Annotated in this window: 75 protein-coding genes (1 of these 75 running past the window's edge); 13 read left to right on the plus strand and 62 right to left on the minus strand. The window is 42.5% G+C overall.

The genetic code is table 11. The features are described from left to right. The first annotated feature begins 449 nt into the window (after positions 1-449). Positions 450-1,805, plus strand: coding sequence for a methyltransferase RsmF C-terminal domain-like protein (locus E0E36_RS23805; protein WP_130858051.1), 1,356 nt, complete (start codon positions 450-452; stop codon positions 1,803-1,805). A 21-nt stretch (positions 1,806-1,826) separates the two neighbouring features. Beyond that, positions 1,827-2,849: a LacI family DNA-binding transcriptional regulator gene (locus tag E0E36_RS23810; protein WP_013663885.1), complete on the plus strand. Its 1,023-nt coding sequence runs from the start codon at positions 1,827-1,829 to the stop codon at positions 2,847-2,849. Between the two features lie 42 nt (positions 2,850-2,891). On the opposite strand, the gene uxaC is transcribed toward E0E36_RS23810, so the two are convergent. The 3 genes from uxaC to E0E36_RS23825 all read right to left on the minus strand — a co-directional run bounded on the left by uxaC (position 2,892) and on the right by E0E36_RS23825 (position 6,466). Further along, positions 2,892-4,295, minus strand: coding sequence for a glucuronate isomerase (gene uxaC / locus E0E36_RS23815; protein WP_130858052.1), 1,404 nt, complete (start codon positions 4,293-4,295; stop codon positions 2,892-2,894). 55 nt (positions 4,296-4,350) lie between these two features. After that, entirely contained in the window at positions 4,351-5,508 is a 1,158-nt protein-coding gene (gene uxuA, locus E0E36_RS23820) for a mannonate dehydratase (protein WP_130858053.1), read from the minus strand. 136 nt (positions 5,509-5,644) lie between these two features. Then, positions 5,645-6,466 carry an SDR family oxidoreductase gene (locus E0E36_RS23825; RefSeq protein WP_013663888.1) on the minus strand — a complete coding sequence of 274 codons (822 nt, stop codon included), beginning with the start codon at positions 6,464-6,466 and terminating at the stop codon, positions 5,645-5,647. Positions 6,467-6,794: 328 nt separating this feature from the next. Between E0E36_RS23825 and E0E36_RS23830 the strand changes: the two genes are divergently transcribed. Together E0E36_RS23830 and E0E36_RS23835 are read left to right on the plus strand one after the other, a co-directional pair. Beyond that, complete coding sequence (locus E0E36_RS23830) at positions 6,795-7,796, plus strand: sugar kinase (RefSeq protein WP_130858054.1); 1,002 nt, start codon at positions 6,795-6,797, stop codon at positions 7,794-7,796. 229 nt (positions 7,797-8,025) lie between these two features. Then, on the plus strand, positions 8,026-8,676 hold the full coding sequence (locus E0E36_RS23835) for a beta/alpha barrel domain-containing protein (RefSeq protein ID WP_130858055.1): 651 nt from the start codon (positions 8,026-8,028) through the stop codon (positions 8,674-8,676). Here the strand turns inward: E0E36_RS23835 and E0E36_RS23840 are convergent. The 6 genes from E0E36_RS23840 to E0E36_RS23865 form a co-directional block, all read right to left on the minus strand. Then, on the minus strand, positions 8,654-10,072 hold the full coding sequence (locus tag E0E36_RS23840; protein ID WP_130858056.1) for a Gfo/Idh/MocA family protein: 1,419 nt from the start codon (positions 10,070-10,072) through the stop codon (positions 8,654-8,656). The genes E0E36_RS23835 and E0E36_RS23840 overlap by 23 nt on opposite strands. A gap of 182 nt (positions 10,073-10,254) precedes the next feature. Further along, positions 10,255-11,382: a sialidase family protein gene (locus E0E36_RS23845; protein WP_130858057.1), complete on the minus strand. Its 1,128-nt coding sequence runs from the start codon at positions 11,380-11,382 to the stop codon at positions 10,255-10,257. 15 nt (positions 11,383-11,397) lie between these two features. Then, the gene (locus E0E36_RS23850) at positions 11,398-12,930 is read right to left on the minus strand and encodes a RagB/SusD family nutrient uptake outer membrane protein (protein ID WP_130858058.1); all 1,533 of its coding nucleotides are present in this window, start codon (positions 12,928-12,930) and stop codon (positions 11,398-11,400) included. Between the two features lie 18 nt (positions 12,931-12,948). After that, positions 12,949-15,993, minus strand: a complete 3,045-nt coding sequence (locus tag E0E36_RS23855) for a SusC/RagA family TonB-linked outer membrane protein (RefSeq protein ID WP_130858059.1) — start codon at positions 15,991-15,993, stop codon at positions 12,949-12,951. Positions 15,994-16,212: 219 nt separating this feature from the next. Beyond that, positions 16,213-17,007 (minus strand): response regulator transcription factor, encoded by a 795-nt coding sequence (locus tag E0E36_RS23860; protein WP_130858060.1) that lies wholly within the window; start codon positions 17,005-17,007, stop codon positions 16,213-16,215. Then, entirely contained in the window at positions 17,004-20,183 is a 3,180-nt protein-coding gene (locus tag E0E36_RS23865; RefSeq protein ID WP_130858061.1) for a ligand-binding sensor domain-containing protein, read from the minus strand. The genes E0E36_RS23860 and E0E36_RS23865 overlap by 4 nt, the downstream gene beginning before the upstream one ends. Positions 20,184-20,494: 311 nt before the next feature. Between E0E36_RS23865 and E0E36_RS28115 the strand changes: the two genes are divergently transcribed. After that, complete coding sequence (locus E0E36_RS28115) at positions 20,495-22,357, plus strand: family 43 glycosylhydrolase (RefSeq protein ID WP_242627383.1); 1,863 nt, start codon at positions 20,495-20,497, stop codon at positions 22,355-22,357. A 33-nt stretch (positions 22,358-22,390) separates the two neighbouring features. Here E0E36_RS28115 and E0E36_RS23875 read toward each other — a convergent pair whose 3' ends face one another. The 31 genes from E0E36_RS23875 to fucP (E0E36_RS24025) form a co-directional block, all read right to left on the minus strand. Then, positions 22,391-23,419: a family 43 glycosylhydrolase gene (locus E0E36_RS23875; RefSeq protein WP_130858062.1), complete on the minus strand. Its 1,029-nt coding sequence runs from the start codon at positions 23,417-23,419 to the stop codon at positions 22,391-22,393. A gap of 8 nt (positions 23,420-23,427) precedes the next feature. Further along, complete coding sequence (locus tag E0E36_RS23880; RefSeq protein ID WP_242627384.1) at positions 23,428-24,582, minus strand: aldose epimerase family protein; 1,155 nt, start codon at positions 24,580-24,582, stop codon at positions 23,428-23,430. 59 nt (positions 24,583-24,641) lie between these two features. Continuing rightward, a complete protein-coding gene (locus E0E36_RS23885; RefSeq protein ID WP_130858063.1) occupies positions 24,642-26,489 on the minus strand; it encodes a glycoside hydrolase family 2 protein in 1,848 nt (615 codons plus the stop codon). 26 nt (positions 26,490-26,515) lie between these two features. Continuing rightward, the gene (locus E0E36_RS23890) at positions 26,516-27,682 is read right to left on the minus strand and encodes an endo-1,4-beta-xylanase (protein WP_130858064.1); all 1,167 of its coding nucleotides are present in this window, start codon (positions 27,680-27,682) and stop codon (positions 26,516-26,518) included. Between the two features lie 200 nt (positions 27,683-27,882). Continuing rightward, the gene (locus E0E36_RS23895; RefSeq protein WP_130858065.1) at positions 27,883-30,381 is read right to left on the minus strand and encodes a glutaminase domain-containing protein; all 2,499 of its coding nucleotides are present in this window, start codon (positions 30,379-30,381) and stop codon (positions 27,883-27,885) included. 60 nt (positions 30,382-30,441) lie between these two features. Then, positions 30,442-32,496 carry a beta-L-arabinofuranosidase domain-containing protein gene (locus E0E36_RS23900; RefSeq protein ID WP_130858066.1) on the minus strand — a complete coding sequence of 685 codons (2,055 nt, stop codon included), beginning with the start codon at positions 32,494-32,496 and terminating at the stop codon, positions 30,442-30,444. 8 nt (positions 32,497-32,504) lie between these two features. Further along, positions 32,505-33,182 carry a DUF3823 domain-containing protein gene (locus tag E0E36_RS23905; RefSeq protein ID WP_130858067.1) on the minus strand — a complete coding sequence of 226 codons (678 nt, stop codon included), beginning with the start codon at positions 33,180-33,182 and terminating at the stop codon, positions 32,505-32,507. A gap of 19 nt (positions 33,183-33,201) precedes the next feature. Further along, positions 33,202-35,046, minus strand: a complete 1,845-nt coding sequence (locus tag E0E36_RS23910) for a RagB/SusD family nutrient uptake outer membrane protein (protein WP_130858068.1) — start codon at positions 35,044-35,046, stop codon at positions 33,202-33,204. Between the two features lie 3 nt (positions 35,047-35,049). Continuing rightward, positions 35,050-38,289 (minus strand): SusC/RagA family TonB-linked outer membrane protein, encoded by a 3,240-nt coding sequence (locus E0E36_RS23915; RefSeq protein WP_130858069.1) that lies wholly within the window; start codon positions 38,287-38,289, stop codon positions 35,050-35,052. A gap of 263 nt (positions 38,290-38,552) precedes the next feature. Beyond that, positions 38,553-39,947, minus strand: a complete 1,395-nt coding sequence (locus tag E0E36_RS23920; protein ID WP_130858070.1) for an alpha-L-fucosidase — start codon at positions 39,945-39,947, stop codon at positions 38,553-38,555. Between the two features lie 75 nt (positions 39,948-40,022). Beyond that, positions 40,023-40,250, minus strand: a complete 228-nt coding sequence (locus E0E36_RS23925) for a hypothetical protein (protein ID WP_013663913.1) — start codon at positions 40,248-40,250, stop codon at positions 40,023-40,025. 149 nt (positions 40,251-40,399) lie between these two features. Continuing rightward, complete coding sequence (locus tag E0E36_RS23930; RefSeq protein WP_130858071.1) at positions 40,400-41,413, minus strand: LacI family DNA-binding transcriptional regulator; 1,014 nt, start codon at positions 41,411-41,413, stop codon at positions 40,400-40,402. Positions 41,414-41,530: 117 nt separating this feature from the next. Then, positions 41,531-42,604, minus strand: a complete 1,074-nt coding sequence (locus tag E0E36_RS23935; RefSeq protein ID WP_130858072.1) for a hypothetical protein — start codon at positions 42,602-42,604, stop codon at positions 41,531-41,533. Positions 42,605-42,608: 4 nt separating this feature from the next. Further along, positions 42,609-42,944 carry a peptidylprolyl isomerase gene (locus E0E36_RS23940; protein ID WP_049794939.1) on the minus strand — a complete coding sequence of 112 codons (336 nt, stop codon included), beginning with the start codon at positions 42,942-42,944 and terminating at the stop codon, positions 42,609-42,611. 27 nt (positions 42,945-42,971) lie between these two features. Next, the gene (locus E0E36_RS23945) at positions 42,972-44,045 is read right to left on the minus strand and encodes a GTP-binding protein (RefSeq protein ID WP_130858073.1); all 1,074 of its coding nucleotides are present in this window, start codon (positions 44,043-44,045) and stop codon (positions 42,972-42,974) included. An 11-nt stretch (positions 44,046-44,056) separates the two neighbouring features. After that, positions 44,057-46,690 carry a GH116 family glycosyl hydrolase gene (locus tag E0E36_RS23950; RefSeq protein ID WP_130858074.1) on the minus strand — a complete coding sequence of 878 codons (2,634 nt, stop codon included), beginning with the start codon at positions 46,688-46,690 and terminating at the stop codon, positions 44,057-44,059. Between the two features lie 30 nt (positions 46,691-46,720). Next, positions 46,721-48,382 carry a ribulokinase gene (locus tag E0E36_RS23955; RefSeq protein WP_130858075.1) on the minus strand — a complete coding sequence of 554 codons (1,662 nt, stop codon included), beginning with the start codon at positions 48,380-48,382 and terminating at the stop codon, positions 46,721-46,723. Between the two features lie 160 nt (positions 48,383-48,542). Further along, a complete protein-coding gene (gene fucP / locus E0E36_RS23960) occupies positions 48,543-49,883 on the minus strand; it encodes an L-fucose:H+ symporter permease (protein ID WP_130858076.1) in 1,341 nt (446 codons plus the stop codon). Positions 49,884-49,892: 9 nt separating this feature from the next. Beyond that, positions 49,893-51,656 (minus strand): L-fucose isomerase, encoded by a 1,764-nt coding sequence (locus E0E36_RS23965; protein WP_130858077.1) that lies wholly within the window; start codon positions 51,654-51,656, stop codon positions 49,893-49,895. A gap of 183 nt (positions 51,657-51,839) precedes the next feature. After that, positions 51,840-53,078 (minus strand): DUF6786 family protein, encoded by a 1,239-nt coding sequence (locus E0E36_RS23970; protein WP_130858078.1) that lies wholly within the window; start codon positions 53,076-53,078, stop codon positions 51,840-51,842. Between the two features lie 10 nt (positions 53,079-53,088). After that, positions 53,089-54,279, minus strand: coding sequence for a glycoside hydrolase family 172 protein (locus tag E0E36_RS23975; RefSeq protein WP_013663922.1), 1,191 nt, complete (start codon positions 54,277-54,279; stop codon positions 53,089-53,091). A gap of 130 nt (positions 54,280-54,409) precedes the next feature. Continuing rightward, a complete protein-coding gene (locus E0E36_RS23980) occupies positions 54,410-54,838 on the minus strand; it encodes a DUF4945 domain-containing protein (RefSeq protein WP_130858079.1) in 429 nt (142 codons plus the stop codon). Positions 54,839-54,849: 11 nt separating this feature from the next. Beyond that, positions 54,850-56,601, minus strand: coding sequence for a RagB/SusD family nutrient uptake outer membrane protein (locus tag E0E36_RS23985; protein WP_130858080.1), 1,752 nt, complete (start codon positions 56,599-56,601; stop codon positions 54,850-54,852). Positions 56,602-56,608: 7 nt separating this feature from the next. Then, positions 56,609-59,785, minus strand: a complete 3,177-nt coding sequence (locus E0E36_RS23990) for a SusC/RagA family TonB-linked outer membrane protein (protein WP_130858081.1) — start codon at positions 59,783-59,785, stop codon at positions 56,609-56,611. Between the two features lie 452 nt (positions 59,786-60,237). Then, complete coding sequence (locus E0E36_RS23995) at positions 60,238-61,029, minus strand: L-fucose dehydrogenase (protein WP_130858082.1); 792 nt, start codon at positions 61,027-61,029, stop codon at positions 60,238-60,240. Positions 61,030-61,119: 90 nt separating this feature from the next. Beyond that, positions 61,120-61,953 (minus strand): amidohydrolase family protein, encoded by an 834-nt coding sequence (locus E0E36_RS24000; RefSeq protein WP_130858083.1) that lies wholly within the window; start codon positions 61,951-61,953, stop codon positions 61,120-61,122. Further along, positions 61,940-62,797, minus strand: a complete 858-nt coding sequence (locus E0E36_RS24005) for a fumarylacetoacetate hydrolase family protein (protein WP_130858084.1) — start codon at positions 62,795-62,797, stop codon at positions 61,940-61,942. The genes E0E36_RS24000 and E0E36_RS24005 overlap by 14 nt, the downstream gene beginning before the upstream one ends. Before the next feature lie 98 nt (positions 62,798-62,895). Next, entirely contained in the window at positions 62,896-63,660 is a 765-nt protein-coding gene (locus E0E36_RS24010) for an SDR family NAD(P)-dependent oxidoreductase (RefSeq protein WP_130858146.1), read from the minus strand. A 70-nt stretch (positions 63,661-63,730) separates the two neighbouring features. Continuing rightward, positions 63,731-65,389, minus strand: a complete 1,659-nt coding sequence (locus tag E0E36_RS24015; RefSeq protein ID WP_130858085.1) for a UxaA family hydrolase — start codon at positions 65,387-65,389, stop codon at positions 63,731-63,733. An 81-nt stretch (positions 65,390-65,470) separates the two neighbouring features. Next, positions 65,471-65,800, minus strand: a complete 330-nt coding sequence (locus E0E36_RS24020; protein WP_130858086.1) for an L-rhamnose mutarotase — start codon at positions 65,798-65,800, stop codon at positions 65,471-65,473. Between the two features lie 159 nt (positions 65,801-65,959). Next, positions 65,960-67,210 carry an L-fucose:H+ symporter permease gene (gene fucP / locus E0E36_RS24025; protein ID WP_130858087.1) on the minus strand — a complete coding sequence of 417 codons (1,251 nt, stop codon included), beginning with the start codon at positions 67,208-67,210 and terminating at the stop codon, positions 65,960-65,962. A 227-nt stretch (positions 67,211-67,437) separates the two neighbouring features. On the opposite strand from fucP (E0E36_RS24025), the gene E0E36_RS24030 reads away from it, so the two are divergent. Further along, on the plus strand, positions 67,438-68,310 hold the full coding sequence (locus E0E36_RS24030) for an AraC family transcriptional regulator (protein ID WP_130858088.1): 873 nt from the start codon (positions 67,438-67,440) through the stop codon (positions 68,308-68,310). 199 nt (positions 68,311-68,509) lie between these two features. On the opposite strand, the gene E0E36_RS24035 is transcribed toward E0E36_RS24030, so the two are convergent. From E0E36_RS24035 to E0E36_RS24050, 4 genes are all read right to left on the minus strand, one after another. Next, positions 68,510-69,361 carry a sugar phosphate isomerase/epimerase family protein gene (locus E0E36_RS24035; RefSeq protein WP_130858089.1) on the minus strand — a complete coding sequence of 284 codons (852 nt, stop codon included), beginning with the start codon at positions 69,359-69,361 and terminating at the stop codon, positions 68,510-68,512. 9 nt (positions 69,362-69,370) lie between these two features. After that, a complete protein-coding gene (locus E0E36_RS24040) occupies positions 69,371-70,753 on the minus strand; it encodes a putative oxidoreductase C-terminal domain-containing protein (protein WP_130858090.1) in 1,383 nt (460 codons plus the stop codon). Positions 70,754-71,047: 294 nt separating this feature from the next. Next, positions 71,048-72,463 (minus strand): Gfo/Idh/MocA family protein, encoded by a 1,416-nt coding sequence (locus E0E36_RS24045; RefSeq protein WP_130858091.1) that lies wholly within the window; start codon positions 72,461-72,463, stop codon positions 71,048-71,050. A gap of 49 nt (positions 72,464-72,512) precedes the next feature. After that, a complete protein-coding gene (locus tag E0E36_RS24050) occupies positions 72,513-73,343 on the minus strand; it encodes a ThuA domain-containing protein (protein WP_041387056.1) in 831 nt (276 codons plus the stop codon). A 239-nt stretch (positions 73,344-73,582) separates the two neighbouring features. Here E0E36_RS24050 and E0E36_RS24055 point away from each other — a divergent pair, with 239 nt between their 5' ends. Next, complete coding sequence (locus tag E0E36_RS24055; protein WP_013663938.1) at positions 73,583-74,599, plus strand: LacI family DNA-binding transcriptional regulator; 1,017 nt, start codon at positions 73,583-73,585, stop codon at positions 74,597-74,599. 282 nt (positions 74,600-74,881) lie between these two features. Here E0E36_RS24055 and E0E36_RS24060 read toward each other — a convergent pair whose 3' ends face one another. The 3 genes from E0E36_RS24060 to E0E36_RS24070 form a co-directional block, all read right to left on the minus strand. Next, the gene (locus E0E36_RS24060) at positions 74,882-75,832 is read right to left on the minus strand and encodes a DUF6807 domain-containing protein (protein ID WP_130858092.1); all 951 of its coding nucleotides are present in this window, start codon (positions 75,830-75,832) and stop codon (positions 74,882-74,884) included. 66 nt (positions 75,833-75,898) lie between these two features. Beyond that, the gene (locus E0E36_RS24065) at positions 75,899-77,743 is read right to left on the minus strand and encodes a RagB/SusD family nutrient uptake outer membrane protein (protein WP_013663940.1); all 1,845 of its coding nucleotides are present in this window, start codon (positions 77,741-77,743) and stop codon (positions 75,899-75,901) included. Between the two features lie 59 nt (positions 77,744-77,802). Then, the gene (locus E0E36_RS24070; RefSeq protein WP_130858093.1) at positions 77,803-80,937 is read right to left on the minus strand and encodes a SusC/RagA family TonB-linked outer membrane protein; all 3,135 of its coding nucleotides are present in this window, start codon (positions 80,935-80,937) and stop codon (positions 77,803-77,805) included. Between the two features lie 405 nt (positions 80,938-81,342). Between E0E36_RS24070 and E0E36_RS24075 the strand changes: the two genes are divergently transcribed. After that, the gene (locus E0E36_RS24075) at positions 81,343-84,288 is read left to right on the plus strand and encodes a SusC/RagA family TonB-linked outer membrane protein (protein ID WP_130858094.1); all 2,946 of its coding nucleotides are present in this window, start codon (positions 81,343-81,345) and stop codon (positions 84,286-84,288) included. 12 nt (positions 84,289-84,300) lie between these two features. After that, on the plus strand, positions 84,301-85,935 hold the full coding sequence (locus E0E36_RS24080; RefSeq protein ID WP_013663943.1) for a RagB/SusD family nutrient uptake outer membrane protein: 1,635 nt from the start codon (positions 84,301-84,303) through the stop codon (positions 85,933-85,935). 71 nt (positions 85,936-86,006) lie between these two features. On the opposite strand, the gene E0E36_RS24085 is transcribed toward E0E36_RS24080, so the two are convergent. Continuing rightward, positions 86,007-88,391: a glycoside hydrolase family 95 protein gene (locus tag E0E36_RS24085; RefSeq protein WP_130858095.1), complete on the minus strand. Its 2,385-nt coding sequence runs from the start codon at positions 88,389-88,391 to the stop codon at positions 86,007-86,009. A gap of 724 nt (positions 88,392-89,115) precedes the next feature. Beyond that, on the minus strand, positions 89,116-90,093 hold the full coding sequence (locus E0E36_RS24090) for a Gfo/Idh/MocA family protein (RefSeq protein ID WP_130858096.1): 978 nt from the start codon (positions 90,091-90,093) through the stop codon (positions 89,116-89,118). Between the two features lie 177 nt (positions 90,094-90,270). Between E0E36_RS24090 and E0E36_RS24095 the strand changes: the two genes are divergently transcribed. Further along, entirely contained in the window at positions 90,271-92,985 is a 2,715-nt protein-coding gene (locus tag E0E36_RS24095) for an MG2 domain-containing protein (protein ID WP_130858097.1), read from the plus strand. A 150-nt stretch (positions 92,986-93,135) separates the two neighbouring features. Here E0E36_RS24095 and E0E36_RS24100 read toward each other — a convergent pair whose 3' ends face one another. Together E0E36_RS24100 and E0E36_RS24105 are read right to left on the minus strand one after the other, a co-directional pair. Next, positions 93,136-94,359 carry an energy transducer TonB family protein gene (locus E0E36_RS24100; protein ID WP_130858098.1) on the minus strand — a complete coding sequence of 408 codons (1,224 nt, stop codon included), beginning with the start codon at positions 94,357-94,359 and terminating at the stop codon, positions 93,136-93,138. Beyond that, positions 94,346-94,927: an RNA polymerase sigma factor gene (locus E0E36_RS24105; protein WP_013663948.1), complete on the minus strand. Its 582-nt coding sequence runs from the start codon at positions 94,925-94,927 to the stop codon at positions 94,346-94,348. Before E0E36_RS24105 ends, E0E36_RS24100 begins: the two co-directional genes overlap by 14 nt. Positions 94,928-95,159: 232 nt before the next feature. Between E0E36_RS24105 and E0E36_RS24110 the strand changes: the two genes are divergently transcribed. Continuing rightward, positions 95,160-97,028 (plus strand): YfbK domain-containing protein, encoded by a 1,869-nt coding sequence (locus E0E36_RS24110; protein ID WP_130858099.1) that lies wholly within the window; start codon positions 95,160-95,162, stop codon positions 97,026-97,028. A gap of 80 nt (positions 97,029-97,108) precedes the next feature. Here E0E36_RS24110 and E0E36_RS24115 read toward each other — a convergent pair whose 3' ends face one another. The 5 genes from E0E36_RS24115 to E0E36_RS24135 all read right to left on the minus strand — a co-directional run bounded on the left by E0E36_RS24115 (position 97,109) and on the right by E0E36_RS24135 (position 104,970). Next, a complete protein-coding gene (locus E0E36_RS24115) occupies positions 97,109-97,726 on the minus strand; it encodes an alpha/beta hydrolase (RefSeq protein WP_013663951.1) in 618 nt (205 codons plus the stop codon). Positions 97,727-97,845: 119 nt separating this feature from the next. Then, the gene (locus tag E0E36_RS24120) at positions 97,846-98,781 is read right to left on the minus strand and encodes a ring-cleaving dioxygenase (protein ID WP_130858100.1); all 936 of its coding nucleotides are present in this window, start codon (positions 98,779-98,781) and stop codon (positions 97,846-97,848) included. Between the two features lie 126 nt (positions 98,782-98,907). Then, positions 98,908-100,368, minus strand: coding sequence for an alpha-L-fucosidase (locus E0E36_RS24125; protein WP_130858101.1), 1,461 nt, complete (start codon positions 100,366-100,368; stop codon positions 98,908-98,910). A 97-nt stretch (positions 100,369-100,465) separates the two neighbouring features. Continuing rightward, positions 100,466-102,094, minus strand: coding sequence for a beta-N-acetylhexosaminidase (locus E0E36_RS24130; RefSeq protein ID WP_130858102.1), 1,629 nt, complete (start codon positions 102,092-102,094; stop codon positions 100,466-100,468). Between the two features lie 101 nt (positions 102,095-102,195). Beyond that, a complete protein-coding gene (locus E0E36_RS24135; protein ID WP_130858103.1) occupies positions 102,196-104,970 on the minus strand; it encodes a TonB-dependent receptor in 2,775 nt (924 codons plus the stop codon). Positions 104,971-105,292: 322 nt separating this feature from the next. On the opposite strand from E0E36_RS24135, the gene E0E36_RS24140 reads away from it, so the two are divergent. Beyond that, on the plus strand, positions 105,293-106,291 hold the full coding sequence (locus E0E36_RS24140) for a WG repeat-containing protein (RefSeq protein WP_165447062.1): 999 nt from the start codon (positions 105,293-105,295) through the stop codon (positions 106,289-106,291). A gap of 202 nt (positions 106,292-106,493) precedes the next feature. On the opposite strand, the gene E0E36_RS24145 is transcribed toward E0E36_RS24140, so the two are convergent. Beyond that, positions 106,494-107,642: a histidine decarboxylase gene (locus tag E0E36_RS24145; RefSeq protein WP_130858105.1), complete on the minus strand. Its 1,149-nt coding sequence runs from the start codon at positions 107,640-107,642 to the stop codon at positions 106,494-106,496. 147 nt (positions 107,643-107,789) lie between these two features. Here E0E36_RS24145 and E0E36_RS24150 point away from each other — a divergent pair, with 147 nt between their 5' ends. Further along, positions 107,790-108,260, plus strand: coding sequence for an Lrp/AsnC family transcriptional regulator (locus E0E36_RS24150; protein WP_130858106.1), 471 nt, complete (start codon positions 107,790-107,792; stop codon positions 108,258-108,260). A 38-nt stretch (positions 108,261-108,298) separates the two neighbouring features. On the opposite strand, the gene E0E36_RS24155 is transcribed toward E0E36_RS24150, so the two are convergent. The 5 genes from E0E36_RS24155 to E0E36_RS24175 form a co-directional block, all read right to left on the minus strand. Next, on the minus strand, positions 108,299-108,739 hold the full coding sequence (locus E0E36_RS24155) for a hypothetical protein (protein ID WP_013663958.1): 441 nt from the start codon (positions 108,737-108,739) through the stop codon (positions 108,299-108,301). Positions 108,740-108,971: 232 nt separating this feature from the next. Then, positions 108,972-110,798 carry a beta-N-acetylhexosaminidase gene (locus E0E36_RS24160; protein WP_130858107.1) on the minus strand — a complete coding sequence of 609 codons (1,827 nt, stop codon included), beginning with the start codon at positions 110,796-110,798 and terminating at the stop codon, positions 108,972-108,974. A 412-nt stretch (positions 110,799-111,210) separates the two neighbouring features. Further along, the gene (locus E0E36_RS24165) at positions 111,211-113,133 is read right to left on the minus strand and encodes an alpha-L-fucosidase (protein ID WP_242627385.1); all 1,923 of its coding nucleotides are present in this window, start codon (positions 113,131-113,133) and stop codon (positions 111,211-111,213) included. Positions 113,134-113,514: 381 nt separating this feature from the next. Next, on the minus strand, positions 113,515-114,129 hold the full coding sequence (locus E0E36_RS24170; RefSeq protein ID WP_013663965.1) for a LutC/YkgG family protein: 615 nt from the start codon (positions 114,127-114,129) through the stop codon (positions 113,515-113,517). Between the two features lie 99 nt (positions 114,130-114,228). After that, positions 114,229-115,343, minus strand: partial view of a lactate utilization protein B gene (locus E0E36_RS24175; RefSeq protein ID WP_130858109.1) — the 3' portion only. 259 nt of this gene lie beyond the right edge of the window; the window shows 1,115 of its 1,374 coding nt (coding positions 260-1,374); its start codon lies beyond the right edge, outside the window — the gene reads right to left on this strand; the stop codon is at positions 114,229-114,231.

Below are 115,343 nucleotides of genomic sequence, written 5' to 3' on the forward strand. Positions count from 1 at the left end.
TACTTCCTGCTTTTTTCTTTCACCTTCCCGGGCATCGCGCCCGTTCCGTCGTCCCCTCTCTCCCGATTGGGAGTGCAAAGGTAACAGCTTTTTTCTTTTCTCCAAAATATTTTTTTAAAATATTTTTTCCTCCTTCCTGCCGTTCACCTCCGTACCTCAAAAAACAACCGCATCCCTTCGTTTGCGGAACGCCCGCCTTCCGAACGGGATGGCAAAGGTACGAATTTCCCCCGTTCCCCCAAATGTTTCGCGCCCCGGACAATAGCTTTTTTTACAACAAACTGGAAATCAAACCGTTTTTTTTATAATAATAATCTTTCATCAGACAAACATTCATTAAATCGGGAAAAAAATGATTACACGATACCCTAATCATTGAGCCATTCAATGTTCTTTTTTAATCGCTTATGTTCTAAATCTCATAATTTCATGTTAGGTTTGTAAATACTATGAGCAATTTTTTGCCTTCTAAGCTTATCACAGCATTAAAGAAAGACTTCCAAATTGACGAGGAGGAATTCCGTCGTATACATCGGCAGCAGGAACAGATCACCTCGATACGCCTCAATCCGACAAAATGGACGAAAGCTTTTGAAAACAAAGATCACATCCCTTGGTGTCCTACAGGTTATTATTTGAATGAACGCCCTATATTTACATTAGATCCGCTATTTCACGCAGGCACATATTATGTTCAAGAAGCTTCATCTATGTTTATCGACCATATTATTCGCTCGCTCAATATAGATAAGAAAGCCTCTTTAGCACTCGATCTATGTGCTGCACCTGGTGGAAAAAGTACTTTATTAAATAGCGTATTACACCCTGATAGTTTATTAGTCTCAAACGAAATTATAAAAACCAGGGTTAACGTTCTGGCAGATAATTTGACAAAATGGGGAAATTTCAATGTTGTGGTTACTAATAATGATCCACAGTCTTTTAACAGGTTACCTGGTTTCTTCGACCTCATGCTGGTTGACGCTCCATGTTCAGGTTCCGGCATGTTCCGGAAAGACGAACAAACCATCAGTGAGTGGTCTGAGGAAACAGTAAATTTGTGCAGTCAAAGGCAACAGCGAATTCTATCAGATAGTCTTTCCACTCTTAAGGAAGATGGCATATTGATTTATTCCACTTGTTCCTATTCTATAGAAGAAAACGAAGAGATCGCAGATTGGTTGGTTGCCAATCATGATATGCAATCCATTCCAATCCCCCATGATCTTGCTTGGCAAATAGAGGAAACACGATCTCCAAAGTTTCAATGTCATGGTTATCGCTTTTATCCACACAAAGTGAGAGGCGAAGGTTTTTACGTCGCCTGTTTCCGTAAGAAAAAAAATCAGCCCACTTTTAATACGAAAAAAATTAAAATCGAAAAGACTCAATTAGATAAAGCATATTTAAAGAATTGGATAAAAACCGAAACCGAATTTACCGGACTCCTTTTTAAGGACGATATACTTATTATTCCGACACAACACGAACTAAATGTAAAAGCACTTCAACATGTTTTGTATCTGAAAAAGGCTGGAACAAACGTAGGAAGGCTTACAAAAAAAGAATTACTTCCACATCACGAGCTTGCCTTAAGTACAGCTATTAGTAATCAAATACCTCGCATTGAGCTTTCTTTAGAAACCGCCTTGCAATATTTAAGAAAAGCAGATATTCAGTTAACAACAGAAGTGAAGGGCTGGGTTTTAGCCTGCTATGACGGACATCCCTTGGGATGGATGAAAATACTACCGAATCGGGTAAACAACTATTACCCAAAAGAATGGCGAATTATTAACCTATAATCAGCTAGGATAATCACTATTATGACTTTACGAGATATAGCCAAAGCGTTGAACTTATCTACTTCAACCGTCTCTAAGGCGCTCCGAGACAGTTACGAAATCGGGGAAGACACAAAAAAGAGGGTGATAGCCTACGCCGAGCAGGTTGGCTATCAACCTAATACGCTCGCCAAAAGCCTTAAAGAGGGAAAAAGTCGCACCATAGGAGTAGTAATATGTGCCATTGACAACAGTTTTGTATCCCAAATGCTCAATGGTATTGACCGTGCCTGCAATGAACGGGGCTACAGTATCATGATCATGCAAAGTAAGGAATCGCACGTACAAGAAATAAAATGTACTGAGGTACTCTATGGTCGCTCGATTGACGGTTTACTCATTTCGCCAGCTTGCGAAACGCCTAATGTCGACCACTTAAAAAAATTTCAGCAATTAGGATTACCTATTGTCTTATTTGATCGATATAGCGATGAACTGGACGTTCCAAGAGTCAGTATCAATAACCTGGACGCCGCTTACCAAGCAACCGAACATCTTATAAAAAATGGCTATACGCGAATTGCCGTATTACATAGTAACACAAGTCTAAATATTAATATTCAACGCTTGGAAGGTTATAAAAAAGCATTACGTGACCATAGGATTGAATTGATGGATGAATATATACAACCCTGTAATTTACAGACTACAGCCCTATTAGAAGAGAGTATTCACCAAGCGATGCAAAAACTCAGCGCTTTAACTGTCCCGCCGACAGCGCTTCTTACCTTAAGCGACCAAATCAGCACTTCCAGCATTTCTATACTTCAGGAAATGGGTTATCAAATCCCACAAGATATGGCACTCATTGGGTTCACCAATACAAGCCTTGCAAATTCATTACACCCACCCCTCAGCACTATTTATCAACCCGCAATTGCAATAGGTGAAGCCGCCGCTAACCGATTAATTGATATTATCGAAGGTACAGACGAGGAGGAAAAGCAAACCGTTTACCTGGCTGCCCAACTTCATGAGCGGGCTTCCAGCAGGCGATTGGTATAACAAAGATGAAGAGGTCGGCGGAAAACCTCTTTATCTTGTGTCCTATAGAGGGAAATAATTTTTGGCATTATAATAACAGATGTCCTTAATAATTTTACCGATCCAATTGATATCTTTTGGCAGTAAGCCATTGTTTATATCGGAGGCAAACAGATTACAAAGTAAGCGGCGAAAATACTCATGTCGTGAATATGATAGAAAGCTTCTTGAATCTGTCAACATACCGATAAAACAAGCAATCAAACCGATATTTGATAAACTATTCATTTGATTCGTCATTCCTTCTAATTGATCTAAAAACCACCAGCCTGAACCAAACTGTATCTTACCAATAATGCCTCCTGATTGAAAATTGCCCGTCATAGATGCAAATACCTCATTATCAGAAGGGTTTAAATTATATAAAATAGTCTTTGTTAACTGGTTTTCGCTCTCAAGTAAATTCAAAAAGGCAGAAAGATTAGATGCTTGCTGAAAATCACCTATTGAATCATATCCGGTGTCGGGTCCCAGCTCTTTAAGTAATCGTGTATTGTTGTTCCGTAAAGCACCCAGATGAAACTGCTGTACCCATTCTTGTTGATGGTACATTTTACACAAAGCTTGAAGCACACATCCTGTAAAGGCGTCCTGACTAGCCAACGCTTTCGAATCGTTTCCTTGTAAAACTTCTTTGAAGACCTTTTCCAACTCAGCTTTGTTAAAGTGAATCGTTGGCATATGAGCCAAGCCATGATCAGCTATGCGGCAACCCTTGTCATGAAAATAAAACACCCGCTTCTGCAAGGCTTCTAACAACGAGTCGATATCTTTAATCACCACATCCGAAACTTCTGCTAACGAGGAAATGTACTGTCTGAACGTATCACCACCACTTAAATTGAATACCTTATCAGGACGAAAAGAGGGTAATATTCGGGTAGCGAAATCAGATGCAGCAATTTGCTCATGTTCAGTCAAATTAGCGAGCGGATCGTCCGTTGTTCCTACCATCTCCACATTAAAATGTGTAAGTAAGCCGCGTGGTGTAAACGCCGGATCTTGTAATTTATTGCCAGTTACTTCGTATATCCGATCAGCATTCTCTGTTGTTAGTATTTCTTGAACACCGAAAGGGTTTTTTAGTTCCATATGCGTCCAGTGATAAAGTGGATTTCTCACCGTGTAGGGCACACATGCAGCCCATTTTTTAAATTTCTCCTGATCGGACGCATTTCCTGTAATATATTTTTCATCGATTCCCAAAACCCGCTGTGCTCGCCACTTGTAATGATCACCCGCCAACCATATTTGCGTGATATTCGAAAAGTGTTGATTAGCAGCAATAACATCCGGGGGTAAATGGGAATGATAATCAATAATGGGTAAGTCTTTCGCGTACTCATTATATAAACGCACCGCCAGATCCGACTGTAACAAAAAGTCTTCGTCAAGAAATTCTTTCATATTCCCTACTTAATATCAATAATAAAATGATTAGCTAATCTATCACAATAGCCAATTAACTTCCGAGTATCCCTAATTCTAAACCACGTAATTCAGCCAAGCCACGTAACCTTCCGATGGCAGAATAACCAGGGTTCGAGGTCTTATGTAAATCATCAAGCATTTGATGTCCATGATCGGGCCTAAAGGGAATGGGCAGCTCACGCTTTTGATTTTCCTCTGTAAGAATCTTCATAACCGCGTACATATCCACATCTCCATCTAAATGGTCTGCTTCATAAAAATTACCTTCCTCGTCTTTTTTCACATTCCGCAAATGCGCGAAATGAACTCGGTTTTTGACCGATTCTAAAATGTCAGGGATGTTATTGCTTATACCGGCTCCCAAAGAACCGGTACAGAAACAAAGGCCATTAAATTCCCGAGGCTCTTCCTTCATCAAAAACAATAAATCATCCTTATTACTAACTACACGCGGCAAGCCCAAGATGGGATAAGGAGGATCGTCCGGATGGATGGTCATATGAATTCCATGCTTCTCGCATACTTGCGAAATAGCCGCTAAAAATTTAAGCAGATTTTTACGTAGGCCATCCGTACCAATCTCTTTATAAATTTCGATACTCTTTTGTAGATCACCTAAGCCGATTGGGTCTTCGGAAGGAATGCCCATCAAAACAACTTCACTCAACTTCGCTAATACATCCTGATTGGTTGTACTATACCGCTCCTTCGCCTTCTCCAATATCGATGTTGGGTAATTATGCTCCGCCCCTTTCCGTCTCAAAATAAACAAGTCAAACACCGCTAAATCTGTCCAATCAAAATATAAAGCCTTTGACCCATCCTTCATTACTAAATCCAACTGGGTACGGGTCCAGTCGAGCACGGGCATAAAATTATAACATATGGTTTTAATACCGCAGACTGCAAGATTTTCTAAGCTTTGTATGTAGTTTTTCAGGTATTTTTCTGCGTCCTCCCGATCAGTTTTGATGGCTTCATGTACCGGAACGCTTTCTACTACGGCCCAGGTAAGTCCCGCTGCTTCAATAATCCGCTTGCGTTCCTTAATATCCTCTAGCGGCCATACCTCTCCATGTGGAATATGATGAAGAGCCGTTACAATCGCTGTAGCACCTGCCTGCTTTACATCTTGTAAGGACACCAGATCATTTGGTCCATACCAACGCCAACTTTGTAATAACTTCATAGTTCTTTTTAGATTAAATTAAATGATATGACTATTAGGCGGAAACTTAAACTATAAACCGCTGTTACAGCTATCCAACGACTGATAGCCAACAGTGATTTCCAGAGCCCGCGCCTAAAGACTAAATACCCGGAATTTAAACGCCACAATAGGTGTTGAAACCACCATCAACTAAAATACTTGTTCCGCTCACAAAAGCAGAAGCATCGCTTAATAAATATACCAGGGTTCCTTTCAACTCTTCGGGATTACCCAATCGGCCAAAAGGAGTTCCATTTACGAATCGATTTGCTCTATCTGTATACGATCCGTCGGCATTGGTTAGTAAAGTTCTATTTTGCTCCGTGAGGAAAACACCCGGCGATATCGCATTCACACGCACACCATCACCATAACGTTGTGCTAACTCTACAGACATCCATTTCGTAAAACCTTCAATGGCAGTTTTGGCCATTGTATATCCCAATACACGGGTTATAGGTCGATGTGCCGAAAGAGAGGAGATATTCACAATAGAACCCCTTCCCTTCTCTGCAATTACTCTCCCGAATATAAACGTAGGTATCACTGTACCAAAAAGATTTAAATCAACTGCTTTTTTTGTATCAGCTATCTTGGCATCAAAAAGATTCTGATCAGGCGATATAGTCGCCCCTGGAATATTACCACCTGCAGCATTCACTAAACCATCGATGGTTCCGAAATGCTGCAAAATCTGCTCTTTGGCAAGAAGCACTTGATCCTCATCCATCGCATCTGCTAAAACAGCAATTGCTTCACCACCAACACCCTTAATTTGCTCAACTACCGCATCGGCGCGTTCTTTATTTCTACCCATGACAACCACCTTTGCTCCAGCTTCGGCTACGGCTAAAGAAAAGTGTTTACCCAACACACCGGTTGCACCGGTAATAACAATAACTTTATTTTCTAAAGAAAAAGGTGAAGTTTTATTCATTGCTTAGCTTTTTATATCAACTCATCAAAAAGATGCCTTGCAAAGAATTTAACAGCTTATAAAGGGCTCAGTTGTCTTTGGCAAGAATCAATAATGAACTATTAAGATTCAATTTTAGCAAATTAAAATCGATTTCAATTATTTTGCGAAAAGATTTTACGATATCGATTGCGTAGTTTTAAAAGGAATGGATATTTTTATACACGGGAATAATAACTATTTTCGACAAAAAAACTAGCCACTCTTGACAAGACACAACAGCTATGCTTTCCAGCAAGATACTTGTCATGATCTATTATCATTAGGCTTGCCTTAAAAAATTTAATTCATGAGTTTAAACGAAGGTAATCGGATAGCCGTCTTTGGCGAATTTCTTCTAAGGGTCAGCACACAGACCGGTCATTTTATCAATGCAAGCGAAGGCATTTCTATTTACGCTGGCGGGTCGGAAGCAAATGTAGCTTCTTCTTTAGCCTGTATGCATGCGCAAGTCTCGTACATAAGTTGTGTGCCCGACAATCAGTTGGCAAACCAAGCTCTTAACAGTCTAAAGGAGCGAGGCGTAAACATTAGCCAATGCCGATTTGCAGGTGATCGGCTAGGCCTTTATTTCCTTTTGTCGGCCAATGGGCTTAGCAAAGGAGAAGTGGTCTACGATCGGAAATATTCTTCATTCAGCGCGCTTAAAACTGGAGACATTGATTGGGACAATGTATTGGAAGGCCACAACTGGTTCCATTGGACGGCCCTTACTCCAGCCTTAAATGAAAACATGATCGCCGTTTGCGAAGAGGCTCTACAAGCCGCCAAGAAAAAGGGGCTTATTATATCGGTTGATCTGAATTACAGAAATAGACTGTGGAACTATGGCAAGTCCCCTATCGACGTAATGCCTTCCTTAGTCGATTATTGCGATGTCATTATGGGTAACATCTGGGCAGCCAACACCATGTTGGGCACTTCCATAGATCCCGACCTTGATCGTAACACTACGAAAGAAACTTATGTGGAACATGCCAATCAATCGGCCCAAGAAGTGTTCAAGCGATTCGAAAACTGTAAGCACATAGCCTATACTTTCCGATTCATGGATAACCCGTCCCACAATCTTTTCTATGGCACCTATCATACTCAAAAGGGGCATTATGTATCACAAACACTAGAGACGAATGAAGTGATCGATCGGATTGGAAGCGGGGACGCCTTTATGGGCGGACTCATTCGCGCGCTTACTACAGGAAAAGAAAACCAGGAGGTAATTGACATAGCAACTTCTGCCGGCTTTAAAAAGTTATTCGTTAAAGGTGATTTAGGAGACGGCAGTTATTAGTTATTGGTTATTGGTTATTGGTTGTTAGTTGTTAGTTGTTAGTTGTTAGTTGTTAGTTGTTAGTTGTTAGTTGTTAGTTGTTAGTTGTTAGTTGTTAGTTGTTAGTTGTTAGTGAAATTTACTTTTTACTTTTTACTTTTTACTTTTTACTTTTTACTTTTTACTTTTTACTTTTTACTTTTTACTTTTTACTTTTTACTTTTTACTTTTTACTTTTTACTTTATCCAAATGAAAACAATTGAAGAAAGTATTGTACAAATAAAAAAATATCCAGTCATTCCGGTTTATTACCATGATGACCTGCAAACATGTTTAGATACCGTGAAAGCATGTTATGATGGCGGTATTCGCGTCTTTGAATTTGTTAACAGAGGTGGTCAAGCCTTGGTAAATTTTAAAGAATTGAAAGCTTTTCGCGACGCGCAATTACCGGAATTACACCTAGGCATAGGCACCATTAAGTCGGCGAAACAGGCTGAAGACTACCTTTCCTTGGGAGCTGATTTTATCGTAAGTCCAATTGTGAAGCCGGAAATTGCTGCAATTACATTGGACGTAGACGTTCTATGGATACCCGGATGCATGACTCCTACAGAAATCAATACCGCAGAAGTTCTAGGAGCACCCCTGGTAAAATTGTTTCCGGGAAGCAGTTTAGGCCCAGACTTTCTAAAAGCTATTAAACCGCTTTTTCCTGACATGCTTTTTATGCCTACAGGTGGAGTTAATCCTGATGAAAATAGTATTTCCAAATGGTTTGCAGCAGGTGTTAGTGCGGTAGGTATGGGCTCCAAATTATTTGAAAAGCCAGCTGAGGCAGCCGGCTTTCAATGGCTAACTGACAAATGCAGAGAAGTTATGAACTTTGCTTCTGTCTAATTTGACTTGGATCCCAATGGACGATCCGCTTTTCGTTATAACTGATATTCGCCGCTAAAGCTGGTCCTGCGGTTCGCATGGCAAACTCAGGACCTTCTATGGCAACACCTTTAGTCCGTATAGCATTAAACCAGTCATCAAAGTGGTCCACGCGCATATCGTAACCCTTGGGCGCCTGAAAAATATTTTCGCCTACTGATAATACCTGTGGTCTGATGCCCTGATATTTCTCATTGTATTGAGACACAAATTCCTGTTGCACTTTCTCGGGAAAAGTTTCAAAAGTGTCCCAACCTCCGTAACCAGGTGCTTGTGGAAGCTTTTTATTTCGAATACTGACACTATTTCCATCCAAAACCATTTCTCCTTCATTACCTACAAGGCGCATGCTATCACCCCCTCCGGAACCATCCACAAAGTTAACGCGTAAAGAAAGGTTGAAAGCGGGATGCTGCTGCGTTTCAGGATAATCAAATAACCCCAACATCAAGTCCGCCACGTCACGTCCGTCTTTCCAATAATTCAGCCCTCCGGTTGCATAAATTCTCTCCGGCCCCAACGAGCCTGTAATGGTATGCAAGCGAGTAAACAAGTGCACAAATAAATCACCTGCCATGCCTGTACCATAGGCTTGATAATTTCTCCATCGGAAAAAACGTACCGGATCAAAAGGAAGCGCCGTTGCTCCGCCTTGAAACGTTCTCCAGTCGCATGTAGTTTCTGAAGCATTCGGTGGAATGGAATATTGCCAAGCGCCCTTTGCATCGAATCTATCGGTATAAACTTCCACAAAATTCAGCTTTCCGATGGCTCCTTGTTGGTATAACTCTTTTGCCTTATGAATAACAATAGAACTTGCCCATTGACTTCCTACCTGAAAGGCTACTTTTGTATTCCGATGTTCCCGAATCAAAGCTTCGCCTTCTTCAATTTTATGCACCAACGGCTTTTCACAGTATACAGCCTTCCCTTTTTTCATCGCAGCGATCGCTTGCCGGGCGTGCCAATGATCCGGTGTAGAAATGATCACCGCATCAATTCCCGGGTCATCTAAAATCTCCTCGTAGTGACGCGTTGTTTTAACATGGCTACCATACAACTCATTTAACTTTTGTAAATGTCCGTCATAGCAGTCGGCCCCGCTAACTAGCTCAATCCCCTCTCTGCTTAGTGCCGCTTTTAGGTTGCCAAACCCCATAATACCCAAACCTATTGCTGCAATATTAATCCGGTCATTAGCAGGTACTCTCCCCCGCTTCTTTAAGATTTGAACGTGCTTATCGGCAAAATTCGTTGCTGCACTTAATAAACTCGGACTTGCTGCTGCCAGCACAGCAGAACCACCCAATTTTTTCAGAAACTTTCTTCGGGAATTGTTATTGTCGGTTTTATTCATTGTTTAGCTTGCTTAAAATATCGACTAAAATAGATCAGGATATTCTTCGTCCTTGTTATTTAGCTGATTTTGTATTGAACGAGATACTTATCAGCCTACTAGAAGTGTTAAAGCTAAAATAAATATTTAAGCGAAACAAAAATTTCCCTCCATTTGCAACATCAATTTTACCAATCTTTACTTTACCTTTCAGGCTCCCGATGTTTTAGTTGCCCTTTAATTAGCCATATTTCCGTTTGACCTTTACCAAAGGCATTGGTGGCCGTCAGGGCAACAACAGTACCATCGGAGGTAACTGCTAGGCTATTCCATAAAGCCGATTTATCTGGAGGAATAAGAAAAGGCGTCGTGCAATGCTCAAAATTAGCAGCAAACCGATCTCCGACCACTACTTTCATGTCAGCATATTTCATTTTATTTTTTCGCCCTTCGGTCCCTTGGTAGGAAAGCAGCGTTAGCCCGTTTTGTGTTCGGCACAAATATGGGGCACCTGCATAAATCGTATCTGCCAGCTTATGCTTTAAGGCATAAGCACGATTCGAATCCTTAGCCAGCACCGGATAAGCTCGATCATTCTTTGCATTCCCATAAATTATATAGGGCTTGAATTGCTGCATTCCATTATCTTCGATTGCAATTGCCAACCTATGATCGTCAATTAGTAAGGGTACCGGCATACCATCACGAAAACCAGCTCTAAAACTTACAATCGTTGGCACTTTAGACCAAGTTAAGCCATTATCAAAGGATGTAAATCGCGAGATATTCTGTTCATCGCTGCTTAAGTACAAACCTTCGTTAGCAAAAAACAGTTGGATTGCTCCGTCTGGCAATTGTATAGCAGCTGGTTCCCAACAGCCGTTTTTAAATTCATTTCCCGCTTGATAAACTAAACGTTCATCATGCCAGGTTAATCCCAGATCGTTGCTTTTTTTTGTTCTGATCTCAAAGTGATGTTCCGTATTATTCTTTGTTGGTCTTGGGTTGTACATAGCTAAAAGTGAACCATCTTTCAGCTGAATCATGCTCGGAACGCACATATTCACGCTCGGTTTACGTTCTGCTACAATACTGATTCTTTTCCACGAATTGCCTTTGTCCACGCTTTCAGCGCATACGATATTCCCATCCGATTCGTAAATGCATAGCCAAGATTGATCCTGCAGCTCAATCATTCTAGGATAACTCGTGTAATGCTTGGCCGGGGCCGATACTTTTCGCATCGAGCCCCGATCCCAAACAATAGGCTGTCCATATATCTGCGTTGCACAAAAGCAAAATAGAAACACTAGAAGAAAGGCACCTCTCATTGATTTGATCGCTGATTAATATCCCGAATTCTGCTTTAAGTTAGGATTATTTAACACCTCGATTTGCGGAATTGGCAGACGAATATGTTTACCAACCACGAAATTCTTAAAATCCGGATCCCGCTCGGCAACAGCTGCCACCTTCTCTTGCGTTTCCAAATCACCCCAACGCTTCAAATCTGCCCAGCGCACACTTTCTCCACATAGTTCCAATTCCCGCTCCATCTTCAGTCGTTCTCTAAAAGCATTGGCATCTTGTGTTGCAGCGGCATGATTAACCGCCAAGTTTGGTAATCCTACACGGCTCCGCACCTGATCAACATAGGTAATCGCCTCGCTTGTACTTCCCAACTCATTCAAGACCTCTGCATAGAGCAACAAGATATCAGCATAACGTACCATACGGAAATTATTTTGCGCATAGTAATCCTCGTTATCGCGAAAGTAATCTCGGGCATATTTACGAAACCAAGCTTCATTCGCGTCCCATTGCCAACTTCTGCCATATACTTTATCGCCAAAATCCGCTTCCAAAGCGGGATAGAATAGGGTATAACGCAGTCGAGGATCAATGTTTCCGTCGACTGTTTTTTCCTTCTTAAACTCATCTACAATCCAGTAACGCGCCTGACCATCTGACCAACCGATACTCCTTGGCGCGAAGAATTGTGCACGCTGACTGCTCATCATTTGGCCGGGGCCATCGGCATCCTCCGGTGTTTTGTTTACGTCCGAAAATTGAATTTCAAATACAGACTCGCTATTATTTTCATTAGTGTGGGTAAAATTGTCCTGAAAATCGCTTACCAAGCTATATTTACCATTACCTTCACCGGTAAAGAAATAATCCAAGGCTTGTTTAGCTTCTGCCCATTTATGCTGTTGCATATATGCCCTTGCCAAATAAGCGTTGACAGCACCCTTTGTCGGCCGTCCGACATTATTGTCATCCCATTCAACCGGGAGCACTTCCAGGGCCTCTTTTAAATCCTTTTCAACCTGCGCCCAAACTTCTGCCAAGGTGCTTTGAAGAGGCAAATCATCAGGCTTAGAAGTTTTGAGAACCAGCGGAGCATTCTCCCATAATAAAGCCGCGTAATAATAATGTAATGCTCTTAAAAACTTAGCCTGCCCTAATATTCTGTCTTTTTTTACCTGGTCGGCAAAAGTGATATTTGGCACATTATCTAATACTTGATTGCATCGAAAGATAGCCTTGTACGTATCCTTCCAAGTGAAGACATTTCCTTCGCCGAAATTGTAATTCACATATTGAAATCGCGTCCAATCGCCTAACTCTATCCAAGGACTTTTGCTAAATCCTTCGTCAGAAGTAAGATCCAATCGAAAGTATATCCATCTCGACCACAAAGCCGGTTTATAAAACATAGCATAAATAGAGTTGACACCTCTCTGGGCATCCTCCTCCGTTTTCCAGAACACGTCCGTCGTCGGTGTGTTCGGGTTTTCTATATTCAATAGATCCTTTTTACAACTTCCACAAAGCGTTAAAAGGGAGATAAAGAGCAATATATATAAGCCTTTCATGATGTATCCTAATTAAATTTAAAATCCAAATTGCAAACCCAGCGAATAGGTCTTGAGATTTGGATAACTAAAATTGTCAAACCCGCGTTCGTATATATTCGTATTGTTAAACTCGGGGTCGAGCCCCTTATAGCCGGTAAAGGTCAGCAGGTTTTGTCCCGAAAGTGTTACCTGTCCGCTTTGGAAGCCAATGCGTTTCAACCAGCTTTCAGGAAGTGTATATGATAAACTGATGTATTTAAGACGCATAAAATTACCGCTTTCAAGCCAGCGGTCGGTGTCTCCGCGCGAGTTCAACGTAGAACCGTAGTACATTCTTGGCACATCTGTATTAGGATTTTCAGGCGTCCAGGGTTGTATGCCGGCGCGATAATTGGAGTTATCATCAAAACGATCTACTAAGCTGTGATAACCGTTGTAAACCGTAGCGCCGAAAGCACCGAACCAGTTCATGGTAAGAGAAAGGTTCTTATAAGAAGCACCTAGATTAATTCCCAGTTCAACATCTGCCCAAGGAGATCCTAGCACCAATTTATCATCATTTGTAATCTGTCCATCACCATTGTGGTCTTTGAACCGTATATCACCTGGTTTGGCCGAAGGTTGTATAACTCTTCCCTCTGCATTCTTATAATTGTCTACCTCCTCTTGGGATTGGAAAAGCCCATCCGTTTCCAGCACATACCACATACCGGCAGATTGCCCGACTTGCGTGACGGTATTCCCCACAAAAATGTTGTTCCGACCATACCCTAAGCTTGTCACTTTGTTTTTGAGCGTCGTAATATTGGTGTTTACATAATACTTAAACTCTCGGCTGCTTTCATTATAACCCAAAGAAAGTTCAAAACCGGTATTTTTTAGACTTGCAGCATTGGCTATTGGTGGTCTTCCATCATGGCCTGTTGTCAATGCAATAGGCATGGCCGTTAAGACATCCTTCGTATCGGCAATAAAATATTCGGCTGTTAACGTAATTTTATTATTGAATAACGTAGCGTCGACACCGAAATTCTTTTGCGTCAAGGTTTCCCAGCGAAGGTCAGGGTTAACCAGCGCGACCTGGGTAGCACCGGGATAAATCAACTGATCACGACCCATGGCGATAGTCGAAAATGTGTTGATAACCGCTAAGTAATCCCAATAATTGGCACTACTATTTCCAGCTAGGTCTGTACTCGTCGTGCTATTTCCAAGCCGTCCATAACTAGCCCTTAACTTTAAATCGTTAACCCATTCTTTCTGAAAGAATTTTTCATTACTGATTCGCCAAGCTCCTGATATGGAGGGAAAATTTCCCCATTGATTGGATCGACCCAAACGAGAACTTCCGTCGCGACGGATAACACCATTTAATAAATAACGATTATCGTAGTTATATTCAATACGCCCTAAGTAAGATAAAATAATAGCTTCTTGCCGATACCCCCCTGCTTGCGGCTCATTTCCCTGATCGAGCTCACTGTAATAGCCGCCCTTTCCATCAGGGACTAAATTCCTTTTCATCCCGGAGATACGTGCATATAAATCCCGTTGATAGGTTTGACCAACTACCGCGTTGACCGAATGTTTACCAAAGTCTTTATTAAATGCTAGCGTATTTTCTACTAATATCGATTGAAAGCGAGCACGATATTCATCGGCGATGGAAGGTTGAAATTCTTGATTTAAGGACCAGTTACCCTGCTTTCGTAAATGGGCATAATGATCGCTGCTAGTTTCGTAACCTAAGTTAAACCGATACTTTAGAAATTCAACCGGCTTCAACTCAGACCAGACATTTCCGCGAATGCGTAGATTTTCGTTATACCGATCATCCAAATCAGCAATCGCCACGGGATTGCTACCAAAGGTCCGCGCCCTCCGTTCATCACCATATCCATATCCTCCCGGGTTATTCGGGTTATATACCGGAATGGTGGGCAAAAGCCGTACGACATCTGCAATAGGGTTGCCCGACATTTCATCAGCTTTTGCATTGCTGATTGCTAGGTTCTCACCGATACTAAAAATACCCTTTGTACCTTGTGTATTTACGCGAAAGCTTATGCGATCAAACCCGGTGCTGATTACGGTTCCATCATTTTTGAAATAATTCCCCGATACCAGGTAATTACCACTCTCTCCACCGCCCGAAAAAGTGAGATTCAAATCTTGCATGTTCCCTGTGCGGAAAGCCGCATCCTGCCAGTCGGTATTTTGACTTAAATCTAAATCTTGTCTAGTAGCTCCTGCATTGTCATAGGCCATATAATTAAGTCTGGCAAACTCTTCTGTTTGCGCCAACTTGTAGCGAGGTGTAGTTTGCGCACTCGTTGTTCCCGAGAACTGTACCTTCATCGGCCCTTTGGCTCCCTTTTTTGTTGTGATGATGATTACACCGTTAGCAGCGCGCGAACCGTAAATTGCCGCAGCAGAAGCATCTTTCAAAATTTGTACGGACTCGATGTCGTTGGGATTAAAATCCCGATTGGCGGTTGTAATCATTCCATCAATCACGTAGAGTGGATTGGTACCGCTTAAATTTTTCAAACCACGAATTTCCACTCTGGCTTCCGCTCCAGGCCGTCCCGCTCCGCGCACTTTAACACCCGACGCCAGTCCCTGAAGCGCTTCTCCCATGGTTGTTACTTGCCTTTTTGTCAATTCAGACGTTTTTACCACCGAAACGGCGCCCGTTAAATCCCGTTTCTGTTGTGTACCATATCCTACTACTACTACCTCATCAAGCGAATTTTCTTCAGGCAAGAGGGTTACATTTATTTCCTCCTTTCCCTGTAAGGCAACCTCTTGTGTGGTATAGCTAACATAGGAAAAAACCAAAACGGCTTGTTGATTGGGAACTTCAATACGGTATCGCCCCTCTTGATTGGTTGAAACACCCGTATTTGTATTCTTAACCTTTACACTTACGGCGGCTAAAGGTGCGCCTGATTCGTCCCGGACTAAGCCGGTGATGGTGGTTTGCGCCCACAGGCAAACCGAAAGGCAGATGAAGAAAATCAGTAAAAAGAATACCTTCATTACACTGCCCTTTCCATTTAACAATTGACTAGTATGCATACGTTCTCATTGGTTAGTAAAAAAGGAGCGAAGAACTCCCTCGTCGATAACCAAAGGTAGGTGCTGCATGCTTGTTAATGCTAAACGAAGCGTATCAATATTTCAGCATATTGTGTCAATTTAGCTGTATCAAGAAGCTTCCAAATACCCATTCAATTGCACTCAGACGAATCTTAAGCAATCAACATACTGACAAGTTCCTACAAGAAAAAAAAACGGTTAGTTTCGCTGTTTAAGATTCTCTACATATTCTGAAGGAGAAACGCCGAATTGCTTGTGAAAATTCCTACCGAAATGGGTCTGCGAACTATATCCTACCATTTCAGCTATCTCATATATTTTCAATCCGCCTTCAGCCAACAATTCCGCAGCCCGCTTAAGTCGAGCAACATTAATCAGTTCATTCGGGGTTAAGTTAGATATTGCTTTAATTTTCCGATATAAGGTAGGCCTGCTCATACACATTAAGTCGGCTAAATGCTCCACGTCTAGATTTGGATTTTCCAATCGCTGATGAATCAAATCGTTTAATTTCTCGAGAAACAATTCATCTGACTTCGAATGGGCCATCGTTTTTATGTGTACCAATGGAGAGGATGCAAAGTACTCGCGCAACTTATTCCGATTGGCCAGCAAATTGGCAATTTGAACTTGCAGGTACTCTGGAGAAAACGGTTTTTCGACATAAGCATCCGCACCCAGTTCCAGCCCTTGTATCTTGGATTGCAACGTATTTTTTGCTGTTAGTAGAATAACGGGAATATGACAGTATTCAACGGTAGATTTGACGGTCTCACATAAAGCATAGCCATCCATTACGGGCATCATAATATCACTGATGATGAGCTGTACACTTTCATCCGCTAAAAAGTTCAAAGCCTCTCGTCCATCATTAGCGGTAAATACTTGATAATGTTCCTGCAGATCATCTGCTAAAAAATCCAAGATCTCACGGTGATCATCTACCAGCAGCAAAGCAGGTTTGTTTGTAGTGGTTTGTAGGGTATTTATCATAGATCAGATTCTTTATGGTTAAGTGGTAGCGATAATACAAATGTATTAAAGTTTTCGTTATTCTTAATATCTAAAATCAAGCTGCCTCGATGCATTTCGGCAAGCGAACGCGCTAAAGCTAGGCCCAGACCACTACCAACAGATTTCGTATTCCCTTTGATCCGGTAGAAGGGCTCAAAAATTTTCTCTTGTAGATGGGGAGGTATTCGTTCTCCATCGCTAGCGATAATGACTCGAAAAAAGAGTTCTTCCTTTTGTAAACGAATAACAATTTTACTAGCCGCATATTTAAGGGCATTATTTAATAAGTTGCTTAACATTTTGTCTAAGGCTTCTACATCAACATATACCCATAATTCCTCCTTTAACACTTCTAACTTAATCTTTATACGCAACTCCATCGCTGTTGGACCGAGCCTTTCTACTTGATCTTTTAGAAATTGTGTTACCTCAAGATGTTGATAAGTGAGCACAAAGGCTTGTTCCTCGGTTTTCCTAAAATCTAACAGTTGCCCCGATAGCTCCAACAAACGATTGGTATTCTTTTCCATTATCAACAAATTCTTTCGAATAGTCGGCACTTCGTCCACTTGTTTAATAATTTTCTCCATAGGTCCCTTTATAAGGGTCAAGGGTGTTCTTATTTCATGTGCAACTTGCGTGAAGAATTCTATTTTTGCGCGATACATTTCCTCTTCTTTTTTATGTGCAAGCTGTTCCAATTTTAACCTATTCTTTTCCCGCAGACGGCGGTGATAGGAGCCTACGATATAATAGATTAATACTATAATCAATACGGTATATAAAAGATAAGCCGCTTTACTAGCCCAAAATGGCGGTAAAATATGAATGGATAAGATTGCCTCCTTCCCGATACGGGCCCCTAAACTATTGATTGTACTAACCCGAAAAATGTATTCGCCGGGTGGTAATTCAGTAAAGTAAGCCTTTCGGTTTGCCTGAAGGTGGGTCCAGTCGGGATCCAAGCCATCCATCTTGTAAACATATTCTGTCATTTCAGGAGATGTATAGCTAAGCGCAGCGAAGTCGATACTAAAGGTAGATTGGTTATGTCTTAAAATGATGGTATCGGTAAACGTAATCGACTTTTTCAAGGGCGAGCCGTTTTCACCAATCGTCAGGTCTTTATTATAAACCTGAAATCCGGTAAAATAAACGGGTGGTACAAAGGATTTGTCTTGCAATCGCCGCGGATTGAAACGAATTAAACCCTTTACGGTACCAAAGTATAACATACCATTTTGTGCTTTATAAACGGAATTATAGTTAAATTGATCGCTTAAAAGCCCGTTTGCAACTCCAAAAAAACGACTGGTATTTGCGCGCGGATTAAAACGGATCAAGCCTTTTGATGTACTGATCCAAAGGTCCCCATGATTATCTTCTTGTACTGTACATACCAATAGGCTTTGCATAGATTGAGGAAATTGATACTGCTTAAACTTTCCCAACGACTTGTCCAGGCGACAGAGCCCTTCCTCGGTAGCGACCCAGAGCTGTCGGTCTTTTGTTTCCGTAATGTAAGTCACACGATTACTTGTCAACGTAGCGATATTGCCCGGTTGATGACTATACCTTCCTCTATTACCTGTTTTAGGATTGTAAAAGTATAAGCCATCTCGCCAAGAGCCCGCCCAAATCGTACCTTCCCGGTCTTCAAAAAGCGATGTATAAAAAATATTCGACGGAAAATTACGTACAAGTTGAAACCCCTCTCTTTCATATAAATATTCATAGATTCCTCTGTCTGTCGCCAATAGTACTTCGCCGGAACGGAGGCGTAACATGGTATAAATGAAATTACTTCCCAAATGGAATGGCGCATTGGAAGCAGTATACTGTTTAAAAACTTCGCCGGTGGATATACGCATAAGGTTTAAGCCTTGGTGAAAGGTTCCCACCCATAAAGTATCCCCAGTCGCTAATAAGCCATGAATATTGGAAGAAGATAGTTCTTGAGGTTTACCTTGAACCGAAAAATGTTCAAATCTTCCGCTTGTCAGCGACAATTTGTTTAATCCACCATTTTCCGTTCCGATCCATAAATTTCCATAGCTGTCTGCCGTTATTTCACGAACAGCACTTCCTATAAGACTATTCTCTCCTTTTTGCGGGAAAAATTTCTCAAAGAAAGTATGCTGCTTATGATAATAACTGACACCTCCAAACCAAGAGCCAACCCAAATACCGCCTTCGGTATCACGACAAATAGTATAAACAGCGTTATCACTGATGGACCATTGATTATTATCTTCCTTTTTTAAATGTACAAAGCGTTTGTGTCGATCTTCGTAGATGAAAACGCCCAGCTCAGTAGCTGCCATATATTGCCCCTCATCCGTCCTTTTGATATCATGCACATAAATGGGCAGTTGATTTTCACTTTTTTTTAATAGATCCTGATAGGATCCGTCTAGCGGGTATAATAACTTTAGTCCTTCCTTAGCCGTGCCGATCCAGAGCCTTTCTTTGTTCTCGTCCCATAAAAGACATGTAACCGGTCTCGAACCGATGGACGATTGTTTTCCGAAAACTTCAAAGCGTTTTGTCTTTTCCCATTTAGGTTCAAGCAGCTTAATTTCACCATTGCTAGAGCCGACCCATACACCCGTTTTACTTACTGACACTGCATCTACTGAACTCATTCCTAGCTTTCCGAAGTTCTTAATTTGCCCTGTTTGGGTCTGGTATCGGACTAAGGATGAAAAGGCCGTATACCAGATATTACCTTCCTCGTCTGCTTGAATATGAGCGATCGCCGCGTCTTGATGATGAACAAAGTGGCTGAATTTCTCCGTAAGTGGATCATAGATATAGATTCCTAAGTCGGTCCCAACCCAAATATTCCCGAGGCGATCTTCAAACAGGCTGTGTATAAAGTTATTTCCTAAGCTAAGTGAATCCTGTGGATTGTGGTTAAAGACCTTAAAGGTGTAACCATCGAATCGATTGAGACCATCGCGTGTACCAAACCACATAAAACCTTTACTATCCTGCATGCTGCAAATAACCGCATTATTAGAAAGGCCGTTTTCAACCTGATAATGCTTGAAGTAATAAGGTTGACAATACAGTAGTTTTACGAACAGGCAAAACAGGAATACGCTGATTAGTTTTTTTATCATGGCTAATTCAAACTTAATATTTCTTTTCATTTCGAACAAGGTCGCATCTGACTTTTAGTATGAATGACTATCAATAAAACAGGACTTTAGTCAGCTTTTATTCGGACCTTGTTCGGATCTCATTCGGATACAGACAAATAAGGTCTTATTTATATTCAAATAAATTAATAATTGGTTAAGTGGTGATATGCTCGTTGATAGTACCCGTTCTTAACGCTTCTATGCTACCTGGCCTGGGCGAGACATGTAGCGAAAGATAATTTGTCGAAAGTTTGATACAATCGGATGAGCCACTTTTCCTTTCATTTTACGTTATTTGAGGTCTAATAACCAATTATTACATGAGGCGCTTTATTTTTTCGATTCTATCGATTTTGTTCATCCATTATTCGTTCGGGCAGGCCATCAAGAACCCGATCATCAATAAAGATTTTCCTGATCCAACCATTATTTACACTGAAGGATTTTATTACGCTTATGCAACCAATAGCAATATCGATGATAAACTAGCCCATATCCAGGTGGCCCGTTCCAAAGATCTTCAAAATTGGACTATTTTAGGCGACGCTCTCCCCGAAAAACCAAGCTGGGCGGATCGCGATTTTTGGGCTCCTCACGTGCTATTTGATAGTGCCATAAATCAGTTTGTGCTTTTTTATTCCGGCGAATCGGGGAACGGAAAATGCCTAGGTGTCGCTTACGCTAAACACCCCGCTGGACCGTTTAAGGATTCGGGCAAACCTTTGTTATGTGGAGAAGGGTTTGTGAATATCGATCCTATGGCCTTTATAGACCCTAAAACCAAAAAGAAACTACTTTATTGGGGGTCAGGTCATGCGCCGATTAAGGTGCAAGAAATGACGGATGATTGGTCAGCATTTCGTGAGGGCTCAAAATCGATTGACGTTATGCATCCGGAACAAGAAGCACAATACGATAAATTAATTGAAGGAGCATGGGTAGATTACCACCAAGGCTATTATTATCTTTATTATTCAGGTGATAATTGCTGTGGGCCTCAAGCCAGTTATGCGGTGATGATCGCTCGTGCAAGAAACCCCTTCGGGCCCTTCGAACGATTGGGTTCCAACAATCATTCGAATAGAAGCGTTTTGCTTGAAAAGGATAGTTTATGGCTGGCTCCGGGGCATAATTCCATTTTCCGCGATCCGAAGGGCAATATCTTTATCGCTTATCATGCCATTCCCATCAATCCCAACACGGGCAAACCAGATGGCTACGGACGTGTAGCCCTTATCAAGCGAATCCATTATCGGGAGGGCTGGCCTAAGATCGAAGATGCGAGCACCCATTCCGCACCGCTTACTTTAGCTGATCCTCACATTTTCTATGACAATGGCACCTACTACTTGTACGGTACTGGAGCACCTGATGGTTTTCAAGTATATAGCTCCGTAGACCTCGAAAACTGGACAGGTCCTGTTGGTCGCGATCGTAACGGTTACGCTTTGCATAAAGACCATACATTCGGCACGATGGGCTTCTGGGCGCCGCAGGTCTTTAAATATAAAAACAGGTTTTACATGGCTTATACTGCTAACGAACAAATTGCGATCGCTAGCAGCGATAGCCCACTTGGTCCTTTTACGCAAGACACAAAACGCGCCCTCAATGGACCTACCAAACAAATCGATCCGTTTATATTTTTTGATAAAAACAAAGCCTATCTCTATTTTGTGCGCTTACATGACGGCAATCGAATCTACTGTGCGGAATTGTCAAATGATTTAAGTCAAATTAAAGAGGAAACTGCCAGCGAATGCCTTCGTGCTGATGAACCTTGGGAAAACACATCCGACGCGCGCTGGCCTGTTACGGAGGGACCTACCGTTATTAAACATGCCGGACTTTATTATCTTCTTTATTCAGCCAATGATTTTCGAAACCCCGATTATGCCGTTGGTTATGCCACTTCATCGCATCCCATGGGACCGTGGAAAAAGCATCGAGGCAATCCCATTATAAGTAGAAGATTAATTGGGGAAGATGGCACCGGCCATGGAGACCTTATTCAAGACAAGCAGGGTAACTTGCATTATGTATTTCATACCCATTTCAAAAATGAGCAGGTTGCACCTCGAAAAACAGCATTTATTGATCTTAAATTCGAGCATAGCGGAAATCCGCCCATCCTTCAAGTCGATTCGAATTCCTTTAGGTTTTTAACAGTAGGAATAAAATAAGGTAAATAGCTGTTAAAACAGCACGAGAAAGAGTTATTTAAATACAGGAGCCCTTTGTTTGACAGAAGAAGTTCCTTGCCCTTTTATTTCAGGCCAACCATCTTTCCAAAACAAAGGTTCCATAAGTAGAACTCGACGATCCGTACCATTGCTTAACTTTCCTTTCCGGGCATTGAAACCATGATACAAGAACCAGTCCTGCCCATTGTCATCGCGAATAAGACGGGCATTATGCCCTGTTCCTACAAACCGGTCATTCCCTTGAATCAGTAAAGTACCTCGTCCTCTTTCAGTAATTGGGTACCCCTCTTTATCTAGATAAGGTCCTAGTAAATGCTTTGATCTTCCAACAAGCACATGGTATTTGCTGTTTAAGCCTTCACAGCAAGAGCCCTTTGAACCGAAGAAGTAGTAGTAATCACCCTCCTTATGAATCATAACCGCTTCCCAATCGCCAGCTGCTATTTTTGTTTTTTTGTGGATATCAGCAACCGATCTACCATCTTCGCTAAGTTCAATGGCATAAGTTCCTTGTGTTGGTAAATCACTGAAACTTCCCCAAAAAAGGTATTTTTTACCTCGATCTTCAAAGAAGCATGGATCGATAGAATTTGGCACATCCACCTCTGCGCTGAGAAATATTTTTCCTTGATCTATAAAATCTCCATTTAAGGAGTCAGCAATTGCCAAACCGATACCGGGGTTAGGATCTCCCCAAGTAGAAAATGCGTAGTACATGTAATATTTCCCATTTACTCGATTTACATCCGGTGCCCAAACACCTCCTTTTTCTTTCCATTGCGGTTTTTGCCGCAAGGCATTTTTCACGTAACGCCATTGGGTTAAATTCTTTGATTGCAACATGGGTACCCATCGCGGCCCTTTTCCATCTCCCCAGTCGTCAGCGGTGCCGAATGCATAGAACAAACCCGTCTTTGGATCCCTTATGACGGATGGATCTGCCAGTACAGGTTCGAATACCGGATTGCTATATCGATCAGGCTCTTGAGCAGCACATTCGAGCGCAAAACAGAGCAGCGAAAAAAGGAGGAACTTACGCATTCTACACCCTATTTAGTAACGGAAAAGACGTACTCCGAAGTCGTTTTGTAGACCTTGCCCGGGTCCAGAATGATCGACGGAAAGTCCGGTTGATTTACGGCATCCGGAAAATGCTGAGTCTCTAGAGCAAAAGATGTTCGATAGTCATCCTTCACGCCGCTTTTCAGGGTATTTTGTCCCTTCATAAAATTGCCTCCATAAAACTGCAATCCCGGTTCGTCGGTAAAGATCTGCATAACAATGCCACTCTTATCACCCGTAACAGTAGCTGCTAAACCATACTTATTCCCTTTGTTGAGTACAAAATTATGATCGTACCCACCTCCGAATTTTAATTGCTCATTGTCCTGATCTACGCGGCTACCAATGGCTTGCGCTGTTGTGAAGTCAAAGGGCGTATTCTTGACAGAAGCTAAATTACCCAGCGGAATCAGGGTGCTGTCAACTGGTGTATATCTATTTGCGTTTATTTGTAAAAGATGATTATTAATGGTGCCCGAGCCTTCCCCGTTCAGATTAAAGAAAGCATGGTTCGTAAGATTAACGGGCGTGCGTTTATCAGTAGTTGCCTCGTAATCAAACCGCAATCCATTATTGGCGGTGGCGGGATAGGTTATTTTAACTTCTAAGTTTCCTGGAAAATTTTCCTCACCATCGGGTGAACGGTATCGCAAAACAAGTGAAGAGTCGCTTGCATGTTCTGCATCCCACACTACATCCTGAAACCCTTTTTTTCCGCCATGCAAGGTGTTTTGCCCATTATTGGTAAAGATACTATATGCCTTTCCATCCAATTCAAATTTCCCTTTCGCTATCCGATTCCCTACACGGCCGATCGTAGCACCATAATATGGCTCTGAAGAGGCCTTGTATTCCGCCGCTGTCGCAAAACCTAAAACGACGTCGACAGGCTTACCATCTTTATCCGGTACGGTTAAACTGACAACTCTGCCACCATAATTCGTGAGTGTTGCGGTTAATCCCTTTCCATTGCTGATTGTATAAAGCTTCGCTTCTTTACCATCGATTTGGCTATCAAACGCTGTTGTTTCTTTTACGCTGTGCTCATTTGCGTTGTTTTCTCTTGCGGGGTTATTACACGAAAGGGCTATACAGCCCAAAATGTAATAAACATAGTATTTTATCTTCATATCTGTCTTCATGAGGTGGGACTAAATTTGATTCTTCATCTCGATTTAGTCCCATTTTTTCAATATAACCCTTATTGTATAGACTGTTGATAGAGCGTCTGATGCAGTTGATTCAACTGTGTTTCAGGAATCTTGATCACTTCACGATCATAAGTCATCATTCCGTTCGTTTCAACCTCCACATCCGTTGTTTGAGTATATACACCAGCCGATAATCCTAATGGGATCAATCGTTTTAAGTCTTCGATCAGTTTAGTATAACGCTTTAAAAGCTCCTCTTTATTTTTAAAGCTTTGGTATCCCCAGTTATTTTTTTCCTGCCAGGTATGACCTTCTATTGGCAAACCTAAACCACCAAATTCGCCCAGTACCAATACTTGTTTTTCGCCAAATAATGCTGGGTCGGGCATCGAAGGATCAGGATAGTTGTGAATATCCAAAATATGTCCTGTCTTCAAGAAATTGCCTCCGCTGGCACTATTAACCAAACGTGACGGATCGTATTGGATAGTCCATTCGGTAATCTCCTTGGTCTTAAATTGTCCCCAAGCTTCATTAAATGGAACCCACACAACGATACTGGGGAAGTTATGCAAAGCGTCCATGATAGCTTTCCACTCTTTCTTGTGATAGGCTTCTGATTCAGCGGAACGTTCTTTATCCAAGTTATACCCTGAGAGCTGCCCTGGATGATTGTCCCAACGGTTACCGCCTAAATCGCCACTTGGCATATCCTGCCATACCAGCAAACCAAGACTGTCGCAGTAACGGTACCAACGAGCAGGTTCTACCTTAATGTGTTTACGGATCATATTAAAGCCCATTTCTTTTGTCTTTACAATATCAAACAATAGCGCTTCGTCGGTTGGGGCCGTGTACAAACCGTCGGGCCACCACCCTTGATCCAATGGGCCATACTGGAATACGAACTCGTTATTTAACATTAACCGCTGAATACCTTTACCATCCTTGGCCATGGATATTTTACGCATGGCGAAATAGCTTGTCGTCTCATCTATTACCCTTCCTTTCCGAAGAACCGATACGCGTAGATCGTAAAGTTTAGGGTTCGATGGCGACCATAACTCTACGCCGGGGACCGATAAATTTGCTTCTGCCCCTGCCGTTACAGTCTGTTCAGCCAGAACTTTATCACCATCCAGTGCAAGCACTTTAACCTGATCACCGCTTTGGCTGCCCTCTACTTGCGCGTAGAATGTTAGCGATTTTTTGTCGACATCCGGAGTTTGCTTTGTATGAGCTATATAGGTTTTTGGAACGTTTTCCAGCCAAACAGTTTGCCATATACCGGTAACGGGCGTATACCAAATACCTTCCGGATTTTTCACCTGCTTACCACGTGGTTGAGGCCCTTCATCCGTTGGATCCCACACTCGGATCGCTATCTCTTGTGTCTTTCCTTTTTTAAGGTATTTGCTGATATTAAAATAAAATGGATCGAAACCACCTTGATGACTACCCACTTGTTGGCCATTTACGTATACTTCACATTGCCAATCTACTGCTCCGAAATGCAACAGTACATCTTCCTTGCTATTTACGGCTTCTAATTTAATGGTGTTTTTGTACCATAAAGCTTGATCTTTACCAACCGTTTTTCCAACGCCTGATAAAGCAGATTCAACGGCAAAAGGGACAAGAATCTGTCCTTGGAAATTACTTGGTATATTTTGTTCTGTTTTCGAAGTTATGGCGTATTGCCAAAGGCCGTTCAAGTTTTGCCAGCCCTTCCGTACAAGCTGCGGCCTTGGATATTCTTGTAGCGTTTCTTTCGGATTTACTTTCTCTGCCCAAGGCGACATGATTTTATCGCCAACAGGCTTCCAATTTGCGTCTTGCGCCACAGCGAACTGCGAACTAATTAAAAGTAAGGATCCAAAAATCAAGTTACGTGTCATGCGTTCTTTTATATGTGAATAAAATATTAATTTGTTGCTTTAGTAAGCGATTTGATGAAGGCAACCTCCTCTTTACTATAAGGTGTGCCATCTTTTCTTAAAATGTCGTGAAACCAAACCTTAGGCGGCGCGTCGTAAGACTTAGACCAGCTATCCCATGCATAAATGGTTTGTGTTTTCCCATCGACAAAACCCCAATTGTAAGCCCCTACATTATATTTCTTTGCAATGGGCAAACTACCTTCAAAAGTACTCTTGTTTGGCCGGGCCATGTATTCTGTACATAATATAGGCCGCCCGTACTTTTCCAACTGCTTAATGCGCGCCTCAAAAGATGCGGGATCTTCATAATTGTGGAAGCTAATAATGTCTGACGCTTCCAATTGCAAACGCTGTATTTCGGTCAGTGCCGTTGAATCAGACCAGTCGCCGCCATCCCATAAACCAGACGTTAGGGGCTGGCTTGGCTGACTAGCACGCGCCCAATCGAAGGTTTTTTTGAGCAACTCGTAAACATACTTGTCCTTATTCTCTAATTCTACTTTTCCGTAAGAACTTTTATTGGGATTATTGGGCTCATTCCAAACATCCCAACCTAAAATGCGATTGTCTTGGGCGAAATGCGTCACAACCCCTTTAATATAGCGTTCCAATTTAGGGTATTGGGTACTATCTTTTAACACTTCCGAACCAGGACTTTGCACCCATCCCGAGTTGTGGACATGTGGTTTTGGGGCGCGTTGCTTTCCTAATTTTGGAAAAGGGTCCCAGCAAGAGTCGAAAAATACAAAAAGTGGTTTGATATGATGCTTATCGGCAATTGCCAGAAAAGTTTCCATTCTATTCAAGAAGCCCGCACTGTCTTGCTCATAAAGTAAATCATGAAGATATACGCGAACTGTGTTAAAGCCTAGATCCGCCGCCCAGCCTAATTCCTTATTGATAGTCAAGGTATCAAAACTATCCGCTTGCCACATTTCCAGCTGATTAATCGCCGTACTTGGACTAAAATTGCAGCCCACAAGCCAAGCTTGCTTTTCATACCATTCGTTGGCGTCTTCTGTCGACCAGCGCGTTTCCGCAGCTTCCTCGGTATGTTCATTTTCTTTTTTATTATTGGTTGACGAGCAGCCCGTCAGCCATCCTCCGGCGAGAATAAATGAAATACCTAGTAATAATGTTGATAGCTTCATATCGATTTGCTAATTGGTTTGTCGTTTGATAAAAAATCTTCCAACCAAAGGAAATGATTATCGTACGATAAACCAATTAGCACTGTGTCAATTTTTCTTTATATTGTCTCAATTTAGCTGTCAGACTTCAGCAATCAGCTTTCAGATTTAATTTATTTTAAGAGTTAAAACTTCGTTTCAAACGGACTGTCGACTGCTGTTTACTTTTTCAACATTTCCTTCTCTAGCATCTTCACAAAATAGCCGCCTACCACCGATCGTGCACGAAAACCAACTGACTTACCATCGGTTGTTTCATGCCAATCGCTCAAGGGGATACGGTCCGGTGTTTCATTCACAAATTTCCACACCGGGCTTACGAACGTCTCAAAATCCGTATCATCCGCTAAGGTAGCGGTCCATAAAATCCAGTCAGATTTTGTATAGGTTTTTCGACTATCTAAGGGCAAACCATATGTTTGCTGTTTTGTCTTGTAATAAGCAATTTCCTTTTCTACCACTTCCTTAGGGAATATATCCAATTTCAACAGCTTATCCCAAATGAGGTTGTACTTTTGACTCCAAGTATCCTTTTGGCCAAAAGCAAGGGTATAATGATTACCGTTGTCGGCCAATTTCATCCACTGGGCGGCCATTTGTTTCGCTAATTCGAAATGCTTTTTTGCTACGTCCTCTTTTTTTAGCATCTCTGCTAGTTTCGCATAAGAAGCGATTCCCATAATCGCTTTCACAGATAAGTTAGCATTGCGCGCGAGATGTCCTGCAAAGTCATCGGTACAGAGCTGATTTGCCGGGTCGAGTCCTTCTTTCTTTAAAAATTCAGTCCAAGTGGTCAGGGTTTCCCAATGTTTCTCCGCAAAATTCGTATTGCCATCCCGCAAAGCTATAGCGGCGGTAAGGGTAATCATATTACCTGCCTCTTCCACCGGCATATCTTCTCCATAGGTTTGACCATTGGCTAAAGGATACGTTCCGACATCATGGGCAGGGAACGGCTTCTTCCATCTACCACTTTCCGAATATTCAAAAATAAAACGTAACAAACCTTTCGCAAGCTCCGTATTATACAAAATAAAAAGCGGCGCAGAAGGATAGGTAACATCCACCGTTCCGATGGAACCGTTTGAAAAGTTTTCTTTCGAGAAAAACAACAATTCCCCATTGGTATTTGCTACTACTTTATGCGCAGCGATTGCTTGTCGATAGGCAAGGTTACATAAGTCGGCATATTGCTCACCGCCTACCTTTTGAGCATCGGCCGATAATTTTTCATCGAAAGATTGACAGGCCTGCATTAAACGATCATAGTCTTTCTCCGCAGCTTGAATCATATCTAGGGCATTTGTCTTATTATCCCGACGCCACCACGGGCGCAAATTCTTTCCGAAATATTGTACCGAGTATTCATCGTCATAAGCAATCACCAAATGTTCTGAGATTGCATCCGTTATTTGCCCTAAGGTCATCTCCACACCGATCAGCATATCGGATGCAGCGCCAATTTTTGCTTCAGAAGAAGCACCCTTTTTTGCAATATCTGCGACAAAACCCTGCAAGCTGTTTGGAGTTGATTTAATAGAAGCCTTTTTCGTGGTCGCGATATATGCTTTTCCCCAATCAATCCGAACATTATCTCCTTTTTTACCTAATATTTGCTGACTCGTTGTCCCCACCGATTGTACCAGTAGTTGATCATGATCTTCTATAGCTGCTTTCACTTCCTGTTTAGCTTTATCAGCGCTCACTTTTCCCGATAATGCAAACCAGATTTTTACATCGTGGGCTTTCCCGTCTTTCGACACTGATTTAAAAGTTAGATAGGATGCGGGTCTAGCCAATACTTCCAATTGATCCATCAATAAAGGCGAAGTAAAAGTTAAATCAATGGCTACGCCGCCGGCATCAAAGGAGTATTCAGTCTGTGTCGCCGTTAGATGCACAGACGTCTGTTTTGCCAATTCGGTATCCAACAGTTTCCGTTCCTGTACCAAACCGACATCGATAAAGGCGCCACCCCGATCATTACGACAATGTACAGCTAAAGTGTTTTTACCTTGCTTCAGTGCTTTTATACTCGCGGGCGAAAGAGCTCTTTGTCCATAATCTAGAATAAAATTCGGGTCTTCATAAGCCAATACGCCATTGATAAAAACTTGCACCGCGTCGTCATGGCTAATCAGTAACTTCGGATCATTTGGAAGCTTGTCCAAAGTAAATTCCCTTTTATACCAAATTTCCTTATCATAACGTGATGCGGCTTTCATCGGATTATCCACGGAATTATCGCCAAAAGGTGCTGTTCCGGCCTCCCAAGACTGATTGACAAAATCAGTTGCTTCCCAACCCGTTCCCGGATTTGCATAGGTGTAGTGAACTTCATAAGGTTTTTTCTGTGCGGTAGGCACTACATCTTCCAAAAGCGAAATTGCTTTGCCCACTAATTGATATACTTTGCCATCCACCTGAGCCAGTACTACAAGTGGTTGATCCTCGCCCGTCCAGTGTTTAGTTGACTGTGCATTCAGCGTATCTCCGAAAGACCAGATACTAAAGTAAGGATCATGCGTAATCAAGGGATAAGCAGGTGCCCTTAAACCTTGTTTCTTTTCCGCTGAGGCCTGTTTATCTGCACCACTTCCACAACTTGACAGGAGGCCTAAGCTGATCATTAACGCACTAAAAATGATGTTTTTTTTCATCTTCTATTGTATTGTTTGTTTTAGTATATCCATTGTTAGCTATTAGCTAATCCCTTAAAACTAATACTTAATCACCGGAAAAGCACTAATCCGCAACCTTGCTGCCCCCATGGGTATAAGTTCTAGCTCTTCTGCCTCCGTATTCACCTGTACCGGACTGGCTGGTAATACATCCGTTAACCCATATTGATCGATTTTCCACTCCGGAATTTGTTTACCTTTAACTTTTAATCTTACCGGGACATGGTCAGGCGTAAAAGGAAAGTTATCCTCCGGCCACTCGCTTTTTATTACTTCTATTATTTCTCCTGGTTTCTGGCCAGCATACACGATTCCGTAGTTCCAAGGCGAGTTAGGCAGTATCTCAAAAGATGGCCATTTTTCAGGATCTGCATTATCTTGCCATTTAGAATCCCCAATGGCAGAGGCCTTGCTGTCTTTTTTGATATATTGCTCTTGGATTTTTAAAGAATAAGTGAGCGGTCCTCTGTTAATACTGATACTTCCCTTATTCTCTTTCCATTTTGTAATAGAAAGTTCCATGGGCAATGTTAAGGTAATTTTATCGCCATCATTCCATGTTCGCTCGATCTTAACATAAGAACCCGCTTTAAAGGCTTGTTGCACCTTTTTACCATTAACCAGTACACTGGCTTGATTACACCAATTTGGAATCCGTATATAGTAGGGGAAACTTACCCCATTTGCTGTATGTACGGTAAAGGAAATCTGATCATCAAAAGGATAATGCCCGGCCGATTCAATGCTAATCTCCTGTCCATTTGCCACTTTTGCTGTCACAACAGCTTCCGCAAAAAGCAGGGCCGCCAAACCGTTATCCGGTGTGGCCATAAAAATATGCTCGGCAAAATAAGGCCATCCTTGTGCATGGTTGTGTTGACAGCATCGCGAACTGAAAGGGTTCATCATTAAAAAGGGGCCTTTATTATCAATGCCCGGATGATGGTTCTTGCTATCACTGATGGACATATTCGGACTCGTAATATAACGTAAAGCCTTGAAATCAGGCATTACGGCCGCAGGATAGGTATTAAAAGCAACCTCTTCGGCATGATCTGCCCAAAAAGGATCACCGGTTATTCCCATTAATATTTCATCGGAGGCCATTTGTTCGACCATGCCGCAGGTCTCAACTCCTTGTCGTGGATCCGCATAGCCTTCCCGCGCATTTTCATCTGCGCCGAACATGCCCCCTGGTACATTGCCGAAACGTTCGCGGATAATATCAAAATTACGATAACTAGCTTCGAGATCACTCGGATCGCCAGTTTGCAAATAATAAGTAGCGGGTTCACGGAAGCATTGCGCAATATTCACATTATGCCAATTCGGAAGGTTATGTTGCTGCTTCCAATCGGCCGTATTTCGGTGGATTTTCTTTGCCAAGTCCAACAACCATTCCTTTCCCTGTGTTCGGTTATAAAGCCAATAAATGCTATAGAGATTATCCCCTCCCCGACTGTTCTCCCAGTAATCCTTGAGTAGCTTCTCCTCCGGAAGTTGATTTTGCCAGGCAAAATACTTTTCCATAAAAGATAGCACCCGCTCGTCACGACTATACTCGTAGTACGATTGTAAACACCACAGCATAATCATATTGCCCCAGAGGTCGGGTTTGCCATCTTTTAAAATCAATGGACCGAAGTAACCGTCTTCTCGCTGGCTTTCCAACGCGGCGTTAAGCCAGATCCTCGCTTCCTGAATAATCCGTTCGTCCTTTAAAATATAGCCAAGATTAGCATAACCTTTCAACCAATAAGGAACTTCTTCCCAGCCATGATCCCCACTTCCATCTTTACTTAACCAGGCATTATTTTTCTTTGCTAGCCAAGCACTGATTTCCCCGAGATGTCCCGTCAATCCGTCACGCTGTAATTCCAGGTATTTCCGAAGCCAACCTTTTGGTTGGATAGAACCCACAGGCAATTTAACGAAATAAGCAGATCGCAGCGGTTTCCGATTGGATACGTAATGCTTATTAGATGCACTTGTATCGGGGCGGCTTACATTGGTAACCTCCTCAATAGCCTTCGTCGGATTTAGGATCGATAGACTTAAACAGGATGCGACAATTAAGGATTTATAGAACATCATTGCAATTTTTATCTAAGGCGAACAACTGGTGAGTAAATTCCTTGATCAGAACCACTTGGCCAAACGCATATCCGCCCGAAGAGCGCACGTCCATTGACCGCGTCAGGCTCGTCTGAAAAATCCACATTTAAAGCCATCTGTCCGACCTGAACATCATCACCCGTATATTCGGCTCGTACAACGTTAGCCACTTCGTCAACGAAGGTGGTCGTATTGAGGAGCAGCATTACCCGATCGATCTGCGCGGCATCCACAATTTGATTAATCGTAAAAGAGGTATTCATCACATTACCGCTCAAGGAGATCGATGAATTAGAGATGGTGAAGTAAGGCGTTACTTCCAAATCCACGGAAGCCGTCCCTCTTAATTCCACTTCCGTGGTATCGCGGGTATTAAGCCAGGGACCATTACCGTCTCTGGTAACCAATTTATAGTGTCCGTCAAATAATTTAGCGGAAAAGCTGCCATCTTGGGAGACGAAAACGTCCAATGGCGTCCGAAAGTCGTAACCATCCTGAAATAACTGAACGCGTACGCTCTCATTAGTCCCTTTCAATTGCAAAGGTTCTCCCTGATAAACGATTCGACCCGTTAATGTAGAGGTGGGTTCATCATAATTGTCTTTTCCACAACCCGCAAGGAGCGTCACGAAAATTAATAAGCTATATATACAATACTTTTTCATATTCTTTAGTTAAACTATGTTACTGATAGGGGTTTCTTACCAGTTTCGGGTTGTTATTTAACCAACCGTTATCCAATTCACTGTAATAATGACGCAGTTCAAAATACAAAGGATTTGGATAAATAAAATCCATATTCCGTACCTCGAATGCCCACTTGCCATTGTTAGGATCCCCTGATGCGACAACCCGATAAGGCCACAAGCCTCTTCTGCCGGCTTGTTCATTACGTGGATTCCCGTTCCAAACAATATGCGCACGCCGCCAGCGTAACAGATCCCAATAGCGATGATCTTCGAATGCGAACTCGACGCGCCGTTCATGTACGATATTTTCAAAAGTAAGTACTGTCAATGGCTGTACACCCGCACGTGCACGCACGGCATTGATATTCGACAAGGCGACGGCATTACTACCACCATTTAATTCAAAGGCCGCTTCAGCTGCAATCAGGTAAGCTTCTGCCATGCGGAAACGGGGTTCCCACATTTCTGACCCTCTACCAATGGTTCCGGCAGCAGGCGTTTCATCTAAAAATTTGCGGATACCAAAACCAGTCTTATTAACTAGCCGAAGGGCAGAATTGAAAATCGGCCCATTTTCGGAAGTCAGCAACTGACCATTCGCCGTACTATTGGCAGCACCTTCTCGTTTCATCCACGCGTTGCCCTCTCTATTCAATTGCCCGGCCTGATAAACTACCTCGGCGCCTGCGAATGTAGACCCCGGATATAATACCGTCCCCGCTAACCGTGGATCCCGACTCTCGAATAATTCACTTGCCGTTTCGAAAAACTGCGGCGTTCCGCCGAAACTACCGACCTCAAATTTACTACCTTGGCCAGGCGTTGTTGTATTAATAGGTTCGAACTCCTCGACCAAATTTAAAAGGATGGACAAATAGCTGGTATTGGCATCCTGTGCCATCGATGTGGGGAGATTCGCTCCTGTAAAACCATGTGTTTGCCCAGGAAAAATATAGTCACGCGCCCAAATAACTTCGGTATTGGCCTCTTTAACGCATACTGCTTCATAAAAATTGAGCGCCTTGTCTTCCGGCCTCCGGTCTTGAAGTTCGTATGGGCTTTGTTCGATCACCTCTGTAGCTTCTGCAAGAGCCGTTTCATAATAACCATTAGCCCTTGCCGATTCAATTCCCACCTCTCTACCAGCTGTTTGTATAGGCGCCGGCATCATGTTGTTGTATTTCGCTAAGGAACCAGCATATAGAGCTGCCCGAGCTGCCAACATTTTTGCCGTCCATTTATTGGCGCGTGCATTATTAGTTGTTTTGTCTCCGCTCATCAGTTCAGCGCTCTCCTGGCACTCACTGATAATATAATCGTACATTTCCGCTTCCGTCGCTCTTGGAAATTGTAAAGCGGTAACGTCTACACCAGGCACATAATCAAAAACTTCATCGCCTACTATGGGCATGCCACCCAATGTTCGACACGTATTGAAATAGCACCAGGCACGTAATAATCGTACTTCTCCAATCAAGGGCGCTTTCTCGGTATCGGTCAGGGCATCTGTTTCGTTCAATCCTTGTAAAAACTGATTAAAACTTCGGATGAGCCCATAGTCGTAAACGCGCCAACGGTTACGGTCAAAACTATTAAACTGGTCGAAATCATACTTAATCGCTTCATCTAATACGGTATAATCATATTGTCCTCCTCCAGGCCGTTGCCCCCAGCTGATGCGATCGTAAAAATCTGCGAGTGCTGAACGAATTAAGTTGGGATCACCAAAAACCTGGTCGTTTGTTAATATGGTATCGGGTTTTTGATCAAGAAAATCCTGGCAGCTGCTATTTAGTAAAGCGCCCGCGAGGATTGCTATATAAAAACATCTTTTTTTCATGTGTTAGAATTGAAGGTTTAAACCGAAATTATACATACGCATGGTCGGATAGCCCAAGCCATTCTGATCTTGCTGCTCGGGATCGACCCCTTGCACATTTGTCAGGGCAAAGAGATTCTGCCCCATCATATATACACGGATGCCTGAAATTTTTGCTTTGCTTAACCACGTTTTGGGCAGGTTATAGCCGAGCTCAATATTTCGTAACTTCACGTAGACTACATTACTTTTCCAAAATGTACTACCCCAATAATTGCTATGGTCGCCTTGATTCAAACGTACCAAAGGGTATTTACCGGGAATTAATTCACTGTTGGGATCCCAAACATCAGCCAAATGCCAGGCGTCGTCAAAAATAAAAGTCGGATTATTACCATTGTTTTGGAATGGCACAGCTTGTTCCCAACGTTGATACCAAGAAGAGAATGCCGTACCCGAGAAGTCGAAGGCCAGGTCGAATCCTTTGTAGTTAAAAGCGAAATTCAAACCAAAATTCAAAATCGGTGTAGCATCTTCGCGGTAACCAATTGGACGTTCATCCATATTGTTAATTACCCCGTCACCATTGAGATCCGCGTATTTAATATCTCCTGGCATGAGGGTCGTGTTTCCGCGCCGATCATTGTCGATCGGATAATTGGCAATCTCTTCCCAACTCTGGAACTGTCCAATGGCTTCCAATCCCCAGTTAAGGTATCCGTAACGCTTGTATATGCTGTTTCGGTACATATCCCACGAGTTGCTTCTCCTATTGTCGTATTGCTCCCAATCGTAGAAGCGCGCATAGGTAAAGTTACCGCCAATACTATAATTAAAGTCGTTGATGTTGTCCGCCCAGCGCAACATCCCATCTACTCCTCTAATAACATCTGAATTTAAGTTTTCATTAGGTAACCCAAAGCCGAGCTCGGAAGGCAGTTGCACATCATAGCGCGCTGCGGGAATGCCCGTCGTTAAGCGATTAAAATAAGAAAACGTAGCCGTCATCCGATTTTTTAAGGTTTCCATTTCGAAACCTACGTCTAAGATGTGGGATCGTGTCCACGATAAAGTAGTCACCGGTAAGCCTCTTGGACGCGAACCGATCACATATTGGCCGTCTATTACTGAAGCACCGGCACCATTTCTGAAATTATATCCTGCAAGGAAATCAAAGGCACTGTAGCCGTTGACGTCATCGTTTCCAACCGTACCATAGGAACCTCTGATTTTCAAATTATTGATCACATCATGAATGCCGTGACCTTTCCAAAATTCCTCCTCTGAAATCCGCCATCCAGCTGAGGCCGATGGGAAAAAACCCCAGCGGTGTCCTGGAGGGTATTTCCAGGAACCATCATAGCGACCCGATAATTCCAGCAAATACTTACCTCTAAAATCATAATTGAAACGTCCCATAATTCCCATACGTGCTTGCGTATTCCTCCCTCTGTCGTTGAATGTCCGCAATTCATCAAAACTAATCAGGTTCAAACTGTTAGCTGTTGGTCTGCTGACAATCTGGCCTTGTGGGTCACTGCGCTGAATGGTTTCGAATCCCACGATTGTATTGATGTTATGGTCTCCAAAAGTTTTCTTATAATCCAATTGGACATTCGATGTAATCTCTTCGATCTCTTCATAAATTCGTTCACGATAAGGGTCGTCCATGGAATAATCCACGGGATAGCTGTCTGTCGCAGGATCATAGCGGTAAAGCTGATAGGTATACTCTTGGTTGTCAAATTTACGATTCCCATAATAATAGCCACCCAGCATTCTTGCCGTAAGACCATCCATGATTTCGTATTCGGCGTTAGCCTGCAATTGAATATGCCTCCAGTTCTCTGTCATTCGACCAGACCGCTCGTAGTTCAGAACAGCAAAATTTGTCTGCGGATCGTCGCCGGGACGTTGTGGATATAGTGGATTATCGTTTGCATAAGGACGGCGCGTAGGTAAATTACGAAGAACAGCAAATCGAGGCAACCAGTAGTCGTCTCCCCCCGGAACACCAGGGTTCACCCGTTCTTCCAGACGGCCATTCATACGAAAACCAACCTTAAAGCGATCATTAATTCTGCTGTCCAAGTTCATTTGCAGGTTGGTCCGTTCAAAACCACCGTAATTTTTGATAGTGGCATCTTGCTGCAAGCGTCCAATAGAAACATAATAATTTGATTTGTCCGTTCCACCACTAAAATTAGCATTCAAGTAATACTGGGGAGCACTTTCCCAAATAAAATCGAGCCAATTGAAACCTTGGTAACCTACCTCCGTTCCTGCCATCCACTTATCGTATTCTTCGCGGGAATATTGTCTATCGGTGCCGCGTAACGTTTCACCTTGTACATAATTGTGCACATAGGTTTTGGAGTCAGCAGGATCAACAAATTTAAAATTATCCTGCATACCAAAGTAGCTATTTATAGATACCGTGTTTTTTGAGTTATTAGCACCTTTTTTAGTAGTCACAACTATTACGCCATTAGCCGCTCGTACGCCGTAAATAGAAGCAGAAGCGTCTTTTAATACCGATATAGATTCAATATCGTTAAAATCTAAATTATTGAATTGCCCTTGATCTGACTGCATACCATCGATCACATAAAGGGGATTTCCCATATTCCGAATTCGTATTTGTGTACCCGAACCAGGTCTACCATCAGTTTGCCTCGTATTCAACCCAGCAACTTTTCCGACGAGCGCACCAGAAACGTTGGGCGCTGAAGAACGTGCAATATCTTTTGAACCGATCGTCGAAATCGCTCCCGTTACCGAGGCTTTCTTTTGTGATAATCCAAAGCCCGTAACCACCACCTCTTCTAAAGATTGGGCATCGGGTTTTAACATAATTCGTATTTCTTTATCATCACCGATATTTATAGTTTGGGACATATAGCCAACGAATGAAATCTCAATGACGTTACTTTTCTGTAGTATCAAACGGAAAGCCCCTTTTTCATCAGTAGATGTACCATTACTTGTTCCTTGCTCCTTCACACTTACACCGGGCAATGGTAAATCAGATTCGTCTACTACACTGCCAATAATCTCCCGCTGCTGTGCTTCTAAGTGTGAATTTGGCGGTGCAAAGAACGTTGATTTTGCATAAGTATTCTTCCAAGGAAAGCAAAGAATACAAATGATTGAGCACAAAAAATAGCTGCTCGGTTTTTTTAATAGAAATGGTGGATGCAGTGTTTTCATCAAAGGCAATTTGATGAGCAGCCACTCAGAATAAAAGCGCGTATTCCTCCTCATAAGAAATTGTTTAAGTTTATTGGCACATTAATTTTGTTCAGTTAGCATTAATAATTTAAAACGGTTTAGCACGGCTAGTGTCTGAATCACGCTTATTTGCATAAACATGACTCAGGATTCAAAGAAAACGATTTAGCAATTCTTTAAATACTCTATTTGTATCAATAATTCGCCAATTTGTCTTATAGAAGATTGAAGAAGGGGGAATGGTAAAAGACGATATAAGGGGCAAAAAAAAAAAGCGACCTTTTGGTCGCATTTTTTTATTCGAGGATCAATTCGATAACCGGGATCTCCACATTCGGTTTCACCACCGGTAAGTCCACAATGAGATCGTTTTCACCGGCTGTTGCTGTTGTGTGTGCACCGGACGCGGCAGACGAACGCGAGGTGTACTTAATTTCGGAGCCGTCGTGCAGAAACTGCGCATATTTTACCTTGCCCTTATAGTCGGGTAAATACAGTGTTTTAAACGGCCATTGTAATAGGTGGACGTACAAACGCTTGGTATCCGGATTGTAGGTCAGAAAACAGTTATCAGGTTTTTTAAATGCTTCAGGGGCGGCCGTACATCCATAGATGGACCGGCTATTGTATTTCATCCATTTGCCCATACCAGCCAACCGATCAGTAGCCCGATCATCGAAATACCCTCTGGCAGTTGGCCCTACATTTAACAATAGATTTCCGCCTTTGCTTACGACTTCAATCAGCATAGCAATCAGCTGGTTGGTGCTTTTCCACGTATTTTCGTCGCGGTGATAGCCCCACGAACCGGAAAACGTTTGGCAGGTTTCCCACGGCACTCTTTTACCATTCACCTCCGGCCATTTGCTTGGCATAAACTGCTCCGGTGTTTTGTAATCCCAGCCCCAATCCGTATCGTTTAGATCTAATCGGTCGTTCACGATAATTTCGGGTTGTAGCTTGCGGGTCAGCTTTAAAATCCCTTCGCTGTCCCAGTCATCATGTCCCTTACCATCCGGACCTGGATAGGAGAAATCATAGAACAAAAGATCGATCTTTCCATAGTTAGTAAGCAGCTCGGTAATCTGGTCTTTCATAAATTGCCGATACTTACTCATATCGCGCTTACTGTTGCTCTCGCGGGCTTCCTTTTTATTGCGCAAAGCATGCGTACCGTCTACCTTAAAATCCGGATGGTGCCAATCGATTAGCGAATAGTAAAAGCCAACCTTTAAGCCGGCCTCGCGACAAGCCTCGACGAAAGGTTTCAAAAGATCTCTTTTTGCAGGCGTGTTCGGTGCTTTGTAATCACTTACCTTGGTATCCCATAAACTAAAACCCTCATGATGCCTTGCGGTGAGTACAATATATTTCATCCCAGCCTCTTTTGCATACGCTGCCCACTCTTTTGGGTTGTATAAATCCGGATCGAATATATTGAAGTACTTGTCCTTATATTCTTCAGTACTCCGTTGTTCTATCTGCTGTACCCACTCATGTCTTGCCGATACAGCATATAATCCCCAATGGATGAACATCCCAAAGCGATCGTGCCTCCACCAAGCCAGACGCTGATCTTTATGCTCTTGGCTTTCCTTCGCCCATGGGGGCGTTTCAGTGCTGCCTTGTCCGCTCGCAATCGAAACTCCAAGATATCCAATGAATAGTAGATTTAATAGAAGGGTTCTCATAATATAATTTTTGGTTTATGCATAAATACACATCCCAAAGCAGATTCAATCAAACTATATTAGCATAGTATTGAGTTATTTTAGCACCCGCTTACGATCGGCACTTTTGCGTATCCACTTTTTGACAAGACTCCCTTTCCAAAGCCAGAATCCCGAAAGAATAATGATGGGTAAGAATACAAACTTTACGGCTAAAGCCGGATATGTTAGTGCTGCCACCGGCCCGTAAATGTAGCCGAGTATTGGAATACTTAATATAATGTGTATCCAACGTATGATTTTTCTTTCTATGTGAGCCTTCATGTTACTCCTCCTTTTGTTTATGACGAGGCCGCTTATTGAGTCGTCAATTTCCTGATCACAAGCTAAATTAGTAAGCTTCGTAAGCATTTAGCGAAGAAGTAGATGTAGCCGAAGAATTTGGAGACCAATCCCTAAACTTTTGAGACCTATCACTTGGCACTTGACTTTTTAATAACAAAATCAGAGGCTAAAGAAACCTGTTCTTCCTCTTTTTCCGGATTATTAATCTTCTTGAGTAAAATATTGACAGCCTGTTGTCCTACCTCTACTAAAGGCTGTTTCACATAAGTTAGCGGACAATAAAAAAAATCAAATGCGTCACACTCGTCAAAGCAGACCACGGCCACATCGTCCGGTACTCTTAGCTTTTTGCGGTTTAAATATTTCAGGCCATGAATGGAAAGTGTGTTGGTAGCAAAAAACAACGCATCAATTTTTTGCTTTCCGTTAATTAATTCGTCAATTTTATCCTGTATTTCGCCTTCACCCATTTCATAAGTAACTTCTTTTAATAAGGCTTTTCCATATGCAGCATCTTTAACTGCCTGTTTATATCCCCTTACCCGTTCTTTCATATGAATAAGCCCATTTTTATAAGCTATCATACCGATCCGTTCGAAACCGGCATCAATTAAATGCTTTGTTGCCCTGTAGGCAGCTCCAAAATTATCGGTAATCACATAATTGGTTTGAATTTTGGGAAAATACCGGTCAATCAAGACAAAAGGGATATTGGCTTTTTTTAAGCTCTCTATCTGTGACTCCGTTCGTTCTGTGGGTGCTATAATAAACCCATCAACTTGCCTTTCAATCAATACTTCAATTAAATCTCGGGATTTTTCAGCATTTTCATCTGAGCTACCGAAGATAACGGTATAATTATATTTTTTTGCCTCATCTTCTATAGTGCGGGCGATATTTGCAAAAAAGGGGTTGGAAATATCCGCCAATATCAATCCGATCGTAAATGACTTTCCACTCTTCAAGCTTTTCGCCAACTGATTTGGTTGATAATTCATTTCCATTGCCTTTTTACGAATCACTTCGGCTATTTCTTTGCCTACTCTCGCTTCTTTTTCCTTATTATTAAGTACATAAGAAACTAAAGCGGTAGAAACTCCTACAGCCTTGGCAATGTCCTTTAACGAAACTTTTTTATTCATATAATGGCGTGAATAATGATTTAGCTTAAAGAATCTTATCAGAAGATTTAGTTCGCAAGTTACTGTTTAAACGATTAAATCTCAAATTCCAATTAATTATTGTCTTCAATAACGGGACTAAAACCTGTCCAAAATTTCCTGAGGTGTGCGTTCTGATATTCCAAAAAATATCTTTTGACCGGATTGATAAGGTTGGCGCAGTTCAAAATTTTCAAAGGCTGCCCCTCCTGGGATTTTCATGTAATGGGTAGAATCCCGACTTCCACCGCTCCAATAACGATACCTGCCGTTCACTCTTACCATTAAACGATTATCACTTCCATTGTTTTGTTCGCTACGCCAGTATTGCGTAAACTTCAGGGGTGGGCGATACCTCCAGCCCAATTTGCTTTTCGCCAAGGAATCAACCGGCCAAGCTTTTAAGGCTTGTATATCTTCATTACCGGTTGCAAATGCGAAATAACTTCCGTCAAGACTACGGAGCATGCTGCTCGCTGGATAGCTTTCCTTTTCGATAAAATCTATTCCATTATAGCCTTTATAGAGCACTCGGGAATCAATCGCGCCTTCTTTTAAATGTAGCGATCGTAGTCGTGCATAGTTTCCCATCGTCGCTGTGATATTGCAATAATCCATTTGCTTACTATCCTCCCGATTGAATAACTGAATAGCCAATTCATCCGGTCGATCACTTCGAATCGAGAGTTTTAAGTAGGGATGCGCCCCCGAGTGATATTTTTCCAGGAATACATAAATAGACAATTCCTCCAACTCGGGACGAGCGTCATCAGGGTGACTAATAACACCACGGCAATTAGCCGTTGGATAAAATGCAGTGGGATTGGGGTGATCGCTTGCCCACATTATCTTCCCCCAGCGGTTATCAACTGATGAAGGCGATATTTCGCTAAATTCGATCTTTCCATCTACAAGTGGTTCAATAGCTAAAAAATTAAGTAGATAAATTTTTCCACTTCGCTCAACGCCAACACGTATCAATCCCCTAGGACCACCACCGTAAATCGCATGCGCATCTTCGAGACCGTAGGGCCATAAACTGAAAACAATGCCTTGCCGGATTCCCCATTTCGCCACATCGTGTACATCATTCGGTCTAATCCAACGATCTTGCGCATTTAATGAAATATGCAGCAAACAGAAAAACGTAAGGAAAAAAATAAAAGACTTCATTATTTTATGATTTATAGCAAACACAGTCTTCGTCGCAGTTGACTAGTTTCTCATGCAGGCCGCTTGCAATTTCCGCCTTATTAGCTAAGCGGACCGTATCGATAATCACTTCCAGCTCAAAACTATCATCAAGACCTTTCCCTACATTCTTTTCGAGCGTAATTTTCTTTTGATCTCCTTTTTGTAAACCCGCCAGCTCCTGCTCTAATTGTGGATCAATCTTTCCATCTCCATAGAGATATTCAATGGCCGGGCCATTCATCAAATCTTCAAGAATTTCACCCTTGCTATTTGACATTCTATAGCGCAAGCTCACCACCGTATTTCTTTTTATCTTCATAAGGATTTCTTACTAATCAATAATGATCTAGGTAATGATTCGATGTGTAGGTCTGGGATATCCAGGAACAAATATACTTGTCTTCAGCAAGGCTATTTTTACACCGTTCTGTTTTGCAACCCGCTGTAAAGCTTTATCGACAATACCTTGTAACGATTTAGGCCGACATTGGACGCGTGCATTTATAAGCATCCGAAGCTTGTCAAGCTTGCCTGATAGTTGTATACGAAAATCCGCTGTTTCCATGGTAGTAAAACTTAATTTCTGACTCTCTTCTCCGCCTTCGATTAAAAATTTCAGGTGTCCTATAGGCAAATTGCGCTCGCGAATCATCCTGTTTAACATGCTAATCAATAGCTCAGCAGCGTGGCCCGCACGCCCTTCCGAAGAAACCAGCTCCAAGTTGTAATCAAGCCAAGTTAGGGCTGCCTCACCTTTCCCATATATATCATAATCAATAAAAAGTGATGTTCTTTCCTTAAAATGCTCATATGTTTCCGTTTTCTGCAACCAATTCAGAATAGATTCACGCTGTAAGGAGCTTTGAAAGACCACCTGCTTATCGGGAAATTCTTTTTTGATCAACGAAATCAAAACAGCTAATTCGGTTGGCTCTAAAAGGTCTACTTTGTTGATGATCAGCAAGTCGGCCTCCTCCAGTTGACGCTTATAAATGTAATTTACACTATCTTTAAAAATTCGGGAATGTCCCAAAGCTATAGGCAAAAGCTTCGCATCGGCGAAAACAGATAAGGTTATTTTGATTTCACCATAATATCGACGTAAAGGATTAAGAATCGTCGAAATCAAATCCGTGCAAGAACCAACCGACTCCGCAAAAATCAAATCAACCTGATGCTGCTCAAGCAGCTGATTCATATTACGAGTAAACGACTCGAAGTTGCAACAGAAGCAGCTTCCCGTCACTTCCTCAGTGAGGATGCCTTCTCGAGCCATAAATTGGGTGTCTACTAATTCCGTTCCCTGATCGTTTGTAATAACACCTACTCTAAATCCTTGCATCTGCAATAATTTGCATGCATGGTTAATAGCCGTAGTTTTCCCACTGCCCAAAAAACCGCTTAAAAGATTTAAATGCATATGCCTTTATTTTAACCAAGTCTCACTTTTTTACCTGATAGTGAAATTTCTTTCGCTGGTATTTCACCATAAACAACGTCCAACTTTGCCTGACCATTTTTTAAACTCACCAATCCAAAGCCTTTGTCTGTAGACAAGAAAGAAGAGAAATCACCGATTTTGGAATCAATATAAAGCACTTTGTCCACTGCATCGTAGCGCACTCCCGTCATTGCCTGTAAACAAGCATAACTAGCCATTGCTCTGGCATACCAACTTCCACATTCGTATTCATTAAATGGGTTTCTTATACGTCCATCATACCGCTTTCTGCAAGCGCTGATAATCTCAAGTCCTTTATCAGTTTCACCGATCTGCATCAAGTGCGAAGCTACTTGATACTCGATACCTGTCCACACCTCATTACTATACACGAAAGGCAGCGAAAGCATGCCTCCTTTAGGCCAAGTACAGAGCAACAAACCACCTTCATGTCCCATCGCATAAGTCGGTCGCTGTGGGTTGATATGATCTGTTAAATCGTTTTTGAGATTGTATTGATGCACCGCACGTAAATGGCTGTTTACCTTTTCTTGGTCTAACGGATTTTCCAATCCGCACATCGCCGCCATCCAAGCACCGATTACACCATCCGAAAGACAGCCTGTACCATATTGATACTTTGGCCCCTCTTTTTTCAATATTTCGATGGCCTCGGGTGTATACTGTGTATGAAAGGATTGCGCTTTGGTTGGATCCGGGGCCTTCAAACCTGTCCACTGTATCTTTTGAATAAAATATTCGCCATTATACAGCTGATCTTCCATATAGGCCCTTCCGCGATCATACAAAGTCTCGTAACGTTTCATATTTTTCCTTTGATAGCGCCCCATTTCGATCAGTGCCTTCAGTGCTCCTAAATAAAAGCTTGTGCACATACCATTTGGGCCCCAAAATTCGATATCATAGGTATTATGATGCGGTTCTTCCAAGATCCCTTTGCCGTTGGGATCCCAAGTTTGAATGCAATAATCCAAACTCTTTTGTACCATCGGGTAAAGCTTTTTCATCCACTCATCATCACCCGATATTCGCCAATCTCGATAAACTTTCATAATCCCGCCCAATTGGCCATCAGCCGCAGCGTGAAAATCGTGTTTCAACGGACTGATCGGCAAATTAGCTCGAAAGCCCTGATGCCCTTCTGCATTTTGATTTTCACAAAATTCCGTGAGTCGTAAGCTTCTTTCCAAGGAGGGGAACAGATGAGGCAATGCTTGCGCATAGTTCCATACATGCGTACAAGACCCGTCACAGCAACCGTTATGCGGAAAGATTCCCTCGTAGGCCCAAAGACGACCGTCGTGCTGTCTTCTTACGGTCGGCGTTTTCAAAATGCTTAAATTAGCAGCTACTGCCTCCAATACTTCAGGCGGTAAAGTGGAAGCATAAAAGGTATCCCGAAATAAGGCCGTGTTTTTATAAAGTGTTGTGTAATTGGTTTTCCAATAGTCAACCAGCTCCTCCATATGCTTAAATCTTTGGCTATACCAAGGTTTATAATTTGTAGGAATCGGCTTATCTTCCCCCATACCTAAGGCGGCCGGTGTAGTGCAACAAGCTTCTTTGCCTGTTTTGTCGTCTGGCATGGCTTGCCCTGCTTTCTCATTTGATTCGGGCACATACCATGCCATAAGGATTCGGATTTCCTTCTCTTCATTCGCCCCTAATTGAAAAGGAATAAAGAGGGAAGCTCCAGGTGCATCCTTGTCAATAGGATCTACCGCTTTTACATTGGCATCCTTAATGGTATTCCACACCATGGTTAGGGGATCAAACCAGCCTCCTCTGAACCAGCAATAATCAACAATTACCTCGTCCCTGGTATCTGCAAAAATGGCAAAGTCGGTCGCTAAATTATTTTTACCCTCTGTTTTAGCCTGCGATAGGAGGAAGCCTTTTTGTATTTTCTTTATCGATCCCTCTCCTTCCGGTTGAACTACAAAGTTTCGGCTGTTGAAAGAAAAAACAGCCTCGAGGTTTTCTTGTGAAGTATTAATGAATCGGTACGTTAAAGCACCAACCGGCAGGCTGGAATTATCGGCATCAGAAGGAACGAAAGGACTCCACGCCTCCAGTCGTACTTGTAACGGAAACTTATCATCACGTAGCTGGATCTCCGCAAAAGGAAACCGTGCTAAAAATTCAGCTTGCTCGAAGTGAGGTAGGCCATAAGTTGTACCACCACTACCGCCACCATAATCCTTATAACCGAAAAGCTTCCAGTCCGGCACCGGTCCTTCCAACACTTTCGCACTGTTTGCTCGACCTTTAATGGCTACAGCGCCAAAAATGGTAGGTTCATGAAACAGCTCCGGTTTATGACGGATGGAGACGTGCGAAATTGCGCCGGAGCCTTCCAAACAGAACATACCGGCACCGATTCCACCAATGGGAAAAGCAATCTTATCGAGGTGATGACCAACATATGGTCCGTTGAATACTCGGTCATGCTCCTCCTTCGTGAATTGTCTACAGCTTTGCTGTTCCTTTTCTATAGGGCTTTCATTGGTAGAGGCAAAGAGCGTTGAAGGTGCCGCACCTACGGCAACTCCTCCCAATGCGAGATTACGAAGAAAGTTCCGCCGATCTTTTTTCTGTTGCATAATTCATATTTTTAGGTTTAAAACTGGCTGTTAAGCCTTTTCTATACAAACGCCTAACTGATTATATCGCTGATAACGCTTTTCGTACAATTCGGTATATGTTATATTCGGATGGTAGACACGATCAAATCCTGGCCCCATCGCTTCCATCGCTTTTTCCACAGAAGGATAAATATCCGCTACGGTCGCCGCGAACATAGCAGCGCCAAGTGCACAGGTTTGCTCCGATCGATGCACTTTAAGTGGCATTCCTAGAATATCAGCTAACATTTGCATAATGAAGGGCGATTTTTGAGCGATCCCCCCTACACCAATTAGCCCCTTTACCGGAATGCCTTCTTCTTGAAATCGTTCTACTATCTTACGTGCACCAAAACAGGTTGCTTCAACCAATGAACGATATATACTAGGGGCGCTGCTTCCTAAAGTTAAGCCACTAACAAGACCTTTCAATTGCTGATTTGCGTCCGGTGTCCTTCGCCCATTTAACCAGTCAACCGCCAATTCGCTCGATTCGTCGAAAGTTAGTTTAGCAGCTTCATTTGCAAGTCCGTCCAATAATTGGTCCTGTAAACGAGCATACAGCTGGCGCGTTAAGATTGGGTCTGCAGAATTGGAGTTGGACAAATGTTGTACAGGCCATAAAAGCAGTTGTTTAAACCAAGCATATACATCCCCAAAAGCAGATTGTCCGGCCTCCAAGCCAATCATCCCCGGGATGATCGAGCCGTTTACCTGTCCGCAGATTCCTCTTACAACCCGATGTCCCAATTCATGGGGCGGCACGATTAACATATCACAAGTAGAAGTTCCCATCACCTTACTTAGAAAATAAGGTTCTATCTGCCCTCCTACAGCCCCCATATGCGCATCCATGGCCCCAATACCGATTAAAACCTGTGTGGATAAACCCAGACGATCAGCCCATTCCTCACTTAGGCTTCCGGCCAGTTGGTCAGCAGTATAAACCCTTTTGGGATAAGTTTTTACCACCTTCATCAAACGAGGATCAAGTGTCGCAAAAAAATCATCAGAAGGTAATCCATCATACTCACTTGACCAGAGCCCTTTATGTCCCGCTGTGCAGATCCCTCTTTTGATTTGATCAGCGTGCTTTCCACCTGTTAGTAAAAAAGGCATCCAATCGCAATGTTCAACCCAAGTATAACATGCCTTATACACCGCTTCATCGGACTTCACTACATGGAGTAGTTTAGCCCAAAACCATTCAGAGGAATATATTCCACCCACATACTTCAAATAATCGATATTAAATTTTTTTGCTAAAGCATTTATAGCAGCAGCCTCCTCTACCGCGGTATGATCCTTCCAAAGAACAAACATGGCATTGGGATTATCGGCAAAGCCCGGCAAAAGGGCTAGCGGCGTACCGGCAGCGTCCACTGCAACAGGTGTCGACCCTGTCGTGTCTACCGAAATGGCCCGAATATTAGCACGCACCACGCTGCCCGCCTGTTTCAGACAAGCCTTAATAGTTTGTTCTAAGCCTTCTATATAATCTTTGGGATGTTGACGAAATTGATTACGAATAGGATTGCAATACAAACCGTCTCGCCAACGCGGATAGGGGTGTACGGCGGCAGCTATCTCTTCCCCGGAATGCGCATCAACAATGAGCGCGCGCACGGAATCCGTGCCAAAATCTACACCTATACAGTAATTGGAATTCATTTCTTCAGCTTTATGCCATAAGCAGTAAGCTATAGGCCATTGGTTATTTGTTGTTCGTTATTGGTGATTAGTTACCGGTTATTCGTTGTGCCTTTCAGACAGGAGTTGTTGAACAGTTGGTCGACTATTTAACCACTCAACTATTTAACTACTTAACGTATTAATGATGATGCAAGATAATCTCATTATCATGTTCTATTTTGCCGACCCCCCAGATCGCGTACCAAGCAATGAACGCAAAACATAGCATCGGAATGAAAAACGCTACAGACATACTTGAATGATCGGCAACTACGCCCATAATAGGTGGACAAAAGGCTCCTCCTGCTACTGCCATAACAAGAAAAGAGGATGCTTTTTTTGTAAGCGACCCCAAGCCGTGGATTCCTAAAGCAAAAATAGTTGGGAACATGACAGACATAAAGAAGTAGCAGCTAAATAAGGCGATAACAGAGCCCCAACCTAATGCTAACTGTACGAAAACCATTAAGGCTGTATTAATAAGCGCATAAATAGCCAGCAATTTTTTAGGTTTTAGAAATTTCATGAGATACGCCCCGGATATTCTCCCTATCCAGAATAAGCCCATGCCTCCGATTGCAAGAATTACGGAGGCTGCCTGCTCTGCATTCTTCGGCATAAAGACCTCTCCAAAATAACCTAAGTGTTGCATCATGTTAGCGACCGGGCCTGTTACGTTTGGAATTTCTTCCGTTACGTAGTTAATGAAGAAAGAATTAACACCAGTTTGGGCGGCCACATAAAGAAACTGAGCAATTACTGCAGCAATAAAGGCAGGATGTTTTAACAGTCGGCCCATTTTCGGGTTCTCTTCAGACTCTTCCTCGCTTTTTTCCTCAATATCGGGTAATTTAATCAACATAAAAATAACAGCGACCACTACAACCACACAGCCGATGCCCATATACGGTTTTACCAGCGAATCAAATTTTTCGGCGCCGTCCTGTTGTTCGGCACCGAAAATAAACAAACCACCCATCAAAGGTCCTAAAATCCACCCCAGTCCGTTGAACGACTGGGAAATATTGATACGCCGTGCTGCAAACTCCTCCTCTTGCGAGCCTAACACGGTAGAATAGGGATTCGCGGCTGTTTCCAAACAGGCCAGTCCGCAAGCAATTACAAATAAGGCTAGCAAAAAGGGAATAAAAGCTTCAAATTTTGCTGCCGGATAAAACAAAAACGCTCCTATCCCAAAAAGGGTTAGTCCCAGAATAATTCCCTTTTGATATCCGTAACGTTTCATAAAAATGCCCGCAGGGATGGCCATTGCCAAGTAACCGATATAAAGGGAAAATTGGACAAATCCGGATTGCGCCTTAGAAACCTGTAGCGTATCCTGAAAGTGCTTATCCAACACGTCCAATAAACCATGAGCAAAGCCCCATAGCAAAAAAAGACTGCAGATAAACATAAAAGGAACGAGGTAGTTTATACCATCCTTGGTTCGGAAAAGCGACCCTGTTGTTTTTTTATTCATAAACATGGCTTATTTATATAGTGGTCCATAACTGGCACAGGCGCGGTAATCAGCACCTTCATGGTCCATACCAAAGGCATTCCAGGCGCTGGGTCTAAAAATGCGAGGGGATTCAACGTTATGCATACAAACAGGGATCCGAAGCATGGATGCCAGCGTCAATAGATCGGCACCGATATGTCCATGACTAATAGCGCCGTGGTTGGAGCCCCAAGCAGCCATTACACTATAAACGTCACGAAACGCGCCTTCTCCTGTGGTTTTCGGTACAAACCAAGTAGTTGGCCATGTGCGATCCGTTCGTTCATCCAGTAACCTATTCACATTTTCCGGAAGCTCGACAGTCCACCCTTCGGCCAGTTGCAATACCGGTCCTACACCTTTCACCAGATTTAAACGACACATCGTAACCGGCATACCGCCCTCTGTCAAAAATTTGGACGAATAGCCGCCTCCTCTAAAATAATCGAGATTTGCCGGATGCCAAGTGGTCGCTGCTAAGCAAGCTTCCACTTCTTCATCGCTAATTTCCCAATGTGGTTTCATCACAGGCTCTCCTTCGTATTTCTGTTTACCGGTGCCATCCAGCGTAGCGGCTCCGGAGTTAATTAAATGGATAAAGCCATGTTGAGCAACACCTGTAGGCCGCCAACCCGAAACACGCTCAACCGCATCCGGGCTCCAAAAGGTTCGGACATCGGCAAAAATCTGCGCTTTATTCGTCAATAAGTAATTAAACAGCATGGACACCCCGTTCAACGAATCGTTTTCGGTAGCTACTATAAAGGGGGCACGTTTGCCATTCCAATCGAAGGAAGAATTCAGCAATGCTTCTGAAAAATCGCCGTTCGGCAGGAAATCGGTCCATTGGCGTTGCCCTTGGAAGCCCGATACCAAGGCATGATGCCCGTGTGCTTCTTCAGCATAGCCCATATCCTTTAACTTTTTGTTCCCGATCATGAGGTCGCGGATAATAAGGGTCATTTTCACTACAAATTCCCAATCGTTATCTTTTTCGGCGCGCGATTTTACTTTATGAGATTGATTAAAATCCTCACCTTCTTTACAGTATTTTTTTGTCCAAGCTAGCGCCCGTTCATATTCATCCTGATCAAACAAATTCAGTTGAATTCTGCGTAGCACTTCTGACGAATCAACGTATTCATTACGCATGCCTAAATAATTCTGAAAAAAGTCAGCATCAACGATTGATCCCACTATGCCCATAGAAACCGAACCAATGGCTAAATACGATTTTCCGCGCATGATGGCTACTGCTAAACCCGCGCGTGCAAAGCTCAACAGTTTTTCTTTTACATCATCCGGAATAAAGCGATCTCCCATATCTTGTACATCCTCGCCATAGATACCAAAAGCTGGAAGTCCCTTTTGGTTGTGGGCCGCAAGGGTAGCTGCCAAATACACCGCACCAGGGCGTTCTGTCCCATTGAAACCCCAAATTGCTTTCGGCAACAAGGGATTCATATCCATTGTTTCTGAACCATAACACCAGCAAGGTGTTACAGACAAAGAAACACCGACATTTTCGGCTTCGAACTTTTGTGCACAATCGGCGGCCTCCCTTACGCCGCCGATACAAGTATCGGCAATCACACATTGCACCGGACTTCCGTCAGGGTAACGCAACTCTGACTGAAATAAAGCAGCCACATCCTGCGCCATATTCATAGTCGTTTCTTCCAATGATTCGCGGATACCTCCTAAGCGGCCGTCGATAATGGGCCTAATTCCTATTTTGGGATAGTTGTTCATTTATTAATCGTGTTAAATTCAAAAGTCAAAAGTCAAAATTCAAAACCCTGTCAGTACGTGCTACTGCCACTCTTATAATCCAGTTGCCACTGCCACAACTCACTCATGACTCCTCATTCCAATCTACCGGCAGACAGGCATCCACTACTTAACTATTTTCCTACTCAACCATTTTACGATTTCCTACTCAATTTTCGCTTCCTTCAACGATATTCCGAGCACCTTTTGCGCAATGGTGTCTAAGTCCTCTTCCTCGCCGGTAAAATGAAAGACATAATGGTGATGTGTCAATTCTTCTTTAGGCTTTAAAAAAGCAGCCGGTGATACGCTTTCAATTTCATAAAAAGGCCCCATCTGACTGCCGTCTGCTAACGGACCATCATTATAAGCATTCATTGCATCGCCGGTAAAGGGGTCCTTATCCGGTGTCCACTCTTGGTTGAGATAAGTTGCTTTCGGGTGAATATCGAAATAAGTGATGGTTAACACTTTCGTGTCCGCAGCATAGCTGCCTGCAATTGGCTTAACGCGTTGAGGAGGTATGCCGAGCTTCCCTCGCGATTTTCCATCAGCCTTAAACAACAGCACGCTATCCTTTGCGATCAGTCTGTCCTTTGATATCTCTCCGAAATAATCCGTAGTAGCAATTTTACCCTTAACTTCCTTCTCAAACGGAATTATAATGACGGTTTTAGGCGTCGGAGTGAACATATCTAAGCTCCATAGACAAGGTGCGCCACTTTGCTTATCCCAAGCTTTGTCACCTTGATTAAGGATTTTATTAGTTGTTCGAAAACCTACTGTTTTTATGCTTTCACTCCAAGAAAGTCCCAGTACTTGCTCGATATCCTTTTTTTCAAGAATTTCGATGTTTCTCGAAAGTTGGATTTGTAGCTCAGTACCGGCATAATTCGTAATCGCAGTCTGCTTATGAAGCGTTACCTCTCTATCATTGGAAGCGCTGACTTCCCAAGGCTCTGTATCTACTGCCGACGGAGTATGCCAATTAGCAAACTCCATTGTGCTTTTCGGTTCAAAGAACAAAGAGAACTTCCCGCCTTCCGGCCCTAACCATAACCTATCTTCGCCTCCGTAAGCATTCATGTGCTCATCTTTCTTATCAAAAGCAGCGTAGTTGATCCAGCCAAAACTTCTACCCCTTTCTCCATCTGCCGTACTGGTAAATACCTTTGCTTGATATTTGGGCGAGACTACCACCTGCGCATCTCCGTGCACATCTTTAAGCACAATAACACTATCCCGTTTAGATAAAAAGGCAATATCATAACCGAACGAGCCGGGTTTATAGGTGGTCATTTCTTTAGAGGCTATCGTTGCTTGTTTATCTGATTTTTTTGACGATTGACTGCAAGCAACACTAAAAAGAGCCAGTATGCTTGAGACAATAATACGCTGCTTCATTCTTTTCATCTTAGTTAACTTCCAAATCGTTTTTCGCCGGTAATTTCGGAAAACGAGCATGGGGCTCGCGTTGATACCAGAAAGCAACGGTAATAATATCCGATTTTTGCGGTAAATATCGTCCCTCGGAACGCCATCCTAAGTCTTGAATCGTCACCTTCAGATCACTATCGAAGCGGATTGGGTCCATAATGTGCCAGCGATACATGCCAAAGCGTTGTTGCGCTTGATAGACACCGTCTGGACGGATCACCTGATGCAAACCGGCGAAGGGCGTGCAGTATTCCTGATATTGATGTGTTTTCTTATTTTCAAAATTGTAAGAACCGCAGAAGTAATCCTCGGTACCCGTACCTACAATAGTAGCGAAGTCTTTATCGCCATCCATAAAGAACTTAATCTCGCCTTCACCCCACCAGCCGTTATTGTTTACGCCTACGCCCATGTAGGTACCTACATAATGACCTTTTCCTTTGACGCCATCTAAAATGGTGTGAAGCGAAGTTGAATTTGGATTTGAACGGCGGTATTGTGCATGTAAATAAGCCTCCTCTTCCCCTACATCTGTTAACGTATAATCTACCTGATAATACAGGTTCATGGGTTCGCTGTTAATATTTTCAACCGTAATTCTACATTTTTTTCGGAACGGCATCTTCCAATAACAATTAAAGGCACTACCCGGATTCACCGTGACTGCCATAGAGCTCAACGGAGCGAATTCGTTCCAAGCCATTCCGAAAAAAGCACCAACCGGAGCTTCAATAGAAGGCTCCGTTTCATCATCCCAATAGAAACGGATAATAGAGTAACTCCAATTGCCTGTAGGTGTCATCCAGATATGCTGCACCGCCCCTGGGCCTTCCATTTCAGCAATCGTGAAGGTCTCGCCTCCATTGATAGTAATATAAGGATTCACTTTCCAACCAAGACCTAAGTCACGTGCCTGAGAGGCGGAATTCGCTACATTTCGCTGACCTGCCTGCTTAACCGGATCTGCCATACCGCCCTTTCCTTTAGCACCGGAAAAATTTTCGGGACTAATTGAACGGGTTTTGGCATCCGATAACTTGGACAGCGTGCCCATGTTCATGTCGAGACCATTGAATGCGCCCTGTTGCTGTGCGTACGTAAATGAATAAATGAAAAGACCGATTAGCGCTGCCAGAAATTTTTTCATCATATTTTTCTTAAGGTTCATAAAAGCATTAGTTTAATAATTGGAAACCGATTGCCGGTTATCTTCATTTTGGTTTTACAATAGTAAGCTTAATCGTTTAAACAAACAAATAAAAGCCATTTATTTTTTATCATTTCTTCAACAATCCGTCTCACTGACCTTCGGCAATAACCGCCGTTTGGCCTAAAGAATAGATATTACTTGAATAGTTTACATCTTTTACTTTTGTCGAACCGTTTAGCTTAATGGTTATATGGTAAGTTTTAGCAATATCGGGAATTTCATAAATGAATTCTGAAGGTGCGTTTGACAATGTCGTATTGAAAACAGGAAGCGTTTTAGTCACGTTAACGATTTCCTTAACTTCAACAAAAACGTTGACCGGTAGTTCTATCTCGTTTGGAATATTGTCTGGAATATTCCATGTTAAGCGAACATGCTTATCATCTACTCGCTGCATAGTTAATCCCTCAACGGCAGGTAAACTTACTCCATCTTTTCTTTCCAGCATATCGCGATCGTTACAACCGGTAAAAAAGAGCGCGGACAGCGAGAATATATATATAAGTACTATTTTCATAATATGATAGTTTAATAGCCGGGATTTTGTTTATAACTACCTTTAGACCAATTCATCTGCGCTTGGGGGATCGGCAAAAATTCATCTCTACCTGCGGTAAAGCGCCCTTGATTATACCAATCAAATCGCGTTTTCTCTTTATTAATAAAAGCATTCATAACAGGTTCTAACTGTCCCCATCGCATCAAATCAAAAAAGCGTCGCCCCTCCATGGAAAATTCCAATCTGTTTTCCCACATCAAAGCCTGCCAAGCGAACTCTTTTGTCCAGGTCACGTTTACCCCAGGTTTATACGTTTCCACTTTATAATCCATCCACAAAGAACCATCCGGTTTATGCAAGCGCTGTGTACTGTTCGCGGCTCGTTGGCGTATACGATTAATCAATGGCAATGCTTCATTAAAGCGATCGAGCTGGATAAGTACCTCGGCCTTCCACAGTAAAACTTCGGAGTAGCGGATAACTTTTTCATTCATCGAATTCATTACATAAAATGGCCGAAAAATACAGTCGCAATCGGGATGAACCTGTTCTTTCATGGAGTTGAAGTAGCCATATTGGAAAGGAGCGCGTGACCCTGATTCTTGATACAATAAATTATTATCGTATTTCCAGGGATAGCCTGGTATAGCAGCTGTATGACTTAATCGTGGATCAAATTCATGACTTTTAAAAAATTCAACATAGGTATTGCCTTTCATTTCCGTATTGTTGTAGTTCTGGAAATCAGGCAAACCCGTTTCGTCTGTTTTAAAAGCATTGATCATTGTATGTGAAACTTTATTGAAGTCGCAGCAGGTAAAGTATGGCGCCCACCAGGGAGCATTGAGCTCATTACCTCGATTGATATGACCATCCGTTGTGCCGTCATCAATGGAATATTGTATCTCCCAAAGCGCCTCCTTGGTAGCGTTATCGAATTCAATCATAAAATTATCTCCAAAGTCCGCTTGTAAATCATAAACAGCCCCGTCTACGGCCATAATTGCATCTAAGTGGTCCAATGCTCTCTGCAGCGTTTCCTTGTTAATGTTAATCACTTGATGCCGATCGTTTTGTTCGTATGCTCTAAAAAGCAAGGCCTTTGCAGCTAGCGCGTGTGCCGCATATTTTGTTGGTCGACCTTTTTCAGCTTGGGTCTCAGGCAAAATAGCTGCCGCATCTTCGAAATTTTGAATAATCCAATCCCATAAAGGCAAATCATTCGCCATGCCATCCGGTCGATTCGAAATACCTTCTACCACTACTGCGTCAGAAGGTGTGTTCTCGTCAATTATGGGCACATATTTCCATCTTAGTTTCATACCAAGGTAGATCCATCCGCGTAGAAATTTCATTTCTGCGATTCGCTGATCCTTATTTGGAAACGTGGACGCATCTACCGCATTCAGTAAACGCAAAGCAATGTTTGCTCGGCTAATCCCAACATAACCGCGGTACCAAGGACCGTCGTTATTGCCGACGTTTGGTGTTACACCGGTAAAGGTTTCCATTTCGTACCACGGTGTTTGATCACTCAAACCACCACCTCCCTTATAAGCGTCATCTGAACGAACAGATTGAATCCAGGGATTGTGTGTGTCTGCAAATCCCAACGAAGACATGTGTGAATAGGCGGCCACTACAAAACTTTCTATTTGAGCAGGGTCTTCTGCTTGACTTTGCGATAAAACACCCTTGGTGTCGACCTCTAAAAATTTCTGACACCCCGCTGATAAGATCAGTAAAGTCAGGGTTATATACAATTGAACTGTTTTCATCATAATAAGATTAGAATGTCACATTAACTCCTACAAATAATGTTCTTGGCATTGGGTAACCAAAACCCGGATTTTCGGGATCTCCCCCTGTAAACCGGTCATCTCCCCAAGTTTTCTTCAGCGTAAACAAGTTTTGACCTGATACGTAAAGTCGAAGTCTGCTTAAGTGCCAAGAATCCATCCACTTTTGAGGGAATGTATAGCCGATATCTAATGTTCGCAACTTGATATAAGATCCGTTTTCAATAAAGTAGGTTGATAACCTTTTTTCTCCATTTGCATCACGCCTAGATAAAGCAGGGATGTCTGAGTCCGGGTTATGAGGTGTCCACGCGTCTAGTATGCGACTGGGATGATTCCGGTCATTCTGAACTCCGATATTCCAGAAATCGCTTAGTTCTTTCCACGTATTACGAACATCATTCCCAAATACGCCTTGAAGGAAAAAGGTTATATCGAAATTTTTGTAACGCGCCTCGAAATTTAAGCCTGCCATTAAATCAGGATCGGTAATCGCAATCCATGTACGATCATAAATTTCGTTAATCACGCCGTCACCATCGAGATCCTTATAGCGAATCCTACCGACCCCTTTTCCTTGCTGTTGTGGCGCATTATCAACTTCTTCCTGGGTTTTGAAAATACCATCGGCTACCAATCCGTATAACGAGTTTAACGGCCGACCAATAATATCATCCGTTAAGCCATTTCCACCATAAGCAAAGCGAACATTTGCTGGTACATCGTGCACTTCATTTTTATAGGCCGAAAAATTCCCTGTGATCGTGTATGAAAAGTCATTTCTTGATTCCCCCCAGCTGAGCAAAAATTCGAAACCTTTGTTGGTCATATTGGCTCCATTCACCCACCGGTAACCTCCTTCTCCCAAGGCTGCAATGTAAGGCGGTTCAAAAAGCATATCCGTGGTCTTTTTGGTAAACCAATCAAAGGACCCCGATAAGCGATTATCAAGAAACGCATAGTCGACCCCTATATTGGTCTGCGTTGTTGTTTCCCATTTGAGGTCAGGATTCCCCAAACTACTCCTTCTGTAACCAGATGGAATATTACCTGAGGGATTCCCGCCTATTGCATAGGAGGTGCCATTCACATCCGGAACATAAATATCGGTGAATCTCCCCGTTAAAACAGGTTGTGAGTTACCATTTTTACCCCAGCTGGCGCGGAGTTTCAAATCTGATAAAAAATCAGCTTGTTTCAAAAATGCTTCATCTTTTAATCTCCATCCCGCTGAAAAAGCCGGGAAGTTACCATATCGATTATTCTCTCCAAAAACGGAGGCGCCATCACGTCTAAAAGTGGCCGACAGCAGATATTTGGATTTATAAGCATAGTTGATTTTTCCAAAGAAGGACAAAATACGCCGTTCGTTTCCCCCTCCCGCGAGGTCCCTTCTTTCTCCCGTAGCAGTAGATAGATAGGCATAAGCTCGGTCTTCCAGCAGAATCCCTTCGCGATATACATTTACACTTTCATTGGTAAATTTATAGGTTTCAATACCTCCTAAGATATCGAAGCGATTGTTATTCAACTCCAAGTTATAGACTAAGGTATTGGTCCAGGTTTGACCGATATCGTGCCAGTTGTTTTGTCTAACCCCATTTAAACTGCTGCTTTTGCCCCCTGCCTCTTCCCACTTCCGCTGGATATTTCGATCATACCACATACTGTAATCGACACCATATTGTGTTTTAAAGTTCAGGTTATCTAATATTTTCACATTAGCATAGGCAGTTCCCAAAACCTTCATAAAATTTCCAATGTTATCTTTATTAAGCATTAGGTCACGGATTGGGTTATTAAAGTCATCCATGCCTAACGGCATAGCTACACCACCCCAAGCTCCGTTGTTATCGTACACCGGAATGTTCGGAGGCATAACTAAAAATTCGTAAGTTCGGCTGACATCCCGAAAACGCAGATGGGTAAGCGTTAAATTTTCGCCGATCGTCACTCGTCCGTTGAGTAATTGGTATTCGTTATTAAAGCGTCCTGCCAAACGTTTAAAATATGAAGTAAGCTGTGTACCTTCGTTGTTATAATAATTCAAAGAAAAGAGGCTAGTCGATTTTTCACCTCCCCCCGTTATTGTCAACTGGTGATTGGTTTGAATCCCCTCCCTCGTCCCTTCCTTAAACCAATTTGTGTTTGATGAAGGCATTGTTTGAGCCGCATTTAACCACGGAATTGGTGTTACACTGTTTAGTACCGGGACACCATTGTTATCATAGTTCCAATCGTAATCATAAATCCGTATCGCAGTAGACGGATCATCCCCATCATTAACAGTAGCTTGCCATAGGCCACGCCCATAACCAACGGCATCGAGCATTTTTGGTACACCGGTAATCTTAGATGTTCCGACATAACCTTCATAGGTGATCTGTGTACCTCCTTTTTGTCCTTTCCTTGTGTTTACCAGAATAACACCCCCAGCTGCACGCGCACCATAAATAGAAGCGGATGACGCGTCTTTCAAGATCTGAATCGATTCAATATCATTAGGATTGATATCCCGAAGATTGATATTTACCGGTTGTCCATCAAGTACGATCAACGCCGGCGCAGAATTGAAGGAAGTAACTCCGCGAACCTGGATACCTACGTTTTCGGCCGGGTTACCATCGGTTGTGATCCGGACGCCCGGAATTTTACCTTGGAGGGATCGCATCACATTGGCGCTGGGTGTTTTCGTAAAATCTGCTCTTTTTATCAAGCTGACAGCTCCTGTTAAATCCGCTTTCTTTTGGGTCATGTAACCAGTTGAAACAACCACCTCTTCGAGTGCTTGCGCATCATCGCTTAAGGTAACCGTATACTCACGAACACTCGTCAACGTTAATTCTAAAACCTCTTTTCCGACATATGTAAATAGCAAATGCGTTGTGTTAATGGGCACATCCATTTCAAAACGTCCCAAGGAATCGGTTTGCGTGCTGGCGGCGATGCCCTTTACGGACACACTAACACCGGCCAACCGTTCCCCCGCTTCATCTAGTACACGACCAATGATTTTTCGGGTTTGCTGACGGGCATGCGCTTCGAAAGTTTGTGCACCGATCAGGTAAATGAGCAATGTGCCTACACATAACGCTCGTATAAAAGGTATAGGCAAAAGAGTCTCTCCTCTACAGCGCCATGCTGCGAGTCGTTGTAAAAAATTCATTAGCATAATGAGTTAAGTTTTCTAATTGGTTCGTTATTCGCTCCTATCGGGCGCAAGCTCAAACTTTCGATAGGAGCTTAACCTGAATTGAATGATTGTTTCATAAGTTTTTCATTAGCTTAATCGATTAAACAAATGTGTTTTAAATATCCCCGTTTCTAATTCTGTTTATCGTAATTTTATTAGCAAGTCTCTCTTTAAACGTTTAAGCAAACTGCTTCTGTGACCGTATCAAGGAGATTAGTAAGAAGAAAAATATTTGGCTTATAATGATACAATATTAAGCTTAATCGGTTAAGCAAGCAAATTTATTGTTCTACAAATTGTATCAATGATTCGTCTATTTGTCTCAAATAGAATAAATAGCAGAGAAGTAATAAAATAGTAAAGGGAGCGGTTAACCACTCCCCAATTACCAATTTCCTCATTTCCTATTTCAGTAAAAGCGATCTTTAAATTCCGGCGCCTACGGCGCGATCGAGATGCACATAACCGCCGTCTACATGGATTAATTGCCCCGTTGTATGGGAAGACTGGGGCGATAATAAAAACACGGCCATGGCTGCAATTTCTTCAGACGTAGTCATTCGATTTTCCAGTGGGATTCTGCTTGTTATTTGTCTAAGCGTTTCCTCTGGATTGTCTAAGGTTTGTATCCAGCTATCATATTGAGGTGTGGCACATTCTGCTACGACGATGGCGTTGACTCGAATATGATAAGGCAATAGTTCGACAGCCCATTCCCGCGTCAGTGCATTCCTTGCTCCATTGGAAGCTGCATAGGCGGATGTTCCTCCCTGTCCGGTTTCGGCCGTTTTTGAGCTAATGTTCAGAATCACCCCTTTATGCTCTTTGAGTGAAGGTAGCGCATAATGCGCCATAAGATAATAATGTACTAAACTATTATGAAGTCCTTTCAAAAACAACTCGTAATTTCCACTCTCTAAACTGACTCCATCGTTCAGTCCGGCATTGTTTACCAGCCCATCAATTCTACCGAACTTCCTTAAGGTCTGCTCCACAGCATTCTTACAGGCCTCTGCTTGGGTTAATTCGGCTTCCACACCGAAAGCCCGTCCACCCTGCGCAATAATTTCATCCACAACGGTATCATTGTCGGGCTTTTTTCTACCAATAATAACCGGTACAGCCCCTTCCTTTGCTAAGGTCACCGCTATACTTCGGCCAATACCTTTCGCTCCCCCTGTTACAATGATGATTTTATCTTTAAGTTTTAAATCCATTTGTTGTAGCTTTGAGCTATCAGCTTTCGGTTTTCAGCTTTCTGCTCAGCGAAATTAGCTGATGGCTGATATCCGATAGCCGACAGCTAATTAAAGTCTGTAAAATTCCTCTGCGTTTTTATACCATATCGCTTCTTGCTCCGCTAATGTTAGCGATCCGAGATGCTTATCTAACAAACTTACAACCTGTTCATATTGGGCCGCCACCAGGCAAACCGGCCAATCGGAACCGAACATAAGTCTGGAAGGGCCAAACGTATCCAAGAGATGATTGATATAAAATGAAAAATCATCCATCTTCCAGTGCTTCCAATTCGCTTCGGTCACCATGCCCGACAGCTTGCAATATAAGTTGTTATGACGCGCTAATAGGGCCATCTCGGTTGCCCAAGGTTCTGTCTTTTTAGCAGCGATGTAAGGCTTAGCTAAGTGATCGATTACAAAGCGTTGTTCACTATCGAAATGCGTAAGGAACTTAATGACAGCAGGTAATTGCTTAGGTTTAACCAATATATCATAACTAAATCCAAATTTGTGCAATGCTGCCACACCTCGGATAAAGGATGGACTCAACATAAAGTGAGGGTCGGGCTCTCCTTGCAAAATATGCCTGAATCCTTTCAATTTGGGAAACAGACTATAATGAGCCAAACGCTCTTCGATATGTGCAGTTTTCAAATCGACCCAGCCCACTACGCCTTTAATGAACGAGAATTGTTTTGCCAGATTCAGCAAAAAGTTAGTCTCCTGTTCAGACTGATCAGCTTGTACAGCTACGCAAGCATCGACTTCATTGGCTTGCAAAAGGCCCTCCAAATCCGTAGGTAAAAAGTCATGCTGGATAGCGGCCATGTCGTCTGTTATCCAAGCATCTTTCACAGCATTATAATTCCAAAAATGTTGATGCGAATCAATGCGCTTCATAAGCTTTTACTACTTGTTTAGAGGTGCCTAGACCTTCAGCTCCCAACTCCACTATATCCCCAGGCTTTAAGTATACGGGTGGATTAAATCCGAGACCCACTCCTGCCGGTGTTCCTGTAGAGATAACATCTCCAGGCAATAAGGTCATAAACTGGCTAATATACGAAACAATGAATGGTACTTTAAAAATTAGATTCTTAGTATTGCCATCTTGAACAACTTTACCATTAACACTGAGCCATAAACGGACATTATTTATATCGCTTATCTCATCTTGGGTCGCCAAAAAAGGACCTATAGGAGCAAAGGTATCGCATCCTTTTCCCTTATCCCATGTTCCGCCGCGCTCTAATTGATATTCTCTTTCAGAGACATCATTATGTAATACATAACCAGCAACATAATCCATGGCTGCTGTCTCTTCTACGTAACTCGCTTTCTTTCCAATGACAATACCAAATTCGACCTCCCAGTCCGTTTTAGTAGAACCTTTCGGTATAACGATCGCATCATTTGGTCCAACCATTGAAGTGGTCGATTTCATAAATATGATGGGTTCGGCAGGAATCTTCGCATTGGTTTCTTCTGCATGATCGCGATAGTTCAAACCAATACAGACAATTTTTGATGGCCTGGCAATCGGGCTGCCCAGTCGCGTTCCTTCGGGGACCTCCACTAAGGTTTCCTTATTTGCCTTTATAAACTCTTCTAAGCGAGCCAATCCATTTTCTTGGAAGAACTGCTCGTTAAAATCACCGCCGAAAGCGGATACATCGTAATTTTTTTCTTCTATCTGTACACCTATTTTTTCACGGCTAGGCTCACCGTAACGGATTAGTTTCATATTATTATTAGCTTTTAGCTTTTAGCTATCAGGCATCGGCCTTCAGCTTTAATTCGTTTTCAATTGGCCGAAAGCTGACTTCTGAAAGCAGAAAGCTGTTAATTATTCAACTTAATAAAGCCTCCATCAATTGGATAGTCATTGCCCGTAATGAAATCAGCTTCGTCAGAACATAGATAAAGTGCTAACGAGGCTATTTCCTCCGGTTTAGCCATCCGTCCAATGGGCTGGCTAGCGGCTAATTTAGCAAACATTTCTTCTTCTTTGCCCGGATAATTTTTAGCAATAAAGCCGTCCACAAAAGGTGTATGTACTCTTGCCGGCGAAATACTATTACAGCGTATCCCATAATCAATATAATCACGAGCAACCGACAATGTCATCGCAGCAATAGCACCTTTGCTCATGGAATAGGCAAATCGATCAGTAATACCAACCTGTGAGGCAATTGATGCCAAATTCAGAATGGCACCCTTTTTTCGCTCTTTCATCAAGGGGATAACACTAAACAAAGCATTATAAGCTCCTTTGACATTCACACTGTAAACACGTTCGAAATCTTCCACTTTACAGTTTTCTAAATTGCCGACATGAGCAATACCGGCATTATTCACCAAAATATCCACCGCTCCGATTCCCTGCACAACCGCTAGCATTTCGCTTTGATCGCTCACATTCACAGCGTGAGAGAAAGCCTTCCCACCGGCTTCCTTAATCTCGTCTCTAACAGCCGAAGCCGCTGACTCATTAAGTTCTAATATATGCACTTCAGCCCCCTGCTTTCCAAACAACAAGCTGATTGCTCTTCCGATACCACTTCCCCCTCCTGTAATAATCGCTTTTTTTCCAGTTAAATCAAACATCATATTTTATTTTTAGCTATCGGCCTTCAGCATTCAGCTTTCAGCCCCTTTATACCTCTCACCTTACACCTTATAAAGACACCCCCCGTCTCCAAGGGATAAAATCGTCTTGCCCTAATTTCACCGCTTTAGGCACTTGTTTCCCACTGGCCACCTCTATTACAAAATCCAAAATTCGTTCGGCAGCCTGCTCGATGGTTTCTGTACCTTCGATGATCGTGCCGCAGTTAATATCGATAATGTCTGGCATCTTTTCGAAGGTCTTTGTATTGGTCGACAACTTAACGACGGGCGCAATTGGATTGCCCGTAGGTGTACCTAAACCCGTCGTGAACAGTACAACATTCGCCCCTGCTGCCACCTCGGCCGTGGTACTCTCTACGTCGTTTCCCGGCGTACACAAAAGGTTCAATCCAGGTGTGTTGGCTAATTCCGGATAATCGATCACCGCTTGCACCGGCGAAGTTCCTCCTTTTTTTGCTGCGCCTGCGGATTTAATCGCATCGGTTATCAGACCATCACGAATATTTCCAGGTGAAGGATTGGCATAAAAACCACTGCCATCTTGCTCTGCCTTCGCATTGTAAGTTTTCATCAATTCCATGAACCGAAGGGCTGTTTCCTCGTCTTTACAGCGATCGCTAAGCTCCTGCTCTACTCCGCAAAGCTCCGGAAATTCGGAAAGTATAACAGATCCGCCTAAGGTTACCAGCATATCGGATAGATAACCAAGCGCAGGATTCGCTGAAATACCGGAAAACCCGTCGGATCCACCGCACTCTAAACCGATACACAGCTTATCTAAACCTGCCGGCCTTCTTTCTTGTTGATTAGCTTGAATCAGACCCGTGAAAGTATGCTTCAAGGCCTCCTGAAGCAGCACACTTTCAGATCCGATTTTCTGTTGCTCAAAAACATATAAGGGTCTATCAAAATGTGGATCACGTTTTGCAATCTCGGCTCTCAAAATACTCGCCTGCGCATGTTGGCAGCCTAAGCTTAGGACGGTGGCACCTGCTACATTAGGATGCGTTATATAACCTGCTAGCAGACCGCACAAAGCATCTGAATCCATGCGCGTTCCACCACAACCCATATCATGATTTAAAAATTTAATGCCATCTACATTCGGAAAAAGCTTGTGATGCCGGTGCGATTCCTTTACATCCCGCAGATCCACCGACAATAACTGCTCGATGGAGGCACCGGTCTTATAGAGCGAGATCAATTGCTCTACTTCCGGTTCATAACTTTTGGCTTTTTTAAAGCCAAGCTTTTCCTCAAAAGCTTCCTTCATTACCAATACGTTCCGATTTTCACAGAAAACTAAGGGGATAACCAACCAATAATTTCCTGTTCCAACTGTTCCGTTGCTACGATGATAGCCAAGAAAGCTACGGTTTGAAAAGCGGGAAACATCCGGTTTATGCCAGTCTAGTTTTCGTTTCCCTAGTTTAAAATCGTTTGCTGCGTGATAAATGTTTTCGGTGGTAATTGCCTCTCCTTTGCCGATTGCTCTATTCGTTTTTCCTACCAGAACGCCGTACATATGTATTTCCTGCTCCGGTGCCATCTCCTCTATCGTGAATTTATGCTTTGCAGCTACCGCGCCAGGTAGCACGAAACTATCACCATTAAAGTGAATTGATTCACCGGCAGGCAGGTCCTGCAACGCCACCAGTACATTATCCGATGGATGTATTTGCAAATATTTTCGTATTGTTGTCATTTCCAGTGATCAGCTGTCAGCCTTGGGCGATCAGCTTTTTGTTTCGATTTATTTTTGCCAATATGCCTATAGCATAAAGCCTTATAATTTAAAAATTTCCTCCATCAACAACCACTTTTCACCTTCTTTTGCTTGTGGCAACGGTTGTTGGTATTTCCACATTAAAGCTTCCCATTCCTGTACTTTCGGATTGTTTGCGTCCATCTCCGCTTTTTTATCAAAGCTAAAATCATCCGTAACCTCCATGATCATAAACAAACGGTTAGCCAATCGGTATATGCGCATATCGATGACTCCCGCTGTTAAAATCGACTCCCTGATCTCAGGCCAAATAGCCCGATGATGCTGCTCATATTCTTTTATTAGATGATCATCTTCTTTGAGATCAAGTGCCAATGCGTATGTTTTCATTTTGCAAAGTCAAAATTCAAAAGTAAAAATTCAAAAGCCTGCCTCCCGGAGGGATGGTAAAAAGGCCCATTCACTCATTCAACGCTCATCATTCCTCACTCATCACTCATCACTATTTAACTACTTCCCTACTCAACCATTTAACTGCTATTGAACTACCTAGATCCTATACCCTTTCCATCCATAGTAAAAGACAACCAAAAAACATATTAACGGAACCAGATAAGCAATTTGTATACTGTTTGCCGCAACGGAGACGAGCCCCATCAACAAAGGAACAACAGCCCCACCAATGATTGACATCACCAAAAAGGAAGAAGCAATCTTTGTTTCTTCACTTGTAAGATTTTGTATACCGAGTGAAAAGATGGTTGGATACATAATGGACATAAAAAAAGGAACGGCAACAAGTGCATACAAAGCCACGGTGCCTGAACTAAACACGGCCACCAACAATAGCAAAGTGCATAACAAACCATAAGCCGCCAATAAACTAGCCGGTTTAATATAACGCATTAAGAAAGTGCCGCTGAAGCGACCTAACATGAAACCAACCATCGCTACTGATCCAAACAAATAGGCCGCATTTTTTTCTCCCATATCGGTCACATGATTAGCATAGCGTATAAAAAAACTACCGACGCCCACTTGTGCACCCACGTAGAAAAATTGGCTGACAACTGCCCATAAAAAATGCTTATGCTTAAATATCTTCAATGAAAAATTCGTCCCAACAGTGTGCGTACCATCCGATTCCTCCTCTTGACTTTCCGGAAGCTTGGTGACAACGAATAAGAGTAAAAGGGCGACTACAATACCGGCGATAACAAGATAGGGTACTTTCACCGTATCGGCTTCCGACTGTAAATACGAATTCAACGACTCGGGGCTCATAGCGGCTAATTTTTCGGGACTATGTTCGATCCCTGAAAGAATGAATCTACCACCTAAAATAGGTGCTACCACGGCGCCCAAACCATTAAACGATTGAGCAAAATTTAGCCGTTGTGTGGCGGTTTCCTTATCACCTAGTACGGCTATATACGGGTTAGCCACCGTTTCCAGAAAGGTTGCCCCTGCTGCAATGACGAAAATAGCCGACAGAAAAAAGATATAGTTCCTTTCAGAGGCCGCAGGAATAACCAGGAGTGCTCCTATCGCGTAAAGAATCAATCCAAGTAAAACTCCCTTTTTATAACCGAACCGTTGCATATATAAACCCGCCGGAATAGCTACTACGAAATAGCTTATGTAAGCAGATGTGTCGATCAATGAAGACTGTAGATCGTCTAAGGCAAAGGCCTTTCTCAAGTGTGGAATTAATATGGGATTTAAGTTATGAAGCAGGGCCCATAGAAAGAACAATGAAGTAACTAAAATGATGGGTATCAGCACACCTTTTTTCGACATAAAATAATATTAGGTTCAGTTTTAATCAAAATAATTTATCCTTATTGGTAAAGCCAACTACAAATTAAGGAATTTCACTTTTTAAATCCCTTGCTCATTTTAGCCAATCATTAAGCTATTTTAGCATATTTGTTTTATATTTGCCTGATTAGCTGACCATACAACTGAATAGATTGGATATTGTTTCGCATTAAGCAGTTGACGTTAATCACCTAATATGTAAAATAATGAAACCTCAATTACTCAAGCTAAGTACGGCACCTACGCAATCTTTCAGCGTCCGCCAGGACTTTGTTCCCTATATTAATAATAGATGGCATTATCATGCGGAGGTAGAACTCATTCATTTTTACCGAGGAAAAGGAACACAGTTTATTGGAGATCAAATCAATCACTTTCATTCAGGGGATATCGTTTTGGTTGGATCTCAGCTACCCCACTATTGGCGATTTGACGATCACTATTTTGATGAGCAAAATGAGGATCGGGCCGATGTTCGAGTCGCTCATTTCAATGAACACTTCTGGGGTCGCGACTTTTTGGAACTTCCCGAAAACATAGCCATTAAGCAGTTGCTCGAAAAGGCACGAAGGGGCATTCAGGTAACAGGGCAAGCTAAACAGAAAGTAAGTACCTTGTTAGAACAAATGCTTCATTCGGAAGGAACCCGACGGATTATTTTATTAATGGAGGCCCTACATGCAATTGCTTCCGATTCCTCTTATCGGTTGATTTCATCCATTGGCTTTCATCCAAACTTGCAAGATGAAGAGAAAAAAAGAATCAACAGCATATTTGACTACACCTTAGCTAACTTTCGTCAAAAGATTAGCTTAGAAGATATATCAGCTATCGCCGGCATTAGTTCTAACTCTTTTTGTAGGTATTTTAAAGCAAAAACAGGTAAAACCTATTCTCGCTTTCTCTTGGAAATCCGCGTTGGCCATGCCTGTAAATTACTGATTGAGAATAAAATGAGTGTCAAACAATTATGTTACGAAAGTGGATTCAACAACTTCGCAAGTTTTCACAAATACTTTAAACAGATAACAGAAAAAAGCCCTTTGGCTTATCAAAAGGCTTTTTTGGAGAAAGCTTAGTTTTGCTGTAGGCAGTAAGCTGTAAGCGGTCGGCTATAGGCTTGTGCTGCTGCTACTACTTAACTACTCTCCTACTTAACTACAAACTAATTAAAGCCATTCATCGCTCATCATTCATAATTCAACACTAATAAAACCCTACTTAACGACTCAACTACTTAACTACTTAACGACTCTCCTACTTAACTACGAGCTCACCTTAACGTGTTCCATCACAGGCACCCCGGAAATAACCAACGGATTCGGCTATACCAGCTAATGGATCTTTCATATCTTTTTCATACTCCAAGCTACAAGAGCCTGTGTAGTTTACTTTTCGTAACATTTTCACATAAGCGGGGATATCAATCACCCCACGCCCCAGCTCGCAGGTTTTACCGTCCTTTGTTGCTGCGGTGACATTTTTTAAATGCATATCAAAAATGCGCTTGCTGTATTTTTGCAGGTCCGCTACCGAATCGCGACCGTCCCGTTTGTTGTGTCCCATATCAAAGCAGATGCCCAATCGTGGATCCAAATTCTTTATCAAATCATAAATTACCGATGCATTTGGGTAAAGCTTATCTTCCGGTCCATGATTGTGAATGGCATAGCGAATGTCATATTCCTTTGTTTTTTCGGCGACATACGCCAGATCTTCATGATTAGGGATACCGATAATTAAGTTTACACCAACCCGTTTAGCATAATCAAAACCTTTATCAATCTCTTCTCTGGTTTTCATATAAATAGGTCCTACCGCGTAACCGGTAACATCAAAGCTTTTCAGTTTCGCATGAAAAGTCGCTATTTGCTCGGCTGTACTATTATATGGTAAATGAAAATCCTTGATGCACAAATAGTGTACATCTACTTTCTTCATCATCTCCAGCGATTGATCTAAGTTAAAATTAACGAAACTATAACCTGCAATTCCAAGTTTGAAAGGTTCGTCTTTCGCATGCGCTCCTCCAAGTGGTTTAGCTTCGACACTATTATATACGCCGTCTACAAGTGTTGCACTTACTGCTCCTATTATACTTTTCTTTAAAAAATTTCTTCTCGGGTTCATTATCTAGATTTATTTCTTCTTGGCCAATTCCAAGGCCTTTGTAGTTACATAATATTTGGCGATCATATTAGGCACTTCCCAGTCGGGCAGTTTACCTTCTTTCAAATAACTTAGGTAGTTACTGGTCACTTGCCCAAAATGCTCCTCGTGATTAGTCTTTAACACTTCCGGTATATTAATCTTATAATAACCTGCTTTCAATTTTTCAGCAGCTACACCGGTGTATTGCTTAGCAATTTGCGCAACCGCTTCCTGTACAATTTTCTCGAAGTCCGCTTGCTCTTCCCCTACTGCTTCCAGATAGAGAACGGGCTTATAATTTTCTTCCTTACCTTGCTTAATGATCAAGTTCGCTTTTGATCCACGCATAATAGAATAGTGGGTATCGCCGGTACCTTCAGGAGCTTCAAAATTCCATTTCACCACCACTTTTGCATGCACATTCTTAATCGTATAGTTAATTTCGCCGTTAGCAAAAACCCCCAACTCGCCTTTCTCATTCATGTTACCTTTCAGCATATCGGGAAACTCTTCTTGCGTTGCTTTCTTGAATTGTGCGGCACCTAACCAGGTTGGCCAACGTTTAGCATTTAACAGCTTAATATCTTTTTTATAATCAATTACCTGTTCCGGAAATCCTTCCCATTGAACTAAATCGACCAAATGCGTAGTCACGTCCACAATACCCTCTCCCTGTTGATTCACATCAAAGAACCATGTAGGGCGGATGAGGGGCTTACCCGATACATTCTTGAAAAAATGATGCACACTTTCTTTGGTTATGGCCGGTTCGTCAAGCGTACCCCTTTGCAATTCGCCAAATAGCGCTGAAATTTGAGAGAACTCTTTTTGCAGGGTAGCTGTAATCTCAAAGCGTTCGGTCATAATATCATAAAGCAAGACCTTCTTCTCTTTAGCTGAGGCAAAAGCTTTTTCCAGTTTCTCAAAACCTGCTACATCGATGGCCATCGGTTTATCGGCCAGCACGTTCAATCCGGCGTCAATAGATTGGGTAATGTAATCTATTTTCTTTTGGTTATTTCCGGCGAGCACTACTACATTACCTTTTTTATCTGCTATCATTTTTTGAAGATAGTCCGTACCGGTATAAACTTCCTCTTTCCAATGAGTTGGATCTTCCATTCGCGTATTATAACTCTCAATTAGAGCTAAGTGCGCTTTTAGATCTTTACCATCTTCCGGTGCGTATACATGCACCACACTGTCAACATTCGGATACATAGACTTTTGCACCAGGGCGGCATGGAAATGTCCGGGATCCAGTGTAATTAAGCGGATGGCATTCGCATCGCTCTCTTGTTTTTCTTTACTCGACTGGTTATTACAGGCAACCATTGCTCCACCCAGTAGCAGCAGTCCCGCAGCCTTCATAAATTTGTTTTTAAACATTTGAATTTCCTATTTTAGCAAGTATTTGTTTTTCCTTTTAAAGCGTCGCGCTTTTTGCTTTTGAATTATTGATGCTTTGTTAGTTTTTTAAGGTATCAATGAGCCCTTCGGGGTTATTGATGCTTTGTTAGTTTTTTAAGGTATCAATGAGCCCTTCGGGGTTATTGATGCTTTGTTAGTTTTTTAAGGTATCAATGAGCCCTTCGGCATTTTTACCATCCCTCCGGGAGGCAGGCTTTTGAATTTTTAATTTTGAATTTTTACTTCTGAATTTATTCACCCTTTCACATAATTAGTTCCATAAGGAAAACGCTGCGGTCTAGCGAAGGTTGCATTCGCCTTTTCGTCACCAATAAAACGTTCTGTTTTATTATCCCAGGTTAACTTCTTGCCCAGTTTCATGGCTGTGTGTGCCACGATACAAGCCGAGCCAACACGTTGCGCCACCTCTACCGGGCTAATTGTCTCTTTACCATTTTTAATGCATTCGAGCCAATTGGTATGTTGTTCAGGACTTTCATAAAGATGTATCTCATTAGGTCCTATTTTCGAAGTTAATATTTTTTTGTCACTTGCGTAGAAAGCTTTATTTTCTTCACCGCTGGCGGAAGCGGTAGGATCGGTGGCGGTAACACCAACGTTTCCACGGGAAACGAAAATCCACCCATCCGTCCCTTCGAAACGAACCCCATTCGGAAAAGTATCACGCACTTCCACTTGCACCTTATTGGGATAAAGCGCATGAATCTCATATTTACCATGTACGTCCCACAGACCACTTGTCGGAAACTCCGCCTTTCCCTCAACTTCAAGTGGACCTCCGAGTTCCTGGTCCATGCCCCAATGTGCTATATCGAAGTGATGAACGCCCCAACCGGTAATCATGCCGGCACAGAACTGCTCGCAGCGCAACCAGCCCGGCCGTTCGCCGTCAATTTCCGTTTGAGAATGGACGCGATCTTTGGTATAATATACATAAGGAGTCGATCCCAACCACTTGTCATAATCTAAATTTGGGGGAACCGGCATTTGCGCTGTGTTGCCTCCGGCAGGATCGATGGGCAATCCGATTTGGATTCGCTTAAGTTCACCGATACGGCCATTTCTAACTAATTCGCAGGTCCGTTTAAATTGAGGCCAAGGGTTCATGGACCGTTGTTGCGTTCCAAGTTGAAAGACTACCCCTGATTTTTTCACCGCATCGGCCATGGTTCTACCTTCGGCAATGGTTAAAGCCGTTGGCTTCTGTAAATAAATATGTTTACCTGCCAGCGCGGCTTCCATAGCCGGTTGTGCATGCCAGTGATCGGGAGTACTAATGACAACAGCATCTATATCCTTTGCAGCAATTAAGTCTTTGTAATCATCATAGGTCTTTACATCAATAGATTTTCCAAATTTGTCCGTATGCTTCTTTTCTATCCAGGCTTTACCTTGCTTCAGTCGATTGCTATCAAAATCAGCAACAGCCACTACATGTACATAATCATGTTTCATTACTTCCGGCAGATCATGCGTCATACCTATTCTACCAAAGCCTATTTGGCCTATATGAATGCGATTACTAGGCGCATTTTTTCCAAAAACAGAAGCTGGTACAATTGTTGGAAACGCCGTTGCTGCAAGTAATACAGCAGAACCTTTCGCCGATTTTTTAATGAATGAACGACGGTTTAATTGGTTTTTGTTCATATCTTATCATATTTAGTTCTATAATTCGATTGGCTTTTTCATCTTTCCATCACTTAGCAAGCTGGTTAATCGCTCTTTCAACACGTTGAGCCTTAGCTTTACTGTAGTCTCGCTCCCTTTGTTCGCCTATAGCCCATTGGATGCCTCCCAAAATATGCTTCCGAAAGGCAGCATCATCATAATCTTCCTTCTGATGTCCTAATGACGTATACCAAGCCCGTCCACCGTCAAATTCATGACACCAAACGGATGGAAACTTATTACCGAAGGTGATAGGTCTTCGTTCGCGCACTTTATCTATTGTGTTGAGGTCATTAACCGCAATCACTTGCAGATTCACCTCCATTTCCTTTAAATAATAACATTCATCTTTTGCTCGCTTCCATCTAACAGGCAAATGCGATACAGAAGGGTGATCCTGCTGGATAAGCAGTACATCAAAGGCTTGTCCGGGTTCGTGCCAGTCGAAAGTCCCACCTAGCAAGCGTTTAAACCAGGGCCAGTTACGCTCGGTTCCAGATGCAGAATGAATGCCGACAAAAGCACCACCCGCCTGAATGTAGCGCATCAAGGCAAGCCGTTGCTTGTCGTTATCGAAAACGTCATTATTTGTGTTAGAGAAGATTAATACATCATACTGTTTTAATCTCTCATCCGTAAAATCTGCCGGATTCTCGCTAAAATCAACCTTGAAGCCTGTAGAGGCTGCTATCTCCTGTAGGGCTTTTTTGGAGTTTTCGATATTGTCGTGAACAAAGCCCTTACCGTTTTTGGTATAAACCAGCACTTTTACATCCTTCCAAACGATGGTCTGCATCGCTTTCAAGAATGTTGGTAAACACAAGAAGAGGAACAAATGAATACTTATTAGCCTTTTCATAAATATAGTACAATTTACATTGGTTTCATTTTTGATAGTCTATGTTTGGCTTAACACGAGGCTAGACGAAGATAGCCATGAACATCCTCCATGATCCACAATATTAAGTATAGCCGAACGGTTTTACACCACGGATGTCATTAAAAATTAACGATAACGATGTCGTAAAAAAGAGATTACCGAAATTAAGCGTTTCCAAAACATATATATTTCTTTGCGTCAACTTTAAATTTCTAGTCATGCCTAATAAACCTGCTACGATTAAAGATATCGCTAAAGCACTTAAGGTATCCATATCGACGGTATCAAAGGCCCTGCATAATCATCCAAATATAGGAGCCATTACCAAAGAGCGTGTGTTGGCCATGGCAAAGCAGCTTGATTATACGCCAAACATTACAGCCATTCAATTTAAGCAGCAAAAAACATTTACTTTGGGCATTATCGTTCCCACATTGCTCGATCATTTCTACATACATGCCGTAAATGGCTTTGAGGAAGTTGCATCCAAAGCGCACTACACTGTACTGATAGGCCAAAATCAGGAAAGCCTCCAGCGCGAAAAAGAACTCGTGTCAGTGATGCAGGGCAACCGCATTGATGGATTGTTAATTGCCATGTCGAAAGAGACAAGCAACCTCGATCATTTGCGAAAACTGGAACGTGCGGGGATACCCGTCATGTTTTTTGCACGAAAACCTGTCAATGAAACCTATAGCTGTGTAAGTAGCGATGTATACCACGCCGCTAAAGACGCCGTAGACCTTTTTGTATCGAGAGGCCATCAGCGTATTGCCATTATTAACGGACCATCACATTGGACAACCAGTCGGGATCGATACCTCGGCTATCGTGACGGATTACTTAAAAATGGTCTATCTCCTGATCAAGAATTGATATGCGAAAGCGATCTAACAACAACCGATAACTATAAGGTCTTACGAAAGCTTATGCGACTAACGGATCCACCAACAGCGATGCTATTGTTTAAAGACTACCTGATGCTCGATATTATGACCTGCCTACGTACAGAATTCCCCAATCGATATCTTATAACAGAACTGATCGGCTATGGTGCATTGCCTCTTTTTAGCCATTTCGAAAGACCACCGCTTGCCTCCTTAAAAGAACAACCTTTCCAGATTGGCGTCAAAGCAGGTTCGCTACTTCTTGATATGATCAAAAATCCGCATCAGTCCCGCAAGCCAAAGCTTATCTCACTCCCTTGTAAACTCCATTATTTTAAAGAACTCTAAGTAGCTTCAGCTTTTAAAGCTGTAGGCTATAAGCAATAAGCTTTAAGCACGACTTAACGATCAACCTAAACCAGCTAATTGGCTCATTATCACATCTGCTCATTAACTCATCGGCTAACCGACCGTAGGGAGCCCCATGAGTACCGAAAAAGCAAACACTTACGAATAATTAACGAGCTTTCAGTCGCGCTAGCCTCTCATTATCACATTGGCTCATCGGCTAATTAACTCATCGGCTCATTAACTATTCCCTACTCCCTACTAACTCCAATTAACTATTTTCTACTGCCCCGTAAATTTTTTCCAAAATTTCTCCGCTTCTGTCGGTTCCATTTCACCATCAAATACAATCATTCGATAACGGAGTATGTATTTCTTCCCGGGAACTAGCACCCAATCTTTATTTTTAGTTGGTGAAAAATTTACAAACACATCCCCTCTCCCTTTATTCTCTTGTTCCGGCCATACACGAATGGGCTCCGGATGATTATAATTCTCAGGAGAAGACAAGAAAAGGAGCCCTGCAGATGATCCATCAAGATCTCCTTCAGCGATTACCCAACGTGCTAAAGAGCCATCGGCTGTTTTACGGTCGTTTCCCTCTGAAGTAATGATTTTACTGTTCTTATTAGTCCACTGCTCACTTGCGCGAAAGCCAAGGCCAGCATAACGATATGCCTTTAACACGACGGTGTCTTGTCCAACGACTTGGAGTGTTGACGTCAAATCGCAGCTATACCTTTTATCATCAATAGGTGAAATGTGCGCCTCCCAGCTTTCGTCCAAAATCTGCACTTCTTTTTCTGACTGTGGGAATATAATATGCGCGTGTTTGGCTTTGAACCCAATCGTCTTCCCTTTACTTTTTATTTCCTCCACCCCTTGAGATCTGATGGTCCCCTGTTTATCTCCAATATTCCATAAATCGTACACCTTGCCTTTATAAGCAATTCGTGTCCAAGGATTCCATAATCCAAAATGATGGTAATGATCGGATGGCTGAATGCGTGTCAATGTTTTTCCGGACAAAGTATTAAGAGGATGGATAAAACCAGCTCGCTTGAACGCCGCGTCAACTCCGGGGGGAGGGCTTAAGATTTCATACTGATAGCCCAGTAAATAGTGTCCCTTTGCATCCATTAACTTCAGCACACCATCTTTCCTAACGGCCTGCTGTGCGAAACCGTAAGTAAAACAGCATAATAAATACGTCAATAAAAGATAATTTTTCATCACTGCTTGGTTAGTTTTCTCTTTAAATATAGGTCTTTCTTCATAAAATCAACTATATGACATCCACTAATTATTTCCTTCAGCCGGGATTTCCTCCAAAGGTGGAATATTGCTTTCCGAGCCCGCATAACCTTGATTTTGATTGATATGCCCCATTGGATTGGCGTTAATAGCGCTAATCGGAATAGGCCATAATACGTGATACGGACTAATTTTATAAGTAATCCCCAAATTGGTAGTTACGCCCTTATTATAAAAATCGCTCTTGGCCAAAATACGATCATAAAAGTAATTGTCTGTTGAAAAAGCCTGCAAGGTATATGACTTCCCATTCTCTGCCACTTTTCCGGTCATCGCAAAGATATAAGCAATGCGTGTCAATTCTGTCTTCCGCGGTTCTTCATAATACAATTCGCGTGCACGTTCGTCCAAGATGGTTCCTATATTGACGTCTGCTACCGAAATGGGAGCGGCTTGCGCCCGTATACGTACTTTGTTAATATCGTTAGCGGCACTTGCCAAATCACCTTTCCAAAAATAGGCTTCCGCACGTAGCAGATAAGTCTCTGCTAACCGAAAGACATACCAATCCGTATTTCCGCCGGCAGGTTGTACGCGATTCGGATCTTCTATGTACAGTTTGTAATGGGGCCATCCAAACCATTGGCGAATCGTGTCGCTCGACAATAACTTCCCGGCTTCGTTACGCAGCTGAAGATGCTTCCCATAATAAGGGTCATTATCTCGTTTCAAATTGGGGTGATTGTAAACGAGGTCTTCCATATCCATCCAATTACCGGGTGCATGTCGAAGATCGTTCGCGTCTGTCCAAAGCCCCTTTTGACTATAATAAGTTGGACGTAAACGGCCGATTCCTCTTCCATAGGCTGTTACCTGGTCAATTTCGATCCCCTTTGTATCCGAAGTACCACCACGGCCACTTGGCGTAACAATTCCTGAATTGGCCCAAAAAGGAACCGTGTTTCGCATGGTTTGACTACCCCCATCAAAATTTCCGTCGATATTCAGACGGTCAATAACAAGCATAAGCGCTTCGGTATTAGAAGCTAACGATTTATTCTCAGGTCGATGTAAATCCCATATCACATTTTTGGTAGGATCACCGGCGTCGGTACCGAAGCGATCGGTCATAAGCCGATACCGACCGCCATCAATAACGCGACTGGCTGAAGCAATGGCATCATCAAATAAGCCTAAAGCCAAGTTTACTTTCGTTAATAAATGACTCACCGCTCCCTTGGTAACTTGTCCTTTGTTCACGTCATCAGGCACCCATTCTTGTGCAAATTCAAGATCTTGCTTCATTTTGTGAAGAATGACTTCTCGTTTGGTACTGTAGAAATCCAATTTAGGTTCATCCAATACATTAAGAATCAAAGGAACATCCCCAAATTGTTGCGTTAATCGATAATATCGAGCGGCTCGATGAAAATAAGCAGCCCCTAAGAGATGGTTGCGTTCCGCTTCCGAGGCGTAGTCCGTCGGTTTATCAATATTCACAATGGCCGTATTGGCATAGCGAATACCACGATATCCTTCATTCCAGTACCAACCGATTTTATTATAGTCGGTATGGTTCAACTCAGCATCCGGCGTAATAGCCAAATCGAGATTTTGCGCCGGGCCCGGCTTATCGGTTGTACCCTCTACTGCTATTTCCGAAAAGATACCTTCGGTAACGATTGGAGGCGCATCGCCAAAAAACTCAATACGCATATTTCGCTCGCAAGAAACTAAGGTTGCCCACAAACCTTGCGCTGATTTAAAGGTTTCTTCCGGTGTAAAGAATGACAGTGGCCTAGGCTCTAAAAACTCTTTCTTACATGCTTGCGGTAGCATGCAGGCAAATAGGCTAACAACAATATATAAAGGTTTAATACGATTTTTCATTTCATCTAGTTTTGTTAAATCTCCAACTCTTCTAATCTCTTGATTGATCAAAGGCAATTTTATAACGTTACATCGAGTCCAAAAGTGAAGGTACGTGGAGTTGGCCCTGCACCATCGTTTGGATCCCACTCCGGATCCCAGAATTGCCATTCTTTGGTATATAGAGCAGCATTACGCACATTTAGATAAAGCCTTAAGTTTCGTATCTTGTATTTCTCAGTCCAGGCACTGGGCACGTTATAGGCTAGCGACACATTATCCAAGCGGATGAAAGACCGATCGCGATAGACATTGAAACCCGTTGCGCTGCCTTCGTTAGAACCGATACGGGCCCATTCCGTTGATTGATTTTCAGGCGTCCAGTAAGGATAATCATAGGAGTTCATCCGATCTGGAAAGCCATTTCTATTCTTCAACCAATTAAAAGAAGTTTTGTGCCCCCACAGCGAATACATCATGAAGGAGAAAGAGAAATTCTTATAAATCTGAAATTCATTTCGAAGTGACCATCTAAATCGGGGTTCGGTATACCCCAAAAACTGTCGATCTGCATTCGTAAATCGTCCATCGTCATCCACATCTTCTAGGCGGTAGTCTCCGGGTACCAAAGAATACCTCGCTGCAAGCTCCTCTTGTCCTAGCTGGTAAACCCCAAGCGCTTTCCAATCCCAAATGGCATCAATAGCATGCCCAATAAACCATTTATTGGCGATATCATCTACCTCCTTACCATTGCTATCGAAGTTGCGATAGATGTGTAAAATTTTATTTCTATTTAATTGGAAATTGAATGTAGTACGCCATGTAAAGTTGTCTCTCTGCATATTATTCGAGTTGAGGGTAATTTCGAAACCACGATTCTGCACTTCTCCTAGATTATCCATCACCCAGTCGAAACCGGAAACATTAGGCAAGGTTCTTCTAACCAATAAATCCGTTGAATTCATTTGATAAGCTTCAATCGTACCGTCCAATACATTATTAAACAAAGCAAAATCAAGCCCCACGTTATAGGACGTATTCCGTTCCCATCGCAAATTTTTATTTTGCATCCTATTCACCCAAAGCTGACTTGCCTGAATAACTGTTCCATCAGGCAAAACATATAAGTACTTTCCAGTGGTTAAATCAGCGATCGCATTATATAAGCCGTCTTCTCCCAGATCACGATTACCATTACTACCCCATGAGAAGCGTAATTTCCCGTAATTAAACCACTTACTTTTAAAAAACGCCTCCTCCGAGAACACCCAACCTACGGCCACTGAGCCGAAATTGGCCCGTGGATTGCGCTGTCCGAAAGCAGAATAACCATCGCGCCGAAAGGTACCGGTGAACATATATTTGTCTTTCAACGAATATACCAAGCGGGCCATCAAGGCATCACCGGTACTATATTGGTCGTTACTACTGATGATCGGTTTTATTCCCGATCCAATACCATGATATCCCAATTCATCCGTAGGATCGAAATTTTCGTTGGTCATGGTATTATCCCAGCGTTGGAACTTTTCCGCATTGACTAAGAATGTCACATCGAAGCGGTGTATGTCGTTAAAAGTTCGGTCCCATTTTAACAAATTATCCACCTGCCAATAATAAGTCTCCCGTTGCCTTCTGGACGCCCTACCACCAAACCCCGCCCATTCTTCGTGCTTTGCACTTTGTGCATTATATTGGTCCAATAACTCCAAACGAGGTGTAAAATTCAATTGATAAGTAATGCCAAAAGGGAGTTTAACACGACCAAAAATAGTGCTATTCAAACTATTTGTTCGGTATAAACGGTCGGTAAAGAAAGCATCGTAACCCAAGTTGACACCTCCGCTTGCTTCATTGTTTGGCCGCCACATCAGATTACCGTTCTCATCATAACGGCTACCCCAAGGTGATAAGCTTGTAATGGCGCCCCAATTGTATGGGATTGCACTTTCATTCTTAGTAGTAAACTGCGTATTCATACCAACCGTCAGAAACTTGGTTACATTCGCTTCAATATTGACTCGTGTTCGTATCGTCTTATACTGATCGTTCACAATGATCCCCTCATTATTTAAATATCCTGCTCCAACATAATAAGAGATATCTTTATTCTTACCTGAAAAACTAATATTGTGATCTTGGCGTAGTCCATTCTGAAAAGCGAGATCATACCAATCTACACTTTTACCCGCTATATAATTATCAATTTCGACAGGCTGCATGTTAAGGCGCCGCAACCAAGTGCGAACAGGATCACCACTGGCTCCGTCATACCCCATCCACTCTTCAACGCTGATATCGCTGGGCAATGTTCGCGGGTCGTTATATCGGTAAGGTTCGGCCTTCGGATTACTCGTTCTGAAGTAATCAGAACGCCATGTCGTGAAACTAGACGCATCGAACACTTTTTGGTTAACGGCCATCGTAGCAAGTCCGACATTTGAGCTTATGTTAATGAGCGGCTTTCCCTCTTTACCTTTTTTAGTAGTGACGATGATAACCCCCGTTGCAGATTTTGCTCCGAATACAGCCGCAGAGCTCGCATCCTTTAAAACATCCACAGTTTCAATGTCGTTAGGATTTATATCTTCCCATGCGCCATAATAAATGGCTCCATCCATTACAATCAGCGGTGATGTCCCGGCATTTAGCGATGTTCTACCCCGAATTTGTAAGCTACCTCCTCCCTTGGCGCGGGCGCTGAAGCCCACATTTACTCCCGCAGCATTCCCTCTTAATACATCTGTCAACTGCGCAGGCACTTCGTTTTCCAACTTCTGTGTGTTTACCTGAGAAACTGCACCTGTTAAATCTCTTTTACGCACAGTTCCATACCCCACCACGACCACTTCATCTAAATTAGCCATATCAGCTACGAGTTCCACCCGAATTGCTTCTTGAGCCTGTGCTACCCGCTCTTGCGTTACGTAGCCTACAAAAGAAAAGGTAAGTGTTGCATTGGGCTTAACATTTGATAGCACAAATTGCCCTTTGTCGTCCGTACTGATTCCATTGGTTGTTCCCTTTTCTTTGACGGCTACGCCAGACAGGGGAGCCTGATCTGTCTGTGAGATGACCACACCCTTTACGGTTATCCCTTGTTGGGCTTCAGCGGATACCACAGAGAATAAAAGCCAAGCCAATAACAGGCTTATCGATTTAAAATGGTAAAAAAGTACATGTAGAATCCTTTGTGGAAAAGTTTTCATCATAATTTGGTCTCCTTGTTTTTATGGGGTGGTTAAACCCAATTGGTTATCAATAATCCGTTGCAATGGATGGGATAAAATTAGAGACGTCAAGAGCAAGATGTTGCACAACAGGGCGAAACAAGTTTTAGATTTCGTTCAAAAACCGCGATAAAACTGCATTTCAAACGTTGTACTAAAATTTTAGAGAAACATCAAATTACGCAATCGATTGTGCTTTTTTACGCAATCGATTGTGTTTTCCGGTCGCTTTGAATGCTATTTTTTTACGATTATCATTGTTAGCCTATACGCTCATTATCGGTTGTATTCTGAGTGGTGTATAGTTTGATCAACTAATTAATAGAGAAGGACTACGATAACAGATGCCCCTGCGGCGGCCGATTTATCAAAACTAAACTAAAAACCATGAAGAGTAAATTTATTTTATTCTGCACATTCCTTGTATTTCTAGTTCATGCTTCTAGGGCACAGACAATGAAAGTCGTAGGAACAGTGCAAGATCAGCAAGGCATCCCCCTGCCGGGTGTCACCATTTCGGAAGTGGGCAATGAAAAAATTTCTACGCAGAGTAATGAAGTCGGACAATTTAGCCTAACTGTTAGCTCCGGCAAGGCCTCCTTACGCTTTTCCTTCATCGGTTACCTAACCAAAGAGGTAGTCGTTGACCGATCAATGAACGTAACGATGCAGGAGGACATGGCTCAATTAGATGAAATTGTTGTCACCGGTTACTCTACACAGAAAAAAGGGAACATCACTGCCGCAGTAGCAACAGTGGCTCCCGAAAAACTGAAGGATGCGTCCTCTCCCAGCGTAAGTAACCTCCTCCAAGGTAAAGTTGCCGGCGTGGATGTTGTTGCAGCCACAGGGCGACCCGGTGATAATCCCAATATCCGTATCCGCGGAAGAAGTTCGATACTATCCAGCGTCGATCCGCTTTGGGTTGTCGACGGGGTTATTATCCACGGCACACCTAACCTCAATCCAAATGATATTGAAACGATGTCTGTATTGAAAGATGCTGCTGCTACAACTCAATACGGTTCGCGCGGTAGCAATGGTGTTATTGTTGTCACCACCAAACGAGCTAAGGAAGTCGGTACCTCACAATTAACAGCGAATTTGAAAACCGGGTTAACCTATCTCAATCAAGGAAAATTCAAACTGATGAATAGTCGGCAATTGTATGATCAGTTTCAACTTTTCAATGAAGATACAGGCATTACAGACGATGTCTTGAACACCGACTATGATTGGGTAAAAAACGGTTCGCAGGCTGGTCAGCTTAATGATTTAAGTATAACGTATTTAGGAAAGTCAGACAAGGCAACCTTATATGCCGGTGGAAATTACTATGCTGAAGAAGGGTCTGTAAAAGGGTATAAATTTGAGCGTTGGGCCGGGCGTCTGAACTTGGATTATGAAATTAGCGACAAATTAACGATTCGTCCGAAAATCAACGCTACCTTTACTTCTAGCGACGACCGACAGCATGATTTATACCAAATGTACTTAAATATGCCTTGGGACAATCCTTATGATTATTCCGGCAAACTGGTTAATGCACAGGAGGCGTCCCTATGGTATGGAAGGGATCTGAGCAATTACTTATATGACTTGCAATATAACTATGGAAAGTCCGACATCTTTGATTTCCAATTCAATGGTGATTTTGATTATAAGTTTTCAGATCATTTCTCCTATGTTTCCACGAACAATGTAGCTTACTATAACTCAACCGGTATGTCTTATGTGGATCCTAAATCCATAGCCGGTCAATCCACTGAAGGTCGAATTACCAACAATTCTGCGCGGCGAATCGTGCGCTTTACGAACCAAATGCTTAAATACAATCAAAGTTTTGGCTTGCATACTTTTGGTGGCTTTATTGCCTATGAATACATGGATTATCAATATAAAGACCAGTCCGCAACGGGAAATGGTATCGTTGCCGGCTCAGAAATTTTAGATAATGCTGCCAGCATTGGGTCTTACAGCGGAACTAAAAACGACTACTCGGCCCAATCCGGAATCATTAATGCAACATATAGCTATGATGACCGCTACAACCTTCAAGCTTCTTATCGCTACGACGGATCCTCGCGCTTCGGTAGCGAACGACAGTATGGTAGTTTCTACGCTTTTAGTGCTGCTTGGAACGTACATGAGGAAGCTTTCTTTAAAACTGAAACTGTAAATTACTTACGTGTGCGGGCGTCCTATGGGAAAGTAGGAAACGTTCCTAATACCTATTATGGCTCCTATGATCTATTTAAGCTCGATGCACAGTATAATGGCCTGCCCGCCTCATACCCGGACCAATTGAGCAATCCACGACTTACATGGGAAACTTCTAAAGATGCCAATCTGGGATTTGAGTTCGGCCTTCTCAACCGACTCGACTTTACTTTAGACCTGTATAATAAGAACACCGATGGCTTACTACACTATGTACAATTACCGGTTACTTCTGGTTATAGTGGATATTATGACAATATTGGAGCCGTCCGTAACCGTGGTATTGAATTCAGTATCGGTGCTAATATCTTCAATGCTGAGAATCCTTTTCAATGGCGTATTGATTTCAATATTGCAAAAAATGTAAATAAAATTGTCGAGCTAGCGGACCATAAAGAACAAGCCGCCGGCAACAAGCGTTATGCAGAGGGTAGAGATATTGATTCGTGGTATATGCGTAAATGGATTGGAGTAGATCCGGCAAATGGCGATCCCCTTTGGGAAGTTATTGATCCCACGACAGGAGCTGTTTCCACCACCAATAGCTACAATGCAGCCACTTTACAGTTTGTTGGAACTGCAACTCCGGATTTTACAGGTGGGTTCTCTTCCTCCATGCAGTATAAAAATTTTTTCCTGAATGCCAGTTTTGCATTCAATAAAGGAGCGTATGCTTATTTTAGCGGACGTGAATTATTCGATAGTGACGGTGCCTACCCTTATTATAATCAAATGATTCTGCAAGATGGTTGGTCTAGATGGACACCGGACAATCCAAATGCCACCCATCCTCGTTTGGTTTATAATGGTGGCACGAACTCCAATCAGACCTCCTCAAGATACCTAGAAGACGCATCTTTTCTACGTATGCGGAACATCACTCTGGGATATCGCGTACCGAGTAAATTTATCCAAAAGCTAAAACTGAAAGCATTGGACGCTTATATCAGCGCTGACACCCTCTGGACCTTGACGAAATTTTCGGGTGTAGATCCCGAAGCCGCTCTCTATACAGGTGTAAGACAAGCCGATAATGGTAATGTTGCAGGCGACGCCACCAGCACTTATCCTGCCCCAAGGCGCTTTACCTTAGGTATCAATATTTCATTTTAAATGTAGTGGATCATGAAAACATACTTTAAATATATATTCCTTGCTTGCATTGCATTCAATAGTGCCTGCAGTTTAGACAAAAAACCTTATGACGCCATCACGTCCGATGAGCTTGATAACCTGGAAGGAAGTTTAGGATCGGTTACTTTAGGTAATTACAGTCGCCTTAAAGGCTGGGTTGAAAACTGGCATCGTGTTACCGAATATCCTGGAACCAACGTAGCTTTGAGTGGAACAACAACAGATAATTTATTCTATTCGTATAATTACAATCGATTGGTTACCAATTCAAGAGTCAACAATGTATGGGAACAATCGTACAAAATAATCGTAGGAACGAATATCGTAATAGAAAAATTGCAGGACAGCACAAATCCCGAGGATCAGCAATTATTGGCTGAGAACCTGTACATACGCTCTATGTTGTACTTTTATCTCACCAATATATTTGGCCGGCCTTATAATCAAGGATTAGATAATTTAGCGGTACCATTGAAGCTTTCGAGCGATCCTATGGATAATCCTCCAAGAGCAACTGTAGGTGACGTTTACACACAAATCGAAAATGATCTATTAAAAGCAGAAAGCCTCTTTACCCAAAGTAAAGAAAACATCTATGCCTCTCGCGAAGCAGTACAGGCGCTCTTAGCTCGTATTTATCTTTATGAGGGAAAAAATCAAGACGCCATTACGTACGCGAATAAAGTATTAAGCTCTGGTCGATTCTCACTTTTAGGTACATCTCAACTAGCAAATTATACGACAATAACGCCCGAATCAAATAGCGAAACAATTTTTGCTATCCGTTTTGTGAAGGATACTGACTATCCTGATAACGGTTGGTATACTGTAGGTTCTTTGTATGCGACTATAGATGGCGCCGGCTGGGGAGAGATGTATGCCTCAAGGCCTTACCTCGAACTGGTTCGAAAATATCCGTCAGACCAAAGAAATAAGTTTATAGCACCGAAGACGACGGGTTCTACTAACCTTTGGGCACTCTATGTAACCGACAATTATACTTACGCTCATAAAGTAGTTACCAAAGTAGGTGACGACTATCAATACAGCGAAGATGGAACCACCAAATCGCTCATCAAACGAAGCAATAACATCGGAAGTTACGATTATTGGATCAATGTAGCAGGTAAAGAAAAGAAGGTACTGATTGATTCGGAAATGGAAATGCGCAATGGATATCCAAAATACTATATTTTGAAATGTTCAGGGCAAGAAGGCCAAGGACATCTTTGGTCGCCCGTAATCTCGCGCTTGGCAGAAATTTATTTAATCCGTGCGGAAGCAAACGCTAAATTAGGCAATAATCAAGCCGCACTTGACGACGTTAATATTATCCGAACTCGCGCGGGCATTCCAGCAGCAGGTTTGTATAACCTTACTAATCTAGATGGCAAATCAGTTTTTGATATCGTGATGGAGGAGAGGCAATTGGAGTTGGCTTGGGAAGGGCATAACAAGTTCGATACTTTCCGAAATGGACTTGTTCTGAACCGTCAATACCCAGGAACACATCTTTCAGGAGCCTCTCCTAAATCCATCGTCGCACCGACATCTAACGACATTGTCGAATATATTCCGGAATCGCAGATTACGGCGTCAGGTGGGATTTTAGTGCAAAACCCATAAAGAAAAAAGATTAAAATCTGTTAGTAAAAGCCCGAACAGTACGCTCGGGCTTCTTTTTTTTTATCAATTTATCAAAAGTCGTGAAATGATAGCTGGTATTTCTTCCCTGAAACAAAATCGATAGCCTTTGTTTTGCCTTTATATGTTAAGGTTTTTTGCCCACTTTTGTCTGCAATGATTTCTGCCGATTTTAATTGTCCAGCTTCCCAATTTAAATTAACGGTAAAACCGCCGCGCGCGCACAAACCGCTGATCCGCCCTGTAGGCCAGTTCTTTGGCAATGCAGGTAACAGTTCGATTTCGCCTGTTTGTGACTGCAATAGCATCTCCGCAACACCGGCCGTAGCGCCCATATTTCCGTCTAGCTGAAAGGGTGGATGCGCATCCAATAAGTTGGCATAAGAGCCTGAACCCTCCCCCTCGTAATTAATAGCGCCTGAACTTGACTTTGTTGCACCCGCGGGCTTAATAACCATTTTATACAGTTTCAAAGCACGATCACCATTTTTAAGTCTTGCCCAAAAATTCACTTTCCAGCCTAAAGACCAGCCGGTTGCTTCATCACCCCGTGCTTCCAGACTTACTTTAGCCGCTTCTGCCAGTTCAGGTGTTTTAAGAGGGGATATTTGACGTCCCGGGTGCAATGCAAAAAGATGAGATACATGCCGGTGTTTATTATTGGGATCATCCACATCCTCTTTCCACTCCTGCAGCTGGCCCCATCGTCCTATTTGCGGAGGTAAAATGCGATCCCGCACACGTTGTACCGTGTCAGCAAAAGCTTTATCATCCAACACCATGGCAGCTTCAAGTGAATTGTTCAATATATCCCACGCTATTTGATGGTCCATGGAAGCTCCTCCTGAAATACCACCATGCTCAGGCGAATAAGACGGCGAGGACACCAAGTGCCCGTTCTCATCGGGTGTCAGATAATCAATCCAGAAACGAGCAGCCTCTTTCATTATAGGGTAGGCTCGATTGCGCAAGTATGCCTTATCCTGCGTATAGGCGTAATGCTCCCATACATGCTGCGTCAACCATGCAGCACCTGCGGGATAAAAACCCCAAGGCAGCCCCCAATTTACAGCGGTATAACCAAAAGCGTTGTTCATCGTATTGACGATCCACCCCCTCGTATGGAAGAAATCATGAGCACTTTTTTTTCCCGGTTCTACCAAGCTTTCGATATAATCAATCAAAGGCTCGTGGCATTCGCTAAGGTTGGTTACCTCTGCCGGCCAATATAACATCTGTTCATTAATATTGGTGTGATAATCGGCTGCCCAAGGAGGATTTACACTGTTGTTCCACTTCCCTTGCAAATGCATTGGCATGGTTCCCGGCCTTGATGCAGCAATCATCAGATACCGGCCATATTGAAAATAAAGTTGCTCCAAACCCACATCTTCGGCACCTTCGAAAAAGGCTTGCTGTCGCTTATCAGTCGGTAAATGATCGGCTGATTTCCCCTGTAATTGAAAGGATACCCGATCAAAAAGTGGCTGATAGTCTTCTTGATGTATCTGAAAGAGTTGCTTATAACTCTTTCCTTTGGCCGCATCTAAACGCTTTTTGATAATGGCTCGAAAGTCGTTACCGTTATAATGCGGATACTGCATCTTATAAGCAGTTGCAGCCGTATGAATAATAAGCAGTGATTTCGCCTCCTCTACGGATACTGTTCCGTTAGTGTATTTTACTCTACCATCTGTAACCAGTTGATAAGCCGTTTCGAAAGCTAACTTATTGTTGGGCACATAGCCTACACAGGAGTAACGTAGTCCTTCAAAACTTTCCTTCTCTTTATATTGGGGTGTGCTAAAATGAAGTGTGTAGCTCTCCGATTTATCGGAGGTGAACTTATAAATCATTACGCCTTGGGGATAACTGCCAAAAAAACTACGTTGGTACTTATTTCCCGCCACACTGTAGGACACCTTTCCGATTGCTCTTTGTATATCCAACGTGCGTCGGTAATCCTGTACAGGGATCGATCCATGCCCTACCTTAATAAATAAATCACCCATTGTTTGCTGGGCACCATAATCGCCCCAATCTGTACTGTCGCCAGCCAGTTTAACCGGTGCCATGCCTGTCATCTGTTTCTCTACGAGTTCGTTTGCCTCCTTTAATTTTCCCTGCTTAATCAGCGCTCTCACCTCTCCAAGGTATTTCCAGGCATTGGGTCGGTTTCCGAAGTTATAATTTGGATTAGCACCTGGACCACCGGACCAAAGTGACCCCTCGGAGAATTGGATCTGCTCTTCACCAATTCCTCCGAAAAACATAGCGCCTATATACCCATTTCCGATTGGAAGCGCCTCCCGCATCCAGTCGGTAGCAGGCCTGTCATACCATAGTTGAAGCGCTTTTTGCTGAGAGAACGCCAATTTTATTGACAATAAAATACTGAAAAATAAGATTAGCACTGATTTATATCTTGACGGTATCATACATTTAGTTTAACTACATAGATAGCATAATCTGCCGGCAAAGCAAACAGTTATATCGGCAATTTATTCAGCTATTTTCACCTTTCGATACCGGTACCTGAAAAATAAATATGACCATCGGCTTTCCGTAAAATAGGAATGAACTCCCGTTGGTCGGTTCGCCTTTAACATACAAATGAAGGTGTTTATATAAAAAGAAGGTTTTTCTTAATCAACTTTTTTCATCATTCGTTAGTTTTTTAAAGGCATTCAAGCTTTCCCAATGGGAAGGTTCTTGATAAAAGTTGAGCAAACCGAAGAGCGGAGCGCTGAGCTCATGAACTCATCTGAAAACAAACAAAAGTGAATAAATCAAGGCCCGTGTAGGCTACCTTGCAACTGATGGCAAAGCATTACTGGCGCGTATTGGAGCCATTTCACTTCTTCAATCCGCTCGGGTACTGCAACATGAACAGACACACAAATGCTTTACTGCTCGTTGCCTCTGTATCCTCCAAGGCCGTTTTGTCCGACACTCTGGGCCCTATTGGCTGTCCGCAAAAACCCTACGTTCTGCTAAAATGTCGCCTAGGAAATTTGCGGTTTGCACGTTGATGCACTACCGTTGTAGCAAAGTTCCAAGCGACGAGCTTTCTTTGCTTCTTTATTTCGCGGAGAAAGAAAGAAGTTAAAATAATCCTTCCTTTTTAAGCAATCCTATTATATCCGGCAGTCATTAATAAATTTATTTGTTGGTGAAGTTCTGCATAATAGTAGCAACCTCTAAAGCATCATCTATGCTACAGGGATTACCACGTTCACCGCGTAGGTAACCAACTACTGCTTCGATCATTGGCTGTTGTACATGCTTTAACGCTTCGAAATGAAAGACTTGCACTCCCTCCCCATTCATTAACTCAATTGTATGTGGCGTAAAAAAAGAAAGAGTCAGCTTACCTTTGCTACCGAAAATCTCACATCGATCTACCTCTTCTGTTACATTGAAAGCCCATAAACCATTAAAAAGTACGTCATTTTCAAAAAGAATCCGCCCGGTTACCACATCGTCGGCAGGATATCGCTTACCTAGGTTTAAAGCCAGTCCTTCGCTTTTTTGAATAGGGCCAAAAAGTCGATAGATGATGTCCAGTTGGTGCGGTGCCAAATCATGGAATAGGCCGCCGCCGGATTTGGCCGGATCTAAACGCCACGCTATTTTAGGATCTTGCAGCATCTCTTCGGTCAACGACTTTTTCAGCAACTGTAATGATATCACTAGCGGTTCACCGATAAGTCCGTCGTCAATTATTTGTACAATTTTTTTAAAATAAGGTTGTTCTCTTCGATAATGCGCCACAGATAAACATCCTCCCACCTTTTGCACATAATTAGCTAAGCGCATCGCCTCTTCTACATTTAAAGTAACAGGTTTCTCGACATAAACTGCCTTTCCGGCTTGTAGGGCCATCATGCAATATTGAAGGTGGGTATCTGGAGGCGTGGCAATATAAACAGCATTTACTTCTTCATCATCGATCAATTGCTTCGCATCTGTATACCATTTACGAATACCGTGGCGACGGGCGTAATCTTGCACTTTAACTGCATCACGGCGCATGACGGCCACCAAATCGGAGTGTGGCACTTTCTTAAAAGCGGGACCACTTTTCACCTCGGTAACGTCTCCCGCGCCAATCATTCCCCATTTAATTGAATTTGTCATAGCTTATTGTTTGTCAATACACGAAGGTATTATTTTTATTTCACCAACACATCTGTTGATAGCAAGATATCAGTTCTGTTTGGTATTTCGCGTTCAAACATTTGGTAGACTGAAAATTCCTGTTCTCAAAACCTTCCGCTATATTTACTTGTTGATATACTTACCAAATAAGATTCCATGAAACGGCCTTCCTATTTTCTGCTTATAATGGTTTTCATCTCCCTAACCGGATATGCACAAAAGCATGATACTACAGATGCTTTGCAGCGGACTTTAAAACACCTGGAAACTTTTCAACAGAAACATCCACAAGAACGGGTTTATCTACAGACAGATCGGGCATATTATGAAGCCGGTGATGATATCTGGTTTAAGGCCTATGTAACGGTAAGTCAATTCAATTTACTCTCGGCCATTAGCAAAATCATGTATGTTGAGCTATTGAATGATCAACAGGAAGTAGTACAATCCAGGCGATTACCGGTGATTTCCGGCTTGTCAATGGGCGACTTTAAATTGCCGGAAACACTTGTAGAAGGCCAATACCATATCCGTGCTTATACCAATTGGATGCGGAACTTCGATGAAGGCTTGTTTTTTCACCAAGCAATTACCGTAAACAACAAAAACTCCGGCGGCATTATTAGCAGAAGCAACTTTATTTACAAGAACACAACGGAAAAAGACAAACAGGTTTATGGTACTGTCCAGCTGCTGGACTTTAAAGGCCGGATGATTCTAAATAGGCAAGTAGCCTTCGAGCTAAAGAATAACGGCAAAACAATTGCTAAACAGCAAGTGGCAACAGATGAGCTTGGCCGATTGCGTTTTCAGTTTCCTTATGAAAGTCGAAAAAAAGACCAACCGGATTTATTAATTCTTCATATCGACCACGGTAATCAAGGGACGATTGTAAAAAATATTCCGGTAATTATCCGTCCCGATAAACGTTCGATACACCTACAAGCAGAAGCAGGAACGCTGCTAGCAGGTATCCAAAACCGGGTTGGTGTCCAAGTAATCCGAAATTTTATAGATGAAAAACAAGAAGTGCAGGGGCAATTAGAAAGCAACGGGCAAGTAATCACAAAATTTAAAAGTGACGCTGCCGGTTTAGGTAGTTTCGACTTTATCCCGGAAAGCGACAAAGCCTATTCCGTACTGGTATATTTTGCTGACGGTGATACCATCCGTATGCCTTTGCCAGACGTGCAAACAGAAGGATTTCATTTGGCCGTCAACAATTTAATGGAGCAGGGGATCGTTGCTCAATTGACGGCCTCGCAAAGTCATATAAAAAATCAGCAAATCGCATGCATCATTCAAAGCCAGGGTATGGTATTCTACGCAGCGAAACAGTCGATGAGCAAACCAGCGATTACATTTAATATCCCTAAAAAAGATTTACCCTCAGGCATACTTGAGGTAGCTTTGTTAGATGAGCAAATGGATCTGATCGGCTCCCGCAAAATCTTCATTTTGAACCCCCGCGATACCCTTATACTACAAGCAAGACCAAATCAAACAAGCTATGGTACTCGCGAAAAGATTACCCTTGAAATAAAAGGGCTTATGCCTGATACAACCGATATAGGTGCTTTTTCCGCTTCAGTGGTGAATATCGACAAAATACCCCAAATTCCTAAAGCAGACAAGAATATATTTTCGACCTTATGGCTTCAAGCTAATACTTACAACACCTTTGATCAACCTCCGATCAACATTGTTCATCAAAACAAGCAGACTCAGCAGCAAATAGATGTGCTGATGCTCACTCAGTCTATTAATCGTAGCTTTTGGAAAAATGTAAAAGAGGGCAAGTTCCCCGAGATTGCCTATACACCTGAAAAAGAATTAAGGATCAGCGGTATTGTAACCAATAAGCAAGACGAGCCGGTCGCCAATGCAAAAGTGACCATTGCGTCCTTTAAACCAACTGCGACTGTTTTAGATACGGTGACAGACAGCGCTGGCCGTTTTAATTTCGACAAACTATTGTTTTATGATCAAACCGATTTCCTCGTTCAGGCAAGAGATGCAAAAGGCAAAAAAAATGTAAAAGTAAAATTGGATGAAGTCCCCAGTCAGGCCATATCCCAAGAAGATCGTGAGGGAGAAGTGAAAGTAACTGCGAAGGAAGGGGCTTCAAATCAAAATAGCGAAAAATCGCTTGATGAAGTACAACAATATGGTTTTTCCGGGAAAAGCATTGTTTTGGAGGAAGTGGAAGTCAACGCGAAAAAAGAGAACCCGGCCAAACATTCATCTAATTTGAATGGTCCGGGGAATGCCGACCAAGTTATCAGTGGTGATGAGCTATATTTTAACGGCTGTCCGACACTCGATATTTGTCTACAAGGACGGCTTGTAGGCGTACGTTTTGTTAATGGTATCCCATATAGTACCCGTTCCATGAACCGGCCAATGCAAATCATTTTGGATGGCATGTACATGGACGCTTCCGCGCTCAATATTATTAACCCTTTTGACGTGGCCTCCGTTGAAGTATTACGAACAGTAGGTAATACAGCCATTTACGGTATGTGGGGAAGCAATGGTGTGCTGGTGATCACTACAAGAAGAGGCGATCAGCCTAGACGTTTCGGTCCCGAACTCTATGCCCCCGGCTTGACAACCTTTAGTCCGCAAGGCTTCTATGAAATCCGTAATTTTGAATCACCGGATTACGAAGCAGCTGCAGATACTACGGGTTCCGATCGACGTACCACCGTCTACTGGCAACCCGGAATAGTCGTTCAAAAGGAGCATCCCGCCTCCATCTCTTTCTATACGGCAGACGAACCGGGAATTTATCGTATCGAAATAGAAGGACTTGATGTGAATGGAAGATTAGGTAAGTCAACGTCATATATTCGGGTAGAAAAGAAATAGGAAGAAGGGGGTCAATTCCCTGTTCTTATTTTACAACTTAACAATTAGCTTTAGGGTAAGATTGAGCTTGTCTGCCCCTCTGTTGGTTGGTGTTACTGTAGCTGCTACAGTTTTATCACTACCCACCTACTTTACGGTTTTACGGCTTAACTACTTAACTACCTTAAAATCGATATCAATACTTATTTCCCGGTTGACATCCATCTTCTTCCAAAGCGGGCCATTTCGTACGATCTCCACAGCTCGTTTATCATGTTTGGGATCCAGACTTTTAATAACCCGTATATTTTCCGGTTTACCATCTTTATCTAGCCAAAAAGCGATTTTGACTCGGCCCGCTCGGTCTTTAATGGCTCCTGTCGATTCCTCCAAATACTTCTCATAGGCCTTCCAACCAATGAGGGGCTCGGTGACTAATCTCGCGGAAGGTATGCTGATGGTTGAATCCTTAGTGATATGAACATCAAGAGTGCGGCTCGCTAATTTCGATGACACGCTCTTTTTTGTCCCTTGTCGGTTATAAGCCGAAACCACTTCCTCATTCAGGGTCGCATTTACCGGCTGCATGGCAATCATTACACTATCCTGATCTTTTACGGCGACATTTCGATTTTCATATCCCAAATAGGACACCTTTAATGTTTCGGCTCTTTGCGGATTTAAAAGGGTGAATTGACCGTTCGAATCTGTAACGACACTTGTAAGTTTGGCTGCTTTCACGGTCACGCCTGCTAAAGGTTCTTCCGTATGTTCGTCCACGACACGTCCTCGAATAGGTGTAGGTTCGACCACTTGTTTGGGCGCTAAAGTCGCTAAGGCAGTTTCAGCATGTGTTTCCACAAGAGAGTCTACTACTGTAGCCTTCTGATGTGATGGTTCTTCTACTTGGTTCAAAGAAGATACCGGTTTACGACGTGCCGCTGATGAACGCGTCGGTACCGGGGCCTTGGCAGTGGTTTTAGGTTCTTTAACAGGTTTCATCGCAATCAAAGGCATAGAATCTCTTTTAACGCTAGTTTGCGAATCCCTTGCCTGGTTTTGTTCTTGCACCAAAGTGGGTTGTTGAATGAATTCTTTCTTTAAGATCCAATATCCCATAAAGAAGAGAACTCCCACAAGAGAAGCGGCCATCCACCAAAGAGACTGCTTTTTTCGATGAATAGCAGGCGTATTAAGCCGCTCCCGCATACGTCCCTTAATATCCGCTAAGTTCCCCACGTGCATCTGCTCATCCCCTTTCTCCATTCCCTGCAATAGATCCATCAACAAAGGATCGTTGTGTGCCCGCCGCTCCAGTTGATACATTTCTTCGCGGCTCAGCTCTCCTTTTAGATAGCTCTTAATTAACGCTATGTCAGATTTATGCTCTTTCACGGTGATTATCCATACAATTCTTTAAATTCCTCTTGCCATTTTGAATGTAGCTTTTTACCTCATTGAGCGAATACCCTGTTATATCCACAATTTCTTTATAGCATTTCTCATTCAGAAAAAAGAGGTCTATGCTCTTCTTTTGTTTTTCCGGTAGCGTTTCTAAACATTTTTCCAAAGCTACCAAAGCAATCTCTTTTTCTTCCCGGTCTTCAGGATGCACATCCATAGGAAATTCCACAAATTCTTCCATGGAAACCCATTGCATCTTTTTCTCCGACCGTAGCTGCATCAAACAGAAATTTCTAGTCAACACATAAAGCCAGGTGACAAATTTCTTAATTTCTTGCTTTTCTACCTTTACGATCAGCTCTTCAAACAGCTGCATGACCGCATCTTTTGCTCGCTCTCCATCCTCCAAATAACGAAAGCAAACGTAATATACCATTTCCGTATGCCGCTCATATAGCTCACCTAAAACCGTTAAATCTCGTGTATGGAGATAACGTTTTAACAATGACGCATCGTCTAGTGTCTCATTCGTTTTTTTTGAGCGTTGGAACCAATTCATGCCGAGCGTAAAATAATGCTTTTTTTTGATTAGTTAAGTAGTTAAACAGTTGAGAGGTTAATTAGCCAATGTGATAATGAGCCAATTAGCTAGCTTAGGTTGATCGTTAAGTCGTGCTTAAAGCCTACTGCCTATAGCTTACTGCTTATAGCCTAACGCCCTGTAAATAGTTATTATAAAAAAAATTATGGAATTATAGATAGCACTGCATCCTTGGGCAAAATTTACGATTATGAATACAAGAATATCAGTAATTCTACTCCTCTTTAGCCTGCTTTCCTTCAAGCCAAGCTCGGAACTGACCGTTAATGGCATCGTTTACAATCAGGCAGATCAACTAGGTATAGCGGGTGTTTCGGTTCTTATAGAAGGTACAACTATCGGTACGCTCACAGACGCAAAGGGTCGATATACTATTAAATTGACTCCCCGAGCAAAGTTTCTTATTTTTTCCAAACTCGGTTTCGAAAGTAAACGTGTCGCGATTGGGGCAGGGAAGCAGCTGGACGTGACATTAATACCTTCTGTCGCATTACAAGAGATCACCGTAGTGGAGCATGCGCATGTCAAAAAACGCGGCGCACAAACATTGATGGCCTATAGCCCTGGCTTACACGTGCGTCCCCCATCGTCACCTTTCTATATGCAGCATCTTCCATCGACGGAAGATTATCAAAAAATTAAAGAAAACGGGTTTGTCAGTCCAAAAAAAGAGCCCTTATCAACTTTTGCGGTTGATGTTGATGGTGCGTCCTATAGCAATATTCGCCGCTTTATCAATAACGGTCAATTACCACCAAAAGATGCCATACGTTTGGAAGAGATGATCAACTATTTTCAATATAATTTACCGGCCCCTCAAAATAATGAGCCCGTGGCGATCCACACGGAACTATCGCAAGCCCCTTGGAATCCTCACCATCGTCTGTTGCGTATTGCCTTGAAGGCAAAAGCCATTGATGCCGCGAAACTTCCACCTGCAAACCTCGTTTTCTTAATCGATGTGTCGGGATCAATGGACGGTCCCAATCGATTACCCCTAGTAAAATCGTCATTAAAGATGTTAGTCGATCAATTGCGCAAAGAAGACCGAGTGGCCATTGTGACCTATGCCGGCACCGCGCGAATCAAACTTGCGCCTGTTTGGGCTAACGAAAAGATGCGTATAAAAAATGCCATCGACGAACTTGATGCCGGTGGTTCTACTGCCGGTGGTGCCGGTTTAAAAATGGCCTACGACTTGGCGAGAGAACATTTTAAAAAAGACGGTAATAATCGTATTATCCTGGCTTCGGATGGCGACTTTAACGTAGGCCCTTCCAGTAACGAGGATATGGAAACATTGATTGAAAAAGAACGACAAAGCGGTGTCAGCTTATCGGTACTTGGCTTTGGGATGGTCAATTTGAAAGACAGCAAGATGGAACTTTTGGCGAATAAAGGACATGGGAACTATGCCTATATAGATAATTTGATGGAAGCAAAAAAGGCAATGATAAGCGAGTTCGGCGCCACCTTTTTTACGGTAGCCAAGGATGTTAAAATGCAAGTTGAATTCAATCCCGCTAAGGTAGAAGCTTATCGCTTATTGGGCTACGAGAATCGTTTGCTGAACCAAGAAGATTTCAACAATGATCAAAAGCTCGGCGGTGATATGGGAACCGGACATATCGTTACTGCCTTTTATGAAATTGTTCCCAAAGGCATTAAAGAGCCTTATATAGGCAGTGTAGATCCCTTAAAATATCAACCGGAGAAAAGTGTATTTGTCGCAAAAGCTTCCGATGAACTGCTTACGGTTAAATTTAGGTACAAGGAACCAAAAGAAGATAAAAGCAAAATGAAACAAGTTAGTGTTTTGGATAAGCCGATGCAGCTAGCCGAAACCAGCGATGATTTTCGCTTCGCAAGTGCTATTGCTGAATTTGCCATGCTGTTGCGGAATTCCGATTTCAAACAGCAGGCTAATTACGATGCGCTTATTAATCGTGCGAAATCAGCTAGAGGGGCGGATTCAACGGGTTATCGTGCGGAATTTATACGATTGGCAGAAAGTGCTAAATTGCTAGCAAAAAGTAACGATATAGCGGCTAAAGAATAACAACAAGTAAATGAGGGAGCTATCTTGAAATAGATAACCCCTCATTTCCCGCTTATTTGTACCCAATGGAGAAAGGGAGTTTAGAGAAGCTTATTAGCTAAGTCCAGCTCTTCCCTCGAGATGCTATGTGCTTTGTTTTTAAAGAATTGCAAGGTAACATGTCCACCAAGATCTTCCAAGACCTTCGCTGTATCTGTCACACGTGCAACGGGCACATGCACATCCGGATCACTACTAGTTAATAGAATAGGTGTACCTTGAAAATTGCCTTGATAACGCTGATTAATTAATTGTTGTCCAATCAATCCACCTGTAAAAGCAATAATACCACCATATTTCTTTGCATTCCTTGCCGTATACTCAAGCGTTAGACAGGCACCTTGCGAGAAACCCAGAAAATAGATCTGCTCTTCTAAAACACCATTCACTTTGAGTTCTTCTACAACCTCTCCAATAATGGCTATTGCCGAATCAAGTGCAGGCTGATTATCCTGCTCAGGTGCCATGAAACTGTAAGGATACCAGCTATTGTTAGTAGCTTGCGGTGCGAAGATAGCCATATCATCAATCTTCAAAAAACGCTGAAGTGATATAATATCGGCCGCACTCCCTCCGCGTCCGTGAATCATAAGGATAGCCTTATCCGTTTCATTGAACGGTTTTCCCGCTTTTATAAATTGTTTATCGTGTGTGTACATGTTATTAAATGATGAGTGTTGAACGATGAGTTATGAATTTTTAGCCGTAGCACGGGCAGCGGCGGTTGCAGGAGCTTAAAGCGTACACCTTATACCCTAAACCCAACGCCTTTCTCCGCTTATCCCAAAGAAGGAAGCACTTTTTCCAATTGTTCCCGATAAGCTTCGTATTGCGGCGGCAGTTTTAATCCTTTACCTAGATCTTCCACCGTTTCATCCGTTGCAAAACCCGGATTGTCCGTTGCAATTTCGAAAAGTACTCCCACTGGCTCCCGGAAGTAAAGTGAATAGAAATAGTTTCTATCTATCTTTTCCGTAATCTGTAAACCAGCTTCCAACACTTTTTGGCGATAATACATTAACACCTCTTCATTTTCTACCCTGAACGCAACATGATGTACCGAGCCGCCTGCTACATGGCCGGCACTTTCACCCGGCGCTTCAACCAAATCAACTAAATTGGCCTGTGCTGCATGATCGGTAATAAAGCGAAAACGGTTAACGTGCTGCTCTGTCAAGCGATAACCCAAAATGTCAGTCAACACCCTTGCTGTTGCTTCTGCCTTATTGGTGGTAATAGTGATATGATGGAATCCCCTTGTAGCTACTAATTCGCCTACTTCACTGGTTGTCCATGGTTTGCGCGTATCTTCATTCTTTGGAACCGTTAGCTCAAATTTAAGTCCATCGGGATCTAAAAAAGTGAGATACTGCTCACCAAATTTTTCTGCCACTTTATTATAAGTTACATTATTAGCTTCGAATCGCTTCATCCAAAAATCCAAGCTTTCCGCAGGCACGGAATAGCCGATTTCGGTAACCTGGCGTGTTCCTCGTCTACCTGCTGAAATCCCGCCCCAAGGGAAAAAAGTCAAAATAGTACCGGGTGTACCAACTTCATCGCCATAGTAAAAATGATAGGTCTCCGGATCGTCGAAATTCACCGTTTTTTTCACTAATCGCAAACCTAGCACACGTGTGTAAAAATCATAATTCTTTTTAGCATCACCTGCAATTGCTGTGATATGGTGTATGCCTCTTATTTGATTGTCCATGTCTTTGTCCTTTCTATTATCTTATGATACAAAGGTCGACATCCCATTGTTCAAAAAAATTAACCTATGACAAGAAATTGTAACGAGTTGAAGTTCTACCTATTTGGAAACCGCACATGATAGCAACTATGTTTTTGCTTTTTCATATAATACAGAACTTGCCTGCTCTTTATCTGTGCTTTCTAATACAATCACCATCGGTTGACTAGGCTTGTGTTTCAGGTGAATAAAAAACTCGTTACCATCCGCTTTACTTCGGTGAATTTCTTCGGGAGAATAGTTCCTGTTCGGTTCAGCCAGGTCATAGAGGCTCGCTATATCTGAGCCCGGAGCCAACTTGATTCGCAAGGCACCGGATACCGGTATATTGAAAACAATCAGATAATACTTGCCTGTTTTTCTATGTTTAGTGATATATCCCCAATCTTGCTTCTCCAAGCCAGCGTAGCCGCAATCGTAGATAGCTTCATGATTCACTTTCATCCACTCGCCAATTTCCTTCGCTAATTTGGTTTCTTCAGGACGGATCGCTCCTTGTCCATCCGGTCCGAAGTTAAGTACAAAGTTTCCGTCTAAAGCCACCGACTTGGCCATCATTTCAATAAGCTCTACGCTAGTCTTTACGTGACCACGCCATTCCGAATGATAACCCCATTGATTCTCCGGTATCGTCATGACACAATCCCAATCATTGCCATGTACATCTTCGATGGTATTCGGCAATTTGCGTTCCCACCCTTGTTCGTAATCACCCATCAAATCGCCGTTACTATCGAAATGCCTCCGACCAAATTCATCTGCTCGAAAACGGCTCCCAATGATCAAGCCAGGGCGCATTTCCCTTAGTTCAGCTTCCAGGCTATCGGCAAAAGCCGTTTGTTCTATCCAAGCCTTATCCCACGTTCCATCAAACCATAAGCCTTTCGTACTAGGATAATTGCGTAGTAATTCTTTGAGCTGATTGGCGGTAAATTTTTTAAAGTCCTCGTATGCCCGCTTTTCTTCCCCTGTTTCAGGAATGGCAGAACGGTATCCTTTATGATTCCAGTCTATAATGGAGAAATAGAGGTATACGTCGATTCCTATAGACTCATAAGCCTCCACAATTTCCTTCAGCGCATCTTTTTTGTAAGGTGAGTTAGCGATCGTATAATCGGTATATTGACTTGGCCATATACAGAATCCGTCGTGATGCTTGGTAGTAATAATCACATAACGTGCTCCCATATCTTTAGCCTGTTTAGCCCAAGCTTTTGCATTGAAATTTTGGGGGTTAAACTCTTTATAGAGATTATCATAGGCATCTTTGGGCATATCTTTCCAAGAGCGTATCCACTCGGCAGCACCTGCGTAATATTTCCCATTCCAATGCCCTCCCGGAATGGCATAAAGGCCCCAGTGAATAAATTGGCCTAAACCATAATTTCTCCAAGTTTCCATCTGTGCATCCGTCCGCTTCCCCAAACGATGGGCACCGTGTTCTAGCGTTATCGACGATCTTTTTTCAACCGCACCTGGAAATTGGGCCATTAAGGGCTGGTATAGCCCAAGGCAAAGGAATAAGGTTAGATAGGTTAGTTTTTTCATTTGTTACTTTGTTGAGTAGTTGAATTGTTAAGTAGTTAAGTCATTGAACAAACAACTACTTAACTATTATTACTATTCAACTATTTTTCACTAATTATTAATTCTCCTCTGCATTTAAATCCTTCCGATCTTTTTTAAAGTAAACGGGTTCGGGAATATCATTTGGCTGGAAGGGATTGTAGAAATAAAGATTCTGCTTCCTATATAGCAGCAAGTGTTGTTTTAAGCGTTCCTTAAAAGATGCATAGTCTTTCACGCTCTTATGGCTCCAAGCTGCTTCTGCCAGACCCGCCAGTCGTGGAAACAGCAAATAATCAACGCGGTTTAAATTGGTAACCGTTTCCGTCCAGAGGTTCGCCTGTATACCCAGAACCAGTTTCCTTTGTTCTGTATTTCGAACCAAGCTGTCCACGGAAAACTTATAGACGTTTTCGAGGGGACTGTATAATTCTCCCCATTTCCTGCCGGCACGATGGCTGCTGTCTTGGACAAAGTCAAAATAATAGGGCAACCGTGGGCAGAGAATTGTTTGATAACCCTTATCGAGTGACTTTTGCAATTGTTCCGGCTTATCATGGCGCCACCAACATATAATAGTGCTATCCTTTGGCAAATTAATGTCCGCCATTTCATCCCATACCAGCAGCTTCGCATCCAGTTGGTATACGGAATCGGCCATCCGCTCCATAAAGTAACGCTCCACATCCTTCAATCCCTGTAAATGATGTTTCTTCATTACCTTTTTTATCCCCTCATTTTCCATCCACTTGTCCGATCCAAAGCTCACCTCATCACCACCAAGGTGTAACATGCCGGAAGAAAACACGGCATTGGTTTCCCTTAAAATATTTGACAAAAAAGTGTAGGTCTCTTCCTTTCCCGGATCAAAGGTAAAATCAGGGTGCTGTTGACTTCCACCCCCACTATAGTATGGATAAGCTCGATTAGCGGCTGTAGCATGGCCTGGCATATCAATTTCAGGAATAATTGAAATATTCCGCTTAGCGGCATAGTCAATCACTTCGGCAATCTCTCTCTGCGTATAATAAGCCGCCGGTTTCAGCGGATTATTGTGATCACCAATCCCTCCGATCAGCGCCAGTTTGGGATATTTTTTGATTTCCAGTCGCCAAGCAGGTTCATCCGTCAGATGCCAATGCAGCTTATTTAATTTATAAAAGGCCATCCAATCGATTAAATCCATTACCTTTTCCTTTCCGATAAAGAAACGTGATTCATCCAACATCAATCCACGCCAGGGATATGCAGGTTCATCCTCAATTTGCCAAGCGGGGATTGACAACTTGTTATTGCTAATATCAATGCCACTAATTAATTGAACCAAGCTGGATGCGCCATTAAAGGCTCCGGCCACCGAGTTAGCCTCAACAACAATGTTCCGTTCTGTTATCCTCAAACGATAAGCCTCCTCTGCCATATTTTTCTTTTCTGCTAATCTTAAATGAATGCCGGCAGTGCACGACATTTTTTTGCTGCTCCGGGCCAAGGGTAAAAACTTCAGACGTAGCAACTCATGTTGCAGATAAGAAGCCACCTTCTCTAATGCAGGGTCCTCCACCCATAGCGGCGTATTCACATCCAAGCTAAATATACCTGCTTCAAGATCTGCCTTTAGTGGTGCAGGGATAATCGGGCATCGTTGCTGCGCATAACTTGGAAATGTTAGGGCTAAAAACGCAAGCCAGGTTAAAAATCGGTTTGTCATATTCGTTTATAGTTGAGCTGTTGAATAATCGAGTTGTTAAGTAGCTTATTACTTAAACAAGCAACAATTTAACTATTTTTTACCTACTAGCAAACCAACCATTACCGCGTAAGTCGCATGCCACGTCCACCGCCACCTCCACCAAATTGGCGTAAGTTGTAAGTGAAGCTTAATAGGAAATATTGTTGCAATATATTCGATTGAGAATCCTCAATATAGCGTTCCGTAATATTTCGGGTAATCTGTGTATTACTGTTAAGCAGGTCAAAGGCAGTAAGCGTTATCTCTGCTTGTTCCTTTTTAAATAGCTTTTTACCGATGGAGGCATTCCATAGAAGAAAACTTTGGTCATAGCCGGCAGCAAGGCCGGTATTGTAGCGATAGTTTAAACTGGAAGCTACGCGCAATCCCTTCCAGAAAATATAAGTAATATCATTTCGTATCTGCTGATTGTATGAATTATTGCTTAGATCGCGGTTACTGTTATTCCGAACCATATTATAATTCCCGCTATAAGAAAGACTAAAAATAATCTTACGGCTAATATTACTGTTAATACCGATACGTTGATTAATACCAAAGGTATTCGTATGTGTGACCAGTTCATTCAATATACCTACATCCCGATTATGATGCACGGTCGTATTAGCATTCAAGTTAATTTTCAAGGCTTCAATAGGAATACCAAAAGAGCTATTGGCACGCACACTATAATACCCATTTACATTAACCGGACGGGTAAATTGCGCCCCCTTGCCCAACAACACATTGTCCAATATAAAGGTATCTACCGCTGCTATAATCGTCGAATTGACAATGCGATTATTGGTAAGTTCACCATTCACACCAACTGAAAAGTTAGCTCCCGACTCTCTATTTACACTATTATAGTGCAGGGAGAAGGCATGTCTGAACTCTTGCTTTAGGTTGGGATTGCCCCCTGTAATATTCAAAGGGTTCTGGTTATTCACTACATCTTGCAATTGCAAAACATTTGGCGGATTCGTGGATGTATTGTAGTTGAAGCGTACACGTCGATCACGTGAAAATCGATACATGAGGTTTGCATTCGGCAAATAGTTAACGAATTGATGAGACGCGCTCGTTACCTCCGGAAAAATCCGGTCATTTGCCATTTTCGCCTGTTGATAGTCGATCCCCAAATCAACTAGAAAACTTTCCGAAGAATATTGGTAGTTGAGCCCTGCCCCGTAAAATTTATAATCGTTCCTGAATTCATTAGAGAGTTCCCGATTCAACTCACTGTACTGACCCGTTTCCAATAAAAAGTCATACATTCTTCGATCGGAATAGCTATTATTACTACGGTAACTCGCATTTCCCATCAGTCGGGCATGCGCTCCGAAAGGCTCCGTATAAGTAAGTCGCGCATTCCAAAGCGTGCTGTTAGAACGACTATCATTTCGATTATTGACTGTATCGGATCGGCTCATCGTACCGCTATCATAGAACGTATTATAAGAAAGGGCAAAGGCTTCGTTCGTGTTTCGGTTGTAGTTATTCTCCAGATGCGCAGAAACCGATCGGCCTTCACTACTTAAGCGCAAACCATAGTCAATACTACCTCCCAAGGTAAACGCATGGTTATTTCCTCTGTTTTCCCTATCGGACGTATTGATCAACTGTTGTAAAATGTCCTGTGTACGCGTATTGTTGGTATTCGTTGTTTTCCCACTATTGAAATTGATACGTGGATTAACCGTTAAACGTTGCGTTGAATCACGCTTGTATACTACTCGTATGCTAGCGGCATGCCCTTGATTAGTTCGATTGGTTTGTTGCGAAGATATATTAAACTGGTTGGCCTCATCTGCCATAAGTACCTCCCGATTCGCTGTTCGAATTAAATCTTTATCGGACGTATTAAAATGATAATCTGCATTAACCTCCCCCTCCTCCCACCACGTATTATTGTAATTTAGAGCGATTCGATGATTGGGGCCAACCCCTCCCCCGCTGCCACCGTCGCCTCCCCGGCCTCCCCTACTGCTCGCTCCAACGAGCTCATTGCTCGAAAAACTTCCCTGATTGATATTGTTGGAAAGAATATTTCCACTAATTCGGCGGTCGCCCTTAAAAGCGTTCAGAAAACCGCCTGTATTATAGCGCTCCTGGTTACCGATAGCTCCCGCCATACGCCCGAAATAGCCACGCCGTTTCTCCGGTTTCGTGACAATATTAATGATTTTACGTCTGTTCCCATCGTCGAAGCCGGTTAGCTTTGATTGTTCGCTCTTTTCATCAATCAATTGTATTTTATCAATTACATCAGCAGGAAGCGTTTTTAAAGCTACGGCCGGATCGGAGCTGAAAAATTCTTTTCCATCTACAATTATTTTCTGTACATCTTCACCTTGTGCTTTAATTTTTCCATCCGCGTCAATTTCTACACCCGGGATCTGGGCAACTAGTGCATCGGCGTCAGCGTAAGCTTCCGTTTTATAAGCGGCGGCACTAAATTCGGTGGTATCCCCCTTTACCAACACAGGTGGAGGAGCGACCGTAATATTAACCGCATCAAGCATCGTAAAACTGGTTGTCAATGGAAACTTTAATTCCAAGTCTCGATCCGCTATTTTTATCCTTCGCTTGCTTTGTTTATAGCCGATATAGGTTAATAAAAGAGTATAGTCAGCGCTCGGCAGTTGATCTATTACAAAACGACCGTTCACTTGCGCAACTGCTTGCTTGATTATGGAGTCTCCGGTGTTCAACAAACTGATACGGGCGCCCTGCAGCCCGATACCATCAGCACTATCTACGACAGTACCGATAATCTTATGTTGGGAAAAGCCGGAAAAGAATGAAAAGCAAAAAATAAGGCAAATAACGACTCTTAAATGTATCTGACGCATTTATCATAAATTGGTTTGGATAAAAAGGGATGTCATAAATCGTCGGATTTGCCGACTCATTTAGACATGCCCTCCATTGCCTACCCGAGGCTCTATCCAGAAAAATTAATGTTCTGTTTGTTTTAGTATAATGTAAGACAGAATCTTGCTTTTATAGTTTAATCGCCACTTAATTGTTACATTTTTTTGTTAAACTCGATTTTACTTTCTCTTTTGGAAAAAGGATTAAATCAGCCCCTGAAAACCGGTATTTTAATTCGAAAAAGGTAAATTTGAAACTAAAAATTAGCCTGAATTTATTTAAATGCTTAGCTTCACTCTTATGAAATACACGAGTATACTCGTTCTCATTTGCACCATGCTGTGCAGCGTGAGTTCGGCGCAAGAGCAAAGAAAAATATTCTACTTTCTCTCACCTGATAGCTTACTAGGCGTTAAGGATAGTCAAGGCAACATCATCATTCCCGCCATACATTACTTTCTTCCCATTGCATATGATGATTTTAGCTTGCCTATTCAGGATAGCATTATCATGCTGGTTCCAAAACGTTCCCATCACTTGAAAGATCCCAAGCCTTATGGTTTGGCTTATGATAGAAATGGAAAAGTACTATACGCTCCTTACCTATTCGACAACGGCCCTGATTATCTAGAGGAGGGGCTTTCTCGCTACGTCGAAAATAACAAAATAGGTTTTGTCAACCGCTATGGCGAAAAAATAATTAAGGCGCAATGGGATTGGGTTAGCCCTTTCGAATACGGTATCGCTCGAGCTTGCAACGGTTGCACTATTGACTATAGCCAAGATACCGAGCACCCTCGCTTAGACATGTCGAATGCCAGCACCTTTTATATAGACAAAAAAGGTCGAATCTTACAGGCCCTGCCCGAAAAATCATCTGAACAAGACCAAGCGATAGATCGTGTTTATCTGCCCTATCAATTTAGCTACAATCCATTTGAAGCTAAATTAATAAAGAAATTAGATAGTCAAGCCCTCATCAGCAAAGCTTATTTTGCAAATTATTACAACCGCTTAACGGAAAGGGAAAAAAATCTTCATTTTGAGATTGTGGAAAAACCGAGCAAAGGCTTCCCTTATTATGTGATCAATGCTTTCCGCTACGACGCCAATGGCTCTTATCACAGGATAGACAATCCGGATCTATTGTTTTACGCAACGGGAAGCGGCGATGTTTATCAAGTACCCTATGGAAATTTAGCAGAGAAGATGTCCTTAAAGGAATGGCTATCGAATTATGATGCAGCCGCCCGTCGTTACTTAAAAGAGCACCCCGATGCTCCCAATAGGTATCAATAAAAAAGGCCGCCTCAGAAAATTGTAGGCGACCTTACCAAACACATATCTTCTCAATTCGTTATTGGTTGTTGGTTGTTAGTTATTCGTTGTTAGTTATTAGTTATTCGTTATTGGTGATTTGTTGTCAGTTGTGAGCAGAAACGCTCCTAAGGGCAATACTACTTAACTACCAAACTAATCCCCTACTCAACGTCTCAAACACTTAACTACTTAACGACTCAACCATTTCCCCACTAACTCGAGCGTCTTCCTGCATATCCTTTAAAAATTCGTCTAATTGCGTTTTTTCCACGCCCGGCATGCAGACAACATGGCTGCACCCATTTTCAGTTGCTAATTGCCATTTTTGACGCAAGTGTTTCGAAGGTTCCGGAAAAACGACTGTAATAGCCGAAGGGTTTCGCCAAGCTTGGATTCCCCGGTCCAATAGTTGGCTTTCCAGATAGGTTGCCATCGTAAGACTTTCCGTTGCCCTTCGTTGAAGTCCCTCGCGTCCCAGTTTCTTTATAGCATACCATAAAAAGACGGGACTATGACCATTTCTGCTCCCCGTGATGGTTGTATCCACCGTTCCAATATAAGGTATGGCCTTTCCAATCCGTTCTTTATAATTCCTTTTTACCAATACTAGTCCACAAGGAATGGGGGAGCCAATAAACTTATGCCCACTGATGGCCAAACTATCGGCTCCATGACCGAAGTCGAAACCCGGTTTTAAATTTAATAACGCACTGTATACCCCGGCTAAAGCGGCATCGCAATGGATATAATAATTTTTAATTGCCGCCATTCGTAGTCGACTTTTTATTTCCACTAGGTCATCTTTGGCCTCTGTCATCGTTGTACCGATATTGGCAAAAATAATAGCAGGCTGATCTCGATGCATGTGTAGCATTTGCGCCAAATCGCTATAATCCATCTCTCCCCGCTCATCGGTTCGGATGACAATACTTCGCAAATTAAGGAGCTGAATATTTTTTTGAACGCTATAATGGGTCGCTTCCGAATAATAAACGATTCCGTTTGGATAAAGCTCGCGCGCCACATACAACCCATATAAATTCCCTTCAGAACCGCCATTTGTTACATAGCCCCACCAGTTGTCGGCGGGTGCTCTGAACAGATCAGCAAAGAAAGCTAACACTTCCTGTTCCAACGAACGTGAATTAAGATCATAGGTAGATTCTACCAATGGATCGCCTATATTATTTAAAGGAAGTTTCAGTAAGGGATATAAGTCTGAATAATCAAAATCGCGGGCAATGGGATATCCCAGAAAATATGCTGCGCGCTCTTCTGCCCTTTGCATATAATTTGTCAGTCTTTCTTGATCGATAGCTTGCAAACCCATGTCGTTTTAATATTTTGCAAAACTATCACTATAAAAAATTATAATCTAACTTTATTTTCATATCAGAAAATAAAACGGAAAATAAATCGATCATCAGAATTAAATACTTTTTATCTAACTTTGCGGCATTGAAATCAGTAAAAAGCTATGACTGATAGAATAGATAAGATGGATGCTCGTATTTTGAACATTTTACAACGGGATGCATCTTTAGGTGTCAAAGAAATTGCGGCGGAGATCGGTTTAAGTGTTTCTCCCACTTTTGAGCGCATAAAGCGCTTGCGAAAAGACGGTTACATTGAGCGTTATGTGGTGCTTGTCAATCGAGAAAAATTAGGGAAACATCTTTTAGTCATCTGTACGGTGACCCTTAAACAGCAATCGCTGGAAACCCTTAAGAATTTCGAAGAGGCGGTTAATCAATTCAGCGAGGTTTTGGAAATCATGTGCATTGCCGGCAATCACGATTATTTGCTAAAAATTGCCGTAAAAGATGTAAAGGACTACCATTTATTCGTAATGAAACATCTATCCGGCATTCCAAACGTCGCAAATGTAAATAGCAGCTTCGTACTAAAGGAAATAAAAAAAGAGACCGCCCTCGAAGTAAAAATTTGATACGACCTTTTTAGCAGTTCGCTTTTTTTCACATCTCCTTAGTCTTCAATTGGCGAGATATAAGGCCAGAGCTTCAAAAATAATTTTTCGGACTCTCTATCATGAAAATGATCCTCGAGGCAAAAGACCTCCCCTTCATTTCTTGCGTCAGGACCTACGGTTGCCGGAACCTCGCCATGTACTTTCTCCAACACCTCTACCAGGCATTCACTTAAAAAGGTGGTAGGATGTCCATTCTTCTTTAAATCAGCAAAGTCTTTATAAGGAGACAGCTGTACATTGGTAATTGACATCAAAACTTTTGCTACGTTATCCAATTTGGGGCCCATAATCTGCTCAAAATCCACCTCTCCCGACTCCAGGCATCGGCAGTCAATGGAAGAAATTAGAATGGTGAGTTCCAAAAATGCTTCCGGATTCTTTTCCCATTCGGGGTGATAGGACATCAATATGCGAATTAAATCGATTTCTCTTAACATAGCGTTTTCGGTATAATTGGTTCAACAATCGTTTTCTTTGCTTTTTGGAAATAGCATATAACGGATAACCAAACTTACTAATCTATGTTGAAGATTCCAAACGAACTTATTCACATTGAAGTATTTACAAAAATAGCGCTATACTTTAAATTTGTTAAGCAGTATGGGAACCTTATAAAACAAAAGCCACATTCGCATTGCAGAATGTGGCTTCAGCTAAAAATTAAATAATTTATTCGCTATAAGGGACACTGAACATATTACTTACTCTGCCAGTAGGTGTTACAATTATATAGTTCAAGTTAACCGGTTTTTCCTTTTTAGCGGTCTTAGGCAAATCGATAGGTCCGCTATAGATATTTCCGGTTTGATCGGCTTTATGGTTATCAAACGTGTAATAAATAGTGCTATTTGCAATAAAAGGAATAATCTCCGCTGTTTTCCTTCCTGTTGCCGAATTCGTACCAAAGCTAATCTTGGCTTCCGGAATACGGAAAAAAACCTTTAATTTCTCTAATTCCTGTAAACGAATCGGTAATCTGTTAGTAGAAAAATCGTCAAAGTTTTGCTTTTCCTTCGCTGTCCATGCAATTTCAGCTAGCGCTAACGCACGCGGAAAGAGCATATATTCCAGCTTATTATTGGTACCAATATACTCTGTCCAAAGATTAGCTTGTACGCCTAAAATATGCTTTTGCTCTTGGGCGTTCAAGGATTCAGGGCGAGGATGGTAGCTATACACGCGTTCCAAGGGCAAAAAACCTCCGATAGCTAAAGGCTCTGTGCTAATGTCCTTCGCCTGATAATGGTCTATATAGAGATGGCTATTCGGCGTCATAATGACATCATGGTTCATTTTAGCGGCGGCAATTCCACCCTCTTCACCTCGCCAGCTCATAACCGTTGCATTCGGCGCTAGTCCTCCCTCTAATATCTCATCCCAGCCTACTAAACGTCTATTGTGTTGATTCAAAAATTTCTCGATCCGGGTAATAAAGTAACTTTGTAAGCCGTGTTCATCTTTCAACTTATTTTTCTTGATTAGCTTTTGTGCAAAGGCAGATTGCTCCCAATGTTCTTTTGGCACTTCATCGCCTCCAACATGGATGTATTGACTAGGGAAAATATCCATTACTTCAGTGAACACATCTTCCAAAAATTTGAATGTTTCTTCTTTTGGGCAGAAAATATTAGGATGTACTCCCCAAAAGCCTGGCACTTGATAAGTCGTATCCTTGCAACCAAATTCAGGGTAAGCCGCCAGGACGGCCGTACTGTGCCCTGGCAGCTCTATTTCCGGAATCACCGTGATTTTACGATCAGCAGCGTACTCAACCAAATTCCGTGCCTCTTCCTGCGTGTAATATCCGCCATGTTTTATACCATCATAAATAAAGGGCTTGAAATCACCATACTGACCAATGATGCTGGAATCGCGCCACGCTGAAATTTGGGTCAGCTTCGGATATTTTTTGATCTCTAAACGCCACCCCTGATCGTCCGTCAAATGCCAGTGTAATCTATTAAATTTAAAATAAGCCATTAAATCGACGATTTTCTTCATTTCGTCCAATGAGAAGAAATGTCGGGCGACATCAATCATTACCCCTCTATAACCAAATTCAGGCTTATCTGAAATCGTTACCGACGGAATCTGTAAACCACCATTATGTTGTTCAATTAACTGTAAAATGGTTTGAAGCCCATAAAACATACCGCTGTTATCGCCTTTGATCTTTATTGAATTTTCAGTAACATTCAACTGATAAGCTTCCGCTTCCGTCTGACTGTTCTCTATCAAAATATATTTGCCACTAGGCTCTGAAACGACTGGCAGACGTAGATGGTAGCGGTTCGATAGCATTTCGTTGAACAGGTTAAAGGTTTTCCGAGTCGCTTCATCCTTTGCTACTAATGTCGTTTGGTTATCCAGTTTAAAGACACCCACTCCAGATTGAATAGACTGAGGCTTTGGGATAAGCGCGTAATTTCGCTCCTGAGAAAAGACACTGCTCAAACAAAAAAAAGTGATTAGCAGTGTAATAAATTGTTTTAGCATATTTATTTGTTGTTGGTTATTAGTTATTAGTTTTTTGTTGTTAGTCGTCTGGTTTTTTACCATCCCGAGAGATGTCACGCATCCTCTAGAGAGGCAAATTTTTAATTTATTTATGTGACTGCCTCGCTCAAGACTCAGCCCTAGCTTCAGCTCGCAGAGACGCTCTTATGTAAGTCCTTACTGGTCTGACCGGAAAAGCGCTGAAATAAAAAGGAACCCTTTGGTCTTACAGTTAAAGACTTTTCTCGTTTTTGACTATTTACCATTCCTACGGAAGGCGGGCCATCGCTAAGGGAGGCAGGGTTTTATTATTTTGACTTTTAACTTTTGAATTATTGATATCTTGTTTGTCTTTCTAAGGCATCAATGAGCCCTCCGGGGTTTTTACTTTTTATTTTTGAATTTTTACTTTTTACTTTTTACTTTCCCTACCATACACCTCCAGCTCCGCAATACTGAATGCCGGTTTATCATTGTCGAATACCGACTGTTTAGCAAGCAATTTGACATATCGGCCAGTTACTTTTTCCACCAAAGCGGTATATTGTAAAATGGGGTTTGCTTTGACATTAGAAAACTCACCGGTCACAGCCAATCTCCAATCTTTTCCATTATCACTAACATAGTATTCATATTTTTCAACTGTACCGATGGATTTCCCATCTTGCCGTGGCAGGTAACCAAATGCAGATATATTCTGTTTGGAGCCTAAGTCGATTACGATTGCATTCTTATCCGTCAGGAAAAAAGTTTGATCATCATTGTCAAAGGCTTTTTCAGCTGCACTCGATTCGCTTGCCCAGTTGGCCTTTTCCAAGCCCTTACGTTCACCATGCTCCGGTCCTTTAAGCGCTCTTGGTTCGGCGAAGAGTCCGACATCACTCAAAGCAATACTAACGGGAGCATATACTTTTAGTCGCAATTTACTTGTTGAAATCGATTCGGGCATGCGAATAATACGATTAGCTCCTATGCTTGTTGCGTTAGCCGCACGCACCCAAGCGCCATCTTTCCATTTATCTACCAAAACGCTATCAATTCGTTGGCCTAATTTTATGTTTTCGCGTAATCGAATGATATTAAATGTTTGCGGTTTTAGCAGTTCGATTTCGAGATCAGCTTGGTGAACGTCATCATCCGTAGCCCAATAGCTATATCGATCTTCATCCGTTAGGCGCTGCGGCCCATAGTGTTGATCATTCGCATTCCGTACATTAGAAGCCTTCAAGCGAGCCCCTTTGATTAAATTTTTATCAAAAACTTTCTTTAATAATGCACCAAATTCTTTTAATACCTTCACATCGTTTTCATGCAAGAGACCATCCGTGTTCGGCGAAAGCCCCAAGTCAAAAGCGCCACCTCTTCCAACACTTTTACAGTATAAGTCGAACAACATGGCAGGAGTCTTCACTTGATCGTCTTGTGAAGCGTGATAAAACCAGCCCGGTCGCAAAGGCACATCGCACTCCGTAGGTATCCAGCTTTCACCATTTCTTGTTCCCGTTCCCAAATTGCTGTCATCCATGTAACCTGGCATCGGTGCCTTACCTTCTTTACCTACAAGCGTTATGGTCGACCAGCTAGTTTCCGAAGCAACTCCCTTTTCATTCCCTACCCAGCGTACATCCAGACCGATATCGCTAAAAATATTTGCGTTGGGTTGCATTGCTCGCGTTATTTTCCACGTGTTCATCCAATCGTAGTAAGTCGATTGGTCAACTTTTCGCTTTTCTTTTTTGCCGCCGTAATAACCATCTCCCCCATTGGCGCCATCATGCCAACTCATAAAAAGTTCACCATAATTGCTATAGAGCTCTTTCAGCTGGTTTCGATAAATACTAACATATTCGGGCGTGCCATAAGCAGGGTTGTTTCGATCCCAGGGCGAACAATAAACACCAAACTTCATCCCCAGTTTTTGAGCTGCTAGTTGAAACTCTTTCACCATATCACCTTTACCCGCTCGCCAAGGGCTCTCGCTAATATTATATGCCGCTGTTTTCGTGGGCCATAAGGCAAAGCCATCGTGGTGCTTAGCGACAGAGATTATGCCCTTAAATCCACCTGCCTTTGCGGCCGCAACAATTTGCTCAGCACTGAATTTTTTTGGATTAAAAATAGCCGGATCAGCATCTCCGTAACCCCACTCTTTATCTTGAAAGGTGGTTGGCGTAAAATGGATGAGACAATACATCTCCGTTTCATGCCATGCGAGCTGGCGTTTAGTGGGTAATGCACCATAGGGTTTCGGCGCATCATCGAAATCCTGAGCGATGCTGTTTACTCCAAACAGACATGTTGCAATAATGGTTAAAAGGCTTTTTCTGCTGTACATACTTACAAACATAAATGCTATCCAAAGTTAAACATTCAGGATTATTAGCATTATGTTCTGCTATATTAGCTATCGTGGATATTGGTTATCGGTTATTCGTTATTGGTTATTGGTTGTTCGTTGTTCGTTATTGGTTATTGGTTGTTCGTTATTGGTTTCTGGTTATGGGGTACTTTTGTGAGAACAAGTTAGTATCAAGTATTAGGACACCTGCCTGTCGGCAGGCAGGTAAGTAAGTATCAGGTATCAAGACGTAGGTATCAGGATAAGTAGAAAAGAGATTCATCACTCATAATTCCTGCCTACCGGCAGGCAGGCAACACTCATCACCACATAACTATTTCCCTACTCAACTACTCAACAACTTAACTAATCAACAACTTAACTGCTCAACAAATAAATCGCTAAGCTTCGCGGGCCATGGGCTCCCAGTACTAAAGACTGTTCAATATCCGCCGTTTTTGAGGGTCCCGCGATAAAAGCTCCGAAGGGATCGACGCCTAGCCCCATCTTCTCATAAGCCTGGTGCATATTATTTACGATCTGGTTTTTCGCGACAAGCAGCACCAAATGTTGACAAATAAAAGGCAGTACACGTATAAGTGTTTCCGGAACCCATAGTGCGCTATTTTCGGCGACACCCAACTGCGCAGCCATAATAGCTATATCAACATCTTCCAAGCTATGCGGATTGAGATCGGCGTCAACAATCTGTTCGGCTAGGTTTTCCATTTCAGGCAAGGTTGACACAATCCGTAAAGATTTCTCAATAGACCACCTTGCCTGCACTTCGGGAATATAGGTCTGCAAAAGATGATCTTTTACCGCTTCCAGGTTCGTCGCCTCCAGGACACTGGTTCCGACAGCTTTTGCAACATCCGAAAATTTCTGTACCGGATCGTCGTATACCGTTGGGTTTTCAACCGGAGCGGGTAATGCTACTTCATCCAACTGCGCTGCCTTAATGGCTTGTAATATTTTGTCTTTACTTGTCATTTCGTAAGGTTGTAAGTTTTAAGTAATAGGTTTTAAGTTCACCGTTTTTTCTCAATCGTGTTTAAAAAAACGTATTACCTATAACTTATAACATAAAACTCATCTATTTCGCTCTTTATACCATTCACTAAAAGATTGCTTAGGAGGCACCGGCATCTCACGTCCTTTATACCATGGGTTAAGACTGTTATTTACCGTAAATGGCGCGTACTTAAGCGTAAAACGCCCCATTTTTCCTGCTAACCTAAATTTAGTGGGCGACGCCAAAGTGGTTGCCATCAGTTTCATGGCCATTGTTTTTTTCTTATCGGTATATCCCGCTTTTACCAATTCTTGTCGCCACTTGTACAACTGGTTATGGATATCTATTTTTACAGGACAAACATTGCTGCATGAACCGCAAAGCGTTGACGCAAAGGGAAGGTCAGCAAATTTTTCCATATCCAAGTTAGGCGCCAAGATGGAGCCTATAGGGCCTGATATAGCGTGATGGTAGCTATGGCCCCCGCTGCGTCTATATACCGGACAAGTATTCATACAGGCGCCGCATCGAATGCATTTCAGCGAGTTTTTAAAGTCAGGTCTGCCGAGTTGCCGGCTTCTCCCATTGTCCACTAAAATAACATGCATTTCCTGTCCCTTCCTTGGCTTTCTGAAATGGCTTGAATAGGTGGTAATAGGTTGCCCTGTCGCACTTCTTGTCAACAAACGGAGGAACACGCCCAAATGAGCCCGCTTTGGAATCAACTTTTCTATGCCCATACTGGCAATGTGTATATCAGCAAGATGAGCGCCCATATCTGCATTACCTTCATTGGTACATACCACCATTTCTCCTGTCTCTGCAATCGCAAAATTCACTCCCGTCAATGCCGCCTTGCGTGTAACAAAAACGTCCCTTAAATGCTGTCGAGCCGTCTCCGTCAAAATCTGCGGATCTGATACACCTGCTGCCGTTCCAAGATGCTCGTGGAAAATATCGCCGATTTCTTCTTTTTTCTTATGAATGCAAGGTAGTACGATATGGCTGGGCATTTCTTTAGCAAGCTGAACAATCCGCTCACCTAAGTCTGAATCAATTACTTCAATCCCATTGTCTGCCAAGTAATCGTTCAAATAGCATTCTTCCGTCAGCATAGACTTACTTTTTACCATCCGATCGATGCCATGCTTCTTCAACAACTCGCAAACAATTTGATTATGTTCACGCGCAT

Origin of the sequence: Olivibacter jilunii (genome assembly GCF_900607235.1) — a bacterium.
Lineage (GTDB): Bacteria > Bacteroidota > Bacteroidia > Sphingobacteriales > Sphingobacteriaceae > Olivibacter > Olivibacter oleidegradans.

Excerpts from the sequence above, each read along its gene's own strand:
- E0E36_RS23835 (WP_130858055.1), top strand. The coding sequence starts at position 8,026 with ATGAAAACAATTGAAGAAAGTATTGTACAAATAAAAAAATATCCAGTC.
- E0E36_RS23965 (WP_130858077.1), bottom strand. The coding sequence starts at position 51,656 with ATGAACAACTATCCCAAAATAGGAATTAGGCCCATTATCGACGGCCGC.
- E0E36_RS23990 (WP_130858081.1), bottom strand. The coding sequence starts at position 59,785 with ATGAATTTTTTACAACGACTCGCAGCATGGCGCTGTAGAGGAGAGACT.
- E0E36_RS24130 (WP_130858102.1), bottom strand. The coding sequence starts at position 102,094 with ATGACAAACCGATTTTTAACCTGGCTTGCGTTTTTAGCCCTAACATTT.
- E0E36_RS23890 (WP_130858064.1), bottom strand. The coding sequence starts at position 27,682 with ATGAAGCTATCAACATTATTACTAGGTATTTCATTTATTCTCGCCGGA.
- E0E36_RS23860 (WP_130858060.1), bottom strand. The coding sequence starts at position 17,007 with ATGATAAATACCCTACAAACCACTACAAACAAACCTGCTTTGCTGCTG.
- E0E36_RS24045 (WP_130858091.1), bottom strand. The coding sequence starts at position 72,463 with ATGAACAAAAACCAATTAAACCGTCGTTCATTCATTAAAAAATCGGCG.
- E0E36_RS24165 (WP_242627385.1), bottom strand. The coding sequence starts at position 113,133 with ATGTACAGCAGAAAAAGCCTTTTAACCATTATTGCAACATGTCTGTTT.
- E0E36_RS23900 (WP_130858066.1), bottom strand. The coding sequence starts at position 32,496 with ATGATGTTCTATAAATCCTTAATTGTCGCATCCTGTTTAAGTCTATCG.
- E0E36_RS23920 (WP_130858070.1), bottom strand. The coding sequence starts at position 39,947 with ATGAGAACCCTTCTATTAAATCTACTATTCATTGGATATCTTGGAGTT.
- E0E36_RS23885 (WP_130858063.1), bottom strand. The coding sequence starts at position 26,489 with ATGACACGTAACTTGATTTTTGGATCCTTACTTTTAATTAGTTCGCAG.
- uxuA (WP_130858053.1), bottom strand. The coding sequence starts at position 5,508 with ATGAAGTTATTACAAAGTTGGCGTTGGTATGGACCAAATGATCTGGTG.
- E0E36_RS23925 (WP_013663913.1), bottom strand. The coding sequence starts at position 40,250 with ATGAAGGCTCACATAGAAAGAAAAATCATACGTTGGATACACATTATA.
- E0E36_RS24005 (WP_130858084.1), bottom strand. The coding sequence starts at position 62,797 with ATGAAACTAATCCGTTACGGTGAGCCTAGCCGTGAAAAAATAGGTGTA.
- E0E36_RS24125 (WP_130858101.1), bottom strand. The coding sequence starts at position 100,368 with ATGAAAAAACTAACCTATCTAACCTTATTCCTTTGCCTTGGGCTATAC.
- E0E36_RS23895 (WP_130858065.1), bottom strand. The coding sequence starts at position 30,381 with ATGAAAAAAAACATCATTTTTAGTGCGTTAATGATCAGCTTAGGCCTC.
- E0E36_RS24135 (WP_130858103.1), bottom strand. The coding sequence starts at position 104,970 with ATGCGTCAGATACATTTAAGAGTCGTTATTTGCCTTATTTTTTGCTTT.
- E0E36_RS23875 (WP_130858062.1), bottom strand. The coding sequence starts at position 23,419 with ATGCGTAAGTTCCTCCTTTTTTCGCTGCTCTGTTTTGCGCTCGAATGT.
- E0E36_RS24085 (WP_130858095.1), bottom strand. The coding sequence starts at position 88,391 with ATGATACCGTCAAGATATAAATCAGTGCTAATCTTATTTTTCAGTATT.
- E0E36_RS23975 (WP_013663922.1), bottom strand. The coding sequence starts at position 54,279 with ATGAACCTTAAGAAAAATATGATGAAAAAATTTCTGGCAGCGCTAATC.
- E0E36_RS24000 (WP_130858083.1), bottom strand. The coding sequence starts at position 61,953 with ATGAAGCGCATTGATTCGCATCAACATTTTTGGAATTATAATGCTGTG.
- E0E36_RS24155 (WP_013663958.1), bottom strand. The coding sequence starts at position 108,739 with ATGTTAAGAGAAATCGATTTAATTCGCATATTGATGTCCTATCACCCC.
- E0E36_RS28115 (WP_242627383.1), top strand. The coding sequence starts at position 20,495 with ATGAGGCGCTTTATTTTTTCGATTCTATCGATTTTGTTCATCCATTAT.
- E0E36_RS23910 (WP_130858068.1), bottom strand. The coding sequence starts at position 35,046 with ATGAAAAAAAGATGTTTTTATATAGCAATCCTCGCGGGCGCTTTACTA.
- E0E36_RS23865 (WP_130858061.1), bottom strand. The coding sequence starts at position 20,183 with ATGAAAAGAAATATTAAGTTTGAATTAGCCATGATAAAAAAACTAATC.
- E0E36_RS23955 (WP_130858075.1), bottom strand. The coding sequence starts at position 48,382 with ATGAATTCCAATTACTGTATAGGTGTAGATTTTGGCACGGATTCCGTG.
- E0E36_RS24105 (WP_013663948.1), bottom strand. The coding sequence starts at position 94,927 with ATGAATTGGTTCCAACGCTCAAAAAAAACGAATGAGACACTAGACGAT.
- E0E36_RS24015 (WP_130858085.1), bottom strand. The coding sequence starts at position 65,389 with ATGACAACAATACGAAAATATTTGCAAATACATCCATCGGATAATGTA.
- E0E36_RS23840 (WP_130858056.1), bottom strand. The coding sequence starts at position 10,072 with ATGAATAAAACCGACAATAACAATTCCCGAAGAAAGTTTCTGAAAAAA.
- E0E36_RS24160 (WP_130858107.1), bottom strand. The coding sequence starts at position 110,798 with ATGCTAAAACAATTTATTACACTGCTAATCACTTTTTTTTGTTTGAGC.
- E0E36_RS24030 (WP_130858088.1), top strand. The coding sequence starts at position 67,438 with ATGAAACCTCAATTACTCAAGCTAAGTACGGCACCTACGCAATCTTTC.
- E0E36_RS23855 (WP_130858059.1), bottom strand. The coding sequence starts at position 15,993 with ATGCATACTAGTCAATTGTTAAATGGAAAGGGCAGTGTAATGAAGGTA.
- E0E36_RS24060 (WP_130858092.1), bottom strand. The coding sequence starts at position 75,832 with ATGAAAAATTATCTTTTATTGACGTATTTATTATGCTGTTTTACTTAC.
- E0E36_RS24010 (WP_130858146.1), bottom strand. The coding sequence starts at position 63,660 with ATGTTTGATTTAACTGGAAAAAAAGCGATTATTACAGGAGGGGGAAGT.
- uxaC (WP_130858052.1), bottom strand. The coding sequence starts at position 4,295 with ATGAAAGAATTTCTTGACGAAGACTTTTTGTTACAGTCGGATCTGGCG.
- E0E36_RS23945 (WP_130858073.1), bottom strand. The coding sequence starts at position 44,045 with ATGCATTTAAATCTTTTAAGCGGTTTTTTGGGCAGTGGGAAAACTACG.
- E0E36_RS24110 (WP_130858099.1), top strand. The coding sequence starts at position 95,160 with ATGAATACAAGAATATCAGTAATTCTACTCCTCTTTAGCCTGCTTTCC.
- E0E36_RS23940 (WP_049794939.1), bottom strand. The coding sequence starts at position 42,944 with ATGAAGATAAAAAGAAATACGGTGGTGAGCTTGCGCTATAGAATGTCA.
- E0E36_RS24070 (WP_130858093.1), bottom strand. The coding sequence starts at position 80,937 with ATGATGAAAACTTTTCCACAAAGGATTCTACATGTACTTTTTTACCAT.
- E0E36_RS23905 (WP_130858067.1), bottom strand. The coding sequence starts at position 33,182 with ATGAAAAAGTATTGTATATATAGCTTATTAATTTTCGTGACGCTCCTT.
- E0E36_RS24020 (WP_130858086.1), bottom strand. The coding sequence starts at position 65,800 with ATGAAAACATACGCATTGGCACTTGATCTCAAAGAAGATGATCATCTA.
- E0E36_RS23845 (WP_130858057.1), bottom strand. The coding sequence starts at position 11,382 with ATGAGAGGTGCCTTTCTTCTAGTGTTTCTATTTTGCTTTTGTGCAACG.
- E0E36_RS23995 (WP_130858082.1), bottom strand. The coding sequence starts at position 61,029 with ATGGATTTAAAACTTAAAGATAAAATCATCATTGTAACAGGGGGAGCG.
- E0E36_RS24115 (WP_013663951.1), bottom strand. The coding sequence starts at position 97,726 with ATGTACACACACGATAAACAATTTATAAAAGCGGGAAAACCGTTCAAT.
- fucP (WP_130858076.1), bottom strand. The coding sequence starts at position 49,883 with ATGAATAAAAAAACAACAGGGTCGCTTTTCCGAACCAAGGATGGTATA.
- E0E36_RS24050 (WP_041387056.1), bottom strand. The coding sequence starts at position 73,343 with ATGAAAAGGCTAATAAGTATTCATTTGTTCCTCTTCTTGTGTTTACCA.
- E0E36_RS24055 (WP_013663938.1), top strand. The coding sequence starts at position 73,583 with ATGCCTAATAAACCTGCTACGATTAAAGATATCGCTAAAGCACTTAAG.
- E0E36_RS23935 (WP_130858072.1), bottom strand. The coding sequence starts at position 42,604 with ATGAAGTCTTTTATTTTTTTCCTTACGTTTTTCTGTTTGCTGCATATT.
- E0E36_RS23830 (WP_130858054.1), top strand. The coding sequence starts at position 6,795 with ATGAGTTTAAACGAAGGTAATCGGATAGCCGTCTTTGGCGAATTTCTT.
- E0E36_RS24145 (WP_130858105.1), bottom strand. The coding sequence starts at position 107,642 with ATGGGTTTGCAAGCTATCGATCAAGAAAGACTGACAAATTATATGCAA.
- E0E36_RS23915 (WP_130858069.1), bottom strand. The coding sequence starts at position 38,289 with ATGAGGAGGAATACGCGCTTTTATTCTGAGTGGCTGCTCATCAAATTG.
- E0E36_RS24140 (WP_165447062.1), top strand. The coding sequence starts at position 105,293 with ATGAAATACACGAGTATACTCGTTCTCATTTGCACCATGCTGTGCAGC.
- E0E36_RS24170 (WP_013663965.1), bottom strand. The coding sequence starts at position 114,129 with ATGACAAGTAAAGACAAAATATTACAAGCCATTAAGGCAGCGCAGTTG.
- fucP (WP_130858087.1), bottom strand. The coding sequence starts at position 67,210 with ATGTCGAAAAAAGGTGTGCTGATACCCATCATTTTAGTTACTTCATTG.
- E0E36_RS24065 (WP_013663940.1), bottom strand. The coding sequence starts at position 77,743 with ATGAAAAATCGTATTAAACCTTTATATATTGTTGTTAGCCTATTTGCC.
- E0E36_RS24080 (WP_013663943.1), top strand. The coding sequence starts at position 84,301 with ATGAAAACATACTTTAAATATATATTCCTTGCTTGCATTGCATTCAAT.
- E0E36_RS23930 (WP_130858071.1), bottom strand. The coding sequence starts at position 41,413 with ATGAATAAAAAAGTTTCGTTAAAGGACATTGCCAAGGCTGTAGGAGTT.
- E0E36_RS24075 (WP_130858094.1), top strand. The coding sequence starts at position 81,343 with ATGAAGAGTAAATTTATTTTATTCTGCACATTCCTTGTATTTCTAGTT.
- E0E36_RS23950 (WP_130858074.1), bottom strand. The coding sequence starts at position 46,690 with ATGCAACAGAAAAAAGATCGGCGGAACTTTCTTCGTAATCTCGCATTG.
- E0E36_RS23850 (WP_130858058.1), bottom strand. The coding sequence starts at position 12,930 with ATGAAAGGCTTATATATATTGCTCTTTATCTCCCTTTTAACGCTTTGT.
- E0E36_RS23985 (WP_130858080.1), bottom strand. The coding sequence starts at position 56,601 with ATGATGAAAACAGTTCAATTGTATATAACCCTGACTTTACTGATCTTA.
- E0E36_RS23825 (WP_013663888.1), bottom strand. The coding sequence starts at position 6,466 with ATGAATAAAACTTCACCTTTTTCTTTAGAAAATAAAGTTATTGTTATT.
- E0E36_RS24150 (WP_130858106.1), top strand. The coding sequence starts at position 107,790 with ATGACTGATAGAATAGATAAGATGGATGCTCGTATTTTGAACATTTTA.
- E0E36_RS24040 (WP_130858090.1), bottom strand. The coding sequence starts at position 70,753 with ATGAAGGCTGCGGGACTGCTGCTACTGGGTGGAGCAATGGTTGCCTGT.
- E0E36_RS23810 (WP_013663885.1), top strand. The coding sequence starts at position 1,827 with ATGACTTTACGAGATATAGCCAAAGCGTTGAACTTATCTACTTCAACC.
- E0E36_RS23805 (WP_130858051.1), top strand. The coding sequence starts at position 450 with ATGAGCAATTTTTTGCCTTCTAAGCTTATCACAGCATTAAAGAAAGAC.
- E0E36_RS24120 (WP_130858100.1), bottom strand. The coding sequence starts at position 98,781 with ATGGACAATCAAATAAGAGGCATACACCATATCACAGCAATTGCAGGT.
- E0E36_RS24035 (WP_130858089.1), bottom strand. The coding sequence starts at position 69,361 with ATGAACCCGAGAAGAAATTTTTTAAAGAAAAGTATAATAGGAGCAGTA.
- E0E36_RS24090 (WP_130858096.1), bottom strand. The coding sequence starts at position 90,093 with ATGACAAATTCAATTAAATGGGGAATGATTGGCGCGGGAGACGTTACC.
- E0E36_RS23970 (WP_130858078.1), bottom strand. The coding sequence starts at position 53,078 with ATGAAGCAGCGTATTATTGTCTCAAGCATACTGGCTCTTTTTAGTGTT.
- E0E36_RS23980 (WP_130858079.1), bottom strand. The coding sequence starts at position 54,838 with ATGAAAATAGTACTTATATATATATTCTCGCTGTCCGCGCTCTTTTTT.
- E0E36_RS23880 (WP_242627384.1), bottom strand. The coding sequence starts at position 24,582 with ATGAAGACAGATATGAAGATAAAATACTATGTTTATTACATTTTGGGC.
- E0E36_RS24095 (WP_130858097.1), top strand. The coding sequence starts at position 90,271 with ATGAAACGGCCTTCCTATTTTCTGCTTATAATGGTTTTCATCTCCCTA.